The sequence below is a fragment of the Acinetobacter sp. 797_lipA genome (assembly GCF_058243025.1).
In genome coordinates this window covers 403,699-519,041 of sequence record NZ_JBZAYQ010000001.1, presented here as the reverse complement: position 1 = coordinate 519,041, position 115,343 = coordinate 403,699, and the positions used below count along the sequence as shown (strand labels likewise).

Here is a 115,343-nt window from a genome sequence, read left to right as displayed (position 1 = left end):
AGGCTCGACACATTACACCACGACACCTCCACCCAAAACAGCAAAGAAAAAAGGCAAAGTCGATACCTATGGTTGGAAAAATTCGCCACCAGCTGCTTCACCGGAAGCACCTCCACCTGCCAATATGCCAAATACCGTACCAGCTCCCCCCAATGCTGTACCAAGTGCTGCCCCAGCACCAGCGGTTGATTTAGAAAATCAACGACGTGAAGCGAATGAAGCACTTCAACAAGGCCAACAAGTCCGCCCTGCGGTTTAATCATTCCGTACGGTTCCAGATTTATTTTCAGCTTGTTTAATTTCCTGCACAAAACATAGCGCAAAATTCACTTTTAGGTGCATTTTGCGCTATGCTGTGCAACAAACTTTTTAACCATTGTTCTACATACGTATATGACTACTCACATTGACCCTGAATATCAAGCGAGCGCGATTGAACCTACCGTCCAACAAGACTGGGAAGCTCGTAAAGCCTTTAAAGTTGCCGACTCTGTAGAAGGTCCACGTCGTTATATCCTCTCGATGTTCCCTTATCCAAGTGGCAAACTGCATATGGGTCATGTGCGTAACTACACTATTGGTGATGTCATCAGCCGTTTCCACCGTCTCAAAGGGGAAACTGTCCTGCAACCTATGGGTTGGGATGCTTTTGGTTTACCTGCTGAAAACGCTGCGATTGCACACCAAGTTGCACCTGCGAAATGGACCTTTGAAAACATCGCATATATGCGTGACCAATTAAAAAAATTAGGTCTATCAGTCGATTGGGATCGTGAATTTGCAACGTGTACCCCTGAATACTACCGCTGGGAACAGTGGTTGTTCGTGCAACTTTATAAAAAAGGCCTTATTTACCGTAAACTTTCAACAGTAAACTGGGATCCTGTGGATCAGACTGTACTGGCCAATGAACAAGTTGAAAATGGTCGTGGCTGGCGTTCAGGTGCATTGGTTGAAAAACGTGATATTCCAATGTATTACTTCCGCATTACCGACTATGCGCAAGAATTATTAGACGATTTAGATACCTTAAAAGACGGTTGGCCACAACAAGTCTTGACCATGCAACGTAACTGGATTGGTCGCTCACAAGGAATGGATATCACCTTCCCTTCAGCGAATCCTGAAATTTACGCAGATGGCCTTACTGTATTCACCACACGTGCTGACACCTTAATGGGTGTGACTTATGTTGCAGTTGCAGCAGAACATCCAATGGCGCTGAAAGCTGCGGAAAATAATGCTGAACTTAAAGCATTTATTGAAGAATGCCGTATGGGTTCTGTGGCTGAAGCTGACCTTGCCACTGCTGAAAAGAAAGGCATGGCAACAGGTCTGTCTGTGAAGCATCCTGTTACTGGCGAAGACATTCCTGTTTGGATTGCCAACTACGTGTTGATGTCTTATGGCTCTGGCGCAGTGATGGCTGTACCTGCACACGACGAACGTGATTTTGAATTTGCCAATAAATACGGCTTAACCATCAAACAAGTGATTGATGCTCAAGGTGCAGACGATGCAGACTTTGATGCTGCACAATGGCAAGAATGGTACGGCTCTAAAGAGGGTAAATTGGTCAATTCTGCTGAATTTGACGGTTTAGACTTCCAAGCTGCTTATGATGCGTTCCTTGCGAAATTAGAACCAACAACTCTTGCAAGCACGAAAGTTCAGTTCCGTTTACGTGACTGGGGTGTATCGCGTCAGCGTTATTGGGGTTGCCCAATTCCAATGATCAACTGTGAAAAATGTGGTCAGGTTCCTGTACCTGAAGAGCAACTTCCAGTGGTCTTACCGACTGATGTCGTACCTGATGGCTCGGGTAATCCATTGAACAAGATGCCTGAGTTTTATCAAACCACTTGCCCAAGCTGTGGTGGTGATGCGCGTCGTGAAACAGATACGCTGGATACCTTTGTAGAGTCATCTTGGTACTATGCACGTTATGCATCTCCTGATTTTACTAATGGTTTAGTTAAACCTGAAGCTGCTCAAACATGGCTTCCAGTAAATCAATACATCGGTGGTGTTGAACACGCGATTCTGCACTTACTTTATGCACGCTTCTTCCACAAATTGATGCGTGATGAAGGTGTAGTACAAGGTAATGAACCATTTACCAACCTGTTAACTCAAGGTATGGTTTTGGCAGACACTTATTACCGTGAAGCTGAATCAGGCAAGAAAACTTGGTTTAACCCCGCGGATATCAACCTCGAACGTGATGAAAAAGGTCGTATTCTGTCTGCAAAATACCAAGGTGATGGTCAAGACGTGATTGTTGGCGGCCAAGAGAAAATGTCGAAATCGAAAAATAACGGTATCGACCCACAAGCCATTATTGATCAGTACGGTGCAGATACGGCACGTGTGTTCATGATGTTTGCAGCGCCACCAGATCAATCTCTTGAATGGTCTGATGCAGGTGTGGAAGGCGCAAACCGTTTCTTGAAACGTGTATGGCGTTTGGTTGCAAGTTTCCTTGAAAAAGGCAATACAGCCTCTGTTATTGATACCGCTCAATTGTCTACAGAAGCACAAGACTTACGTCGTAAAACGCATGAAACCATTCAAAAAGTGGGTGATGACATCGAACGCCGCCATGCCTTTAACACGGCTATTGCAGCGATGATGGAACTGTTGAATGCGAACAACAAATTTGAAGCGGAAAATGATAACGATGTTGCGGTTGCTCGCGAATCGATTACGACACTTTTAACTTTACTTGCACCATTTGCACCACATTTAAGCCAAACTTTATTGGCTGAATTTGGACTGGACTTAACTAGCGCATTGTTCCCAACTGTTGATGAGTCTGCTCTCACACGCAATACGCAAACGATTGTGGTTCAAGTAAACGGTAAACTGCGTGGCAAATTAGAAGTGTCTGTCGATACATCGAAAGATGAATTGCTTACACTGGCTAAAGCATTGCCAGAAGTTCAACAATTCTTGACGGGTCCAACCAAGAAAGAAATTGTTGTGCCAAATAAATTAGTGAATTTGGTGGTTTAAGGCCTTTGAGCCTCCCTTTTATAAAGGGAGGTTTGGTGGGATTTTATTAGAAGATCTCCCTTGCGAAGCATTGCTTCTCACCTCTTTCAAAAAGAGCGGGAAACGAAAAGGAATAAACAATTCCCAAACAAAGCCCGTTGCCAGTCAACGGGCTTTGCACATACAATCACGACATATTATTTTTCTTTTATCAAAAAGAGCAAACAGAGGACAACACATGCATTTAGGCAAACGTTTGGCAGCTATTGTTTTAACTTGTGGCCTAAGTGCTGGCTTGGTCGGGTGTGGCTTTCATTTAAAAGGCACCAATCCAAGCGCAACACCGATTGCTTATTCAAAAATGAATTTGGTGCTTCCGAAGAACACCGATGAACTGCATGAAAAATTGGCCATTTATTTGGGTGCGTCGGGTGTACAGTTGAGCAGTGGATCAGATGCCTATGTGCTTCGCGTGCTAGACTATAAACCACAGCGTTTAGAGCTGAACGGTAAACTGATTGAAGTATTACTACGCCTCAATGTCACCTTCCGTATCGAAGATGCCCAAGGCCGTGCGCTGACTGAACCACGCACCGTAGTTGCAACGCGTAGTTATCAATACAACGTTGAAACCGTCAATACCGATGACCAAGAGAAAAACTATTTGAATCAAGTCATCGTGGATGATGTCGCTCAACAAATTGTGCGTCAGATTTCTTCGAACCGCCTACCACCAGCACAGCAGTAAGGTTTATTAACAATGAAACTTGACTATTTGCAAGCCTTAAAACGTGTCGATGAAGCTCGCGGCGCGTGGATTATGCAAGGTCAAGAACCATTGCTTGAGCAAAATTTACTGGATGCATTTCGAGCAAGTTGGCAAAAGCAAGAAATTGAACGACAACGGCATGACATCAGCAATGTCAATGACTGGAAAAATGTCTTTAATGCACTCAACAGCTTGTCCTTATTTTCAAGTCAGCTTGCCATTGAAGTTCATGGCAATATTAAGCCCGATGCTAACGCTTTAAAGTTGCTAAAAAGCTATATCCAAAGCAATGAACAAAACTTGCTTTTGGTGGTGATGCCAAAACAGGACAGCGCCAGTCTAAAAACGGGCTTTTTCCAAACGGTTGAAGCCAATGGAGTGCATGTTGCCCTGACCGCGAATTATCCGCGTGACCGTCAGCAGATTTTAAGCATTGAAGCAGATAAGCTTGGGGTTAAACTGAGTCAGGATGCATGGCAGTGGTTAGAACAACACCATGAACACAACTTACTCGCAGCTAAAAATAGCTTAATGCGTGTCAGCGACACCTTTGCCGAGGTTGAGCTGATTCAGATTGATCATTTACATGCCTGCTTACAAGATCAGTCCCGCTATAGTACTTTCGATTTAAGTGATGCTCTGCTCGAAGGCAATTTGGCTCAATCGATTAAAATTTACCAATACCTGATTGCCTCCGGTGAACCCCTTAGTCTGATTTTGTGGAGCATCAGCAAAGAAATGCGTTTACTCATGCAACTGTTTGAGCAACCGCAAAATGCACTGCAACTGGGGATTTGGAAGAATAAAGTCAGCATCTATCAACACGCCTTACGTCGACTGAACCCGCAGTGCTTTTTAACGTGGCCCAGTCTCCTGCTTCGCATTGATGCTTCGATTAAAGGTTTGGGGCATGAAAATGCTGAACATGTCGTGATGCAAGCCATTGCAACGCTGTGTGGAAAGTCACTCTTTCCCGCTTAAATTACCGCAACGAGTCTTTTTAAAATAATAATCATTTCTATTTGTTCAAAAAATTCACGATTTATCCGTATTTCGCTTTTATACTATCTGCAATTCTGTTTACTCCCTGATTCCAATGCAAAAAATAAAAGCTGTCAAAATGGTTATCGCGGTACTATGTGTTGCCGTACTTGCTTATGTCGCGTGGACATATTTCAAACCAAAACAAGAACAACCACAGTATATTAGCGAATCTGTCACTCGTGGTGATCTTGAAAATACGGTATTGGCGACAGGTACTTTAGATGCAACCAAACTGGTGAGTGTCGGCGCACAGGTCTCAGGTCAAGTACAGAAAATGTATGTGCAACTGGGTGATGAAGTTAAACAAGGTCAATTGATTGCGCAAATTGATTCAACCACCCAAGAAAACAGCTTTAAAACAGCAGAAGCCAACATTAAAAATTTGCAAGCACAGCGTCTACAACAAGAAGCCAGTCTTAATGAGGCGCAACTGGCATATAAACGTCAACAACAAATGTATGCACAAGATGCTACATCAAAAGCAGAATTAGAATCGGCTGAGGCCAGCTATAAAACAGCACAAGCACAAATTAAAGCGATTGATGCACAGATTGAATCTGCAAAAGTAACCAAGTCGACTGCACAAACCAATATCGGTTATACCCGCATTGTGGCACCTACTGATGGTACCGTGGTGGCGATCGTGACTGAGGAAGGTCAAACTGTAAACGCCAATCAAAGTGCCCCGACCATTGTTAAAATTGCAAAATTACAAAACATGACCATTAAGGCGCAGGTCAGTGAAGCGGACATCATGAAAGTTGAAAAAGGCCAACAAGTTTATTTCACCACTTTAGGTGATGATAGCAAGCGTTATGCTAGCCTACGTCAAGTTGAGCCTGCACCAGATTCGATTACCGATGAAAGTACCACCAGCACATCAACCAGCACTGCAATTTACTACAATGCTCTATTTGATGTACCCAACCATGATGGCAAGCTACGTATTGATATGACTGCACAAGTCTACATCGTGCTCGATTCTGCAAAAAATGCGTTATTAGTCCCTTCTTCTGCAATTTCCACTCGTCCAGCAAATGCAAAGCGTAACAGCGGTTCAAATACCCAAGCTGCGTCATCGACACAAAGCAAATCGGACTCAGACCGTCCACAAGGTCCACGTCTTGAACGTCTAAATTTAAATGTAGCACAACAACAATTGGTCAAAGAAGGTAAAGCTACGCTGAGCGTAGTTCGTGTCTTGCAAGCGGACGGCTCAGCTCAACCCAAACAAATTTTGGTGGGGATCAATAACCGCGTCAATGCACAAGTGCTTGCAGGCTTAAAAGAAGGCGATCAAGTGGTGATTGCAGACAGTTCGGAGAACTCTGCGGCTTCTGCCAATAGCAGCAACCGCCGTCGTAACAGTCCACCGATGGGAATGTAAGCATGACCAAAAAAGCCTTGCTTGAAGTCAGCAATTTGGTGCGAGAGTTTCCAGCTGGCGAAAGTACTGTCCAAATTCTCAAAGGCATTGATCTGACCATTTACGAAGGTGAATTGGTTGCCATTGTCGGCCAGTCGGGTTCAGGTAAATCGACCCTGATGAATATTTTGGGCTGTCTCGACCGTCCAACCTCAGGAAGTTATCAGGTCAATGGCCGCGAAACAGGTAAACTCGAACCGGACCAATTGGCTGAATTACGTCGTGAGTATTTTGGTTTTATTTTCCAGCGTTACCATCTTCTTGGCGACTTAACCGCAGAAGGTAATGTTGAAGTACCTGCCGTTTATGCAGGTGCAACACCGTATGCGCGTAAACAACGTGCCACTGCTTTACTGACAGAATTAGGACTGGGTAATAAAACTCAAAACCGTCCGAGTCAACTTTCTGGGGGGCAGCAACAACGTGTTTCGATTGCACGTGCGTTGATGAATGGCGGTGATGTCATTCTCGCTGACGAACCGACAGGTGCCCTAGACTCGCATAGCGGCGTGGAAGTGATGAGGATTTTGCGTGAGTTAAATGCCGCAGGCCATACTATTATTTTGGTCACCCACGATATGCAAGTGGCGAAAAATGCCTCGCGGATTATCGAGATCAGCGATGGGCAAATCATTGCAGACCGTGTCAATCAACCTGAGCATGACACTGAACTACACAGCGACCCTGATGCAGAAACTGCGATTTCTGCCCAGCAAGAAAAAAATAAAAGTGTCTCTGCATGGCGTTCCCTACTCGACCGTTTAGGTGAAGCCTTTCGTATGGCACTTTTGTCCATGAATGCACACCGCATGCGAACCTTTTTGACCATGCTCGGCATTATTATCGGGATTGCCTCCGTCGTGACAGTGGTGGCTTTAGGAAATGGATCACAACAACAGATTTTAAGTAACATCAGTAGTTTAGGAACCAACACCATTACGGTGTTCCAAGGGCGCGGTTTTGGTGATAACTCCAAAACCGCCAACTTTAAAACCCTTGTTCCTGCCGATGCTGAAGCGCTCGCCACCCAACCGTATGTGAGTGCGGTTAGTCCAATGGTGAGTTCATCCAAAACGATTCGCTATCAACAAAGTGAAGCCAATGCCACCATTAATGGTGTCGGTGGCGATTATTTCACAGTGAAAGGCCTGACCTTCAAAAATGGACAAACCTTTGACCAGCGAAGTGTCCGCGACCGCACCCAAGACGTGGTCATTGACACCAATACACAAAAACAGTTTTTTAGTGATGGTAGCAGTCCGATTGGGCAAGTTGTACTTTTGGGCAGTGTCCCTGCACGAATTATTGGTGTCGTCGAACCGCAAACCAGTGCCATGGGTTCCGACGATACTTTGAATGTCTATATGCCCTATACCACGGTCATGAGTCGTATGCTCGGTCAAAGTAATGTGCGCAATATCGTGGTGCAAATCAACGATAAGTACTCCACTAGCGCGGCTGAAAACGCAATTGTGAACTTGCTCACCTTGCGCCATGGTCAACAAGATGTGTTCACCATGAACAGCGACAGTATTCGCCAAACCATTGAAAAGACTACCAGTACCATGACTCTGTTGGTTTCTGCAATTGCCGTGATTTCTTTAGTGGTAGGCGGTATTGGTGTAATGAATATTATGTTGGTTTCAGTGACCGAACGGACGCAAGAAATTGGGGTTCGGATGGCGGTGGGTGCGCGTCAAAGTGATATTTTGCAGCAGTTCCTGATTGAAGCCATTTTAGTCTGCCTGATTGGTGGGGTGTTAGGGGTATTGCTCTCGCTGGGTCTAGGACAAATCATTCAAAAATTTGCTGGGGGTAATTTTGGGGTTGCCTACTCAACCACGTCTATTATCGCCGCATTTGTATGCTCGACTTTAATTGGTGTGGTGTTTGGTTTCTTGCCTGCAAAAAATGCAGCCAAACTCGACCCTGTTGCAGCACTTGCCAGAGAATAAGGAAAAAATATGCCTTTTTTATTAACGCGCCTTTGTACCGCGATGCTGCTTGGCAGCACTTTGGTTGGCTGTGCAGCTGTGGTTAAAACACCTTATCAAGCACCAGCAGTACAGACACCGACTCAGTTTCAATACGACAAAGCAACATCACAACAACGTCAACAAGCCCTGTATGCCGATCAATGGTGGACGTTATTTGGTGATGCACAACTCAATCAACTGGTCGATGCTGTGCTCACAAAAAATGCCGATTTGGCCGTTGCAGGGATGACTTTAAAGCAAGCGCGTTTACAAGCAGAACTGGCTGAGAATCAGCAAAAGCCACGGGTGAACTCTACGGTATCTACAGGTCATCAATTCGACTTAAACTCAGGCAATGACAGCTCAAGTGGTCTGTCTTTGGGTGCTGGCTTAAGTTATGAAGTCGATTTATTTGGTAAATTGGCCCGTCAAACTGAAGCAAAGAGATGGGAAGCACTGGCAACTGAGCAAGATTTGCAAGCCACTGCTCAAAGTTTAATTGGCACCACGGCGAAATTATATTGGCAGTTGGCCTATTATAATGAAAGCCGTACAACGGCCGAGCAAAGCCTTGCCACCTCACAAAAACTGTACGACTTGGTTAAAGTTCAGTATCAAGCTGGGGCTGTATCAGGACTGGACTTAACCCAAGCTGAACAGTCAGTACAAAGTCAAAAAGCCAGTCTGAGTCAAATTCAGCAAAGTTTGGTCGAGACCCGTACTGCAATTGCAGTGTTACTGCATATGCCTGTACAGCAGTTGAGTATTGATGAACCTCAGCGTTTACCACGCTTAGCTTTGCCAAGTATCGCAGCGGGCTTACCTGCCGACATTTTGTCACGCCGCCCAGACTTAAAAGCGGCTGAGCTACGTTTACGTGAGAGTTTAGCGACCAAAGATGCCACCACGGCGAGCTATTATCCTTCGATCAGTTTGACTGGGAATCTTGGTTCAAGCAGTACCTCACTAACGCAATTGCTCAAGAACCCAGCCCTAACCTTAGGCGCAAGTTTAAGTCTGCCGTTCTTGCAATATAACGACATGAAACGTGACCTTGCGATTAGTCAATTGGACTATGAAAAAGCCATCGTGCAATATCGTCAGACTTTGTACCAAGCTTTTGCCGATGTAGAAAATGGATTGTCAGCACGTACTGAACTCAGTCAACAGGTACAATTGCAACAACGCAATTTGGAGCTTGCTGAAAAGGTAGAACGCCTGACTCAAGTGCGTTATCGCTATGGTGCCGTAGCTTTAAAAACCTTATTGGATCAACAAGAAACCACGCGTACTGCACGCTTAACATTGGTCAATACCAAACAGAGTCAGTACAACGCCTATGTGACGTTGATGCAAGCCTTGGGTGGAAGTCCTGTAAAAGAACTACCAAAACAATAGTCCTAGCGCTATTGTTTTGTTCTCTTATTCTTTCACCAGATCTGGATTATTCTGGATCTGGTGAATACGTTTAATCTTATCTTGATCATCAAAAACAACTTCATACGAAAGTTGCTGACCATTAAAATAAATCTCAGATAAACTAATAATATAACTAATCAAGAAACTGAGTATCAGATTGAAATTAGAAACTGTTGTATTTCACATATTTTATGTTTTGACGTAAATATTACTGGTTCATATACTGATAAAAAATAATTTTAAGATCAATTGGTTATATGGTGATGTACTATATAACAGTAATTACATACTTAAGGGATCGATAGCAGAAATTTTGTGTTTATCTAGCCTAGGTGTAACTTTATCTGAAGAAATGAAAAATGCTATTTTAGGTTGTTATCCATATTCTGAAAAAGTAGCAGGTAGAACAATCGAGTTAATTGTAGAAAATTGGGAAGATCATAAGTTTAATGGGTTTGATCTTAAACTTATAATATCAATACCCAGAGCAAGATTAACCTAGTAAGCACATTAATTAGAAGAAACACAAACCTAGGCCTATTATATGAAAGTTCTGTGCAAAAGGGGTTTTAAATGGCTGAGGAAAAAATGGTAGAAGTCTTTATTCCTGCGCTGGTGACATTGCTTGTCAGGGCAGAAGAAATTGCTAAAAGGCCACTTTCAAAAGAAGAAATATTACGAATCCGAGATAATGCCACAGTTATTATGACTCCGTTGTCAGCTATGCCTGCTCTATTGAAGAGCCGTGGCTACTATGATCTTTATGCTCCTGAGGCATGGGAGCAATGGCAACTTTATCGTGAAGGTGAACTTGATCTAAGTGTTCCAGAAAATTAAAACAGATAAAGTACCCTTATCATTTGTCAAATTTCACGTCAAAACAAAGCCGCTATCAAAGCGGCTTTATCAAATAATTTGAATCAATCTAATTAGTCATCGAGCATCAAGTCTGGGCTCATCCCCACAGTATTGAAACCTGCATCGACATACATGATTTCACCCGTAATACCATTTGCCCAAGGTGAGCAAAGGAATAATGCAGCATTACCCACATCTTCAATGGTCACATTACGTTTAAGTGGTGAAATTTTTTCGTTTACGTCTAACATTTTGCGGAACGATTTAATACCTGATGCCGCCAAAGTACGGATTGGGCCTGCTGAAATCGCATTCACACGAATCCCTTCTGCACCTAAGCTTGAAGCCAAATAACGTACACCCGCTTCTAATGATGCCTTCGCCATACCCATCACGTTGTAGTTTGGCATCACACGCTCAGAACCTTGGTAAGTCAAGGTCAACAAGCACCCTTGACGAACTAAAAGTAATGGCTTCGCAGCACGCGCCATAGCAATAAAGCTATATGCACTGATGTCATGTGCCACTTTAAAACCATCACGATCCGTTACATCGGTAAAGTCACCATCCAATGTATGCGCAGGCGCAAAACCAATCGAATGCACCACACCGTCTAAACCATCCCAATGTTTTGCCAATTCAACAAAAGTTTGTTCAATTTCAGCATCGACAGCCACATCACATGGTAGAACAATCGTTGAGCCAAATTGTGCTGCAAATTCATCTACACGTTTTTTCAGTTTTTCATTTGGATAGGTAAACGCAAGTTCCGCGCCTTCACGGTGAAGTGCTTGAGCAATACCAAATGCGATTGATAATTTACTTGCAATACCTGCTACTAAAAAACGCTTTCCAGCCAATAGTCCTTGTGCCATGTGACTCTCACTCAAAATAATTTATCTGCATAATGCCAAGTTTAAGTTGAAACCGAAATTGCATAATGCGCCTTTTTTCAATTCATCAACATTCAATAACAAATACGCCCCGATGAAGGGGCGTATTTGTTAAAACCGTGGAACTTAGTCGTCACCACGCAGCATGCTGAGTAGACGCAGGAATGAATAGTACATCCACACCAGAGTCGCTAGTAGTGCAATACCACACAGCCACTCCATCGCTTTAGGAGCGTGTTGTGCCGCAGCACTTTCAATCAAATCAAAATCTAGAATTAAATTCAGTGATGCAATCACTGCAATAAAAGCGGCAAAACCTAGACCTAATAAGTTATTTTCAAATAAAAATGGAATGCTTGAACCAAAAGCCAAACGCATAACCATCTGCACCACAAACACAATCGCGATGGCAATCGATGCTGACATCACTACCGATTTGAATTTTTCAGTGGCACGAATAATTTGAAAACGATACAAACCAAACATTACTAAAGTGGTGACAAAAGTTGCCAACAATGCTTGTAAAGGTACACCCGGATATTTCAATTGGAAAATAACCGACACCCCACCTAAAAAAGCACCTTCAAACAAGGCATATGGAATGGCAAGGGTACGTGCGGTATTTGGTTTAAAAGTTGCAATTAGGCCTAAAATTAGACCACCAATCGCACCGACTAAGGTTGCAGCATAGGCTAGCGAAATATTTAAGGTCATGAAACAGTATAAAAACAGTGCCATACCGACCACAGCCGCAATGACTGTAAGTAATACAGACTTCTGAATAGCACCTTGAACAGTCATCGGTTGACTATAGTCAGCATGTGTTTCCACGCGGTTCAAAATAGGGTTATTACTTTGCATAACTCAACTCTTTGTTATAATTTAATTAATTTACTTTATCATAAAGCTTGTTTTAAACTTGTATAGCAAAAAAGTGTTTCTTTTTTCTACACAAACACCCTCAGCTCTATTTTATTCGATTTCAATAAAAAAGAGGCTAACGCCTCTTTCTTTACCACTTATTTATTCATAATAAAAAAGTATTCACGATAATACTTCAGTTCCGCAATCGAATCACGAATGTCATCCATCGCTAAGTGTGAAGCATTCTTTTTCAAGCCACTCATAATTTCTGGACGCCAGCGTTTAGCCAACTCTTTTACCGAAGACACATCTAAATTACGATAATGGAAATATTTTTCCATTTCAGGCATTAAACGGTGTAAAAAACGGCGGTCTTGGCAGATTGAATTGCCACACATTGGTGAGCTTTTTGGATTGACCCATTTCTTTAGAAATTCTAAAGTTTGCTGCTCAGCATCTTGCGCAGTCAATTTACTGCGACGTACACGTTCAATTAAGCCGGATTGACCATGTTGGCGAGTGTTCCACTCATCCATTGCATTCAGCACACGGTCTGGCTGATGTACAGCAAGCACAGGCCCTTCAGCTAAAATATTTAAGTTATCATCCGTCACAATTGTAGCAACTTCAATAATTTGGTCATTATCAGTATCGAGACCTGTCATTTCAAGGTCAATCCAAATCAAACGCGTATCAGCGGTGCTGCTCATAAATGTGCAATCTTATTCGGCTTAAAAACGATGATAGTAGCAAATTAATTGCTTCGATGCTGTAACTGATACCCTGCTTCGTGCTATTTTTGCCATCTTGAATTCATGGTTTTTTAGGATATGAATGGCTTTAATTCGTAAACGTCGTTTAACTGAACAGCAACAACGCCGCATTCAGAAACAACAGCAAACACGTCAAGAAGATATCGACACTTCAAATGATTTAGAAGGCTTGGTGGTACAACACTATGGCCGTCAGCTTGAAGTGCAAGCCCTTACGACTCCAAATCCACATCCCATCAAACCGACGGTACAAGCAGGTGAACCTGAACCGTTTTGGAAACCGATTGAACTCGGCAGTATCTGGCGCTGTCATACACGCACCAACCTCGAACTTCTGGTCACAGGTGATCGTGTCAAATGGCAAGCCGACCCAAATACGGGGCTCGGGATCATCAATGCCATACAGCCACGTCAGTCGCTACTGACTCGTCCAGACCGTTATCATAAAGTAAAACCTGTCGCGGCCAATATCAGCCTGATTGTGATTGTGTTTGCGCCACTGCCTGAGCCTGCACCAGGTCTAATTGACCGTTATTTGGTGGCCTGTGCCGATGCCAACATTCCAGCACTTTTGGTGCTGAACAAAACCGATTTGCTCAAAGACAATGATCCGATTTTAGCGTTGATTGCGGAATATCAAGCCTTAGGCTATGAAGTGATGCAAACCCAAGCCGATGGTGACTTAACAGCACTGACTCAGCGTTTAAAAAATGAAACTGTGGCTTTTGTTGGCCAGTCTGGGGTAGGTAAAAGCACCTTGATTAATGCCATCGTGCCTGACGCTGCACAAAAAACCAATGTGATTTCTGAAAACTCAGCCTTAGGTCAGCACACCACGACCTCTACCCGTTTGATTGGTTTTGGCGAAGGCGCCTCGCTGATTGACTCACCAGGAATTCGTGAGTTTGGTTTATGGCACTTAGATGCGGACAAAGTGCAACGCGGTTTTCCTGAAATTGAAAACTTGTTGGGCTACTGTCAGTTCCGTAACTGCACCCATAAACATGAAAAACAATGCGCTTTACGCTTAGCTGCGGCAAATGGTGAAATTTTAACGCGCCGTTTAGACAGCTATTTACGTCTAATTGATGAAATTGCTGAAGCTCAGCAAAAAAATTAATTTTTATTCAACCTTAGCCCTTGAAGCGGTGATTTTGATCACCATATTTTATGAGCTATACTCTCTAGCAATTTTTGAATTGTAATTTAGGTGACTTGTGGAACGTTGGTTCGAGTTTATGGGGAATCACCCCTTCTTATTTGGAACACTTGCGGTATTGGTTGTTTTGTTTTTCGTACTTGAAGGACAACGCAATGGTCGCAAAATTTCACCACAATCTTTAGGCATTTTAGTGAAAGCTAAAAATGCCATGTTGATTGACTTACGTGATGCCAAAGATTTCCGTGAAGGTCATATCAGTGGAAGTCGCAACATTCCCTACAGCCAAATTACAAAACATGCTGAAGAGTTAAAAGCTGCAGATCGTCCACTCGTCTTCATCTGTAATTTAGGCCAAGTGGCAGGTACTGCTTTACAACAAGTTGCACATACTGACAGCTATCGTTTAGATGGCGGGATTAGCAACTGGAAGGCTCAAGGCTTACCACTGGTTAAAGCTAAATAATTTGCACAAGGAGAAACTCATGGCTCAAGTCACTATTTACTCAACGACTGTATGTCCATATTGCGTTCGCGCAAAGCAGCTCCTTGAGCGTAAAGGCGTTGAATATAAAGAAATTAATTTATCTAAAGAAGCGCCAGAAGTCCGCATTGAATTGATGCAACGCACCAATCACCGTACGGTTCCACAAATTTTTATTGATGACCAATTTATTGGTGGCTTTGATCAACTTTATGCTTTAGAGCGTGAAGGCAAACTCGACCAACTATTGGCATAATTAGCTCAGCATATTAAGGATTAGAAAATGAGTGAAGCTCAACCACAACTTGCTTTAGAACGTATTTACACAAAAGATATTTCTTTTGAAGTCCCTGGGGCGCAAGTTTTTACCAAAGAGTGGCAACCAGAGTTGAACATCAACTTGTCATCTTCTGCTGAAAAAGTTGATCCAACTCACTACGAAGTTTCACTTAAAGTGGTTGTACAAGCAAACAATGCAGGCGACACGGCATTTATTGTCGATGTTACTCAAGCGGGTATTTTCCTTGTAGATGGTGTTGAAGAAGAACGTCTTCCATATATCTTAGGTGCATATTGCCCGAACATCTTGTTCCCGTTCCTTCGTGAAGCGGTGAATGATATGGTAACTAAAGGCAGTTTCCCACAATTGTTACTTACACCAATTAACTTTGATGCTGAGTTCGAAGCAAATATGCAGCGTGCTCAAGCAGCTGCTGTTGAAGGTCAAGCTTAACTTTAAGCCCTTCAAACATAAAAAAGACCGCTTTTGCGGTCTTTTTTATTGTACTGAATTATTTAAATGCTTTATGGCCTTGCTGCTTAATAGCCTCAAACTTGGTTGAACTTTGTTTGGCTTCCGCAAGTTTCCCAGCATGTACCAAATGTTGAGCATGTTCAATTTCTTGAGTTAATGCATCAAACTTTTGTTCATATTGTTTCACTTTAACACTGTCTTTGGGTTGTTTCACCAAACTGTCAGGCTTGTTTTGTTTGGCAGTTGCCGCGGCTTTTTGCATTTCAGCTAATGCGGTATTCGCCTCTGTGGCAGTCTTGGCTTGAGCAAAAGCTTTTGAGTTCTTCGCCAAAGATTTCATCGCACCTTCTAGCACTTCCGACGCTTGTGCAAGTCCTGCCAAACATAAACTACTGCTCAACAGCACAACCTTTAATAATGTTTTCATTCTTATTCCTATGAGTTTGCAAAAAAATGCAGCCTAAGGCTGCATTGAATATCGCAAAAATGAAGACCGATGTAAATTAAAAATCATCATCACTTTCAGGGTCTCGATGTAAAGCATCATGAATCGCTTCAACCAACTGCAAAGCAATTTCTTGTTTCGACGCTTTTTCCAAATCGCGCTTTTCCATTTTATAGCTTTCTGCAAAAAAGACCGTCATCGCATTTTCATCAGAAGCAAAACCAATATCAGGACGTGACACATCATTACAGGCAATCATATCGAGCTTTTTCGCCACCAATTTACCTGCGGCATATTCCTCGACATTGCGTGTTTCTGCTGCAAAACCCACCATGAATGGGCGTTTATCTTGCTGTGCAATGGTCGCCACAATATCAGGGTTTTTGATTAAAGAAACATTGAGCTCGTCCCCTGCTTTCTTAATCTTATGCTCTGCAACTTCTGCGACACGATAATCAGCAACAGCGGCTGTCGCGATAAACACATCACAGCCTTCATCTAACATTTGCATGCTGGTATCCAGCATTTTCATGGCAGATGAAACATTGATTCGGCGTACACCGTTCGGTGTGTCTAAGCTGACAGGACCTGCAATTAAAGTCACTTTGGCTCCTGCCGCATAACAGGCGGCAGCAATGGCAAAGCCCATTTTACCGGTACTGTGGTTGGAAATATAACGTACAGGATCAATCGCTTCACGCGTTGGCCCAGCAGTAATGGTGACTTTTTTACCCGCCAACATCCCAAATTTTTCAGCCATGGCACGCTGCGCTTTATGGAAGTATTCTGTCACTTGATGTGCCAAGTCCTCAGGCTCAGGCATACGGCCTAACCCGACATCACCACAAGCTTGCGCACCCGCATCTGGCATGATCACATGCACGCCATCTTCCACCAAAGTCGCTAAATTACGCTGTGTGGCTTTTGCCGCCCACATTTGTTGGTTCATGGCTGGTGCGACCCATACAGGGGCTTTGGTGGCTAAATATAAAGTAGAAAGCAGATCATCGGCTAAACCCGCAGCAAACTTTGCGATGGTGTTGCAACTGGCAGGCGCAACCAAGAGTAAGTTTGCCCAACGTGCCAGCTCAATATGCCCCATGCCCGCTTCAGCTTCAGGATCGAGAAGTGCGGTATGGACAGGGTTGCCCGACAAAGCTTGAAAAGTTAGCGGCGTAATAAAAGCCTGTGCACCTTCGGTCATCACCACACGGACTTGAAAACCCGCATCTTTTAAACGGCGAACCAAAATGGCACTTTTATAGGCAGCAATACCACCCGTAACAGCTAAAAGGATATTTTTATTTGGAATTACACTGAGATCAAAGCTCACGAACAGGCTACCTTTCTGTTGCAGTGGCGCTCACAATAGCATTAAATAGTCTCGTACCCAATCATCGATTGGGCCCTGTTTCTCAGATTAAGAATAAAAAAGTATTAAATAATGCACTTATCCATAAAAAAATGGCCCGAACAAGAGCGGCCACGTGAACGCTTATTACAACAAGGGCCTGCCAGCCTCTCCGATGCAGAACTGCTTGCTATTTTCATCCGTTCGGGTTCAACGCAACATTCTGCGGTCGAATTGGCACGTCTTTTGTTGCAACATTTTGGCAGTCTGAATGCGGTTTTTGATGCTGAACTGCCCGAGCTCAGCCAATTTCACGGCATTGGTCCGACCAAGTATTCACAATTAATGGCCGTCAAAGAATTGGGGCGACGCTACAGTAGCCAGCAGCTCAAGCAACACAAGTTGGAACTCAATCATTCAGCTCAACTGCTCAAATTTTTACAGTATGAGTTTTCAGGCGAAAACCAAGAAGTCTTTGCGGTGCTCTGCTTGGATGCACATTTAAGAAAAATAAACTTTAAAAAATTGTTCTTTGGTGCAGTAAATTCTTGTGAAATTTCGATCAATCAATTGCTACGTTATTGTATTGCTCAACATGCTACCTTTATCGTGATTGCCCATAATCATCCACTTGGGAAAGCTCAGCCCTCCACGGCGGACATCGAACTGACCGAGCGCATTCTTCAAGCCAGTCAGCTCGTGGATATTCAACTGATTGATCATTTCATTTTATCGCCCGAAGGTGCTTTTTCTTTTGCTGAACACAGCCTGATCCAATCCGTTTAAATATGCAGACAAATGATTGACAAATACCGCGACAAATATGAAGATCAAGCAAAATTTTAAAAGAATTCTAATCACATGATTGTGCGTGATCAGCCAAGTATTTTTAAGGTGCTTTTTTCATGGCGTGGCACCATTCTTCCCAAAGTTTTACCCCCTTTGGGTGTGGTCATGTTGGTCTCTGCCATTATTGGCATTTTGTCCTATGTCGGCTATTTCCACTTCCCTGAACTGCCATTGGTCGGCTTCACCCTCATTGGGGTGGTACTTTCTATTTTCCTCGGCTTTAAAAATAGTGCCTGCTATGACCGTTGGTGGGAAGCGCGAAAGTTATGGGGCATTTTAATTGCTAACTCGCGTCACTTTGACCGTGACTGTCGTATCTTGACCCAAGGTCGTCGTGAACGTGTAATTCAACATGTGATTGTCTTTGCCAATGTCTTACGTGACCGTTTACGCCATCAAACAGCCAATCCAACAGAATTGGTGCAGACCAGTGGCTTAAGTCAAAATGCGCTGACTCAACTGTATCAACAAGCCAATGCCCCGCAGTATACGCTCAGCTTGATTCAATGGGAGTTGATGCAGGCATTAAAAGAAGGTGAAATTAGTGACATTGTCTATGCGCAGTTGAACCAGCACGTTGCTGACTTGAGTGTGGTGCAAACTGGTTGTGACCGTATTGCGACAACGCCGCTACCTTTTGCCTATTCGGTCTTACTCAATCGTACAGTGTACTTTTTCTGTCTCATTTTGCCGTTTAGCTTAGGCTCAACCTTGGGTATTTTCACCCCGCTCTTGGTGGGTGTGTTGGCCTATACCTTCTTAGGACTCGATGCTTTGAGCTCGGAAATTGAAGAACCTTTCGGAACGCAAAGTAATGACTTACCGCTGGACTCGATGGTACGTACCATCGAAATTGAACTGCTTGGGACTTTAGGTAAACCTACCCCACCACCCATTCAAGCACAAGACAATAACTTACTCTAATCAAGCGCACGCTGACCTTCTCTTAGGCTATATAGCTCTTGGAGAAGGTAGGAATGGTCAAAAATCTTTAGACAAAACTTTCCCAAATCCCCACTTGCCCGTCTTTAACTCTGGGAATATTGCCCAACTTAATCCACGGCATATTGTCACCATGAAAGTCACTCCCGACCGATACTTTTAAACCATGCTCGGCAATCATTCGGTCCACCATTTGACGGGTAGATGTCGGTTCGACATTGGGCGGCAATTCAACTGCATCTCCACCAAACTGCGCAAATATTTCAATCAGATAACGAATATTGGTAGCAGATAAATCATAACGTGTCGGATGCGCCAATACGGCAAAACCACCACTGGCATGAATCACTTGAATGGTTTCTTCTAAGCCCAGCCCATCAAATTTCACGTAGGCTTTCTTACCTTCCTTAATATATTTATCAAACGCTTGTTGCGCACGACTCACATACTTTTTTTCAACCAAGGTCTTGGCAATATGGGTTCGAGTCACACGGTCAGGCATCTGTTCAACTTTCGCCAAAACATCGAGATAAATATCTTCACCAATCAGTGGAATCAACAAATCACAGATTTGCTTAGCCCGTCGCGCACGGATTTGTTTTTGCTGTTCAAGGCATTTTTGCAGTGGTTCTAAGTCTTGCATATTCAATGCAACCACATGTACACCATAGTTTTTCTGGGTTGAGGGTCTCGACCACTGACTCGAAATTTCTACCCCCGAAATAATACGCATCACATGCGACTTTGCAGCCAACTCTGCCAACGCAAGACCATCCATAGTGTCATGGTCTGTCAAAGCCAAGGTGTGGATGCCTTTTTCCGCGGCAGCATCAACCAATTGCTTCGGTGTGAAAGTACCATCAGAAATATTGCTGTGAGTATGTAAATCTACGCCTTCCATCACTTATACTAGCTATTTATTTGAACAGATTTAGATACTCTAACATGAAAGCACTTTTAGACTTTGTGCCGCTGATAATTTTCTTTTATTTATATAAAACTGTAGACCCTAAAAATACTGATCACCCATTGCTCCAATTGATTGGTTCTGCTGGGGGTGTCGATAATAATAATATTCTTGTAGCGACCACAGGTTTGATTATTTCGATGCTAGTAGTTTACGGCGCACTGTTCTTCATGCAAAAGTTCCGTTTAGACAAACAACAGTGGATTGTATTGTTTATGACGGTTATTTTCGGCGGTGTCACCTTAATGCTGTCGGATGACTTTTACATCAAACTCAAAGCGGCCTTACTGAATATTATTTTCTCAGGCGCTTTCTTACTTTCTCCTTATTTTGGCAAAGAACGCAAACCGCTGATCAAACGCTTATTCGGCCCAATCTTCAATTTAACCGACGCAGGTTGGAAAAATTTAAACTTTGCATGGGCTGCTATGTTTGCCCTAATGTCTTTTTTACACGTATTTTTCGCATTTTTATTTATGGACGGAAAATATTGGGGAGAATTCACGGCTTTTGGTGACATGATCGTGATGTTTTCCTTTATCATTATTCAGTTTATTGTATTGCGTAAATACTTTAAATCTTCTGAAGAGTAATTTAGCCAGAATATACATCGAGAACTCATATGCCGCTATTCGTCGTCACATGTACCGATCAAGAAGGTACAGTCGAAAAACGTCTTGCTACACGTCCAGAACATCTTGCTCGTTTACAAAAGCTCAATGATGAAGGTCGTTTAATTGTTGCAGGAGCGATGCCGAAAGATCCAAGTAATCCGCAAGCAGGCTTTTACGGTAGTACGATCATTGTTGATTTTGACTCACGTGAAGCACTCGATGTCTGGTTACAGGAAGAGCCATTCTTAAAAGCAGGGGTTTATCGTCAGATTGATGTTAAACCATTTAATAAAGCATTCCCTCAAGGATAAGGTCATGCGCGTTGTTGTCACAAGCTTATTGGGCTTATCTCTTCTTTCTTCTATGGCGTGGGCCGTTGAAACCGCTCCTGTCCCGAGTGTAGCCTCTGCTGTACCAGCAACGACTGCCGCACCTGTTCTGGTGCAAGGCAGTACGACTCAACCGAAAATCATTCCTGCAGTGGCCACAGTTAGCCCAACAGGTCAACCGCAAGAAGCCAAACCACTCACCGCTGAACAACTGGCTAAGAACAAAGCATTGCAAGATGCAAAAGTCAAAGCACTGGTCAAAGACCAAGCTTCACGTCTTGCACAATTGGAAAAAGCTAATCTTGATGCTTTAGCGCAAAACCAAGAGCTACAACTCAAAAATGACAGCCTCGGTGTACAAGTGCAAGTCTTACAAAGCGAACGCAGTGCGCAAATGTTCCTCTACGGCGCAGCGACCATCGCTGTTGGTGTATTACTAGGTTTCTTAATTGCCAGTTACGTTTATACCAAACGTCGTCGTCAGTGGTAAGCTAAGCCCTATTGAAAACAATAGGGTGCTGTGGTTGTGTCGCGTGCAATTCAAACTGCCGATTTAGAGTGGCAACAGATTGATGGCATAGATGTGCCAGTCTCAAAACAATTTGGCGATGTCTATTTTTCCAAAGACAATGGTCTACTCGAAACTCGCCATGTGTTTTTAAATGGCAATGATTTACCTGAGCGTCTGTCCAATCTTCAGCCCTTTGAATATTTTAGTGTTGGTGAAACAGGCTTTGGCACAGGGCTCAACATCTTGGCGCTTTGGCAACTTTGGCAACAGGTTCGCCCAAATAACCACAGCCACCTTCATGCCATTTCAGTTGAAAAATTTCCGCTGTCTAAAACGGATCTGATACGTGCACTCAATGTCTGGCCTGACCTCAAACCGATCGCCAATCAACTGATCGCACAGTACCCGCACCCAATTGCGGGTTGTCATCGCCTGAGCTTCCCTGAGGAACGTTTTAGCCTTGACCTTTGGTTAGGCGATGCCCACGATGTTTTCCCCAGTATGGCAAAAACCAGTAGCGTTAACGCATGGTTCCTCGATGGTTTCGCGCCTGCCTGTAACCCAGACATATGGGAAGAGCAAGTGCTGAATCACATCGTTCGCTTATCTGGTATTGGAACGACATTTTCTTCGTTTAGTGTCGCAGGCGTGCTCAAACGTGGTTTAACACAGCATGGTATTTCTATTTCACGTCCGCGCGGCTATAGGCATAAACGCGAAATGCTCAAAGCCATCTGGTTAGCTGCTGAGCCTGAAAACATATCAAACGCTGTCGATACCAAATCAATTTTGAATCAAAATCAACCTGATCAAGTACTACACGCTTTTAAGCAACGCCAAATTGCTATCATTGGCGCAGGGATTGCAGGTTTAACTAGCGCATGGGCCTTTGCTGAGCGCGGACACCAAGTCACGCTCTACGACCAATCTGAGCCACTTGCAGGAGGTTCAGGCAATCCGCTCGCCTTACTCAACCCCAAACTTTGTCCGATTGAACAAAGTCATGAACATTTAATGACTTTGGCTTGGCAACATGCTTTACAGCACTATCCCAAGTTTCAGGCTTTTCGCCCCATTCAAGTACATCAACTGGCGCTGAAAAAAGCCGAAGACTTACTCGATCTCGAACAACAATATCCTGCGGGTCTTCTGACAACCGAAACCACTGCTGATTCTGCGTTAATCACTGAATATCCAAGTCTGAATCTAACTGAAGCCGGCGCTGTCTCACCACATCAACTCAAAGATCAAATCTTAGCACATCCGCTCATTCAGTTCGTACAAGCCAACATTACTCAAATCCATCCAGAGCACAATGAACTTTTTAATGCACAAGCCCAATCTCTAGGTCAGTTTGATCACGTGATTGTCTGTTGTGCACGCCACACGGCTGCTTTCTTTGAGCAGTATCCTGTACTGAAACCCATTCGCGGACAAGTCAGTTGGGTGGGGAACACTGCACAACCTTTAACCCTCAATCAAGCTTATAGCTATGGCGGCTATTGTATGCAGCTTGATGCTCAACAGCTCATCTTAGGTGCATCCTTCTATCCAAATCGGGACGACAGCGATGTTTTGCTTGAAGACCATGTGCATAACTACGAGCTTATCCACAGCGTCTTTTCAGATTATGCACAATCGCTTCCTGATGTGAGGACTTGGCAAGGCCGTGCATCCGTTCGTGCGCAAAGTTTGGACTATTTTCCAGTCCTTGGAAAAATGTCTGAACAGACTGAAATTTATAGCTTTGCGGGCTTGGGCTCTAAAGGCTTTTTGTTTGCACCTTTATGTAGTGAAATTTTAGCGGCACAGATACTAAAAGAGGCATGTCCTGTTCCTGAGCCACTGCTACAAAAGCTCAGTCCGACCCGATTCCAGAAAAAGCTCAAAGCTAAAAAGCCTTATTTTAAAGCGCAGTCTTAGTTCTGCTTAAGACTCAAGTACAGCATATGGCGCTATAAATAGAGAAATGTGAATTTCTAAGACATTAAAAAAGCGCCTTACGGCGCTTTTTTTGCTTCTGCTTAATTACTTTGTTCTAAGGCTAAACCAGCATCACGAGCGGCACGGGTACCACCCATTAAAATCACATACTCACGCGCACTGTCAAAACCTTCGAGTAACTCTGCAGCACGTGGCGCTTTACTACCGCCACCACATAAAATGTAAATCGGTTGATCCGTCGACACTTGAGTAAGGCTTTGTGCTGAAAGTTCTGTGATTGGCTGATTAATCGCCCCTTTCACGTGTGCTTCAGCATAAGCACTTGAATCGCGTACATCCCAGATGATCGCATCCTCTGGGAACTCAAATGTTGTAATTTCTTGTTTACGGATCATTGCGCACTCCTTTGATGTAAACAACACTTGGCAAATGAAGAAAACATCCCTAGCATCTCAGATATTCTTTCCATTTGTAAAGGTTTAATCCATGCCATCTTTTGATATTGTTTCAGAATTAGAAATTTTTGAAGTAAATCATGCCGTTCAGAACACCCAAAAGGAAATCGCAACCCGTTTCGACTTCCGTGGTCAGGACGTTTCAATTGAACTCAATGAAAAAAACAAAGAAATCAAAATCTCAACTGAAAGTGATTTCCAGTGTGAACAAGTTTATACCATGTTAGAGAACCATTTCTTTAAGCGTAAAGTCGATATTCAAGCGCTTGATCCACAAAAAATGACTGCTTCAGGTAAAAATGTACTTCAAGTGGTGAAATTAAAAGACGGACTTGACTCAGATACCGCAAAAAAAATTAACAAGGCCATTAAAGAAAGCGGCATTAAAGTGCAATCTTCAATTCAAGGCGACAAAATTCGTGTGACTGATAAAAAGCGCGATACATTACAGCAAGTAATGACGTTTTTAAAAGAACAACAATTTGGTCTGCCTTTACAATTCAATAACTTTAAAGACTAATACTCTTGTTTGATCATTTGAGGTAACTATGCCAAAGGCCAATCGCTTATCAAAACTTGTAAAAACCACGTCACGCTTGCCGAAAGCGTTGCGTACGCGATTATGGAGTCAAGCTTTTGGTCGCATAGTTCCCATGGTCGGCAGTGCCAATATTCGTTATTTGCAAGTCAGTCACAGCGAAGTCGTAGTCAAAATCGAAAATCACCGTGCCATGCAAAACCATATTGGTCAGCTGCATGCCTGTGCCATGGCCTTAATTGCTGAAACGGCAACAGGTTTTGTAACAGGGATGAATGTGCCTGATCATTGCATCGTTCTGATTAAAAGCATGCACGTTGACTTTAAACGTCCAAGTAAAGGTGCCATGACAGCGACAGCCACCTTAACACCAGAACAGCAGCAGTTGATGCAAACCACCGCCAGAGGTGAAACTTTAGTTTCTGTGACAGTGATGGATGAATCGGGTGAAGCACCTGTTCAATGTGAAATGTTATGGGCATGGCTCGACAAAGCATCATTAAAAAAGTAAAAATGTAAATATAACTTACTGTTTAGTAAGTATAAAATTTACAACATTACGCTAAAGCTGCGACTAAAATTTACTATATCTTTACTTCGACTCAGCTCAAAATCATGCTACATAACATGAATATTTGAGCTGACTTAATGAAAAAAAGACTAATTTTAGCGACTGCCTTATTTTCTTTAGGGCTGGTGGCCTGCCAACAGCACAATCCCGCCAATACATCGGTTTCAACAACGCCGAGTCACCATTCTACCTCTGCCCTGACCGAACAAAATAAAAAACTTGTGGTGGACTTTTATGAAGGAGTTTTTAGCAAGCATCAGGTTCAAACCTATTCTGACCGCTATATGGGTATACAATACATTCAACATAATCCCTATGTTGCAGACGGCAAAGCACCTTTTGTAAACTACTTCACCCAGTACTTTAAAGAACATCCAGATGCAAAAAACACCATCAAGCGTGTCGTAGCCGATGGTGATTTGGTGGTGCTCCATGTACATTCCACTCAAAATGCACAAGATCATGGTGAAGCCGTTGTTGATATTTTCCGCGTCGAACAAGGCAAAATTGTAGAACACTGGGATGTAATACAAACTATTCCCGCGGAGTCCGCCAACCGCAATACCATGTTTTAATCCATCGGACTGTGTGGAATAACAATAAAAAAGCCAGTGATGACACTGGCTTTTTTTGCAGACCAACTCAAGCTTTAGTTGGATTGGCTTGCAAGGAATTTTTCTTTAACATCCGCTGGAATCTGACGTTTATTGCCTTTGACATCAACCGCAACAAAAGTAAATACACCTTCAGTCACACGTACAGGCGGACGTGAACTGTCATGGCTATCCCACACTTCAATTTCCATCTGAATAGACGTATTGCCCACTTTTAACAGTTTGGTATAACAACTGATGACATCGCCAACTTTCACTGGGACTAAGAACGTCATCTGATTAATTGAAATCGTTGCACAGCGCCCCTTACTAAAACGCTCTGCGTGAATTGCACCCGCCAAATCCATTTGTGACACAATCCAACCACCAAAAACATCTCCACTCCAGTTGGTATCGGCTGGCATTGCAATTGTCTGAAGAGACAACATTCCTTCTGGTTTCACATGAATCTCTGACACGTTGACTCCAATTTTCGTTATGACTGGGCTTGCAACTGTTGATCTAACCATTGTTGCAATTGTGGCGCACGAAGCGCACCGCTTATTCTAGCAATTTCGGTGGTTTTATTCATTAAAACTAGGGTCGGAATGCTGCGTACGTTAAACGCACTGCTCAATCGCGGAGACTCTTCAGTATTAATTTTAGCAAAAATAACCTGCGGATTTTGCTTGGCCACTTCAGCAAAGTGCGGAGCCATCATTTTACATGGACCACACCACTCTGCCCATAAATCAATAAACACAGGTAAATCACTATGGCTAATGAACTGACTAAAGTTCTGCTCATTCAATTCAATCGGTGCCGCAGGTAACAGCGCTGCGTGGCATTGGCCACAGCTCGGATTAGCACTCAATTTCTCTTCAGGCACACGATTTTTGGCTAAACAAGTAGGACAGACGATAATCATTTAGTTGACTCCAATATGTTGATGTAAGAATTCTAATTGGGTCGAAATGGCTTTTTCAAACCAACTGGCATGATAAATATCAAAATGCTGCATCTCCCATTCATGATATTGAACAAAAGGGGCAATATTGGTCGCGGCTTCACGACTGGATTCAATCGGAATTAAACTATCATGCTTGGCGGCAATGAAAAGTACAGGAATATTAATTTGTCTGACATTTTGAATCGGACGATAACGAATTAAATTAAAAAATAATCGGGCAGGTATCTCCCCACTCCAATAATAATCAGGATTAATAATCGAACGATAACCCAAATAGGCATCTTGCGTCGGTAAAAAACATAACTCTCGTGGATCAACCACAGGTAAAGTGGTCGGAGACATCCCCACTTTTCCACCCATATAATCTTGGCTAGATAGTTTTAAAGCTTTAGGGAACTGTTGCAAAGGATATAACTTAGCACTTGCTGCCCCATCCACAAAAGGCACTTGTGCCATCACGGCCTGTACATTTTTGAACTCTGCTGCAATATCGAGCACATAACCACCACTGAGCGCGGTCCCCCACAACACGATCCGTCGACTATCGATCGACTTACGTTCTTTGAGGTGGTTAATCATGGTCCGCCAATCTTCAAGCTGCTTCTTAATCGAGACCAGTTCTCGTGGACGTCCGGTACTCCCGCCCCAATAACGGTAGTCAAATAACACGACTGCATAACCCGCTTGTGCAAAACGCTGCGCAAATTGGATCAGTTTGAATTGGCGAAGCCCAGCCAAACCATGGGCCATCACAATCACTGCTGGCTTTTCTTCGGTTTTCGGACGATAGAAATCCGCAGCAATGACCTCTTGGCCACTTTTGACATATAGCGGTTCAACGGTATAGGCGTGCATACCTGCTCCATTGCGTTATTTTATGGTTGTAATCGCTTATAAATATTTCAACAGCATAGGCTGAACTTTCAGCTTAATGCTATCATAAAGCATATCTCGATTAGTTTAATTTTGGAGTGACAGCATGAGCGAAAATGTAGGCTTTGCAGGTCAAATTGGCCCAGAACATTTGGTTCAAGTGGTTGAAAAAGGGTTTAAATCTGTGATCAATAACCGCCCAGATATGGAAGGTGGCCCAGAACAACCAACCAGCGCTCAAATTGAAGAAGCAGCACGTGTTGCAGGCCTCGATTATGTCTATCAACCTGTGGTTGCAGGGCAAATCACAGAAATGGATGTACGCACTTTTGCCAATCATTTCAATGAGCTACCAAAACCTGTTTTAATGTTCTGTCGTACAGGTAATCGCTCAAACAACTTATACCAACTAGCGAAGCAAATGGACCTGTTAGATGACTAAATGGTTGTTTAAAAGTGTCATCTGCACTGCTCTGATTTTAACGAGCAGTGCGTTGTGGGCGGCAACGAATAACCTGAGTCAAGCACTCAGCCCGCAGCTCAGCGTTTCAGGGGAAATGACCCAAGACAAGTTTCAACAGTTGATAAAACAAGGTTTTAAGTCGGTCATTGTCAACCGACCAGATCAAGAACAAGGCAATACCATTCGCGTTGATCAACTGCGTAATATTGCGGAACAGTCCAAAGTCAGCGTAATTTACCAACCGGTTACCAGCAGTAAAATTTCTGAAACAGACGTGGTCGAATTTGCTAAATATTATAATGAATTGCCCAAGCCTATTTTAATGGTCTGTAAGAGTGGTGCACGCTCTAGTCTGCTGTTCAATCAGGCAAAACAACGAGGATTACTCCATGAATAAACTGTTGCTGCTTGTAGTCTGCTGTACCTTAATGACAGCATGTAGCTCAATGAATGTCCGTCCTACCGTTGGGGTAAGCGTTGGCACTAGCTTATAAGTCAAATGAAAGTGAAGACGGCATCTAGTGCCGTTTTTTACAAAATATAATCATCTACAGCCCTGAATATGTTAACTATAGAGTATGTCTCGCTTAGATAAACGTTTGCTTATGTATGATCTGATTATTATTGGGGCTGGAACTGCGGGTATCACAGCCTACCAACAAGCCGTGAAGTCCACACAAAATCTATTAATCATTAATGATGGGCCATGGGACACCACTTGTGCACGTGTTGGCTGTATGCCATCAAAAATCCTGATTTCTACAGCAAATCGCATGCATGATATTCAACATGCGGATCGTGTCGGATTGCAAGTAGAGTCAAAAATAGACCGCAGTCAGGTAATGCAACACGTACAAAAACTCCGTGATCGCTTTACTCATAGTACCCTTAAAACCGTAGAGAGCTGGCCTGAGTCTCATAAAATACAGGGCCGTGCTCGCTTTGTCGATGAAAAAACGGTCGAAGTTAATGGGCAACACTACCAAGCCAAAAGCTTTATTTTAGCTGTAGGCTCCACACCTAGCTTTGACCCAGCATGGAAGAATGAACTCGGTGATCGACTCATCACCTCCGATCAAATCTTTGAACTTGATGCTTTGCCTAACTCCTTAGCCGTTATTGGAAGCGGCGTCATCGCGATTGAACTTGCGCAAGCCATGCAACGACTTGGCGTCAATACCACAGTCTTTGCACGTAGTCGTAAAGTCGGGATTCTGACTAGTCCAAAATTGCAACAGTTGGCACAAACAGAAATTAGCACCGAACTTGAGATCAAGTTCGAAGTTTTACCCACAGAGGTTAAGTATATAAATAATCAAGTTGAAATTAGTTTTACTGAAAATAGTCAACCTAAAACACTCAACGTTGATTACTTACTGGTTGCCACTGGCCGAAGCAGCCTTTTAAATACTCTTCAACTCGAAAATATCAACACCTCATTCACAGACTTAAAACATTTACCTGTTGATTCTGATAGCAAACAACTTGCAGACTACCCGATTTTTATCATTGGCGATGCATATACTGATACTCCACTACAACATGAAGCCGCACACGAAGGTAAAGTTTCGGTCAAAAATGCATTGAACTTTCCCACTATAGAATCATGTAAAACCCTAACGCCTTTAGGTATCGTGTTTAGTAGCCCAGAAATGGCAATGGTTGGACAAAACTTTAAGCAACTACAAAGTGTACCTATCGATTTTGTCATCGGCGAAGTCTCTTATTCTAAACAAGGACGTGCATTAGTTCTGGGTAAAAACCATGGGGCCATCGAGGTATATGTGGATAAAAGCAGCCGAAAGTTGCTGGGTGCTGAATTACTCACAGACTCTACTGAACATTTGGCCCATTTACTGGCATGGATGATTTCAGAGCAACTGACCATCGATGAGATTTTGGAAAAACCATTTTATCACCCAACCCTTGAAGAAGGTTTAAGAACAGCATTAAAGCATGCACGCCGACAGTTGGATACGTAGGCTGCGAAATTTATGATTCATATTCTTTTAATAAGGTTTGCTGTGTGCAATTAAACGATTTCATCAACACTGTGCAGTGAACTATAAATCATTCGCGGCATACGTTGATTTAATTACAAGACACACACCTTATTAGATTAGCGGTAAAGTTCTTATTTTAGTGCGTAACTTAACTGATCTAAAACACATTAATAACCGTAATAAACCATGTGTTGTAATACATAAGTCAGTCATTCCTGATCCATTTTGGTTCATAAATGGCTATTCTCTTCAAATAATTGTTTACTTGGCAAATAATTCCATCATATTCTTGCTTTTGTTTAGAGAATAAATTTATTAAGATTATAGAAAGCATGCCAACAAAACAAGTTAAAGCACATCAAGAAAACTTAAAAGATGCTCTATAATCTCTTGTAAATAAGACATAAAAGCCAGCAAATACTGGCTTTTTAGCATTTAGACCCTTATAGATAGCTTATTTTCGGCTCTTTTCATCTGTTTACTTCTTCTTATTTTTCCCTATTAAATTTTAAAGGCTATGTTTTAGCCGCGTCTTCTTATTCTTCCCTAGTATTTCAGCATAAAAAAATCCCCCTCTGCATTAAGCGGAGGGGGATTTAGAATTAATGAGCTGGCGATGACTTACTCTCACATGGATAACTCCACACTACCATCAGCGCTAAGAGGTTTCACTTCTGAGTTCGGGAAGGGATCAGGTGGTTCACTCTTGCTATTGTCGCCAGCACAACTGTTTATGACTATTCGTTGGGTCTAACCTCAGAGCAGTGCTCTTCGTGCCTAACTTTCATCAAATGAGTTATTAACAGGTATATTTGAGTTGGATATTTTATCTAGCTTTATAACTAAATCAAGTTGTTTGCAGTGATTTGAACCACAACACCAACTGTTTGGGTGTTGTATAGTCAAGCCTCACGAGCAATTAGTATTGGTCAGCTTCACATATCACTATGCTTCCACATCCAACCTATCAACGTCGTAGTCTTCAACGGCTCTTTAGAGGACATAAAGTCCTAGGGAAATCTTATCTTGAGGTAGGCTTCCCGCTTAGATGCTTTCAGCGGTTATCCCTTCCGAACATAGCTACCCGGCGATGCGACTGGCGTCACAACCGGTACACCAGAGGTTCGTCCACTCTGGTCCTCTCGTACTAGGAGCAGATCCTCTCAAATTTCCAACGCCCACGGTAGATAGGGACCGAACTGTCTCACGACGTTCTAAACCCAGCTCGCGTACCTCTTTAAATGGCGAACAGCCATACCCTTGGGACCTGCTTCAGCCCCAGGATGAGATGAGCCGACATCGAGGTGCCAAACACCGCCGTCGATATGAACTCTTGGGCGGTATCAGCCTGTTATCCCCAGAGTACCTTTTATCCGTTGAGCGATGGCCCTTCCATACAGAACCACCGGATCACTAAGACCTACTTTCGTACCTGCTCGACTTGTGGGTCTCGCAGTTAAGCGCGCTTTTGCCTTTATACTCTACGCGTGATTTCCGACCACGCTGAGCGCACCTTCGTACTCCTCCGTTACTCTTTAGGAGGAGACCGCCCCAGTCAAACTACCCACCAGACATGGTCCTCGTCCCGGATAACGGGACAGAGTTAGAACCTCAATATTACCAGGGTGGTATTTCAAGATTGGCTCCACCGAAACTAGCGTCTCGGTTTCAAAGCCTCCCACCTATCCTACACAAGTAAGATCAAAGTTCAATGTCAAGCTGCAGTAAAGGTTCACGGGGTCTTTCCGTCTAGCCGCGGGTACACCGCATCTTCACGGCGAATTCGATTTCACTGAGTCTCTGCTGGAGACAGCGCCCCCATCATTATGCCATTCGTGCAGGTCGGAACTTACCCGACAAGGAATTTCGCTACCTTAGGACCGTTATAGTTACGGCCGCCGTTTACTGGGGCTTCGATCAAGAGCTTCGCTTACGCTAACCCCATCAATTAACCTTCCAGCACCGGGCAGGCATCACACCCTATACGTCCACTTTCGTGTTTGCAGAGTGCTATGTTTTTAATAAACAGTTGCAGGGGCCTGGTTTCTGTGGCTGCCAATAGCTCAAGGAGTAAATCCTATCACCGTCGGCAGCGTACCTTCTCCCGAAGTTACGGTACCATTTTGCCTAGTTCCTTCAGCAGAGTTCTCTCAAGCGCTTTGGTCTACTCGACCTGACCACCTGTGTCGGTTTCGGGTACGATTCCTATGTAACTGAAGCTTAGAGACTTTTCCTGGAAGCATGGTATCAGCCACTTCACTGTACAAGTACAGCTTGCTATCAGTTCTCAGCATACAGTACCCCGGATTTGCCTAAGATACATGCCTACAACCTTCCACCTGGACAACCAACGCCAGGCTGACTTAACCTTCTCCGTCCTCTCATCGCATTACATAGAAGTATTGGAATATTAACCAATTTCCCATCGACTACGCCTCTCGGCCTCGCCTTAGGGGTCGACTCACCCAGCCCCGATTAACGTTGGACTGGAACCCTTGGTCTTTCAGCGTGCGAGTTTTTCACTCGCATTGTCGTTACTCACGTCAGCATTCGCACTTCTGATACCTCCAGCATACTTCTCAATACACCTTCATCGGCTTACAGAACGCTCCCCTACCACTTGCAATAAATTGCAAATCCGCAGCTTCGGCATATAGTTTTAGCCCCGTTACATCTTCCGCGCAGGCCGACTCGACTAGTGAGCTATTACGCTTTCTTTAAAGGGTGGCTGCTTCTAAGCCAACCTCCTAGCTGTCTATGCCTTCCCACATCGTTTCCCACTTAACTATAATTTTGGGGCCTTAGCTGGCGGTCTGGATTGTTTTCCTCTTGACTACGGACGTTAGCACCCGCAGTCTGTCTCCCGGATAGTACTCATTGGTATTCGGAGTTTGCATCGGTTTGGTAAGTCGGGATGACCCCCTAGCCGAAACAGTGCTCTACCCCCAATGGTATTCGTCCGAGGCGCTACCTAAATAGCTTTCGGGGAGAACCAGCTATCACCGAGTTTGATTAGCCTTTCACCCCTATCCACAAGTCATCCCCTGGCTTTTCAACGACAGTGGGTTCGGTCCTCCAGTTAGTGTTACCCAACCTTCAACCTGCTCATGGATAGATCACCCGGTTTCGGGTCTACACCCAGCAACTAAACGCCCTATTAAGACTCGATTTCTCTACGGCTCCCCTATGCGGTTAACCTCGCTACTGAATGTAAGTCGCTGACCCATTATACAAAAGGTACGCAGTCACCGAACAAGTCGGCTCCCACTGCTTGTATGCATGCGGTTTCAGGATCTATTTCACTCCCCTCACAGGGGTTCTTTTCGCCTTTCCCTCACGGTACTGGTTCACTATCGGTCAGTCAGGAGTATTTAGCCTTGGAGGATGGTCCCCCCATATTCAGACAAGGTTTCACGTGCCCCGCCCTACTCGACATCATCATATAAGCCCTTTCGTGTACAGGACTATCACCCACTATGGTTGCACTTCCCAGAGCATTCCACTAGAACTTATATGACTTAATGGGCTTTTCCCCGTTCGCTCGCCGCTACTGAGGGAATCTCAATTGATTTCTTTTCCTAAGGGTACTGAGATGTTTCACTTCCCCTCGTTCGCCTCGTATGACTATGTATTCATCATACGATACCTGCCTTATGACAGGTGGGTTTCCCCATTCAGAAATCTCCGGATCACAGGATATTTGCCGCCTCCCCGGAGCTTATCGCAGGCTATTACGTCTTTCATCGCCTCTGACTGCCAAGGCATCCACCACATGCACTTAATTACTTGACTATACAACCCCAAACAGTCGTTAATCCCTACAAGTAGGATTAAGACAGTCTATGATGATTTCTCATCACTTCCTTACAGTTTGTTGTTCTGTGTACTTAAACACTGTACAGCTTCAATTCAATTCACATACCAAAACGCTTGATTCAGTTAATTTCGCTAGTAACTCATTTCTTCAATCTTCATCAATCAGTAATAAATCACTGTTAATGTCGATCTTAAAAACGAGTATGAACAAATTATTTCAACTCAAATATATTCTGTTAATGATTTTTCCAGCCTTCGTCAGGTCAGGAAACTGTGATAAATCACAGAAGTTAATAAAATGTAAACCAATGTCTACCTCTTACTAATTTCTATAATCTAACTACTTAGCTTATATATTGAAGAACAATATATGGTGGAGACTAGGAGAGTCGAACTCCTGACCTCCTGCGTGCAAAGCAGGCGCTCTACCAACTAAGCTAAGTCCCCAGCTTATCAATAAGTCAATGTTTCTGTTTTTCTGTATTCAGCATTTAATAATGCTTGTTAGTCAGATTTGGTGGGTCTGACAAGACTTGAACTTGTGACCCCACGCTTATCAAGCGTGTGCTCTAACCAACTGAGCTACAGACCCTCAGATACATCGTCATGAAGAACAACTTGTTGTGGATTCTTACCAATCGTCAATCTTTCGTTAAGGAGGTGATCCAGCCGCAGGTTCCCCTACGGCTACCTTGTTACGACTTCACCCCAGTCATCGGCCACACCGTGGTAAGCGTCCTCCTTGCGGTTAGACTACCTACTTCTGGTGCAACAAATTCCCATGGTGTGACGGGCGGTGTGTACAAGGCCCGGGAACGTATTCACCGCGGCATTCTGATCCGCGATTACTAGCGATTCCGACTTCATGGAGTCGAGTTGCAGACTCCAATCCGGACTACGATCGGCTTTTTGAGATTAGCATCCTATCGCTAGGTAGCAACCCTTTGTACCGACCATTGTAGCACGTGTGTAGCCCTGGTCGTAAGGGCCATGATGACTTGACGTCGTCCCCGCCTTCCTCCAGTTTGTCACTGGCAGTATCCTTAAAGTTCCCGGCTTAACCCGCTGGCAAATAAGGAAAAGGGTTGCGCTCGTTGCGGGACTTAACCCAACATCTCACGACACGAGCTGACGACAGCCATGCAGCACCTGTATGTAAGTTCCCGAAGGCACCAATCCATCTCTGGAAAGTTCTTACTATGTCAAGACCAGGTAAGGTTCTTCGCGTTGCATCGAATTAAACCACATGCTCCACCGCTTGTGCGGGCCCCCGTCAATTCATTTGAGTTTTAGTCTTGCGACCGTACTCCCCAGGCGGTCTACTTATCGCGTTAGCTGCGCCACTAAAGCCTCAAAGGCCCCAACGGCTAGTAGACATCGTTTACGGCATGGACTACCAGGGTATCTAATCCTGTTTGCTCCCCATGCTTTCGTACCTCAGCGTCAGTATTAGGCCAGATGGCTGCCTTCGCCATCGGTATTCCTCCAGATCTCTACGCATTTCACCGCTACACCTGGAATTCTACCATCCTCTCCCATACTCTAGCTTCCCAGTATCGAATGCAATTCCTAAGTTAAGCTCAGGGATTTCACATCCGACTTAAAAAGCCGCCTACGCACGCTTTACGCCCAGTAAATCCGATTAACGCTCGCACCCTCTGTATTACCGCGGCTGCTGGCACAGAGTTAGCCGGTGCTTATTCTGCGAGTAACGTCCACTATCCTAGAGTATTAATCCAAGTAGCCTCCTCCTCGCTTAAAGTGCTTTACAACCAAAAGGCCTTCTTCACACACGCGGCATGGCTGGATCAGGCTTGCGCCCATTGTCCAATATTCCCCACTGCTGCCTCCCGTAGGAGTCTGGGCCGTGTCTCAGTCCCAGTGTGGCGGATCATCCTCTCAGACCCGCTACAGATCGTCGCCTTGGTAGGCCTTTACCCCACCAACTAGCTAATCTGACTTAGGCTCATCTATTAGCGCAAGGTCCGAAGATCCCCTGCTTTCCCCCGTAGGGCGTATGCGGTATTAGCATTCCTTTCGGAATGTTGTCCCCCACTAATAGGCAGATTCCTAAGCATTACTCACCCGTCCGCCGCTAGGTAATGTAGCAAGCTACATCACCCCGCTCGACTTGCATGTGTTAAGCCTGCCGCCAGCGTTCAATCTGAGCCATGATCAAACTCTTCAGTTAAAAATCATTAGTAGCTTATGGCTACAAATCTTGGCTCATCAATTTTCTGACAAATATTTCTCAAATAAACTTCGAGTAATTTCTACCATCAATCAATGAAATATTTTCGATCGATCAATCAGTAAAAATCCACACAAGTTGTTCTTCATAATCTCTTAATGATCTTCTTGCTGATTCGTCATCAGCAAGCTAGGTCGGCTATACTACTCTCTTTCCAGAGAAAGTCAACTGGTTTTGTTAATTATTTTCAAACTTATTCAAGGCTTTCAGATTCTACCGCTTGGGCTAAATCCTTGTTTCTCAACAAGTTTTAATCAACATCACCGCCGATGGATGTGCATTCTACAGCATTTCACACCCAACACAACCCCCTTACCTTAATTATTTATAAAAAAATCTCCAACTGTTTACTTATTCAGCAAAATTACGATTTTTTCTTATTTTTTGAGTGAAAAGGGAACAATTTCTCCAATTTCATTTCGATTTTTTTCTTGCGATTTTTTTTCTTGCCACTTTAATGCACGACAATCCACATATTCACAATAACCACTTTCGCCATGCTCTTCATAATTATCCATTTTGAGTTGATATTTAAAGCTACCCACATAACCCGCAGCCAAACCAAATTTAAAATCACCACGACTTTGCGCGTAAAGATGAATGTGATGTCCCAGCTCGTCTTGATAATGCCATTCAAACTCTCGCGGTAAATACATTTTTTGCCCATTAGGGGTTTTCACAGCAGGATAAACACGATGAACTTGAAAGCGCACCATCCGATCAAACATATGGGTTTGTTGTTTTTGCAAATCACGTATATAGATACGTGACTGTACAATTCGATTAAACGAATCTCGAATTTGTTCTAATAATAGCTGACGCTGATCCACCAGATTAATGACTTGATATGTGAAAAATGCTAAGGGTAAATAACTAAAGTCGATACTGCGCGCGTATTCAAAAGCCCCTAACTGGTCAATGTCATAGCGCTGTTCTTTATATTTAACTTCTCCCTGACATCGACACAATACAGACCAATGCTCGGCAAGACCAAAACGCAATTTGGTGAAATGTGAAATCAGTGGTGTTGTTGTTATTTCAATCTCAAAACTCAATTCTGTATCTTTTCTTTGAATTTGAAATTTTGGGAATGCTCCCATGAGCTGTTCTTTATTGGCAAATTTAAATGTTTTTTCCTGAAATGAACATTCCGCAGAAATTGAATAGCGGTTCAGTTGCCCTGCCATATGTGGACTACTGCTGGCCAATACAGTAGCGGTATCTAAGGGTGTAGTTCTGATTGCACTGTTATTCCGAAACATGGGCGTATTGGGCTGACCAATCATGCTCAAAAAATTTAAATAATGTAATGGTGCAGGAAGATTGGGAATGGTTAAAGCTTGATGAATAATTTTATATTTTTTATTGGGTGGGTGATAAGCAGGAAGTGACCGTGAAGGAGCCTGATTAAGTTGTTTAGACTGATCGAGAAAATCTTGAAACAACCACATATCATACTCCTTCTACATATCATTAACTCATGATGGGCTTTGCTGACGTCGTGCTAAAAACGTAGTAATAAAGCCAGATAATGCATAAATCAAGGAAATAACTAAAATACCCACAGGAATATTGTAAGTCATTGCAGCAAAAATAAAGACCGCGATAGGAAGGACAAAAAATGGTACTCGCTTACGATCTACCGTTTTAAATGAATAATATTTAATATTCGAAATCATGAGGAGTCCGACAGACACAATCACTGCTGCGCTAATGGCTTGAATCCCCCGCTCACGAATATCAAAAATTTCGGGGAAATCGAGTCCGACCCAAACCAATGAAATAATAATAATCGCAGCAAGTGGACTAGCTACACCAATAAAGTAACGCTTATCGACCACACCGATTTGCACATTAAAACGAGCTAGACGGAACGCAGCACAGGCGGTGTAGACAAAGCAACACGCCAAACCTATACGACCGAGCGAATCCAAACTCCAGCTATACATCAAAATAGCGGGTGCAACACCGAATGCCAATAGATCAGATAAAGAATCATACTGCTCACCAAAAGCACTCTGCGCACCAATTGCTCGTGCAACACGGCCGTCCAAGCCATCCAATAACGCTGCCAAGAAAATGGCATAAATCGCTTGCTGGAAGTTGCCATTCATACTGGCAATGATGGAATAAAAGCCTGACAACAACGCTGCCGTTGTAATCAGGTTCGGCCACAAATAAATACCTCGACGTTTTACTTTTTGACCTTCCTGTGTGTGCTCTTCTTCTTCTACCTCAAAAGTAATCCCATCAAAAGTAGGCGTACTGCGGGGTGAAGATTCGCTTTCAGGTTTATTTATATTTGTCATTCTCTGTCGATCCTAATGTAGCCTTTTCTCTTATAGTCTATCTTTATTCGCCAACTAACCAACGAACAGCAGCATGACCACCATTTTCACTCATACGCAAATGTGGGAATAACCATTGTAGCGCTTCATCTGCATCTTCAGAAAACTTCCAAGGTGGGTTAATCACCAATAGACCACAACCGTTTAAGCCCACTGGAGTGTCATCTGGCCAAACACATACTTCACAGATCAACTGACGGCGAATACCGGTTTTAATCATTTTCTTTTCAAAACGATCAATCATGGCACGGTCTTTGATTGGATACCAAATTGCAAACACACCCGTTGGCCATTTTTTATATGCAGTCGCTATGAGATCAACCAATTGAGGGAAATCTTTACGCTCCACTTCATAAGGTGGATCAATCATCACCAATCCGCGTTTTTCTTTGGGTGGAATAACACCAAATAGCCCTTCATATGCATCGCGCTCATGTAAGCCTGCGCGTTTATCACGAACGTTGTAATACAACTGTTGGAATACATCACGCTGCATTTCAAAAATGGTGGCTTTATCGATTTCGCGCATGCCTTCCAATGCAAACCACGGCGAACCTGGATAAGCGCCTTTACCTGAACCTTCACGCATTTTTTCAACAATTTTTAAATACTGCTGAACACCCTCAGGTGCATTACGCTTAATCGAGTCATCAAGTTTTACTAAACGGTGAATACCATTTAAAAACTCACCCGACTTTTGTGCTTCTGAAGTTGATAAATCATATTTACCAGCACCGCCATGCGTATCAATATAACGATACGGTTTATCTTTTTGATTGAGGCGAGTCAAAATCTGAAGCAAAAGGACATGCTTCATGACATCTGCAAAGTTACCTGCATGGAAGTGGTGACGGTAATTCATGTTTCTATCATTCCTAAAATCAATGAGTATTTTAGCATGAAAAATAGTTTCGTTCAGATTGCTTTCATACACTAGAATAACCGTGGCTTTTCTTTGTCTTTTTTAGGTTAATAATGTAATGGAAGCAGTTCTTCTCCCAAAGTATTGGAATGTTGATCAAATCCTAGATGATTTAGATCAACATGGTTTTGCCATCATTGATGACGCCTATTCTAATGACTATGTACATCAACTCATTGAAGAATGTACTTCGAACTTAAACCGCTTTCGTGAAGCCGCTATTCAAAACGGTGTCATCAGCAAGATCCGTAGTGATCACATTTTATGGCTCAATCCCGAGCTCGTTATTTCCCATCAACATGTTCAAGCCCTTTATAGTTTGGGTCAGGAACTAAATCGTGCCTTTTATCTTGGTATTCGAGACGTCGAAGCACATTTTGCTTGCTATAACGCTGGCGAGTTTTATGCCCTGCACCGTGATAACCCTCAAGGCAAAAATGGCCGCATGATTTCTACGGTTTATTATTTACACGAAGACTGGCAAGACGGTTGGGGCGGTGAACTTCATCTACAAGATAAAAATGACATTTGGCATGTACTACAACCTAAACCGAATCGTATTGCATTGTTTCAAAGTGACTTACTGCATGAGGTTTTAGAAGCCAAACATCAGCGTTTATCGATTACTGGGTGGTTACGGAGTGACAGTACAATCCTGTGATTCAAGCAAAAAGACTTTAAATTGTAAGAAGTATCCTCATATACTGAACATCAATTGATGAGGATGTAACCGATGCGTGCCAGCAGTCAACAAATTATTCAGCGTATTGGTGAAACAGATCAACTCTACCTACAAGGCAATAGCCCTGAATTAGCCCTTGAGCGTGCTGATTTGCGCTTACAGTTGGTCACACTAAGCCAACTACGTCAAGAGCAAGTCCACTTTTTACAAGAAGCGGTGGTATTACTTGAGCAAGGTCGAATTGAGTTTGAGGAAATGCCTCTGTCTTTGTACCTCAATTTGTCTTTGCACCTTGCAAAGGCTTATATGCTGTACTTTGAAATCACCAAAGAAGATCGCTTTGCACTAATTACACAGCAAATTTTAAAACCACTGACCAGCTATGGTCAGGGCGATATTTACCTATTTTTGGCCTATGCCTCGGTCAGTAGAAAAGAGTCGGCATTGGCACGACACTGGCTTGGCAAATATGCGAAAAGTACCGAGTTTGATTTCGTTTTACTGCGTGAACATGCCGCTTTTGTTGACCTTCATCAAGAAGATTGGTTTATCAAGCTGATGCAAAGTAAATTGCACTAAAATGTACAAATAAAAAAACGCCTGAAATCAGGCGTTTTTTTTATGGGTCAATTCTACTATTCAAATGACAATGGCATAAAATCAATTTAGGCAGTTTGAAGTTTATAAGCATCAAGATGTAGCTGTTGATTGAGTTCATCAACCATAATTGCCCAATCATCATCTTGAACCAAATGACTGATTAATAGCGCACGTTGTGCGGAATTCCAAAACGGTGCGTCGTGTAAAGATTGATGAGCAGGAAGTTGATGCGTACGAATATATAACTCGATGGCAGCCGCACTATTGGCGAGTCCCAGTTGCGAAAATAAAAGCTCTAAGGATGGTTTATGTTGACTGAGCATCTCGGCCTCCTTATCAATACTATTGTCAATTATTATTAAATTAACTTATATGTATTTTCTAAAAAAACCTAGTCATAAAACTAGGTTTGTTGTTTCAATTTGTGATTATAAATGACACGAACCTGAAAGCGTATGTTCTGTATGCAATTGTTCATTTAACAGGTCGACCACCATTGCCCATTCATCATCTTTTTTCCAATTACTGATAATGAAGTCATGTTGTGCTTTTGACCAAAAGGGTGCTTTATGCAATGGAACATCTGAAGTAAGTTGGTGTGTTTCAATAAACTGATCGATTGCTTCTGCACTCGCATCAAGCCCCAATTGTTCAAATAAAAGTTCTAAAGTCGGTTGTTGGTCAAACATCATTATTCTCCTCAAGCCCTGATCATGCCCTTTTAGAATAAACCTTTGCCCTTCTACGCTCAGTTGTATCTACATCACAGCATGTTATTTTTTGTTCAACACACTACCCATATAAAAAAAGCACCCCAAACGGAGTGCTTTTTCAAAACAGATCTTGAACAGATCGGTTTTTAATTATTTAAGCATGTCAGCAATTGCTGCGCGCTCTTCTTCAAGTTCTTGAAGAGTTTTGTCCATACGTTCACGGCTGAACGCATCGATTTCTAGGCCTTCAACACGTGTGTATTCGCCATTTTCGCAAGTTACAGGAACACCATACATTACGCCTTCAGGAATACCATAAGAACCGTCAGAAGGAATACCCATCGTTACCCATTCGCCATTTGTGCCAAGCGCCCAATCGCGCATATGGTCGATAGCAGCGTTCGCAGCTGAAGCAGCTGAAGACAAACCACGCGCTTCGATAATCGCAGCACCACGTTTACCAACAGTTGGAAGGAATACATTCGCGTTCCAGTCAGCATCGTTGATTTTGTCTTTTAAGCTTTCGCCGTTTACAGTTGCAAAACGGTAGTCAGCATACATCGTTGGAGAGTGGTTACCCCAAACAGTCATGTTTTTGATGTCTGCTACAGCAACACCCGCTTTTTGAGCAATTTGAGTCAACGCACGGTTGTGGTCAAGACGTAACATTGCTGTGAAGTTTTTCGCTGGAAGATCTGGAGCAGATTTCATTGCGATGTAAGCATTTGTATTTGCAGGGTTACCTACAACAAGTACTTTAACGTCACGGCTAGCAACTTCGTTTAGTGCTTGACCTTGACCGATGAAGATTTCACCGTTCACTTTCAATAAGTCAGCACGTTCCATACCAGGACCACGTGGACGTGAACCAACCAATAACGCGTAGTCAGCATCTTTAAATGCAACTTTTGGATCATCAGTACCGATCATGCCAGCCAATAATGGGAAAGCACAGTCGTCTAATTCCATCATTACGCCTTTAAGCGCAGCTTGAGCTTTCTCAAAAGGAACTTCTAACAATTGCAGAATAACTGGTTGGTCTTTACCTAACATTTCGCCACTAGCGATACGGAATAATAGGCTATAACCGATTTGACCAGCAGCGCCAGTAACGGCAACGCGAACAGGTTGCTTCATGTACTTATCTCCATTTGAGGAACGTTATATGATTAAATAGCTGTTCTATCTAATCTTAATAATCATAAACGGCAAAGATTGTACTCCAATACTTTGGCAGATGCATGTAAAAGAGAATGAATTCCAACAAAAGTATGATAGGAAATATAAATTAATTTAGGGAAAGAGATTAGTAAGAACCCTTGATCGCAAAAGAATTTGGGCAGTTTTCTTGTATATTCTCTGCACAACCTTTGTACTGACCATTGGGTTTATAACAGACCTTGACTTCGGTCAAAATATTGGTTTGACGGTGAGTACGGCAGCTAAAACGCAGCCCGCTTGCAGGTAGTCCAGGATTCAAACGTTGGAACTGTCCACGTAAGCTATGCAGTTGCGCGGTTTTATTTTCAGATGAAGTCAAATCTGCGGGAATTTTTAAACGTTCTGCATAATTAATCACGTTACGAAAATATTGACTGGCACTCATCGGCACACACCCCCCAATCTCTGCCCACAATTGGCGACGTGCATGCTCATCGGGCATCACCCTAGCCACCACTTTGGCCTGAAGTGGTGACAGCACTGCTGAGGAATTGGTCTGACACTCTCGTGTTGTAGTTTCAGGATACAAGCCAGTGATGTTGAGCGAATAGCCTTCCAAACATTTCCGTTTCTTTGAGCCTTGGTTATCGAACAAACACACGGCGGGTGTCATTTGAACTTCCATCACATAGCCAAACACGGTCGGTGTTGCATGGGCTGATGTCGCAAAAAATCCCATAGCTATGCCGCTGCTGATCAACAGCAGAAGCTTTTGCGTTAAGACTGATTGGGATGACATCAAAACCATAAAATGCCTAGGCCTTTATCATTGACTTCTAAAAGGGATATTTTGCATGCGCTGGGTGATTGACTGTGGTCCCTGTCCAAGCAGAACACCATAATGGGTCGCATTACTCATGACATGCTTGACGTAATCACGAGTTTCAGTCAGAGGAATACTTTCTGTGTATTGGTCCGCCGCAATCGGCTGATTTTCAGGCTGCCAACGGCGCGCACGATTTGGCCCTGCGTTATAACCTGCTGTGGCAAGTACAGGACTATTACTTAATTGGCTTTGAATCATGGACAAGTAGAATGTGCCATAACGAACATTGGTATTCATATCACTCAGTGCAGCAGGATTATAGGTTTCACCCATTTGTCTAGCGACCAGTTTTGCCGTATCCGGCATGATTTGCATCAAACCACCTGCCCCAACATGCGAGCGAGCATGGGTAACAAATCGGCTTTCTTGGCGCATTAACCCATACGCCCATGCAGGATCTATGCCTGCATTGCGACTATGGCTGACCACATAGCTTTGATGCGGCATGGCATAACGATAACTGTAGTTATGCTGCTTGACGGTTCGATCTGCTGCATAGATCGCGCGGTCATACCATCCCATTTCTGTGGCACGTTTAGCAGCAGCCAAAATTAAGCCATCATCTTGTTTTAAATAAGCTTGTCGAACGGCCCAATTCCATTCACGGTTAACATAATTGTCTGGCGCATTGACGTTGCGCAGTGCAAAAGCACGGCTAAAGTGAATATCTTGACTCAAACGCTGCGCATCCGCATTGCTCGGTTGGGTATTGGCTGGAATTGTTTGATAACGCTGACCAATACGATCTTTTGCCAATAAGTTATGATAATCGTCACCTACTGACATTTTTTTGAAGATCTCGCGCGCCAGTGCTTTTGACTTTGCATCACCACGTTGTTCTGAAGCGCGGGCTAGCCAATATTGCCAGCGATCTTCTTGTTTTTGCGTCACACTCATGCCATCAATGGCACGAATGACACTCTCCCATGCGCCGAAACGAATGGCTTGGCGTGCATAGATTTCAGCTTCTTCTTCACTCAGTGCTAAACCATAGCTCCGATCGAAGGCTTGCAACACTTCCACATTAAAATTGTTTTTCATAACGGTTGTGCCACCGATATACCCCACAGCGCGGTACAATGCTTTTTGCACCGACTCAGGTGTACTCTCTGCAGCACGCTTGACCGACGCCAGTGCAGTATTTAGATCACTGTCGGCTAAACGGCCAATGGCATAAATTAAATATGCTTGATCTGCCGCCGACGCTTTCGGTGCGGACCATAGATAGTTCAGTGGATCGGCTTGAATGCTATTCAGCTGCGCCAAAGACAGATTCATGCCAATGGTTTGTGCGGTTGCAATCGATTGACCTGACTGCCCTGCACGCAGCTGTGCCCATAGGCGTTGTTGTTTGTCTTGTTCCGTCATCAGTGGACTAGACAACATCATGCGGCCTAGCCCTGTACAAGATTCAGGTTGTGAATTAGTGGTGAGCCAAACATCTTTATATTCGGCAAAAACCAAAGGATCGCCTGACTTGGCATGGACTTGCGCCATAGCACAGCTTTCTGCGCGATCTGCATTGGACACATAGGCCAATACTGGCTGCGCAGAAGCAAAGTCTGCCATTTTGACTTTTTCTTCGATGTAATCTGCTGCTAACTTCTCAGCCATAGCAGATTGCGGATAGCGCTGTGCAAAATTGACAATATTCGCCGCAGGTTGCAACGCCAAATTACTGTTAAGCACCCAGTATTCAGGATAATAGCCCAGCACATCACCCTGCATACTGCTTTGATATTGCTGTAATAAACCAACATTGCCTGCATTTGCTGCACGCAAGGCATCATTAAATTGTTCATCTGCGGCATGTGTCGCTGCCGATAGACCCAAGGCAGCCACACCCAACGCAAACACTTGATAATATTTATTCTGTAATCGTTTTAACATGGGTTTGCCTTCAGTCATCTTTGGATTGCCTAGTCTCGTCTCATCATTTTCATTAGTTTAATAACTCATAACAGACTCTATTGTTCTCTTATGTAACCTTATGATTAGACAATATTAATTTTCCTGCATTTTCACTTCACAAATCAATCTTTTTAGCTTCAGATTTAAAGCTATAAGTTTATTTAGATTTCCTGCTAAAATATGCGCCTTTCGTAGATTTCACATGGTGTTTGATCGTCCTTTTTTGTCGCCATTCAAGCTCTGCTTTCGCCGCCACAGATACCGATCAGACACAAAAACCTAGATTTATCCCCCCCTTAGGAGCCTACATGACGGTTCAAACCTTCATTCCAAATGGTGCCCAAGCTGCTTCAGAAAACACTGTTACCCAGCCACAGCACACCCCAGCCATCGATGGATCAGTTAAAAAACTGTATATCGAAACGCAAGGGTGTCAGATGAATGAGTATGACAGTCACCGTATGGCAGACTTACTTGGCGACTCGCACGGTTATGTGCTGACCCAAGATCCGAAAGAAGCCGATATTCTACTGATGAATACCTGCTCGATTCGTGAAAAAGCCCAAGAAAAAGTGTTTTCTGAATTGGGTCGCTGGCGCAAGCTGAAAGACAAAAATCCAGACCTGATCATTGGTGTCGGTGGTTGTGTGGCCTCTCAAGAGGGTGACAACATTCAAAAACGTGCCAACTATGTCGACATGATTTTTGGCCCGCAAACCTTGCACCGCTTACCACAAATGCTGGATCAGCACTTTGATCAAATCGAAAAACCCAAGAAAGAAAAAATCAAATTGGTGGATATTTCTTTCCCGGACATTGAAAAATTCGACTTTTTACCTGAACCGCGTGTGGAAGGTTACAAGGCTTTTGTTTCAATTATGGAAGGTTGTTCAAAATATTGTTCATTCTGTGTAGTGCCCTACACCCGTGGTGAAGAAGTTTCTCGCCCGCTGGATGATGTTTTAGCAGAAATTGCCACCTTAGCCGAAAAAGGTGTCCGTGAGATTTCTTTGTTGGGTCAAAACGTCAATGGTTACCGCGGTGAAACGTTCGAAGGCAATATCTGTACTTTTGCAGACTTGTTACGTCTGGTTGCAGAAATTCCGGGGATTGGGCGTTTGCGCTACACCACCTCACATCCACTTGAGTTTAATGATGACTTAATTGAATGTTACCGTGATCTACCACAAATGGTATCGCATCTACATTTGCCCGTACAAAGCGGCTCAAACGATGTATTGCAAGCCATGAAGCGGAACCACACCATTGATGTGTATATCGACAAAATTGCCAAATTACGCAAAGTTCGTCCAGATATGCATTTATCAAGTGACTTCATCATTGGTTTCCCGGGTGAAACCGATGCGCACTTTGAAGAAACCTATCAATTCATCAAAGATATGGACTTCGACCATTCCTACAGTTTTGTCTATTCAAAACGTCCGGGTACACCTGCGTCTGATCTTGAGGACACCACCTCTGAAGACGTGAAAAAAGAACGCCTCAGTAAAGTTCAAAAATGGATCAAACGCTCAAGTATTGACAAGACCGATGCCATGCTCGGCACCATTCAACGCGTTTTGGTCGAGAAAGTTTCAGACAAAGATCCAAACCTACTGATTGGCACGGCGGATAACACTCGTTATGTGAGTTTTATTGGTGATGCAGCATGGGTCGGACGTTTCGCTGAAATCGAAGTGACAGAGATTAAAACTTTGAATTTTGTTTATGGTGAACTCTTGAATCTTGAGCCTGACGTGGCGTAATGTAAGGGAATAGATTCTGACTACTTAAAGGAATTCTCTTGACTGCAGCGATTCGACGTACAGTAACTTTTCCTGGGGTTTCAATAGAACGTTTAAAGAGCATGCTCGGTGCTTATAACGGTCATTTGAAACAAATCGAACAGCGTTTAGATGTCACTATTTCCCATCGAGGTGATGCATTTTATGTCGATGGTGAAATGGATGCAGTTGAGAGAGCCGAAGGTCTGCTCCATCGCCTGCATGAAGAAGCAGAAAATACGGCACAAATCAGTGCCGACACCTTACACCTCATGATTCAAGGCAGTCAGACTGACCGTGAATTGCAAGAAGACCTCGACGGGCAAGAGCACACTGGTTTAGATGAAGTGTGGCTCCAAACCCGTAAAGGTCGTATCAATCCACGTGGTGCCAACCAAAAGCGTTATGTGCAGCGTATTCTACAAAGCGATATTTCTTTTGGTATTGGACCTGCGGGTACAGGTAAAACCTATCTCGCAGTTGCAGCCGCAGTCGACATGCTAGAACGTAATGAAATTCAACGGATCTTATTGGTTCGTCCTGCCGTTGAAGCGGGTGAAAAACTCGGCTTTCTACCCGGTGATTTAAGCCAGAAAATTGATCCGTATTTACGCCCACTCTACGACGCCTTGTATGAAATGCTTGGTTTTGAAAAAGTAGCCAAACTGATTGAACGTCAAGTGATTGAAGTGGCACCACTGGCGTATATGCGTGGTCGAACTTTAAACCACTCTTTCGTGATTTTAGACGAAGCGCAAAACACCACGCCTGAACAAATGAAAATGTTTCTCACACGCTTAGGCTTTGGTTCGCGCGCAGTGATTACTGGCGATATCACACAGGTCGACTTACCGCGTGGTCAGCAATCTGGTCTGGCGCATGCTTTACGAATCATCGACAAAATCAAAGAAATTCACATTACCCGCTTCCACTCTCGTGATGTGGTACGCCACCAATTAGTGCAAAAAATTGTTGAAGCTTATGAGGGATGGGATGCAGAACAACATCGCTTAACGGCTGAAGCTCGTGCTGAACGCAAAGCGCGTCAAGAGGCCTTAGTGGCTGAAAATGATGCCGCTGCCGATGCTCAGCATTAAGTTAAAGTCTGCGGGCATTTTAAAATGCCCGCAGATATCATTATTTAAGGATCTATTTTGAAACTGAGTCTTTCTCTACAACAGGACTTTCAAGCACCTGAGTTGGTCTTGAAACGTGGCTATATCAAAAAAGTTGTAGAAACTGTTTTACGTCATATTGGTACACAAAGTAACTGTGAAGTTGGTATTGCTTGTGTCGACCATGACGAAAGTCATAAATTGAATTTGGAATATCGCGGCAAAGATAAATCAACCAATGTATTGTCTTTCCCGAGCGACTTACCCGATGAAATGGCGCAAATCCTTGACTCATTTCCCATTGGCGATTTGGTCATTTGCATTCCTGTGGTGCTGTTGGAAGCGAAAGAACAAAACAAAGCGCCACTGACGCATTTCACTCATATGTTGGTACATGGCACTTTGCACCTCATGGGCTATGACCATGAAACGTCAGAAGCAGATGCTGAAGAAATGGAAGGCATCGAAATTGAAATTTTGGCTAAACTCGGTTTTGAAAACCCTTATTTAGAACAATAATTACTAGATCTGAAACAACTTACCCGATTCATCTCGATGTGTCGGGTTTATTTATGCTAAAAATAATACAAGATGAAAAAATAGATGAAGAGATTATAAAAATGCATACACCAATTTCAAAACTACTCTGCATTATCGCCCTATCTTGCACTACACCACTTTATGCCAAGAGCAATGATAAAAATCAAACATCCTGTCAAGAAGTGAAGTTTCAAGACACTGCTCAGGCGTGGGCTGGACATTATTATTTGCAGGGTGTTATGGAGGTCGGTTCCGAGCTTTTACTAGAGACCAACGGTAAATTTAAATGGTACTTAGCTGTCGGCTCTTTAGACCAATATGCCGAAGGAACATGGTGGAAAAACGGCAACTGCATTGGTTTAAAAGCATTACCGAAATATAGCAAGCACTTAGAAATTTTTCCTACCCGCCTAGATGTGGAAGAGTCTCATTTAACTGTGACTTGGATCGGTGGGCGTCAAGACGGGGCCTATGTCCGCGCAACCCAATAAACTGAGCGAACCCAAATAGCATAACAACTTAAAACCAATATACGGCCATTTAAGTCTGAAAATGAGAACATGCTTACTCAAGTCAAGACAGCATGTGAATAAGCCGAGACTTATCCACATTTTAATAAAAAACGGCTGTTAATCAGCCGTTTCTGTATTTCTCAAGATTTTTAGAATTGATAGCGGAAAGTTAGCGTTGCATTACGTGGTGCACCATATACCATACTATTTTTACCTAAGCCTTCGTAATATTTCTCATCAAACAAATTGTTCACATTCAGTTGAAGTTTAATATTTTGATCAACTTGATAAGCTGCCATTAAGTTCGCCAACACATAGGCATCTTGAGTGATTCGTCCTGCAGTCTCATCTTTATATGCCTCGCTCTTATAGTTTAAGCCACCACCAAAGCTCCATTTATCGAGTGTATATTTAGTAAATAGATTGGCTGAAGTTCTCGCAGCAGTCGTTTGTACTTTTTTGCCATTCGCATCTTCTGCATTAAAATGAGCGACACCAAAACTCATGTCCCAGTTATTGGTAATTTTACCATCTAACTCTATTTCAAATCCTTTACTCTCTACACCATCTGCACTTCTGTAAATATCTACTGGTTTATTATCAATCTCAATCGATCCACTTTTCTCAGCCACATTATTTTGCTGGGTTAAAAATACCGACATTGATGCATTAAGCTGTTTGTCAAAAAACTCTCCCTTCAAACCTGTTTCATAACTTTTACCTTCACGTGGGTCAAGATATTGCTGATTCGCATCTTGCTTATCTTCTGGTTTAAAAATCTCGGTATAACTTGCATACCATGAGTAATCTTCTAAGAAGTCGTAAATCAATCCTGCGTATGGTGTCACTTTATTGTCAAATTTACGATTGCCTTTACCGTCAGCACTTTCATACTCCCAGTTAGATACACGTACACCTGTTACTAACTTTAAAGGCTCTAACAAAGTAAACTTACCTGCTAGATAAGCCCCTGTTTGCGTGGTTTTATTAGATGGATTTGCGACATTATTATTAATGGATCCAAGAATTTTTGATGGTGTAAAATTATTAAAATCAATCGTCCCATTATCTAAAGTTGGTGATCCATAATAACGGTCAGTCAGCTCACTTTGGTTATACATAAATCCAGCAACAACCTCTTGCTGTAGTCCACCCAAAGTGAAAGGTGCAGAAAAATAAACATCCGCATTATTTTGCGTAGTCTTTGACGTATCTGTATACGGATACAAACCTGCACTACTATTGGTTGCTTTATCTACAGATTCGGACCACAGATATAATAATGCTGTCTCTGCATCAATTTCGCGGTAATCATAATTTACGTTCAACGTAATATCATTAAATAACTTCTGCTTAAACTGGGCAAATGCTGTAGTTGTATTGGTATTCCAATAGGTCCAATCGCTAGTCACTGTTAAATCACGATCAAAATCTGTTAACGAGCCATCATTATAAAATGCAGGTAAACCACCCCATTTAATGCCTGAACGATCAAGCTCCTGATAACTTGCGCCGACGGACAGATAGGTGCTATCTGTTAAATCTGCATCAAGCACACCATAAAATAAATTATTTTCTTTTTCGTACAAATCTGCGAAAGAGTCTGTGCTTTCATGTTTAACAACAACTCGCCCACGCACAGTACCATCCGCATTTAAAGGTGCAGAAATATCTGCCATGCTATTCCATGCATTCCACGAACCATAAGAGCTGCTTAATGTCCCCGTTAACTCTTTTGCATTGGCATGTTTTCGGATCATATTAATGGCAATTGCTGGGTTTCCTGCCCCTGTCATTAGCCCATTAGCGCCTTTCACCAATTCCACACGATCATACATACTCAGGTCTGGATCACTTGCAATGTCCAATTCAGACGAACTCGGAACACCATCAAATAAATAGTAATCCACATCAAACCCACGTGCTGTCGGATATTGACGTTCATCCCAGCGATTGGTAGTGACTCCTGTCACGCTGTTCAACATATCTTGGAAAGAATTAATATTTGCATCATCTAAATACTCGCGGGTTAAAACTTTAACCGACTGCGGTGTTTCGCGAAGCGACAAATTTAATTTGGTCGAAGTACTGGCACTCTTAGCCGTATAACTTTTTGTTCCTTCTGTTACGGCTGGATTCTCTTCCTCAGCCTGAACAGTGATGGTTTCAAGCTGGGTGCTTTCATTGTCTATTGCTGCTGCAGATGCTAACGTCGGGAGAAATACCGTTACTGCTGCCATAGCCAACATCAGTGGGCTAACTTTGAAGCGATTCAATGTTGGAGAGTTGTACATAAAACTATGTCCTTATAACAGGGATCGAATATTTAAAGGCATGCACGCTCTCACCCCATCGCTTCGCTATAAAGAAAGATGCCTCAATGCTTAAAAAAATATTTAACAAAAAATACACCGCAAATGATAATTATTTTTATTATCAATTCAAGTTTTAGAAAGTAAACCTAATTTGTTGTTTTTTATTACTTAAAATAATTAAAAGCCAAAACAAATAAATAACATATTGTTTTTTAAAATTTTATTAAATTTAAATTAATTATAATAATTTCGCATAAAGAAGTGCACAGTTCAGTGCACTTCAAACTCTGCCTCTGCTGGATCAAAACGCCATGTACGCACAATGCGTAACTCAGAAATATCCTTCATTTTGGCATCAAATCCACCAAATGGTGCAGCCTTGCGCACCGAGGCTTTTGCAGCCTCATCGAGCATCTCATGACCTGAACTATCAATCAGGCGAATAGCTCGGATGCCTCCTGATGCATTTAGAATCACCATTAAACGCACTTCACCCGCCAGCTGCTGCTGTTTAGCTGCTTCTGGATAGTAACGGTTGCCATAAAATTCCACTTTCTGACGGAACTTTTCAAGATAGGCGGCCGAAATATCTTGCTTGGCTTGAATACCATCGACTGTTTTAATTTTTTGCTGACGGCTAAAGTTTTGTTGGCGTTGTAAATATTGCGCTTCAAGGCTGGCCACCATTGCTGCTTTGGCTTGAAACTGACTGTTCATTTCTTCCATGGCTTTTTTGCGCTGGTTATCCTCAGCTTGTTTTTGCCAACTCAAAGTCGTCATTAACAGTTTTTCTTCAAAATTCAGCTCACGTTTTTGTTGGATCTGTTCTAAAGTTTCACGCTGCTGTTCGCCTGTACTTTGCTCAAGCATTGGAGCGGGCATGTCACTCGACATGCGATGTGACTCACGAAAGGTCCCTGAACCTTGTTGATCGGCTTGCGCTAAAAAATCTGCATTTTCAATTTTTTGATCAGAAGGACGCAAGGTAACGGCAATTTCTTTCACTGCCGCATCATTTTCTTGAGGTATCGCAAATTGCAAAGTCAAAATCACGAGATGCAAAAATACCGCCAGTACGACAGTCGCTGTAAAAATTGGGTCTTTCCACCAATCATGAGCCAAAGGCATTACATTTATTTTTCTAAGCATCACACCAAACCGACAATTTGTCTTGTTCCCCAAAGCGCAGGCGCGCAGTATAAAATAGACACAGTCTTCATTTTATTGCGTAGAATGAGACCTTGTGCCCTTTAGATTCACTGTTTTATAAAATCATGAAAATGGTGCAATTAATTTTGCTAAACTGCAAGGTTCATGAGCAGTATTTTTCAAACATTTCGACCAGAGATCTGATCGCTCAAACACGTTGATTAGCTAGGACGCCTCTATATGCAAACGCTTATTTCCAACATTTCAAATCGTTTACGCCAAGTTTATCAAAAGGCGGAAGGATTTATTGAGGATGAGCGCGAGTTTCCAATGTCTCAAGTCTTTTTAAATGCCACTTTTCAACGTTTTGTGACCGACAACGTGAGAATGTTGAAAGACCTGCATGCCGACTTACATGATGATTGGTTACGTTTATACGCCACGCTCGATTATAACGGGCTCAAACTCACGCTTTCGGTAGATTTGAAACTGGCACAAATGGAGTTAAATAAAAAAACGCAGTTGATCGTATTTGAGCAAATCAGTGACACCAGTGTGCTGGATGCTGAATACCCAACGGTATTTCATAAAATTGGCGTGCGCTGTGCCCTATTCTTTTATCAAAAAGTCCTGAACCAAGACCCCTTAGGCATGATTTTAGAAAAACTGAATGTGATTAAAGTCAAAGATGATCTGCTGCATTTGGATCTGAATCGCTGGTTAGAAAAAAATCGTTCTATTATCGATACCTTAGGTAAAGTCCATGTCAATCATGCCGTGTTACGTGAAGCAGAATTAGTAGTAATCGGTAATGTCAACTTAACGGCATTGTTCAATAAGTTTTCGCAAACCTCGATCGATGACTTGATTGAACCTAATCTAGACGAAAGCACGGTCTCGCCAATACGACAAAAATAATTCAGGATGCTGCGACTAAAATGTGACTTAAGGTGGGTAAAAGAAACATAAAACTACAGTTTGCCCTATGTTTCGAATTTTTTCTTCATAATCAACGTGCATAATATTTCTATGCAAAAAATTTGTGCCTACAACTGAATAGGAAACTTTTTCTTATGGCTAAATCAATGTTGAAAACAGTCGCAATGGCAACAGGTGTCAGCACCTTGCTCTTTGTCGGTTTCTCAAGTCAAACCTTTGCCATGAGTCCATTCCAAGCCAGTTATCAATTTAACTATAATGGCAAAAACATGGGCTCAGCGTCACGTACGTTATCGAAATCGGGCAACAACTGGAACTATGTCTTTGCAGCCAAAGCTGGTGGTATCGCCTCTGCAACCGAAAGCAGTCGCTTTAGTTTTAATGGTAAGCAAATTCAGTCCAGCAGTTTTCGCCGTAGCAGTAAAATTTTGGTGCATAACAACACCATGAGTATTAACTTCAATCCAGCGGCAAAAACCATCAATACTAAGAAAGACAAAGAAGCGCGTTCTTTCGCTTGGAAAGCTGGCGTACTGGATGAACTGAATGCCGAATTACAACTTCGTGAAGACATCAAAAATGGCGGTTTAAAATCGACTTATTATTTGGCCGATGCTAAAGAAGTCGAAGCACGTAAATTTGTGAAGCAAGGTTCTGAGTCAATCAAAACCGATTATGGCACCTTTGACACGATTAAAGTGGTCATGAAACATGACAAACCTGGCCGCGAAACCATTTTCTGGTTAGCACCTAAATTGGACTACCTTCCAGTCAAAGTTAGCCATGTGGATAAGAAAACATCCTATGGATTGCTATTAACGGGTTATAAAGGTGCAAGCAATTAGTCATTTTGACGAATTTTACTTGCATTTTTTCAGGTGCTTCCTAAAATACGCTTTTGCTTGAAAAAGCACCTGCCCCTAGAGGATTCTCCCGTGTACGCACTAGAACAGAAAATCTTAAGCGAAGGTATCGTTCTATCTGATGAAGTTCTGAAAGTTGATGCTTTCTTAAACCACCAAATCGATCCGGTTATGATGCAATTAATCGGTAAAGAATTTGCTGCTCGTTTTAAAGATGCAGGCATCACTAAAATCATCACGATTGAAGCATCAGGTATCGCACCTGCAATCATGGCAGGTTTAGAACTGGGCGTGCCCGTTATTTTTGCGCGTAAATACCAATCTTTAACCTTAAAAGATGACCTTTACCGCTCAAAAGTCTTTTCGTTTACCAAACAAACGGAAAGCACGATTGCAATTTCAAATAAGCACATCAGCTCAGCAGACAAAGCCCTCGTGATTGATGACTTCTTGGCTAACGGTCAAGCAGCATTGGGGCTGATTGACCTAATTCACCAAGCGAAAGCAGAAGTTGTCGGTGTCGGTATTGTGATTGAAAAATCATTCCAACCTGGTCGTGACATTTTGCTTGAAAAAGGCTACCGCGTTGAATCTTTGGCACGCGTAAAGTCTTTGGCAAATGGTACTGTTGAATTTGTTCGTGACTAATCACGGCGTTTAACTTCAAAAAAGAGCACTTCAGGTGCTCTTTTTTTGTCACTCAGATGACCCGCGGGTCATCCACATGTAAATGCCACATTTGCGCTGTAGGTTATTTTTAATTTAAAGTAAAAATATATCGTTTTTTTTCAATTTAATTACACACTGAAGTTGGAGAAACGCGATTTATATAGCATGATCAAATCTAAAAGGTAATGTCCACTTTCTAAGAGCAAAACCAATAAAGACTAAACTGGATACTATTTTATAGAGATACCGTATTGAATGATAAATAAGAAACAATTAACTGAACGATCATTTACCCCAAGCCAATTATCTGGCTTTGATGGCGCGCACTCCATTCAACTCCCCCGTAGACTTCATTCACGACTTGAGTAAAGCAGACTCATTGCAAGCTGTTTTAGACACCATTGCTTACTGGATTTCTCACGTGTTTGATGCGGATCGGGCCAGTATTACCCTGCAAGATACTGAAGAATATCTCAAGCTGTATTCGATCTCAGGTAATCATGCGATTCCCATGGATTTTAAAATTCCGATTGGGCAGACTTTTGTCGGACGAGTTTTTGCCCAATCTCAACTGATCATTTGCGATGATCTCGCTCAGTCGGATGAGCTGGATTGTAAAATGCTTTCCGAGCATGGCATGGGCACCTGTATGGATGCGCCCATGATTCACAATGGCGTGTGTATTGGCACCTTAAATGTGGCAGATCAACGTAAATATCACTACACCCTACAACAAGCGATTCTTTTACAGAGTCTCGCCACTTGGTTAGCTTTAAACATTAAACTGCATTTACAAGTGCAAGAAATGGCGGTCTTAGCGTCTACTGACGAACTCACAGGAACCTTTAACCGCCGGGTATTTGTGCAAGAAAGCAATCAAACCATGCAACATTTCAGCCATGCTCGCGTGCCATTTACGATAGGCATCTTAGATATTGATCACTTTAAACAGCTGAATGGCTGTTATGGGCATACCGCAGGTGACCATGTGCTGAAAAAGATGACCAAAAAAATAAAAGGTATCCTACGTGAGGGCGATTTTTTAGCTCGTATTGGCGGTGAGGAATTTGCGATTATTTTACCTGCCTGCTTGGGTGATGAAGCCATGCGTGTCTTTAAACGCGCAGATAAAGCCTTGTACTGTGCCAAGCAAGCAGGACGAAACCGAATTCACTTTGCCAACTAAATCATATTTAAAAATTCAGCATAAAGTACTTAAGAAAATTACAAGTTTAATAAATATTATTGCTGCAAGTTCAACTAAGATTTACTCTAGATTTAGTTGTTTAGATCTTTCAAATTCAAGCGCAAAATACGGTTGTTCTGCGCAACGTGTCATCCACACCGTAAAACGGCTGCCAGCTTCAATCACTGGTCACCCGAATAGGCCAATAGACTATGGAAAATACAATTCTCTGCCCAAAATGTGGCTCTAGTGAGGTTGAAAAACGCAATCACGAGCAACAACTGACTAAAATTGGGGGCGTATTGCTCAGTTCGGCAGGTGCAACCGCTGGTACTGTCGGTGGTGCAGCATCTGGAGCCTCTATTGGCGCAGCGATCGGTGCAGCGGCTGGACCTCTTGGGGTGATTATGGGTGGTACCATTGGCACTTTTGTCGGCGCGGTCAGTATTGGTGTAACAGGCGGATTTTTAGGACATCGTTTTGGTAAAAAAGCGGGTGTGATTGTCGATAAAAATGTATTTCTTGACTATAAATGTCTCAAGTGTGGTACAAAATTTAAAGAACAGCATCTGACGCCAGCTCAATAATAAAAAGCCCATCAATGATGGGCTTTTTCATGTCTCAATGCCTAGGCTTGTAGTTTCTTCACCACTTCCCCAAGACGCTTACCTTGAGCTTCGCACAGCACTTTTTCATCTTGGCTTAAGCGCTGATCATGTCGAGGCCCACTGACATGGCTAGCGCCATACGGTGTTCCACCTGTTTTAGTATGTGACAATGCGGGAATAGCATTGTTCAACCCTAAAATCATCATGCCATGATGAAACAATGGTGGCAGCATGGTCAATAAAGTACTTTCTTGCCCACCATGCATCGAACCTGACGAGGTAAACACACAAGCCGGCTTGCCATGCAAAGCTCCATTGAGCCAAAGACTGGTGGTCTGGTCGAGGAAATATTTCATTTCAGAGGCCATGTTACCAAAGCGGGTTGGTGAGCCTAGCGCCAAACCTGCACAGTTTGCCAAGTCATCTAAACTACAATAAATATCGCCTTCTGCAGGAATACTCGGCTCTGCTTCCTTCACCACAGCCGCAATATTTGGCACCGTTCGAATTTTAACTGCAACACCACTGGCTTCAATTCCATTTGCAATCAGATGCGCCATTTCACGGGTACTGCCGTATTTGCTGTAATATAAAACTAAAACATAGGTTTGCATGAATAGAGTTCGGCGACAGAAAAAATAAAACTATACGGTATTTTTCCTATTTTTTGGTTAAGCTTAGAGTGAAAAATGTAGAAAAGATGAAGAAAACAAAAGAGATACTTTGCATATGTTAGAACAGTACTTAAGAAAACTTCCTTTCTATGAGAAAACTTGGTTTCAGTTCGTTTTATTTGTACTGCGACGCTTTGAGGCTGATCGATGTCGTGAACAAGCAGGTTCACTGACCTATACCACCTTGTTTGCCGTCGTTCCGATGCTGACGGTTTTTTTGGTGATCATTTCCTCAATCAAAGCGCTTGAACCTGCACGGCAGCAATTACAACAACTGATCTATAGTAATTTTTTACCGAAAACCACGATTGCTTTTGACAAGGCTTTAAATGCGTTTACCGATAAATCCAGTAATTTAACCATTATTGGGATCTTATTTTTATTTGTCACCACCGTCATGATGCTGACCAGCATTGAAAAAGTGTTTAACCGTATTTGGCGAGTCCGCGAAACACGTGGCGGCATTATTGGCTTTATGCGCTATTGGACCATTATTTCTTTGGGTCCTATTCTACTTGGTAGTGCCTTTGTTATTTCATCGACGATGGCTTCCCTCAATGTTTTGAGCAATAATTTTGCAGGCTATGAGCTCAATGGCGCATTTGTCCTGTGGCTGATTTCATTCTGCTTAACCGTCGTCGGCTTTTTTATTCTGAATTGGACCATTCCAAACCGAAGTGTCCCGATTAAATCCGCTTTGATTGCAGGCTTATTTAGTGCCGTCGTGTTTGAACTCCTGAAAAACTTGTTCGGCTTTATCATGTCGAACTTCACCAGCTATGAAGTCGTTTATGGTGCCTTTGCTGCGATTCCTATTTTCTTATTATGGATTTTTTTGTCGTGGAATATTGTCCTGATTGGGGTTGAAATCAGCTACGCGCTCACCGCATTTACTGCCCACAAAGAACAAAAGCGCCATCCTGTGATTATGTTGCTCGACCTGATGGAACTGTTTTATAAAAAGCAACAACACGGACTCAGTGTTTCCGATGATGAAGCTTTAGATGTTTTAGGAAGAGATGAAATTGGACGTTGGCCGAGTTATGTATTAATGCTTGAACAGCAGAACTTAGTTAAACGTACCGATGACAACCAATACGTGCTGGTGCGGAATTTATCCCAAGTCGATTTTTGGAGTTTCTATAGTCAGCTTCCCTATCCATTACCGAAGCGTCGCGACTTAAGCAACGTGCATCATGACGATCTTTGGATCAAGAAAATTGGGCCAGCGTTAGTAGAATCGGATGATTACTTAGCGGCCAAACTTGCCATTCCACTGTCTACAATTTTTGATGATAAGTCTTAAGACTTCATATAAAAAAACGTGTCCAAGACACGTTTTTTTATCATCCAACTCAAATCGGCCTGAGTTTAAGACAGGTTCAAGCCGACTCAGTATTTACTGCAAAGCCATTTTAAGTGCCTGTACATACTGCTTAATTTTGTGATGCAAACTCACACCCATCACACCCATCACACCCATCAACACAAAGCATGTACCTACCAAAAAGTTGAGTTCCAACTGTTCATTGAGTAACACTACACCAAAACACATCCCAAAGATTGGGGTCAAAAAAGAAAAGACTCCCAACTGCGATGCCAAATATTTTTTCAACAGCCAAAACCAAATCAGATAACTGGCAAATGACACGACAACGGTATGGAAAAGCAAACTTGTAAGGGATAATACAGACCAGTGAATTGTCGCTTGTCCCATGAAAAAAGCCACAGGCAATAACACCAAGAAAGCGATAAAAAGCTGATAAAACAAAGTTTGGGTCGCAGGTGCTTCTGCTAGTTTAGTCAACCGAACTGCAATAGTTGTGGCTGCCCACAATACCCCTGCCAAAAGTGCTAAAGCATCACCCCAAAGTGCCGAACTCGCAGCCGCTTGTGAAGCTGCAGGACGAAATAAAAATGCAATCACGATCCCCAAAAATGCACATGCAATGCCCAACCACTGGATAAATGATAAACGCTCAGAAGGCAACTTCCAGTGCAAACCCAATGCGACAAAAATAGGCGCGGTATAAAGCAAAACTACGGTATGCGCCGCGGAGGTAAAACGTAAAGCTTGAGCGACCAGAAAAAATTCTGCTGCAAATAAAAGCCCAACTAAAATTCCTGCGGCTAAGTAGTCTCGCCCCCATAAAGATGTGCCCTTTGCCAGCTTGATCATGGGGTAAACCATCAACGCAGAGAGACCTGAGCGAAGTGCAATTTGCATCACTGCAGAAATATCGGGGGCAGCAAGCTTTAACACCACTTGTTGCAATCCCCACAAAATACACAGCCCAAACATAATCCCTGAAGCTTTACTGTCCAGCGCTTGACGACTACTCACGACCTGCTCCACTGAAAAAGATCAAAGCTCACTATAGATTTGTCTGAAATAAAACATATAATTTAAAACAGACAAGAGATCTTCTTATTCAGGCAATTTCAGCCATGCCCCAACGACAACAAAAAAAGAGCGTGCCACTCAAACAATTACCGACCAATGATCATATTGATAAATTATTGTGGATCAGCTTTCGCGAAGACCCCGCGCAGTCGGTTTATCCTGTGCATGGACATGCATGGGGCGAATTTGTATATGCCTTTAATGGTGTGATGGAGGTGAATATCAACCAGATTGACTACCTTACCCCGCCACCTTATGGCATTTGGCTTCCCCCCAATGTGGCTCATAGCAGCTTAAATCGTACCGATGTTTCGCATGGCACCTTGTATATCCATGAAAGCTTATGCACTCATCTGCCTCAACAAGCAGGTATTATGCTCAGCTCGCCTTTGGTCTCGGCTCTATTTAAGCATTTGAGACAACACAGCCTACCAGATGATGCACCTGAACACATGCGCTTACTCTATGTCTTGCTTGATCAATTACACCATGCAGAATTGGTCAGTAGCTATTTACCGCACTCTGAACACCCGACCCTAAAAAGCATTTTAGATTTTTTACATCTGCACCCTGCGGACAACAGTTCTTTGCAACAACTGGCAGTACAGCACAATATGACTGAGCGCACACTGGCACGTTATAGTCAAAAAGAACTTGGCATGTCCTTGAATGAATGGCGACAGCGCTTAAAAGTCATGAAAGCCATGAGCATGCTGACAGAAGGAAAAAAAGTCGAAAGTATCGCGCTGGATTTGGGCTATGCCAATGCCTCGGCCTTTATTAATATGTTTAAACGCTGGATGGTATATACCCCCGATCAGTTCCGTAAACTGTACCATAGCCACCAATAACGCTAAAAAAAGATCACCGAAGTGATCTTTTTGAATGATGGGGTTTGAAAGCCTGTAAATTAAGCTTTAACAAAGGTATTCCAAGAATAGTCTTGGTTTTTGCCTTTTAGAGTCATTTTCAACTGCTCACCCGCCTGTAGTGCAGCAACCCCAGCAGGTGTACCTGTCATGACTACATCGCCCGCTTCCAAAGTGAAGACTTGGCTAATGTCGGCCAACAAGGTGCCAATGTCAAAAATTAAGTGTGCAGTGTTGCCCGCTTGGCGAAGCTCATCATTGACATGAAAACTGTAGTGCACATCATCCCAGTCCTGTACCACATCGGAAACAGCAACCCAGTCTGCCAGTACACACGAACCATCAAAGGCTTTGGCACGTTCCCAAGGCTGGCCTTTGGTTTTCAAATCATCTTGTAAGTCACGCAAGGTTAAGTCCAAACCTAAAGTTACAGCCCCTACCGCTTGAAGGGCTTGAGCTGGATCGGCTGCTTTGCTTAGGCGATGGTCAATGCGTAAAACCAGTTCACATTCATAATGGCAACTCCCCCATGCAGGATTCCAAGAGATGCCCGCATCTAAACTGAGCAAACTGCTCGGTGGTTTGATAAATAAAACGGGACAATCAGGAATCGCATTGCCTAATTCTTTGGCATGGTCTGCATAACTACGACCGACACAGACAATTTTAGATGGACGTGTACTCATGATCTTCCTCTGATTTTTTGATGGTGTTATGGAGCAAAATGCTTATTTTTTAAAAGTATTTTCAAATTTTGCTTGATCCGCACTATCGGCCAACGCACGCTTAGGCACAATCACCACAGTACGGTTTTTCAGCTCAAGCATATAGGTCAGCTTGCCACTGGCAAACTTTTGCACTTCATTATAATGGACCACTTGCTTGCGACCATTGGCATAAATTTCCGCATAATCTTGGTATAAATCGATGCCTTGCTCACTTTTACCAAACTGATATTTCACAAATTGGCGCTTAAACATCATCGGCAGGAACCAATAGCGCATGAGAATTTGTAAAACCAAGAAAAATATACCCAATGCCACATAGTAGCGACCGACGCCTGAAAAACCGAGCATAAAGCCCCACACAATAATCCCGACACTAATCAACGGCGTGATAAAACGCGTCATTTGCTTTTTACCAAAAGTTGCTAAGGCAAAACCATCTTGGGATTCTTCTAAAGTGAGGAAATAACGTGTCGATAATGCAGGCTTGTTCTCTGACATAGGGTCATATCAAATAGCTAAAAATATTGTGCTCAATACTACAACACAATCGATCATTTTTTTAGGACTTTAGCAGATCGATGTTGATTAGTGGCGATCCACTTAAGCCGAGGCCATACCGATATCAGAACTACATCATAAAACTGAGATGCAAAAAACAACTGAATAACTACGGCAAAAAATCCATCCCTGCTATTAATTTCTACTGAACAGAAAGTGCAGGCACAAAAAAACCGCAACATGTGCGGTTTTTTCAATATTGATCAAGTTGGTGCGCTCAGAGAGATTCGAACTCCCGACCCCTTAGTTCGTAGCCAAGTGCTCTATCCAGCTGAGCTATGAGCGCGACGTCTTGATGGGGTGCATTGTATATGGTTTATTTCATTTTGATAAGTCATTTTGTAGTAACAAACCATCAAATGTTTATTAATCGTACATAAATCAGATTAAGTCGCTAAAAAATATATAAATAATTACAACATTCACTCAATACATTAAAAATTAGTGCAAATTCACAAACAGCAACCACAACTAGTATGAGATTCTTTATAATCAAATAGAAGAATTACGTAAAATTAATTTAAGATACAAATGCCAAATCAAACAGATCAATCAACTTTAAACATGAGTAAAATTGGACCAGCAATAGCATCTATACTTATCCTGCTCATCGTCATTGGCTATTCTATTAAAACAATAAAAAATCAAGTTCGATATATTGAAAGCTTACACTCAAACGAATGGCACGTATTTGAAAGGCATATGACTTCAAACTATTTTTTTACCGTGTCAAAATTTCGAGATAATAGTCAAAGCCTATATATAAGCCAGAATGGTGACGTATTTTATTCTCAACTTTGCACTAACAAACTAAAAAATATCTGTAAATTAGCTTATTCATCTGAAATAAAAGTTGAAAGTGTACTATTTTATGCTCAAATACATAAACGGACAGGGCGATATACTTCACTACATTTAAAAGACATCATTTTCATAGATCAAAACAATCGCCAACAAACATTTAATTATTTAACTACTTCTCCAGATGATCAAAACTCTATTTCTAATAAAAAAAATAGTTTATGGATTTCACTCATACTCATATTTATAAGTTATTTATTCTTCGGATCTTTGGCATCTTTTCAGATTTCCGATAGCATTCCTCAAAATATTAAAATGCAAAAAAAGATCAATAAAACTATTATTCTCGCAATCTGTATGTGTTACTGCTATTTAATTGCAATCACATTAATTACATTCTTGAGAAATTAATATTTTTCAAATATAAAATGATCAGACACAAAAAAACCGCAACATGTGCGGTTGATTGTTCAAGTTGGTGCGCTCAGAGAGATTCGAACTCCCGACCCCTTAGTTCGTAGCCAAGTGCTCTATCCAGCTGAGCTATGAGCGCATTACTTGTGTGCCAATTCAGGCGATACGTTACATACAGTTTACTTATTGGTGCGCTCAGAGAGATTCGAACTCCCGACCCCTTAGTTCGTAGCCAAGTGCTCTATCCAGCTGAGCTATGAGCGCGACATAAGTAAAGTTGGCGGTGAGAGAGGGATTCGAACCCTCGGTACAGTTACCCGTACGCATCCTTAGCAGGGATGTGGTTTCAGCCACTCACCCATCTCACCGTAACGTGCGGCCATAATACAAACTTCATGCTAGCACTGCAAGCACAGACACTCAATTTTTTGCATATTTTCGTTCAATTAAATACTTTTTAAACAATTTAGAGCGGATTCATTCGAATTTTTTCTTTTCTCTACATCTGCATGTTGAATAAAACAGCAGATATTCTAAATTGCCGACATAAAACACAATATTGCAATCATTTGCGTGCAGTCTGTCTTCGCATGACTTATGCTAATCCTATCTACTGACATACAGCCAAAGACATTATGAAAAATTGGGTCGATCCTGAAGCAAAAGCTGAAGCTGAACGTTATGACAACCCTATTCCGAGCCGCACGCTCATTTTAGAAACCATCGAAGAAAAAAAGACGGCGTTATCGCATGCGGACTTGGTCGAAATTTTTGAAATTGCAGATCAAAAAAGCATTGAAGCGCTCAGCCATCGCTTAATTGCGATGGTTCGTGATGGTCAACTGATGAAAGATGGCTTTAAGTTTCAAATTGCCGAAGAGCAACCTGAACATGAAGCAACGGTTTACATCAATAGTAAAGGCTTTGGCACGGCGAATATTGCAGGTCATGAAGACTTACTTTTACCTGAACGCGAACTGCGCCAAGTGTTTAATGGTGACCGTGTTAAAGTGCGTCAAACCTCAGTGGACCGCAAAGGTAAAGCTTGGGGCTTTATTACCGAAGTAGTGCAACACCGTGTGAAGCAAATCATTGGTAAAGTATCGATACATGACGGTGAATACTTTATTCAGCCAGCAAATCCGAATGCGCACCAACCGATTACTTTAGAAAAAGAATTAATCGAACACGCACAAGTCAAAGTGGGCGATTCGGTTCGTGTTGCAATTGATGACTACCCAACCAAAGATGAGTTGGCGACAGGTCATATTGTGCAATCGATGGCAGACAAGGCCGATACTGAAATTATTATTCCGCAAACCATTTTAGAGTTTGGTTTGCCGTATGAATTCCCAGAAGAAGTCATTAAAGAAGCAGAGAGCTTTAAAGAGCCTTCAGCGCAAGACCGTGAAGGTCGTATTGACCTACGTGATTTAGCCTTAGTCACTATTGATGGTGAAGATGCACGCGACTTCGATGACGCAGTCTATGCAGAAAAACGTCCAGGCGGCGGTTACCGTGTGGTGGTGGCCATTGCAGATGTGAGTCACTATGTCCGTTCAGGCAAACCACTAGATGATGAAGCTCAAGAACGGGGTACATCGGTGTATTTCCCTCACTTTGTTTTACCGATGTTGCCTGAAGCTCTTTCGAATGGCTTATGTTCACTCAATCCGCATGTAGACCGTCTATGTATGGTCTGTGATTTAAACCTGTCACGTGCCGGTCGCGTCACCAAGTTTGAGTTCTACCCGTCTGTGATGCACTCAAAGGCACGTTTAACCTATACCAATGTTGCCCAGTACTTTGAAGGCGACAGCAGTGCCATTCCTGAAGACCATGATGTTCGCAAATCCTTGAACACCCTGTTCCAACTCTATCAAGTCCTCAAAGGTTTACGTGCTGAACGTCATGCCATGGAATTTGAAACCGTTGAAACTTACATGACCTTTGATGAGCTGGGCGGCATTAAGGAAATTTTACCGCGTACGCGTAATGATGCGCACAAACTGATTGAAGAATGTATGTTGTTGGCAAACGTGGCAGCGGCTGAATATGCGCTACAACATGATGTGCCAATGTTATACCGTATTCATGAACCACCTGAGTTTTCACGTATTCAAAAAGTACGCGACTTTGTCAAACTGCTAGGTCTATCGTTCCCAGAACAGCCGACTCAGAAAGACTACCAAGCCGTGATTGATGCAACCAAAGACCGTATTGATGCTCCAAGTATTCATGCCGTGCTGTTACGTTCGATGATGCAAGCCTACTACGGCGCGAATAACGCAGGTCACTTTGGTTTGGCATATGAAGCGTATACGCACTTCACTTCTCCAATTCGTCGTTACCCAGACTTGTTGTTACACCGTGCCATTAAAGCCAAGTTAAAACATAAACCTGCACCTCTTTCCGGGGCCGCTTTGGATGATGCTGGTCAACATTTCTCTGCGACTGAACGTCGTGCAGATGAAGCGTCTCGCTCTGTCACCACATGGTTGAAATGTCATTATATGCAGCAGCATTTGGGTGAAGAGTTTGTCGGTACCATTTCTGCCGTAGCGGAATTTGGTCTGTTTGTGACACTCAAAGACTTATATGTTGACGGCATGATCCATGTCAGCCAACTGGGCGATGACTACTTTGTCTATGATCAACCAAGTCAGAGCTTGATTGGACAGGCACGCGGTCAGAGCTTTAGCTTGGGCGATGAAGTAAAAATCAAAGTTGCAGCAGTGAATTTAGAAGACCGCAAAATTGATTTTGAATTATTGCAGCAACTCTCACATGGTGGTCGGCCCATACGTAGTCGAGCGCCCCGTGTTGGCAAAGCCAAAACAGCACGAAGCGAAAGTAAAGAAGAAGTCTTTAGCGAGTCGACAAACGCCTCTCCCAGTAACAGTGGAGACCAGCCCATACGACGCAAAAAAGATAAATCCCAACCTAGCTCCTACAGCAAAAAGCCTAGTAAAAAATCTTCATCAAAGTCTGAAACAAAGGTTAAAGATAAAGTGAAGAAAAAGTCGAAACCTAAAAAGAAAAAATCAAATGCAAAAGCAAAAACTGAGTAAATGATGTAAAAGGTGCTAGGGCTTAATGTCCTAGCACCTTTTTTCATAGGGCCAACATGAACTTTTTGCGTTTATTTTTAAGCAAACCTATCAGTCAATATCATCCCTTGCTTTATTTCATGGCCACGCGTAGCCGACGTATGATGCGCTATTGGCAATGGAAAACAGATGGGAAAGACTATGCGCATTCATTTTCTAACGCCCCTTTGGCTTTTCGCGTCAAAAAGCATCAGTCCGTTCTGATTCGTAAATTAGGCGACAGCGATCAACACTGGCAACACAATAAAGTCATCAATCTCAAAATTGCCAGTCCGTGTATTTCCGGGATTTTAATCCACCCACAACAGACTTTTTCTTTTTGTCAGTTGGTAGGACAACCAACAACTCAAAAAGGCTATGTTGAGGGAATGGAACTCAGCTTTGGTCAAGCACGCGGTGGTATTGGTGGCGGGATTTGCCAAATTGCCAATCTTATTCACTGGCTTGTCTTACATAGCCCGTTACAAGTGGTACAACGTTCACAGCATTCCTTTGACCCTTTCCCAGATCATGGTCGTATACTTCCATTTGGTAGTGGCGCTGCAATTTTTTATAACTATATCGATTATCAATTTTACAATCCCACCCCACATAGCTTTCAAATTCGGCTGTGGTTTAGTGAGAAATGTTTAGAAGGTGAACTGCGCTGCTCCGCCGATTTAGGCTATGTCTACCATGTGTTTGAGCAACAGCATGCCTTCCTAAAAATCGGGACGGATTACTACCGACAAAACGAAATTTGGCGACACCGCAAAGAAAAATATAAAAGCGGTGAAATCTTAGCAACTGAATGCATGACCCGTAACTTTGCCAAAGTGCTTTATCAGCCCTCACACATTGACCAGCACTACCCATCATGGGCTGAATTTCAAGCAGCGCAAAACATCAAAACCAATTAAAACTTGATTTCCCGCGGCATCACCCTTACATCTAGTGATAACTGAACATTTAATTTGGCTTAAACGCATGACATTAGAAAAAGCAACCTTGCCTGTTCCACAGTTTGATCAAATCACCTTAGTACAACTCCAACAACAGATCGAACAGGCAATTCAACAGGGTCAACATTTCTTAAAAGACCTGAGCGAAGTCCCTGAATCAATTCAGGCACAGCTTGCAGTCTTAGAACAAGTCAATCATTTAGAAAATAATATGAGTGAAGCATGGGGCGTGCTGTCCCACCTCAATGCCGTGATGAACAATGCTGAAACTCGTGAGGTGTACCAGTCACTATTACCAAGCTTAAGTGAATACTATACCGAGTTAGGTCAACACACAGCGCTGTATCAAACCTATCAACACATTCATGATGCTGCACAATTTGATCACCTCCCTGAAGCCCAACAAAGTGCGATTAAACTTGCACTGCGCGACTTCAAACTGTCAGGGGTGGCTTTAGAAGGTGAAGCCAAAAAACGTTATGCAGAAATTTCGGCACGTTTATCACAACTGTCTTCAGAGTTTTCCAACCATGTTTTGGATGCAACCCAAGCCTATTTCAAACCTTTAGCGGAACACGAACTGGCAGGCTTACCACAAAGCAGTATTGAGCTGTTAAAACAATATGGTCAGCAGCGCGAACTTGATCAACCCGTTGCCACTTTAGACTTTCCATCGTACTTGGCGATTATGACCTACGCGGAAAACCGTCCTTTACGCGAAGAACTGTATCGTGCCTATACCACACGTGCATCTGATCAGTCTGAACACGCTGAGTTTGATAACACCGCGGCGATGGAAGAGATCTTAAGCCTGCGTCAGGAAATGGCGGTACTGTTGGGTTTCAACAACTACGCCGAGCTTTCATTGGCCAGCAAAATGGCGCCAAATGTAGCAACGGTGGATCAGTTCTTACGTGATTTAGCTGAACATTCACGCGCCCCTGCACTCAAAGAAGTGGCGGAGCTGAAAGCCATTGCCACTGAAGATGGCATTGAGGATTTAAAACCGTGGGATAGCACATATTATTCGGAAAAATTGAAAGTCCAACAGTTCAATTTATCTCAAGAAGCACTCAAGCCCTACTTCCCTGCACCCAAGATTTTGCAGGGCTTATTTAGCATTGTGAATCGCCTTTATGGGATTCAAATTGTGGAGCGTGAAGCCCCCGTTTGGCACCCAGATGCACGCTATTTTGAACTCGAAGATCAAGGCGTAGTAGTCGGTGGATTCTACTTTGACCTCTATGCACGTCAGGGAAAACGTGGTGGCGCATGGATGAGTGGTTTCCGCTCTCGCACCCAAACAACGCACGGCCTACAAAAACCGATTTGCTATATGGTGTGTAACTTTACGCCACCAGTGGGAGATCAAGCAGCGCTACTGACACATGATGAAGTGATCACATTGTTCCATGAATTTGGACATGGTTTACATCATATGTTGACAGAAGTCGACAATATTGCGGTTGCAGGCACACACGGCGTGGCATGGGATGCTGTAGAGTTACCAAGCCAATTCATGGAGTTTTGGGCATGGGATACCGAAAGCTTAGACCTGCTCAGTGCACATATTGATACCCAAGAAACCTTACCAGAAAATCTACTGAAATCCTTGCTGGACGCGCGTTTCTTCCAATCCGGCATGCAAAGTTTACGTCAAATTGAGTTTGCGCTGTTCGACCTTAGCATTCATAAAGCAGCTCCAGCTTTGAAAGCGGACCAAGTGCAAGCCACCTTAAATGACATCCGTGCACAATACGCTGTTCTAGAGACTACTCCTTATAACCGATTCCAACATAGCTTCAGCCATATTTTCGCAGGCGGCTATGCAGCAGGTTATTATTCTTATAAATGGGCGGAAGTTTTGGCCAGTGATGCCTTCGATCGTTTCGAAAATGAAGGGATTTTTAATACCGCCACTGGAAAAGAATTTCGCCAGTTTATTCTAGCAGTTGGCGGAAAAGATACAGCGCTTGATGCATTTATCAATTTCCGTGGGCGCGAGCCAAAAATAGATGCTTTACTTCGTCATCAAGGTTGGACGAACCGCTAAAAAAGTGAGTAAACTAGGCGCCTAAATTGTTCAGAAGGTAAGTCTAATGACTATTAAACGTCGTTTCATTGCAGGTGCAAAATGTCCTAAATGTCAGGCGATGGATCGAGTTGTTATGCTTACCTCGAATGACGATGAATGGATTGAATGTATCGACTGTGGTTATTCTGAGAATCGTCCGACTCATGTAAATGAGCCTCAGATCCCAGCTATCCCCGACGAGGTTGGGGTCATTCAATTTAAACCACGTCAATCCAAAGAATAAAGGTTGAGTCGAATGTCGTCCGTACAACACAACAACCCTAAATTACTCTGGGGTATTACAGCAGGTTTGGTCGCAATCATTGCGATTTTTGCACTTTATCAATGGTTGTTTACTGCACAAGAGCCTACAACACCGTTGCACCAAGCGGAGTTGATTCAACCGACCGTCAAAGCGCTTCCAGAAGCTGAAAAAGCAGCTTCGACCGCCATGGCTGACAACACCATCAAATTGGTCGAAGAAGAAATTTTAAAAGCCCCTGTCCCTGAAAATGCCTCACTTGCTAAAGAAGAAGTGGCGAAACTGGACGATATTCAAAGCCAGTTGAAGGAACAGGAAAAGAGCTTGCAAGCACAGCACAAAGATGCCGATGAACTGGTAAAGCTCAAAGAAGAACAAATTAAACTGTTAGAAGCCCAATTGGCTGCTCGGTAAAATACGGTTGTTATTTTTAAAGACGTTAGCTTATCGACTGATACGCTAACGTCTTTTTTTGCCCTGCTGCTTCACCCACCTTTTCAATCAGCACTAAGCTATTACATAACTCATCATCTCTTTTGAACCACCTCCACTAATAAAGTCTCTAGTCGCTATACATCACAGCCCCTAGCTCATACCAAAGATATCTTTTAGAAAGACTTTATTTGTCGATTAATTCTTTTCATTGAGCTTAAGTGCTGGCTGATTTTTAAGATGGGACGCTTAACAATACCCTTGTACTTTGTTTTGATTTGAGTGGGTAGTCGCTGCAAAGAAACCATTTTCCTTAAAATCATCATGAATAAAATCCCAAGCATAAAAAAGCATCCGAAGATGCTTTTTTATGGCCTAACTCAAGTTCACAACTTAGTGATACCAGCCAAATAACTTAAAGAAGTATGGAACATAAGCAATGATCAGCATCGCTGGGAACAACACGATCAATGGTAAAATCCAACGTTCATAACGATAATAGAAAGACAAATGACGCACTTCCTCATCAGCCTCATTCACCTCGGCATCACCAATGGATTGTCTTGCTAAAAGATGATTGAGTGCCACAGGTGGTGTCACATAGCCCAACTCAAAGCCAATCAAGGTGATCATCCAGAAGTGTACAGGATGAATACCATATTGATAGGCCACAGGCGCAACCGTCGCAGAAATCAAGATCACGGCGCCAAACGGATCCATAATCATCCCAACAAAGACCATCAATCCCACAATCAGAGTAATAACAATAAACGTACTGCTAATATCGGTTGGGAAGAAACTCATCACCTCCGTACGTTCAAGCAATCCGCCCACGCTGACTGAAAGTGCCATTAAAATGACCAAAGCGCCAATATGCCCAACAGTTTCACTGGTCGAGATATGCATCGACTTCCAAAAACCGACTTGGCGTAACACGTCCATGGAGCTGGATTGAACCACTCCATGATTCACCACTTGTCCATCATCTGACGCATTGCCATGTAGCCCTTCACGGTATTCCGCATGGGCAACTTGCGCACCCGCTAAAGCAGGCTCAGCATTTGAATTATAATTTGCGCTAAGCATCTCATCCCAATGACCCACCGCAGGCAAAGGCGCAGGCTGATGACGCAATTTATCAAACAACACAATCATCAATAAAATCACAGGCATCATCACAGGTGCAGTAAATTCATTTAGGTCAGTGTCTAATAAGAATTTATAGAACATCCACGTGAGGACAAAAATCACGATATAAGGCACAACTGCTAAGAAAGCACGCCCTGATTTCGGTGCGGCCAAACTCGGTGCCGCGATGCGGAATTTACTCTCTGCAAAGAAGAGTGAAACCACTAAAAACAGTGTTGAGGTCAGTAAGAACGTGTAAACACCATATTGATAAAGTAAGTCCGTCGTGACTTCTTTGTTTAAGGATGCCACCACCACAATCAATAAGCATGGACGCAAAACTACACCCAGCGAACCCGACATTGCCGTTGCAGCCAAAGCAAACTGACGACGTCCACCTGCATTCCAGACTTCTTTATAAATAATCGCCCCTGCTGCAATCACAAAGATCCCCGATGCACCGGTATATGCCGTCGGTAAAGCCGCAGCGATTAAAATCAACCAGGTGAGTGTTTCGGGAGCCAAATTCCATGGACGCAAAATATTTAAGAACAGATCCACGACACGGGTTTGTTTCAGCAGCATCCCCGCCCAAATGAAGAGTGCTAAATTCAGAAAAATACTGGAGAACTCAACCAACTGTCCCAAGTAAATCCCTTGCCCCATTGGGTAGTCCATGAAGAAGATAAATGCCACACCCGTAATCACAGCCATGTAGGCATACAGCGGCACACTCAGAAAAGCAAAGCCTAGACGTCCGCCAGCTTTAGCCTCTTTTGGTGGGCTAAACAGCTGCCACACACTTATCAATGTGAGTACCGAAAACAGAATCATCCACAACCAATAAATCAGCTGGGTTTCGCCATTCATCGGCACACCCGAATCTTTGACTGAATTAAATTGGCTAATGCTCGAGTAGGCTAATAGACCATTACCGAATGTCATCAGGAAACTATAAACCCGATAATCTAGCTTAGTCGCAGGGCCACGCAAACCAATATGATGGATTTTTAAGGTGGCACTAATCGCAGCTAAGACCACCATAAAAATCAACAGAATGGCACGATTTTCTGTTCCGAATTTAAAAATACCGAAAAAAGTGGTTTCAAAATTACGATAGGCACGAATACTTGGATGTGCCTCCATATGTTGCATGGCTTTATCATAAAACTGATACTTTTCTTCACACTGCTGCACACCCGCCAAAATGGATGCACGCACATCAGCTTCCGAAGCCGTACCAAAGAAGTCAGCGAACTCATCTGCAGCGTTGGCTTGCATTTGGGTTTTGACCATAGCATCCACATTGGGCTGACGATTACACTCTGGCTTGGCTGGCTCTGCCCTTAAAAAAGAATACTGCATACCTGTGGCTGGATCGCCATATAAGCGCTCACCCATACGCAGCAACTGGCCATGGATCATTTCACCTGTACCAATTAATAGCGTAAGTAACAGTAAAATCAGAATGAAAAAAGTAGAAATCCACTCGGTCCATATATACTTCAGCAGATCGAGTCCTGATCTGCGCTGTCCATGATTCTGCATGTTGTTTCCTATTTTTATTACCGTTCTATTCGGCGCAATACACCGTAGAACCTGTCGTTTTAGTCGGCTCGAGCTTGTCCTTTCTCTATGCCTTTAGATTTTTGTTTTGTTTATCTTTGCATCAAATTTATATTTTTGAATATGACAATCTGGATTTTCTTTTTAGAATTTAGGTCAATAGATTACTCATCAAATAGATTCACCCCGATTAAATACAAAGCTGCAATCACAATTCCCCAGATCACGCCCAACAAATGTGCCTCGACCAAAACAGGGCTACCGATCAGTTCAGCCGTAGCACTCTCGCCAAAGGTATTTTCCCAAATTAGTTTGCCTAAAATGAGAAACAACACCAAACTCGCAAACATCCGTTCTTTACGGTATAGCAAATGGACAATCGCTATGGCAGTGAACATTCCATGCAGCACACCAGACAGCCCTGCATAGGCTTCAATATCCCCCAGAAAATAATAAAAACTGAGACTAATCAGCGGCGGTAAAACCAGCAATAAAGCCACAAAATGCCAGACACGGGCCCGCGGAAAAATAAAAGGCAAACACATAAAAGCCAGCATATTGAGTGTAAAATGGATCCAACCCACATGCACCCAGTGCGCTGTCCACAAGCGCCAAATTTCAGGAAAAATATCCACTCGCCAATAAATAAATTGATCTTTAAAAATCTGTAGGCATGCCGAGATCGACACGACAAACGCAATCAAAATAATTTTTCGATTCAGAAATTGATCATGCATCACATGTCCTTATCGTGTTGCTCATTCATTTATTGTTATTTTTTCTGCGCTTCCGCTCAGTTTAAAATTGGTTAACTTTCACTAAACAATTCATCAAGCTCAGAACGGTCTTCTTTTTCATCCCAGAAATGCGCCATACCACCATCCCCAGTTCGTGTCCCCGTGTGTTCAGTCCAATAACGATCTGAAATCCCCTGAACCATACTCGAGGCCATACTATCAATCAGTTTAAATTGTGGATTGCTCTGTTTTTCATCGCTATAAGAGGCCGCATAACTTTTCAATGCATCACGAATCTTGGCATCGTCCCCACTGGCTTGAGCCGCTATAGCATACATTGCATGAGATAAACGAACCCCTTTTTGCTCTCCAATTTGCATCGATTGTTTCAAGGTCTGATATGGATCAGGTTTACCTTCACCCGCACCTGGCAATAAGGTCCAAATCACCGCACGTGTTGCATTCGGCGCACCCCAAAACTTTTCATTGTCTAGACACACCATCCCACGTTCAACAATCGCCGCAATGTCTTTAGGAACATTGACTGCACCACCTGAGTTAATATCATTGGTCATGGCTTGTAACCCACTCAACATCCCCAGCATATATACAGTTTGATCCAAATCGCTGTTCATTTTTGGGCAGCCTTCACCCAATGGTTTCTTATATTTCTTTTCCCAGCGGTTTTGAAAAAGTTGATAGCCCGTATATTGGCGTTGTGCTGCAGTCGCCGCCCAACGCTTTTGTTCAATTCGAGCATCCTGTGCTTCAGAGACATTGCTTGCTTTCGAGGCACGCAAATAACGTAACTCAGCCTCAAGTGCCTGATTTTCCGCACAAATACCCGATGCTGAATAAAGTAGAACTGCCACACGCGTTGGATCTGCCCCCATGTCTTTGGTCGACATAATCGCAGGGGTCAAAGCATTGCCTGAGTTACACACCATCTCAGCGTCTTCCATGGCTAAAATAGGCGGTACTATATGTTTTTCACTAAACCCGAGCGCAACATTGGCGCCTGTTTTAACCACTTGTGAACAACCCGAAAATAATAAACTTGTAAGCACTACAACAGCCACACCTTGGCCTATTTTTTGGACTTGCGACATTTTCCTGTCCTCTATTTGTATAATTGTATGTGTCCATGCTGACAAACATAGCAGAAGCATTTTCCGAAGAAAAGAGTATTTACTCTAAATCAGACCACTACTCTGCCATGAAATAAAAAGCGGAAAATTGACTAAAATGACGCCTCAACTTTTTTTTAGGCAAAAAAAAGTAGCATAGCGACGGTTCGGCACATGCTACTTATCAACTGGGAAGCCTAGCTAGGCTTTGTTTGGTGCAAATCGTTCCTTCAGCACAGTTCCTAATCGTCCTATAACAATCGCTAACACAATTGCTACCACTAGAAACATCCAAGTTGGGATCATCATACGATTTTCCTTGTTTGCTGTTGGTGATTTGAATGTACATTTTAAGATCAAAAAACTGTAGGAAAGTTGTCTGACAATCCAAAAAAGCACATCAGTTTCTTCAGATATGTCAGACAAAGTAAGACTTTATATATTTATACTTATTATTTTTCAATTACTTAATTAAATTGCGTGAGTTAAAATTGTCCAACAATTATTGCATTTTAGTGAGTATTTTCAGGGCTTTCCATTGCGTGATGGGTAACTGATCACACCAAACCAACATCGGTTTTGCTCTAAAGTGTTGAAAATAAATCACAATATAAGCACGATGATCCACAATATGGCTGATTTGCACTCGTTGCACATTGGTTTCTTTCTGAAGTGACAAAGACCAATCACGACCATCTAAATGCTGAAGCTGAAAATGTTGCGGCCCACGTAGAAAAAACAAATACAGCACAAAGCCAGCAACCAAAGCGATCAGCCACAGTCCTAAAGGAAGTAGCTGATACAAGACCAGCATCAGAACGGCATAAATCGACAACTGAAACACATAAGCCAGACGGCTGGGTTTAAGTTGAAAATGACGATGTTCCATTGCACTTATCCGTGTACATAATGCTTTAATTTTTGAATCAAGGTTTTCATTTCAGGGTGCGGCGGCTCGGAGACTTCCATAAACCAATCGAGCAAATCTGGATCTTCTTGTTCAACCAAGGCAGCAAACATGGCCTTTTCCGCAGGATCTGCCTGAAGATAATAATTTTTCACATAAGGGTCAAAATACACATCAATTTCTTTTAAACCACGACGTGCACGGTAGATTACTTTACGTTCTTCCAAGCTCATTTCTTCAGTCATTATATTCCCCAAATTAATTGAAACGGCTTAGTTTAACCGATCACACTGCCCTCGCCACTAGTTAAATGTCGCAATTTTAACAACTGGCAAAACTCATCAAAAAATCAAATAGATTTGAGCATTCAGTCCATTGTCGCATGTGCTGCTTTTCACTACTCTCTTAGCAAAATAACAACATCAGGATGAGCTTCCATGCAATCAGGCGCAATTCGCCCGTTAAACAATATGTTGCCGCGCAACTTATTTAATGCTGAACATGAGGCATTTCGAGAAACTGTGCGAAAGTTTTATGCCAAAGAAGTTGTTCCAAATATTGAAAAATATGAACAACAGCAGCATGTCGATCGTGAGCTATGGAATAAAGCAGGTGCAATGGGGCTACTGTGTGCCACCATGCCTGAAGCTTATGGTGGCTCAGGTGTAGACCGCTTGTACAGTATGATTTTGATTGAGGAGCAAGCCTATGCCATGGATTCCTCAACTGGGTTTTCACTACACTCGGACATTGTCGCAAACTATATCAATAACTTTGGTAGTGAAGCACAAAAACACTATTGGTTAACGCGGATGGCTTCGGGTGAAACCGTCACAGCCATTGCTATGACTGAACCCGGCACAGGCTCAGACTTACAAGCAGTACGAACAACGGCTGTTTTAGACGGGGATGACTATATTATCAATGGCTCCAAAATCTTCATTACCAATGGCTATCTCTGCGATATGGCGATTGTGGTCTGTAAGACGGGCGACAGCGAAAAAGGTTCAGCCAACCTCTCATTAATCATCGTTGAAGCTGATCGTATGGGATTCAGTAAAGGTAGACCCCTCAATAAAATTGGAATGAAAGGACAAGACACCTGCGAATTATTTTTTGATCATGTACGCGTGCCTAAAGAAAACTTGCTCGGTATGGAAGGCATGGGCTTTATGATGCTGATGAAAGAACTGGCTTGGGAACGCATGTTGGTGGCCATTATCTGCCAAGCGGGTGCTGAAGCAGCACTGGCGCATACTGTTCAGTACACCAAAGAGCGTAAAGCTTTTGGAAAAACAGTTTCAAGCTTTCAAAATACCCGTTTTAAACTAGCAGAGTTACGTACAGAAATCGATTTTTGCCGCGCTTACCTCGACCGTTGTATGCAATTGCAACTGGAAGAGAGTCTCGGCATTGATGCCGCAGCGGCTGCCAAATATAAAATTTCCGAGATGTTTTCTAAAGTTGTCGATGAATGCCTACAACTGCATGGCGGTTATGGCTATATGCTGGAATACCCGATTGCACGAGCTTATCTAGATAATCGTGCCAATCGCATTTATGCAGGAACCAATGAAATTATGAAAGAGCTCATTTCACGTTCTCTTTAACTCAAATAGCCCATCTTTGGATGGGCTTTTACTTTTAACAATGTGCTTGATGAAACTCCGCAATCAAAGCAACCACCAACTCTGGTTGCTCTTTATGTGGCATATGATGTAAACCTTCTAATATGTGCAGTTCAGCCTGCCCTGACACCCCTTCAAAAATCTGCTGGCGTTGTGCCGTACTGCCGTATTCATCCAGTTCACCATGAATAACCAAAGTTGGACAATACACACCATCAATCAAACTGGCCAAATTCCAATCTTGGAAAATGGGTGATAGCCATGTTTCAGTCCATGCATCAAGCACCCACTGCGCCTTTTCAGGGTGATATTTCTCTAAACGTTCCATTTGTCCCGCTTGTTGAAAGCCAATTTTTGCTTCACTTATCCCCTTCAGTGTCAGCGCTTCAACCGCATACTGTGCTGAGATTGAAATTAATCCTTGGCAACGCTCTGGATACGCCGCAGCAATCGCAACAGACATCCCCCCACCCACGCTATGCCCGAGGATGACAAAATTCTGGATCGAAAAATAATCCAATACAGCTTTAAAGGTCTGTTCTGCTTCAGTGATAACGAAACTATATGCCAGTGGCTGCTTACTCGCATCGGATAAACCAAAACCTAAGCGATCATAGGCATAGACCACTCGCGCGGTCGCTTGTGCCAGTCGGGCAGGAAAATCCCGCCACAAAGCCACACAACCTAATGAATCGTGCATTAAAATAATCGGGGCTAAAGCATGATCTGCTACATCAGTGTGCCATTTTTTGGCATGAATCATATTTGATGCAGATGGGACTTGGTAACTTTGTTCTAAGATATTCAAAATATTCCCTATTCTTTATCTTTTAAGTTTTTAAAATCATCTACCAGTCCTACAGTTTAAGAAAGTAAAAACAGAACACCCAAAAGTCATTTCCATAAAAAAGGAGCGTTACGCTCCTTTTAAAATCAACCACTCAACCTAAGACACCAGTTTAGGTTTCTGGTCCAATGCTGCATCACGTTTAGCAAATTTCAGTACTCCATCCTCAAAAGAAGCACTTTTCAATGTCTTACGATCCGCAAGATAATTATTGCTCACTTTCCATGGCGCATGTTTACCCTGTTTTGGCATCACATTGGCAGCACGTGCAATATAACCCGAACTCAAACTACCCATGACCGTATCTTCCATCAGCTCTGTCGCATCCCCTTGCGGGATCACTTCAGCCCACTGCTTTTGATCCATATAGTTGAGTAAGCGGCAAATATATTCAGATGCAATATCCACTTTCAAGGTCCATGACGCATTAATATAGCCAATAATCATCGCCATATTCGGTACATCACTGACCATCACGCCCTGATACAACATATGTTTAGAGGTATCTAACGGTTTACCGTCAATGGTCGCTTGTATACCACCCAAGATTTGAATTTCTAGACCTGTAGCTGAGACGACAATATCGGCCTCTAAATGCTGACCAGACTTTAATTGGAGACCCGATTCGGTAAAGCGTTCAATCTGATCTGTTTCAACACTGGCTTGGCCTGAACGAAGAATTTTAAATAAATCACCGTCTGGCACCACACATAAACGTTGATCCCAAGGATTATATTTTGGGGTAAAATGTTTCATATCCACTTTACCTTTGAGCTGCATCTTAATCGACTGTAGCAGCAGTCGGCGGAGTAATTTCGGTTGCTTCTGCGCGAGTGCATAAATCCCGCGTTGCATTCCAATATTACGTGCACGAGTCAATTTATAAGCTACATCTTCAGGTAATACTTTACGCATTTTGTCATACACAAAATCGATCGATGGCACCGAAGCAATATAAGTTGGAGAGCGTTGTAGCATAGTGACATGCGCCGCACCACCTTTGGCCATCGCAGGCACCAGTGTAATCGCTGTCGCACCACTACCAATGATCACCACTTTTTTACCTGTATAATCTAATTTTTCAGGCCAAAACTGTGGATTTACAAACTCGCCTTTAAATACTTCTTTATTTGGAAAATCAGGTTGGTAGCCTTGGTCGTAGTTATAATAGCCTGTACAGCCAAACACAAAATTTGCAATCCAGTTTTCTTTTTTGCCTTTTGCATTCTCAATCACTACCTGCCACTTTTTCTGAGCAGAATCATAATTGGCGCTGAGTACGCGATGCTTAAAATGAATTTTTTCTTTGAGTTTCTGTTCATCAATGACTTCCGCCAAATAGCCCTTAATCGAAGAACCATCTGCCAAAACGCTGGCTTGTTGCCACGGTTTAAAATTAAAACCAAAGGTCGACATATCTGAATCAGAACGAATACCTGGGTATTTAAACAAATCCCATGTTCCACCAAAGCTGTCACGACGTTCAATAATTTCAAACGAACGTTGTGGACAATGCTTGGTTAAATGTGCCGCAAGGCCAATGCCTGAAATACCAGCACCTACAATGAGCAGATCGACGTGCTTATCCATGTTGTTTTTATCCTGTCTTATATTCTGTTCTTATTAAACCATAAAATTGACAATACACAATGTCAAGTTTAAGCAGATCTTTCGTAAAATATGTCACTACAGGCCAAAATACAAAGATTGTAGAACAAAAACCCATAAAAAAAGACCAGTGAAACACTGGTCTTTTTCTAAGAACAACTGAATAGTTCTACGAAATTATTTAACTTCGCGATCTACTAGTTCAACGTAAGCCATCGGCGCAGCATCACCTGCACGGAAGCCCGCTTTAAGAACACGTAGATAACCGCCGTTACGTTCTTTGTAACGAGGGCCAAGAACGGTAAATAATTTACCAACAGTTGCTGCTGAACGAGTACGAGCAAACGCTAAGCGACGGTTTGCAACAGTATCGTTTTTAGCTAAAGTGATTAAAGGCTCAGCTACACGACGTAACTCTTTTGCTTTAGGCACAGTTGTTTTGATCAACTCGTGCTCAAACAAAGAGTTAGCCATGTTTTGAAACATCGCTTTACGATGGCTGCTTGTACGGCCTAATTTCACACCACTATTACGATGACGCATGGTGATAGTCCTACTTAATTAACGGCTACGATAGGCGAAACGATCGTCCATACGGAGACTAGCTGGTGGCCAGTTCTCTAAACGCATGCCGAGTTGTAAGCCTTTTGAAGCCAGAACATCTTTGATCTCAGTAAGCGATTTTTTACCAAGGTTAGGAGTTTTGAGTAACTCAACCTCAGTGCGCTGTACAAGATCACCAATGTAGTAAATGTTTTCTGCTTTCAAACAGTTAGCAGAACGAACAGTAAGCTCTAGATCATCTACTGGACGAAGCAAAATCGGATCAACTTCTTCACGAGGTTCTTGAGCAACAGGAGCTTGATCTTTCTGAAGGTCAACAAAAATTGCAATTTGTTGTTGCAAGATTGTTGCCGCTTTGCGGATCGCTTCTTCAGGATCAACTGTACCGTTGGTCTCAAGATCAATGACCAATTTATCAAGGTCTGTACGTTGTTCTACACGAGCGTTTTCCACTGTGTAAGACACACGTTTGATTGGGCTATAAGAAGCATCTAACTGTAAGCGACCTACAGGGCGAGTTTCGCCTTCTGGGAAACGCGAGTCAGAAGTTTCATAACCACGACCTTGAGAAACTTTCAAGCGCATTTTTAATGAGCCTGAAGCACTTAAAGTACCGATCAAATGTTCAGGGTTAACCACTTCAACATTATGAGGTAAACGAAGGTCAGCGGCAGTTATGTCGCCAGGACCTTGTTTCTCTAATGTCAAATAAGCTTCATTTTGATCGAACAGCTTAATAGACAATCCTTTTAGGTTCAGCAAGAGCTCGACGATGTCCTGCTGCAAGCCTTCCAAAGTACTGTACTCGTGCTCGACACCTTCAATCTCAACTTCAACCACAGCAGCGCCAGGTAAAGAAGAAAGAAGGATGCGACGTAAAGCATTGCCCAGAGTATGACCAAAGCCACGCTCTAAGGGTTCTAGAATAACTTTTGCCGAGGTCCCGCTAACCGCTTCGACCTTGATCGCTTGCGGAGTTAGAAACTCATTTGCAGTACGCGTCATATTGCTACCTCAAGGATTATTTAGAATACAATTCTACAATCAAGCTTTCGTTGATTTCAGCAGGTAAATCTGAACGATCTGGTGCAGCTTTAAACGTACCTTCCAACTTAGAATGGTCAATTTCCATCCAAGAAGGAATGCCACGTTGTGCAGCTAATTCAACTGCGTTTTTGATACGCAATTGTTGTTTAGCACCTTCATGCACAGCAATTACATCACCAGCTTTAACTTGGATAGACGCGATGTTAACACGACGGCCATTCAAAGTGATCGAGCGGTGAGATACAAGCTGACGAGCTTCTGCACGTGTAGAACCAAAACCCATGCGATAAACGACGTTATCAAGACGGCTTTCAAGCAGTTTCAACAAGTTTTCACCAGTTGCGCCTTTCACACGAGCAGCTTCTTTATAGTAATTACTAAATTGACGCTCTAAAACACCGTACATACGACGTACTTTTTGTTTTTCACGTAATTGTAGTGAGTACTCAGATTGTTTGCCACCACGCGCTCCGCCATGTTGGCCAGGAGCTTTAGCAGCTTTTTTAGTTTTGACGTCAAATGGTTTAACGCCAGATTTTAATTGCAGGTCTGTCCCTTCGCGGCGAGAGAGTTTGCATTTTGGACCAATATAACGAGCCATGAATGTTTCTCCTTACACGCGACGTTTTTTAGGTGGACGGCAACCGTTGTGCGGGATTGGCGTCACATCGGTAATGCTGTTAATTTTATAACCCACTGCACCTAAAGCACGAACCGCAGATTCACGACCAGGACCAGGACCTTTTACAAGGACGTCCAAGTTTTTCAAACCGTAGTCTAAAGCAGCTTTACCAGCAACTTCAGCAGCTACCTGAGCAGCAAACGGAGTTGATTTACGTGATCCACGGAAGCCTTGTCCACCAGAGGTAGCCCAAGCCAGTGCATTACCTTGACGATCGGTAATAGTCACAATGGTGTTATTAAAAGAAGCGTGAATGTGTGCAACACCTTCAGAGACGGTACGAGTGACCTTCTTGCGTGTGCGAGTATCTTTAGCCATCTTTTAGCTTCCAGAAATCTTATTTCTTAATAGGTTTGCGCGGACCTTTACGGGTACGTGCGTTAGTTTTGGTGCGTTGTCCACGGACAGGCAAGCTGCGACGATGACGAAGACCGCGGTAGCAGCCTAAATCCATTAAACGTTTAATGTTCATGGAAATTTCGCGACGTAAATCACCTTCGGTCGGAACCTTAGCAACTTCTGCACGAATCGCATCAAGCTGAGCGTCATCTAATTCACGGATCTTTGTAGTCGGCGCGATACCAACAGCAGCCAAGATATTCTTAGCAGTGTGGCGACCTACACCAAAGATGTACGTTAGAGAGATAACAGCATGCTTGTTATCCGGAATGTTTACACCGGCAATACGAGCCATTCAATTTTCTCCAAAAAGGCAGTTAAGACAATCAACCGCCCCACAAAAATCTTGAGGGGCGGATAATAACCTAATTAGCCTACTGAAATCAACAGGTCTTGATCAGATTAACCTTGACGCTGCTTATGACGAGGTTCTGCGCTACAAATTACGCGAATAACCCCATTACGACGGATAACTTTACAGCTACCACAAATTTTCTTTACAGAAGCTTGTACTTTCATGATGAAACCTCAAGTGCGCTTATCCCTTAGGATGAGCAGTCGTTTTTCTCATTAACGTTTGATTATCGTACTGATGCGAGGTGAGATGTGCTTGTAGCTGAGCCATAAAGTCCATCACTACCACCACAACAATAAGCAAAGAGGTACCACCTAAAGAGAATGGAATACCAAATGAGCTTTGTAAAATCATCGGCATTAAGCAAATGATGGTGATATAAATCGCGCCAATAAATGTCAAACGGTTAAGAATATGATCTAAGTAACGAGCAGTTTGCTCACCTGGACGAATACCAGGTACATAAGCCCCGCTGCGTTTCAAGTTTTCCGATACTTCTTTCGGGCTAAATACAAGCGCTGTATAAAAGTAACAGAAAAAGATAATTAACGCACCAAAGAGCACCAAATACAACGGCTGACCAGGCGAAAGCACCAATGCCAAATCTTGCAAACTACGTTTGATAATACCCGCATTCGGATCTGCACTACCCACCCATTGACCTAAGCTCGCAGGGAACAAAAGCAATGAACTTGCGAAAATCGCTGGGATCACACCCGCCATATTAATTTTTAATGGCAAATGCGACTGTTGTGCAGTAAATACACGACGTCCTTGTTGTTTTTGAGCATAGTTTACTGGAATACGACGTTGAGCCTTCTCAATAAACACAATTGCAGCTAATACAGCCAGAGACAACACGCCAAAAATTACCAAGCCAATTAAACTGGTTTGACCATTATCTACTGATGATATTGATTGCAGAATTAAATTCGGCAAACCTGCAACAATACCGGCGAAGATGATCATGGAAATACCATTGCCCACCCCACGTTCGGTAATTTGCTCACCTAACCACATCAAGAACATTGTACCTGCAACCAAAGAGGTTACAGCTGGTACGTAGAAAGCCAGACCTGCAGTTAAGGTAATCCCTTGACTGATCAGACCAGCACACATCCCAATTGCCTGCACGAGTGCAAGGAACAATGTACCCTGTCGCGTATATTGATTAATCTTACGCTTGCCTTGTTCGCCTTCTTTCTTTAAAGCTTCCAGCGAAGGAATAACTGTAGACATTAACTGCACGATAATCGATGCAGAAATGTACGGCATAATCCCAAGAGCAAGAATGGACATACGCTCTAATGCACCACCTGAAAACATGTTAAACAAACCAAGGATCGTGCCTTGGTTTGCATTAAAAAGATTTTCAAGTGCGGCATTATTAATGCCTGGTACTGGAATATGTGCTCCTAGTCGAAAAACCAATAATGCACCGATGAGAAACATCATGCGGCGAATAATTTCACGGTATTTCACATGAAATGGCTGGCCTTTCATCATATTGACATGACCTGAAGAACTAGGAGACATAGACACTAGCGATTACTCCTCGACTTTACCGCCAGCAGCTTCAACAGCAGCTTTAGCGCCTTTAGTCACAGCAACACCTTGAACAGTGAATGCACGAGTAATTTCACCAGAAAGTACGATACGAGCACGTAACATATCTTTACGTACAACGTTTGCAGCTTTTAAAGTTTCTAGGCTAACGATGTCGCCTTCCACTTTAGTAAGCTCAGATAAACGTACTTCAGCAGTTTTCAAAGCGATTTGGCTAGTGAAACCGAATTTAGGTAAACGACGATATAACGCAGTTTGACCACCTTCAAAGCCTGGACGAGTACCACCGCTCTTACGTGAATTCTGACCTTTGACACCACGGCCACCAGTCTTACCAACGCCAGAACCGATACCACGGCCTAGACGACGATTTTCACGTTTTGCACCTTCAGCAGGTGCAAGCTCATTTAAACGCAGAGTCATGGCTTATTCCTCTACACTAACCATATAGTAGACTTGGTTGATCATACCACGGTTAGAAGGCGTATCTTGCACTTCTACAGTATGACCAATACGACGCAGACCTAAACCTTGTAGGCTAAGCTTGTGATTTTTCAAGCGATGCGCAGAAGATTTAGTCTGGGTAACTTTAATCGTTTTCATGATTGATTACCCTTGAATTTGTTCTACTGTAAGACCACGTTTCGCAGCAACCTTCTCAGGAGAAGTCATATCACGCAGACCGTTAAAAGTCGCGTTTACTACGTTTGCAGCGTTAGTAGAACCATAACATTTTGTTAATACGTTACGTACGCCTACAGCTTCTAGAACTGCACGCATAGCACCACCAGCGATTACACCAGTACCTTCAGAAGCAGGCTGCATGTAAACACGGCTTGCACCGTGACGCGCGTTAATAGGGTGCTGTACAGTACCGTTAACAAGGTCAACAGTAATCATGTTGCGACGAGCAGCTTCAAGTGCTTTAGAAATAGCAGCTGGAACCTCACGTGCTTTACCACGACCAAAACCTACACGACCATTACCATCACCAACCACAGTCAATGCTGTGAAAGAGAAGATACGACCACCCTTAACAACTTTGGCTACACGATCAACGGCAACCAGCTTTTCAACAAGACCTTCGTTTTGTTCAACTTTAGCCATGATTAGAACTCCAAGCCGTTTTCACGAGCAGCATCAGCCAAGGCTTTGATACGACCATGATATTTGAAACCAGAACGGTCAAATGCAACTTTAGTAACACCAGCTGCTTTAGCGCGTTCTGCGATTAAAGCACCTACTTTAGTAGCTGCTTCAACGTTACCAGTTGTACCAGCACGTAAAGTAGCATCTAAAGTTGAAGCTTGCGCTAAAACTTTGCCACCATCTGCTGAAATAACTTGAGCGTAGATGTGACGCGGAGTGCGGTTTACACACAAACGAGTCGCACCCAACGCACGGATGTGCAAGCGTGTGCTTTTCGCACGACGCAAACGGGATTGTTTCTTTTCGTTCATAAGAACCTCGCGCCTTATTTCTTCTTAGCTTCTTTACGAAGTACAACTTCGTCAGAATAACGAACACCTTTACCTTTATAAGGCTCTGGTGGACGGTAACCACGGATATCTGCAGCAACCTGACCTAAACGTGCTTTATCAGCAGATTTAAGAACGATTTCAGTTGCGGTAGGAGTTTCAGCAGTTACACCTTCAGGAAGCGTATAGTCGATCGGGTGAGAGAAACCAAGGTTAAGGTTAACAATGTTACCTTTAACCGCAGCTTTATAACCAACACCGATAAGTTGTAACTTACGTTCGAAGCCTTCGCTCACACCTTTTACAAGGTTGTTAAGCACAGCGCGAGCAGTACCAGCTTGCATCCAAGCGTCTTTCGACTCAGCTTTTGGAGCAATCGCTAAAATACCGTCTTCCTGTTTAAGCTCGACCAGCGCATGCAGGGTGAAAGACAAAGTACCTTTGCTACCTTTCACTTCGACCTGCCGGCCGTTCTGAGTAACTGTTACACCGTTAGGTACAGTTACTGGGGCTTTAGCCACACGAGACATGAGGAATCACCTATTAAGAAACAAAAGCAATAACTTCACCACCGATACCTGCAGCACGTGCAGCGCGATCAGTCATGATGCCTTTGCTTGTAGAAACAATTGCAATACCTAAACCTTGCTTAACGCTCGGAAGTGCATCTTTACCACGATACTGACGTAGACCTGGACGGCTTACGCGTTTCACAGTTTCGATAACTGGCTTGCCTTCGAAATACTTTAAAGTCAAAGTAAGAGTTGCTTTGCCTTCAGCATCAGCAACTTCTACGTTTGAAATGTAACCTTCTTGTTGAAGAACGTTTGCAATAGCAACCTTCAACTTAGAGTTTGGCATAGAAACGGTTTGTTTCTTTGCCATTTGCGCGTTACGAACACGAGTTAACATGTCGGCAACGGTATCTTGCATACTCATCTATAGTGCTCCTTACCAGCTTGCCTTAACAACGCCCGGTACATCACCTTGCATTACTGTATCGCGTAATTTGTTACGGCTTAAACCGAACTTACGGAAGTAACCATGAGGACGACCAGTTAAACCACAACGGTTACGTAAACGTACTGGAGACGCATTACGTGGTAATGCTTGGAATTTCATCATCGCTTCGAAACGCTCTTCGTCGCTAGCATTTACGTTTGCAATAACAGCTTTTAATTCAGCACGTTTTGCAGCGTATTTAGCAACAGTAGCTTCGCGTTTCAATTCGCGATTAATCATACTTTTCTTAGCCATATCGACCTCTTATTTGAACGGGAAGCCGAATGCACGCATAAGCGCACGGCCTTCGTCATCGGTGCGAGCAGTCGTAGTGATGGTAATATCCATACCACGAATACGATCAATCTTATCAAAATCGATTTCAGGGAACATGATTTGTTCCTTAAGACCCATTGAGTAGTTGCCGCGACCGTCAAATGATTTCGCAGAGAAACCACGGAAGTCACGGATACGAGGGATCGCAATCGAGATTAGACGGTCTAAGAATTCGTACATACGTTCGCCGCGTAAAGTAACTTTACAACCAATCGGCCAACCATCACGGATTTTGAAACCAGCGATTGATTTGCGAGCTAACGTAAGAACTGGTTTTTGACCAGCGATAGCTTGCATATCAGCAAGAGCACCATCAAGGAGTTTTTTGTCAGCAGCAGCTGCGCCAACACCCATGTTGATCGTGATTTTAGTAATGCGAGGAATATCCATCACATTTTTAACGGCTAAAGTCTCTTGTAATTGAGCCTTAAGTTCGTCGTTGTAACGCGTTTTAAGTCTGGCCATTGCCTTTTCAACCTATTACTTCGCTACCGCCACTGATTCACCATTTGACTTGTAAACGCGAGTTTTCACGCCTTCAGTCACTTGGTAACCAACACGGTCAGCCTTTTGGGTTGTAGCATTAAAAATTGCCACGTTAGAGATATGAAGCGAAGCTTCTTGTGTAACTACAGCGCCTTCAGCACCTGTTGCACGGTTCGGCTTTTGATGCTTCTTAACCAAGTTAAGGCCTTCAACCATAACACGGTCATTTGAAACAGACAGAACAGTACCCTGTTTGCCTTTTTCTTTACCTGCGATCACAATAACTTGATCGCCTTTTTTAATCTTAGCCATGATTGCCTCTTATAGAACTTCAGGAGCCAGTGAAATAATTTTCATGAACTGTTCAGTACGAAGTTCACGAGTCACTGGTCCGAAAATACGAGTTGCAATCGGCGCTTTGTTGTTGTTCAAAATAACAGCAGCATTATCGTCGAAACGAATTACTGAACCGTCTGGACGACGGATACCGAATTTTGTACGAACTACAACAGCATTCATCACGTCACCTTTTTTAACACGTGCGCGTGGAATAGCTTCTTTTACAGTAACTTTAATAATGTCGCCAACAGAAGCATAACGACGGTGTGAACCACCAAGTACTTTAATACATTGTACGCGGCGAGCACCACTATTGTCTGCTACGTCTAGCATACTTTCGGTTTGAATCATTGCCCTACTCCAAAACCGAGCATCACCGGTCACAATTTCGAAAGGCTCAAAGAGTACTCGAAATTAACCGATGATGCAACAGATACGTCTAATTACTCAGCAGCAGCTTCAACAACTTCAACTAGAGTCCAAGACTTAGTTTTAGAAATTGGGCGGCTTTCTTTGATAGTCACAACGTCGCCAGTTTTAGCTGTGTTGTTCTCATCGTGAGCATGTAATTTAGTTGAACGGCGGATTGATTTGCCATACAACGGGTGTTGAACGCGGCGTTCGATAAGTACAACAATAGACTTGTCCATTTTGTCGCTTACTACTTTGCCGGTTAACGTGCGAACTGTTTGTTCACTCATTGTCCGTTCCCCTGTTTTTCGGTAAGGAGTGTCTTAATACGAGCAATTGTCTTACGAGTAAGTGCAACTTCGTGCGATTTACCCAATTGACCAGTTGCTTTTGCCATACGAAGACGGAATTGGTTAAGCTGTTGCTCATCAAGCAAAGCTGTCAACTCTTCTACCGACTTTTCACGTAGATCTTTAGTTTTCATTACATTACCGTCCGAGTCACGATAGTGGTTTTAAACGGAAGTTTAGCAGCTGCAAGCGTAAACGCTTCGCGAGCCAATTCTTCGTTAACACCATCAATTTCGTACAAGACTTTACCTGGTTTGATTTGACAAACCCAGTATTCCACAGAACCTTTACCTTTACCCATACGCACTTCAAGAGGCTTAGAAGTAATTGGCTTGTCTGGGAAAACACGGATAAAGATCTTACCACCACGTTTAATACGACGGCTGATTGTACGACGCGCTGCTTCAATTTGACGAGCAGTCATTTGACCACGCTCAACAGATTTAAGTGCGATTGTACCAAAAGATACCGAGCTACCGCGGTGAGCTAGACCAGTGTTACGGCCTTTCTGCACTTTACGGAATTTAGTACGTTTAGGTTGTAACATGGATTATTCTCCTTTTTCAGCAGAACGATCATTGCGACGACCACGACGCTCTTGACCTTCACCACGACCACGACCGCGTTTAGCTGGACGTTCTTCAGCTGGAGCTGGGTTCATGACTTGTTTCATGCCACCCAAGATCTCACCACGGAAGATCCAAACTTTAACACCAATCGTACCGTAAGTCGTTTCAGCACGCATAGTTGAATAATCGATGTCTGCACGAAGTGTATGCAAAGGTACGCGACCTTCACGATACCACTCAGTACGAGCAATCTCAGCACCACCTAAACGGCCTGATACTTCAACTTTGATACCTTTAGCACCAGCACGCATTGTGTTTTGAACCGCACGCTTCATAGCACGACGGAACATTACACGTTTTTCTAATTGAGAAGCGATAGCTTCAGCAACTAAACGAGCGTCCAAGTCTGGGCGATCGATTTCATTGATACTTACTTGCGCTGGAATACCCATAATTTGAGTAAGTTCACGCTGTAGTTTCTCAATGTCTTCGCCTTTTTTACCGATAACGATACCAGGGCGTGCAGTGCTAATAGTTACTTTAGCAGCGCCCGTAGGACGTTCGATAAGAATATTGCTGATCATTGCATTCTTAAGTTTTTTAGTTAAAAACTCACGAACTTGAAGATCTTTAAGCAAGTATTCAGCGTATTGTTTCGGACTCGCATACCAGTTGGCGTTATGACGTTTTACAACACCAAGGCGGATACCGATTGGATGAACCTTCTGACCCATATCAAACCCCTACCTTAACGGTAATGTGACAAGTACGCTTAGTAATACGATCTGCACGGCCTTTGGCACGTGGCATAATACGTTTAAGGCTAGTGCCTTCATCAACGTAAATCGTAGTAACCTTAAGGTCGTCTACATCTAAACTGTTATTGTGTTCAGCGTTTGCAATTGCAGATTCCAATGCTTTTTTAACCAAAACTGCAGCTTTTTTGTTGCTGAAGTTGAGAATATTAAGCGCGTGAGCAACAGATTTGCCACGGATTAGGTCTGCAACCAAACGAGTTTTTTGTGCCGAGATAGCGGCACCGCGTAATTTAGCAGTAACTTCCATCATAGCACCTTAACGTTTAGATTTCTTGTCAACACCGTGACCACGATAGGTACGAGTTGGCGCGAATTCACCAAGTTTGTGACCAACCATATGTTCAGATACGATCACTGGAACATGGTTACGGCCATTATGTACAGAAATTGTTAAACCAACAAAATCTGGGAGGATCATCGAACGACGCGACCAAGTTTTGATCGGCTTACGGTTATTAGCCGCGATAGCCGCTTCAACCTTAGCGAACAAGTGCGCATCGACGAATGGGCCTTTTTTCAGAGAACGAGGCATTGTCAGATTCCTTTACTTGTTACTTAACGCGACGGTCGCGAATAATCATCTTAGTCGTACGCTTATTGGTACGTGTCTTGTACCCTTTAGCTTTTTGACCCCATGGGCTTACAGGTTGAATACCTTTGCTACGACCTTCACCACCACCGTGCGGGTGATCTACTGGGTTCATCGCCATACCACGAACGGTAGGACGAACGCCACGCCAGCGTGCTGCACCTGCTTTACCAAGTGAACGAAGGTTGCTTTCTTGGTTAGAAACTTCACCAAGAACTGCACGGCACTCAACGTGAATTTTACGCATTTCACCAGAACGTAAACGAACGATAGCGTAAGAACCGTCACGACCCAACAACTGAACTGAAGTACCAGCAGAACGAGCTAATTGCGCGCCTTTACCGATTTTAAGTTCGATGTTGTGAAGAGTAGAACCGATAGGCATGTTGCGAAGCGGTAAACAGTTACCTGGACGAATTGGAGCATCGTTACCAGATTGAACTTTATCGCCAGCGCGAAGGCCTTTAGGCGCGATGATGTAGCGACGCTCACCATCAGCATACAATACTAGTGCAATGTGTGCTGTACGGTTAGGATCGTATTCAATACGCTCTACAGTTGCAGGAATACCATCTTTGTTACGTTTAAAGTCAACTAGACGATAATGCTGCTTGTGACCGCCACCAACGTGACGAGTCGTGATGTGACCGTTGTTATTACGACCACCAGTACGTTTTTTAGCTTCAACCAACGGAGCATAAGGCGCACCTTTGTGAAGATGGTCGTGAACGACTTTCTCTACAAAGCGACGTCCAGGAGACGTTGGCTTACATTTTTGAATTGGCATAATTCTCGTCCTTATTCCGCTGCGCTTTCAGCGGTATCGCCCAAGTCAGCCATTTCAACATCTTGGCCAGCTTTCAGGGTGACGTATGCTTTTTTAACATCAGAACGACGTCCTAATGTTTTACCAAAGCGTTTAGTCTTACCTTTAGTGATCGTTGTGTTAACTTTAACAACTTGAACACCAAACAATTGCTCAACAGCTTTTTTGATTTCAAGTTTGTTTGCATCAAGTGCAACTTTGAAAACTTGAACACCAGCAGTTTCGCCTAAAACTTGTGCTTTTTCTGAGAATACAGGTCCTTGTAGGACTTGATAGATACGTTCGTTGTTCATCCGAGTTCTACCTCAATTTTCTTAGCAGCAGCTACAGACATAACAACTTTATCGAACGCAATCAAGCTAACAGGATCGATAGCAGCAGCATCAACCACATCAACGTGTGGAATGTTGCGCGCTGCAAGGTATAGATTCTCATCTACAGATTCTGTAACGATCAATGCACGAGTAGCATTCAAGTCGTTAAGTTTTGCAAGCAACTCTTTAGTTTTTGGAGCAGCAACAGCAAACTCTTCAACCAATACAAGACGATCTTGGCGAACAAGTTCAGCTAAGATACATTGCATTGCACCGCGATACATTTTGCGGTTAACTTTTTGAGACCAATCTTGTGGGCGAGCAGCAAAAGTTTTACCACCACCTACCCAGATTGGGCTACGAATAGAACCAGCACGAGCGCGACCAGTACCTTTTTGACGGAATGGCTTTTTGCCACCACCAGAAACGTCTGCACGTGATTTCTGAGCTTTTGAACCTTGACGGCCACCAGCTAAATAAGCTGTAACAACCTGGTGTACAAGAGCTTCATTGAATTCACGACCGAACGCAACTTCTGATAATTCAACAGCAGAGCCGGAAACAGTATTTAAATTCACGTTATTTCCCCTCAGGCCTTGATCGTAGGACGAACAGTTACGTCACCACCAGTAGCGCCAGGAATTGCACCTTTCACTACTAAAACTGAACGTTCTGCGTCGATAGATACAATTTCTAGACCCTGTACAGTTACGCGCTCAGCACCTAAATGGCCAGCCATTTTTTTGCCTTTGAACACGCGACCAGGAGTCTGGTTTTGACCTGTAGAACCCAGAACACGGTGAGAAAGTGAGTTACCGTGAGTAGCATCTTGCGTACGGAAGTTCCAACGCTTAACACCACCTTGGAAACCTTTACCTTTCGACTGACCAGTTACGTCAACTACTTGACCAACTGTGAACATGTCTACACCGATAGTTCCACCAACTTCACGACCTTCAAGATCAGCTTCTGTTGCACGGAATTCTTGAACTAGACGACCAGCAGCAACACCCGCTTTCGCGAAGTGACCTTTCTGAGCGTTAGTTACGCGAGATTCGCGACGTTCACCAGTAGTGATTTGAATCGCTTGATAACCATCAGTTTCAAGCGTTTTGATTTGAGTGATGCGGTTAGGATCAACCTCAATCACTGTAACAGGCACAGAAACACCAGCATCTGTAAAGATACGTGTCATACCGCACTTGCGACCGACTAAACCAATAGCCATGTGCATAAACCTCTAAAAAAGCGGCCTAATTAACTTAGAGCGTTAATTAACCCGAAAGCCTTAACCCAATGCGATCTGAACATCAACACCAGCTGCAAGATCTAACTTCATCAATGCATCTACAGTTTTGTCTGTAGGTTGAACGATGTCGATCAAACGTTTATAAGTGCGGATCTCGTATTGGTCACGCGCATCTTTGTTAACGTGTGGTGATGTTAAAACGTTAAAACGTTCAATGCGTGTAGGCATTGGAATTGGACCACAAACTTGTGCGCCAGTACGTTTTGCTGTTTCTACGATTTCTTGAGCTGATTGATCAATTAAACGGTGATCAAAAGACTTCAAACGGATACGAATTCTCTGGTTAGACATACCAGTAAACTCCAAGCCAAATATATAAAGAATCACTCCTGACGCATCTCACCCCACTAAAAAGGTAAGTGTCAAGAGCAGTGAAATATCACTAAGGTCATGATCGATGCCACGACTGTCACGATGTTAACTACTTTATTCGCAGTTAACCCCCTTTCATTAAAGGGTCGCTCATTATAGCCATTGTTTAATGCATAAGCAAATCCATTTTTGGTTTTTTACAATATATTCAATTTGTTTGGATTATCAGTAGCTTAAAAAAGCATCAATAGACTGTTTGCCGCAACACATAATCAATTGCACTATTAAGAATTTGATTTCCCTCAATAAAATTTAATTTTGGCGATTTTTTCAATTCAGTTTCAGTTGCCACGTATTGCCCCGAAAACTTATTCAGCTCTTCATCATTTTCTAAAAAGAGTGCCAAGGTTTCTGGCACGATCTCTGGGTGAAATTGGAAACCCAATACATTCTTTCCAATTTGGTACATTTGATTGCGACAGACTGTATTTTCAGCCAAATGTACAGCACCTTTTGGAATTTCAAAGGTCTCGCTATGCCATTGCATCACATTAAACTGTTCAGGCAACTCAAAGCATTCTGTTGGGACGTGCTGGATTTTACGTACTGTCGCCCAACCCAACTCCTGTTGTTCATTGCGACTGACCGCAGCTCCAAGTGCATTGGCAATCAGTTGCCCACCCAAGCATAAACCAATCGCAGGTTTTCCTGCTGCCAAGTAACGCCTTAACCAACGCTTCTCAATCTTTAACCATGGAAAATTCGCTTCATCATTCACACTCATGGTGCCCCCCATAATGATGAGTAAGTCAACATCCTCAATACTCGGTAAAGCTTCTATCTCTAAGGCTTGATCTATAGGTAAAGCAAAAAACTCTGTTGCACTGATCACTGCACCTTGTTGTTTTAAATATGTATAGCAACTGCCGAACCCTTCACCAGCAATATGCTGAAAATAATGTACTTTTAAATGCGACGTCATGCGCTTATGCCTTCTTTTTACTATCCTTATCGATGATTTAGCAAAATTGAAGCCAACTTTTTATTTTGTTTACCTTTATTCACATTTGTTCAATTTTCTCGCCTATTTAGAAACTTTCTCTTAAGCTAAAAACAATTTATCGCTTTATGATGAGTCGATTCGTGAAAAAAAACCCGCAAACCGCATTGGTTCATGCACCAAGACAAGCGCCTCAGTACATCTCAACGGTCCAACCTCCCCTGTATCGTGCATCGACGATTATTTTTAAAGATACAGATGCACTGTTTAATCGCCATTGGACCGATGACTATGACTATAGTTATGGCACGCATGGCACCCCCAGCACATTTACACTGGGCGATAACATTGCACAAATTGAGGGTGGAACCTACTGCTTATTGGCACCAAGTGGTTTATCTGCCATCAATCTAGTGAACTCATGTTTTTTAAGTCATGGTGATGAAGTTTGGGTAGCGGATAATATTTACGGGCCAAACATGGAGCATCTTCGTAATCTAGAAAAACGCTATGGCATTGAAGTTCGTGTTTATAACCCTATTGATGTGTCTTCTTTCCAACCGACGGGAAAATCAAAACTGATTTGGCTAGAAGCCGCAGGGTCAGTCACACTGGAGTTTCCAGATTTGGTCGGACTGGTGAAAAAAGCACAAACGCATCATGTGCTCACTGCTTTAGACAACACATGGGGCGCAGGTCTTGCCTTTAATGCTTTTGATTTTAGTGATGCGCACTTAAGTGTAGATGTGACGGTACATGCTTTGACCAAATACCCAAGTGGCGGCGGAGACATTTTAATGGGCTCAGTCGTGACACGCGAGCGAGCTTTACATCATCAACTCTTTCGCACGCATGCCATTCAAGGCATTAGCGTCTCTGGGGATGATGTTGCTCAAGTCAAACGCAGTCTAGCATCAATGCGCATTCGTTATGCCGCACAGTCTGAAAGTGCGCTGCAACTCCTAGCATGGCTAAAACAACAACCGGAATTTGTGCAGGTCTTACACCCTGCTGACTCGAGTGCTGCAGGTCATTCATATTGGAAAGACATTTGTGTCGATCAACACAGTGCAGGTTTGGTCAGTGTCATTTTCAAGCCCGAATTTGATCTGCAAGATATTCGTCAGTTTTGTGATGCCCTGTCGCTCTTCAAACTCGGCTTTAGTTGGGGCGGTCCTGTGAGTTTGGTGATGCTGTATGACCTCAAAGACATGCGTGCACTTGAGCATACACATTTACAACAAGGTTTATTGGTTCGCTTTTGTATAGGACTAGAACATCCTGCCGATTTAATTCAAGATATAGAAAACGCACTAAAACAACTGAATAACCATCACAACAAAATTGAATAGGAAGAAGTATGAGCACCCCGATCATCATTGCTAAGAAAACCACGAATACCCAACAAGATGTTGTTCTACACTCAAAGTTTGCCAACCGTCATGGCTTAATTGCAGGGGCAACAGGGACAGGTAAAACCGTAACCCTAAAGGTGTTGGCTGAAAGTTTTTCCAGACTCGGGGTGCCCGTATTTTTAGCCGATGCCAAAGGTGATGTTTCCAGCTTAGCGCAGGCAGGTACATCCAATCCAAAATTTGATGAACGCATTAAAAGTTTAGGCATCGACAGCATTCCTTTTGCTGCATCCCCCGTGGTGTTTTGGGATTTATTTGCTGAACAAGGTCATCCTATTCGCACCACGATTACCGAAATTGGCCCGCTGTTACTGGCACGTATGCTCAATTTGAATGACACCCAAGAAGGAGTACTTTCTGCGGTATTCCGTATTGCAGATGATCAAGGCATGTTACTGATCGACTTTAAAGACTTAAAAGCCATGATTGGTTATGTCAGTGAACATGCCGCAGAGTTTAAAGCCGAATATGGCAACCTATCTCCTGCCAGCCTTGGCGCGATTCAACGGAATTTATTGGCACTGGCCGATCAAGGCGGTGATCAATTCTTCGGGGAGCCCAGCTTAAATATTCTAGACTTTATTCAGACCGACAGTAATGGTCATGGCTATATCAATATCTTAGCCGCAGACAAGCTCATGAATACTCCAAAGCTCTATGCCACTTTTCTGCTCTGGATGCTCTCTGAACTCTTTGAACAGCTGCCTGAGGTTGGCGATATGGACAAGCCCAAGCTAGTGTTCTTCTTTGATGAAGCGCATTTGCTGTTTGATAATGCCAGTGCAGCGCTGCAAGAAAAAATTGAACAAGTGGTGCGCCTGATCCGCTCCAAGGGGGTTGGTATTTACTTTGTCACGCAAAACCCACTGGATTTGCCTGAAAGCGTGTTAGGGCAGCTTGGCAATCGCGTACAACATGCCTTACGTGCCTTTACCCCGAAAGATCAAAAAGCAGTAAAAACGGCTGCGGATACCTTTCGTGCCAACCCTGAATTTAAGGTTGAGCAAGCCATCACTGAACTAGCTGTGGGTGAAGCTTTGATTAGTTGCCTAGATGAACAAGGCACGCCGCAAGTCGTGGAGCGCGCATGGGTGATGCCACCCTACTCGTCTTTCAGTCCTATTAGCCCAGAGCAACGTCAAACCTTAATTTCACAAAGTATCGTGGCAGGCATTTATGAAAAACGCCTAGACCGTGAAAGTGCTTTTGAACTTCTACAAAATAAAGTGGTTGAACGCCAACAACAAGCGGTACAGATAGAGCAAGAGAAACAACAAGCCAAAGAACAGGAGCTGCTCGCAAAACAGCAGGCCAAAGAAGCTGAAACACTGGCTAAGCAACAAGCACGTGAGCAAGAGCGTATCGCAAAAGAACAGCAGAAAGAAGCTGAACGTGAAGCGAAACAGCGTGAGAAGCTAATTCAAGACACGGTCGGAACCTTTGCTAAAAGTGCCGCACGTAGCCTTGGGGGCAGTACAGGACAAAAAATCGTCCGTGGTTTACTCGGCTCTTTGTTTGGGCGTAAGTGATCTACTTTTTAAATGTAAAAATCAAAATTTATGGGATATTATTATATTCCATAAAAAAATTAAGCTTTTCTTTAAAAGATGTATTTACATTGCATCTTTAAAGGTATATTTTAAATACATCTTATAAATGATAGCCAAGAGAGATCAAACATGACTCCGCAGCAAATTGAACTTGTAAAAGCAACTGTTCCTGTCCTTCGTGAAAATGGTGTCGCACTCACGGGTTATTTTTATAACCGCATGTTAGGCAACAATCCTAATTTAAAAGAAACCTTTAATATGGGGCATCAACGCAGTGGTGCTCAAGCCCAAGCTTTGGCGGGTGCTGTGTTGGCCTATGCAGAAAACATTGAAGATCCTTCTGTATTGCTTCCTGTGGTTGAGCTGATTGCCCACAAACATGTCAGCTTGAATATTCAAGCACCTGACTACAACATTGTTGGGGAAAACCTCCTCCATTCGATTAGTGAAGTTTTAAGTATTTCAATGGAAGATCCATTGATTGATGCTTGGGCTACAGCGTATGGTCAATTGGCTGATTTATTCATTAGCACTGAAAAAGCGATTTATGAGCAACATCAACAAACCAAAGGGAGCTGGTTAGGCTGGCGCAACTTTAAAATCGCGAAAAAAGTGGTTGAAAGCGATGAAATCACTTCTTTCTATCTTGCCCCTGTGGACGGTGGTGATTTACCAAAATATGAAGCAGGTCAGTACATTTCAGTACGTGTATTTGTTGAGGAACTTGGTCTAAAACAACCTCGCCAATATACCCTTTCAACTAGCCCTCAAGCTGACTATTTACGTATCTCGGTCAAACGCGAAGATGAAAAAGGTGATTTGGCAGGAGGCTGGGTGTCAAATACCCTGCATGGTTTAGCCGAAGGTGCTGAAATTGAAGTATCTGCACCAACAGGTAACTTCTACCTGATTGACCCAAACAAACGCAATGTATTCATTAGTGGTGGTGTAGGCCTCACGCCAATGGTGGCGATGCTAAATCAGTTGGTGACTTTAGATATGCCAGAACCTGTGACTTTTGTACACGCCTGCCGCAGCAAACAAGTGCATGCCATGAAACAGCACATTCATGACTTAAAGGCCAAATACCCACGCTTAAGTACCTTTACTGCGTACGAGTTCCCACATCAAAGCGATGTTTTGGGTCAAGATTATGATGCGAAGGGTCGCCTTGATTTGAGTACCATTGATAGCGCGATTCTACCAGTACAAGCAGACTACTACTTATGCGGCCCAATGCCATTTATGGCTGAACAACAAAAAGCCCTAATTGCCCGTGGTGTTCCTGCCGAAAATATTCACAGTGAAGCTTTTGGCACAGGTGGTGTTCATCACTAACCCATGTCATCGGCATAAAATAGAGAGGGTTAGTCAGGTTATGCTAGACTAGCCCTTTGTTTTTTTGCTTATCAACGATCAGTACCCTCATGCAGCTCAATAAATTTACCGATTATGCTTTGCGAATTCTGATGCATGTTTCTCAGCCGAAAGCGCTGCCGCATACCATTGCAGAACTGGCGCAAGCACTAAAAGTGTCTGAAAACCACTTGATGAAAATCGTACACTTTATGGCGAAACAGCAGTGGATTATTACTGCACGTGGTCGTGGCGGTGGGATTCGACTCAATCCAGAAACCCTACATTTAAGACTGGGCGAGATTGTACGGGTCTTACAAGCAGATCAGAACATTGTGGAATGTAACACCCCACCTTGCGTACTCCGTTCGAATTGCGGACTGAAAGGGATCTTAGATCAAGCGCTAGATCAGTTCTATCACAGTTTAGACCAGTATACCTTAGCTGATGTGCTGGGTACTGAGGCTCAGAATAAGTTCACGACCCACTCGCCGATTAACCTGATCAATCTCGTCGATTAAGGTCTTTTATAGACAAGATTACGGACTTTACGCTGCAAAGGTCGATTGCCTGCTCGACTTCCATTATAATGGCTGATTGTAGATCATAAATTGAAGTTGAGTTATGCACCACAGCCGAGGAAAATCCAAAAACAGTAAAATTGCTGCTGCCCCAAAGCAAAAAATTAGCTATGAAAAAAAGGTAGATTCTGCAGTTACTGAATATGCTGTGCGCGCTCTCAACTGGCTGCGTAAAGCAGAGTTTTTAATGAGTGCCCCGAAGCTCAACCTGTGTGTAGAAGATACAGGCTATGAAATTGCTTTTGCGGGTCGTTCAAATGCAGGTAAGTCTAGTGCTATCAATGCCTTAACCAACCAAAAGCAATTGGCTCGTGCCTCGAAAAGACCGGGTCGTACGCAGATGATTAACTTTTTCAGTCTGGGTAATCCTGACCAACGTCTCGTCGACTTACCCGGTTATGGTTATGCGGCCGTGCCTGAAGCGATGAAAATCGTGTGGCAAAAAGAGTTAGAAAATTACCTGATTCAGCGTAAAAGCTTACAAGGCTTAGTCTTGTTGATGGATATTCGTCATCCGCTACAGCACTTTGATGTGATGATGTTGGAATGGGCTTATTCACGTAAATTGTTTGTGCATGTGCTACTAACCAAGTCTGACAAACTCAACCGTGGCCCTGCCTCTAAAGCATTACAAGAAGTGAAAGCCCAATTGAAAAAGATGAAACTTGATTTCTCAATTCAATTGTTCTCTTCCCTCAACAAACAAGGTCTAGAAGAACTGGCGAGTGTGATGGGCGGACGACTGAATTTTACTTTAGACCAAGCCCAACACTTTGACTTAAACAGTATTCCAGATGCGACGGCAGATGAGCTGGATACAGAAGACTTCGATGAAGATCCTGAAGCCGTTATGGATCTTGATGCTGAAGACGATGTGGAAACCAAACCACAGCCTGAGGCTTAAGTTTTAAACACCAACCTAAAAAAGCATCATCTATTGCTGTATCTGTGTCCCCTATTGCTAATCGCAATCGGGGACTTTTTTTATACTGACTTTATTCAGCTCGTGAAAAAATTCAACACATATAAAAATAGGTCAGCATATGAAATTATGGTCTCGATTGAAAAAAAACAAAATTCGTTCCTCTATTGCCTACACAATTAAGCCCCGCAAAGTTAAATTTGAGTGGCAAGACAGTCCGATTGATTGGATTCCCAACCAACCTTTTGCCAGCTATTTCATCAATGAAATTAATATGATCCTGCCCGCAGGTGAGTTCTGGTTCTGCCGCCTCTATAACAAAGTCTTACCATAAATTAGCGATGAAAAACTGAAGCAAGATGTACAAGCCTTTATCCGCCAAGAAGCCATGCATGCGCAGGCACACAACTCAGCCAATAAAGAGTATCTCAGCCAAAGAAAGATTGATGTCTCCCGTAATCTAGAGTTGATGGATTTCTTATTTGGAAAATTACTGGCCGATAAACCACTAGATCTCACTGTACCTAAAGCACTTGAGCACCAGTGGGATCTGTTTCGACTCGGTATTATTGCCACGGTGGAACACATGACCTGTGTCCTTGGAAAATATGCACTGGACAACACCGAATGGGAGAAAATGGGCGCGACCCTGCGATGTTAGACTTGATCAAATGGCACGGCGCAGAAGAAATTGAACACCGTACCGTCGCATTTGATTTGTACCGACATTTAGGTGGAGGCTATATTGTGCGCTATTATTTGAGTCTGGTGGTGATTGCTGCCGTGCTGGGTTTATGGGTCGATGGTGCAGCCCATATTATGAAACAAGATGACCGTTTTAAGTCGATTCAACCCAGTCTGTTTAAACCTTGGATTTGGCGTGAGTGGCTGTCTATTTCTAAACGGAATCATCAAGTTTTACCAAGTCCACTCTGGTTAATCTCACAGCAATTTGGCTATTTGGTACCATGGTATGACCCTGTACACGAAGCCAAAACAGAAGATGCTATTGACTACTTAGACCAATCCCCAGCGGCTAAACGTGCCATGCTCAAAGTCGCTTAAATCCTAAAATAAAAAAAAGCAGCTCAATCAGCTGCTTTTTTTTATTTTAGAGTAAGACTTAAGAAAAGTTCGATAAGTTGGGCAAAGGTGCATCCAAATCCTTGGTATGTCGATCCACCACCACACTAATCATCATGTCACCTTGTACATTCACCACAGTTCGCACGGTATCCAGCAAGCGATCTATCGGCAATAAAATCGCAATTGCTTCAGCAGGAAGCCCGACAGACTGCAGTACCATAATCATGGTGACCATGCCTGCACTCGGAATCCCCGGAGCACCTAAAGAGGCAATCATTGCCGTCAGACACACCACCAGCTGCTGACTAAAGGTCAAATCTAGTCCCATCAAGTTGGCAATAAACAAAGCCGCCGCTGCCTCATACAGCGCAGTACCATCCATATTGAGCTGCGTCCCCAACGGAATCACAAAGCCTGCCGTTTGCGGACGTACACCAAGATTTTCTTGCGCACACTTGAGGGATAAAGGCATGGTCGCTGAGCTTGAACTGGTGGCAAAAGCCGTAATTAACGCCACACGTGTACCTTTAAAAAAGGTCATCGGATTCATCTTGCCAAAAATCCACAGTAATAGCGGCAAAACCACCAGACCATGAAAAATGGTAGTGCCCGTTACCACAGCCGCAAACTCAGCCAAACGACTCAATACAGAAATGTCTTCAGTGGCAATCAACTTAGCAAGTAAGGCAAAAATTCCTAGCGGGGCTAGCTTCATCACCCAACCAATCATCAACATCATGATGTCAAAGAACTGTTGACTCAGCTTACGTACGGTACGGAATTTTTCGCCGCCCTTGACGAGTGCCACACCTATGAACAACGCAAAAACCACTACCGCTAAAACATTGCCTTCGGCAAAGGCTTTGAAGGGATTAATCAGCGTATTTTGAATAAAGTTGGTGAAGAACGAAGATGGGGTGAGCGTATCTGGAGTTTGATGAGAGGCCATGGCGTCTTGGAACATGGCGATATCGACACCTTTGCCGACTTCAAATAAATGCGCGCAGCTTAAACCCAATATCAAGGCCAAAGTCGTGGTGGTAACACAGCATGCCAGCGTAATTTTCCAAACACGGGAGAGCTGGCCGCCCGCTTGTAAGTTAGATACTCCCACCACAATTGAGCTAAAAATAAGGGGAATCAAGAGCATTTTTAATAGACCGATAAAAATACTGCTGACCACCCCGATTCCATACAAACTCATGTCTAAAAAAGCGGTTTCAGGGAAAAGATTTAAAATAAATCCGAAGATGACCCCGAAGATCGCTGCAATTAGAATTTGCGTGTTTAAGCTCATAGCTTCATGCTTTTCAAAGATTTCTTTGGGAAACTATGCCATGCGAACGGGCTAGAATCGAGCATTTTTTTGTCACAAGTACTGCACATTTCCCCATATGCCTCTGCCCAAAAGGTGAGACCATTACAATTGAAGCTCAACTCCTAGCTCTGCTCTGACCACCTTTCAGTCATAAAATCAGCCATAAAAAAAGCTGAGTCATATCACTCAGCTTTTTCTGTACTTAGGCTTTATTGGGCTTCGATTTCACGGAGCCGAATCAAACCTTCTTGAGTGGTACTACACACCAACTCACCGTTTTGCCACATTCGTCCAAAATTTAAACCACGTGAACTGGCACTCACTGTAGCGTCCATGTCATACAGCATCCAGTCATCTACACGAAAGGGTTTATGGAAATACATGGCATGATCGATACTCGCACACTGCAAACTTGGCGAAAGATAACTTAAACCATGCGGGCGCAGTGCCGTGGTCATTAAAGTGAAATCTGAATAGAATGCTGCAATCGCCTGATGCAACGAAATTTCATCCACTTCTGCTGCTATACGGTCATGCGTGCGAATGTAGTGCGCATACACAGGTGCTTCAGGCTGCGGTTGGTACGGGTTCTGTGGATTGATCGGACGAATTTCCACATGACGATCGCGCATGAAACTTGCACGCACATTTTCAGGCACAAATTCCACCATCATTTTTTTCAGTTCAGCCTCAGACTTTAAAGACTCTGGTGCTGGATACTCAGGCTCACCGATTTGGTAATTCAGGCCTTCTTCATTTTCAGCAAAAGACACCATACACATAAAGATGGTTTTACCATGCTGAATAGCGCGCACTTGGCGACTGACAAAACTACGACCATCACGAATTCGATCAACTTCATAGATAATCGGTGCGTTCACATCGCCACCAAATAAAAAATATGCATGTAAAGAATGAGCTGGACGATCCGTCGTATATGACGCCGCACGTAGGGCCTGACCTAAGACTTGTCCACCAAAAACACGCTTCCCAACCAAATTACGGCTTTGTCCACGAAAGATATTTTCCTCAATTTTTTCGAGGCTCAGTAATTCAACCAACTCTTGGGTTAAGGCATTCATAAGCAACCTACTTAATGGTGAGAGACCAGATTTATCTGTAAAGTGATGAGGTATGATATCGATATTAAAATCTATTTTGCCATAAATTCAGACTAAAACCCTATAGATTGCTTGACTGAGTTGTCATAAGTTTTTTTCGTTATTTCCGACTAAAAATACGATTTTTAACGATAAAATTCACCATATAAAACAAATTTGTCAGGAAATGACATACGGTTTATGTTTACAATTACGCAAAATAAATACCCCTTCAGACAAACTGCGGGATTGGTCATTTAAGCAGGAGTGTATATGTCCAAAAGTGGCTTTGGTCAAATGTATAGAAAGCTTTCAAGTAAGCTTCTTGACCTCATAGTAACCCCACATGTATTGGGTGAGGTTCCAACAGAACCGACAGCAACAGATGCTGACCCAGCAGCTTCAGGCCATCCCAAAAAAATTGTCTGTTATGTGCTTCAAAATCACTCACGCAGTAATGCGCTGTTGGTGGATGGTGAAACACGTCGTTTAAAGCTTGCTCCTGCACTCGATCCTTTGGTCGTGGGGACACATCAAGAAAAAGCATCGATCGTGTTTTTACAGCATAACGATGAAAATAATTTACTTAACCCTTCACCACACACCTTTCCACCGCGCCTGTTACGTCTAGTTGAAGCGTTAGAGCAACAACCCGATTTAGACGTTGAGCTGGTACCTGTGACGGTACTGTGGGGACGTTCACCGGACAAAGAAGACTCTTGGTTTAAATTGTTATTTACCGACACTTGGGCAACTCCAAGTACGGTGAAGCAGCTGATGAATATTGGTTTGCATGGTCGTCAGTCATTTTTAGAGTTTCATGAAAGTCAGTCTTTACGTGCTTTGGTCGACTTTGCAAAAACCACCTATCCGAATTTATCGCCTGCGACTTATATTCTAAATACCTTAAATAATCAGCTCGATGCACACCGTGAAGCGGTACTCGGCCCTGACCTTTCTGACCGTCGCAACGTGATGCATTCATTGATTAAAGCCAGTGATGTACAAGATGCCATTCGCCGCGAAAGTATCCGCGGCAAAATTAGCATGTTGGACGCAGAACGTCGTGCCATTGGTTATGTCAATGAAATCGTGTCTGACTACTCGCATTCGACCATCCGTTTTGCAGAAATGGCGCTGGCACGTTTATGGACGCAGCTCTATGACGGGGTTGAAGTGCATAACTTCAATACGGTTCGTGAGTTGGCTAAAGACTACGAAATTGTGTATACCCCATGTCACCGTAGTCATATCGACTATTTACTGTTGTCTTATGTGGTGTATAACCGTGGTTTGATGGTGCCTTATATTGCTGCAGGCGATAACCTGAATATGCCATTTGTTGGGCAAATTTTACGTGGTGGCGGTGCATTCTTTATTCGCCGTACTTTCCGCGGTAACGCGCTCTACACTTCGGTCTTTAAAGAATACCTATACAGCATTTTGTCGCGTAACACGCCTTTAGAATACTTCATCGAAGGTGGTCGTTCACGTACAGGTCGTCTGCTACCACCGAAGACAGGTATGTTAGCCATGACGGTACACAGTCACTTGCGTGGTCGTGCCAAACCGATAGTCTTTGTTCCGACCTATATTGGCTATGAACGCTTGATGGAAGGTGCAACCTACGTCGGCGAGATGAACGGTAAACCGAAAGAAGCCGAGTCTGTCTTTGGGATTCTACAAACTTTACGCAAAATTGAACGTATTTTCGGGAAAGTCCATCTCAACTTTGGTGAGCCCGTTTTCCTCGATGACATGTTGAAAAAGCATGGCGCTGAGAATGTGCAAATTGCTAAAAATGATGATCCAATTCCGCAAGAAGTCTCTGATGCAGTCAACAGTTCTGCACATGCAATTTTAGAAAATATTAACCGTGCAGCTGTGGTGAATCCTGTTTCACTCTTGTCTTTGGTGCTGCTGGCTACTGAGAAGCATACTCTGGATGAAGAAATTTGTATCAAACAGCTTGATACCTATCGCAAACTACTAACAACTCTTCCTTATGATGAGCGCCTCTTGGTCACGCCATTATCAGGTAAAGAAATCATTGCTTATGGTTTAAAGCTGAAACTGATCAAACGCGTCAATCACGTTCTTGGTGACATTATTGCGATTGCGGACAATCAAGCAGTACTGCTGACCTACTTCCGTAATAACATTTTGCATGCCTTTGTATTGCCATCTCTTGTTGCCGCTTTGGTTGAACATAATGGAACCATTGGCCGTGGTGATTTAATCAATGTAATTCGCACGCTGTATCCATTCTTAAAAGCAGAACTGTTTTTAAAATGGGAAGATGCTGAACTCAAAGATCAAATCTGTGCTTATGTAGATGGTTTGATTCAAGCCAAACTGATTTCTGAAGATGCCGAAGGCCACTTGATTTCTCCTGCTCCAAACAGCGAAGATCATAACCAGTTGGTGGTATTGGCTGCGCCAGTCATGCAAAGTCTTGAGCGTTACTACATGACGCTTGCGCTGATTACACAGCGAGGTTCTGGGAATATTTCAGCGCGTCAAGTTGAAGAACTCAGTCATTTGGTCGGTCAGCGCCTTTCGGTACTGTATGAATTCAATTCGCCTGAATTCTTTGACAAAGCCCTGTTCCAAAGCTTTATTAAAGTGCTCACGCAACAGGGTTATATCAGCACCAACTCAGACAACGCGATTGTGTTTGATGAGAACTTCCAAAACGTTGCTCAATATGCCAACTTGGTACTAGATGATGTCACGCTACAAATGTTGCAACACATCACCACTTTCAGCGATGAAGAACTGAAAGACACGCTAGACAAAGTCGCTGCTGAACAAGCGAAGAAGCGTTTGAAACGTAAGAAGAAGTAATTTCTTTTTAAAAGCATAGGTATCTACAAAATGTAGGTGCCTATGCTTTAAGTCTATGAATAAAAATTAAAATCTATTTAAAATAAGAGATTTATGTTAAATAAGCTAATTTTTAGTAAAGATTGGTGAGAGGAAAGAAATCATTTTTATCTTTCGATATCGTTGCATATTGGAAGCAAATAGACTGTTGTGGTTGTAATGTATTAAGTCTAGGTAAGTGCTTGATGACTTGTTTACTACCACTAAAACTGAATAAATTGCCTTGTGAGTTCTTGAAGGTATAGATCGGTTCAATACTATCCGATCGTCCAAAGCGCTCTTTGACGATTTCTGTTTTTTCAATAAATTCACCACACTCACGAATTTGATTACCAGATTTTAACGCCTGTTTGTATTTCCAATTATGGTAAGTGGTAACCCCGAAATAAAGTGTAAAACCTAATATAGTAAGTATAGAAAACTCGACTATTTTTTTGAACTTAATGACATATCAATCACAATATATTAATTTTATTATCCCTATTATAAACATATACTTATTGTACTTAAATGGATTTTATTGATTACTAATATAACGATAGTAAAAGTATGTACAACGAGTAGAAGAAAAAATAGATCCAAATTTTAAAACTACGATCTGGATCTAGGCTTCTTGCTGTTCGTATAACAGCCATTATGTTAAGTTAGGCGAAGACTCACTTAAAACAAGAGCTTTAATTTTTACAGCTTTTTCGAAATGATCTAATTTATGTTGCATGATCCACCAATTGGCTGCCTCCATTAAAAGCTCAGGATTATCATTTTTACTCTTGAAAAAAGCATAGAAAGATAAACCTACGCTATCTCCTTTTTTCTCAAGTTTCTCATTACATCCATGAATAAATATTTCTCTTAACTCTTTTCTCATATTTTTAACTTTCTCTAAAATTAACATAATACACCTTATACGAAATTCTTAAAATTTTCCTATAAGCATCAATATCTTAATAAAAGCCGTTCTAGGGTTAAGCGCACTGAAACGGATTTGTCATGATTCTTCACGTTCCACAGCCATTTTCCAAACGATGCTTCACATTTTTTATGAGTAAAAATAAAAAATTATTTTGACTCACGCTCTGCTAACAACGCCAAATAATCATCAAAGCAATGTGGATGCTGTAATTCAAAATTCATCTGTTGCATACGCGTAGCATGAATTTGTTTGCCTGATGACACAGCACTTTCCAGAACCAAAACTGGCAGTCCTAACTGCTGTTGAAACCATTGAATAATTTCATGTAAGGGCAATGGTTGGCTATTGCTGCAAATGTAAGACTTTTCAGTATGTTCCACGTGAAGCAAGTGTGCTAGAAAAGCAACCAAATCATCAATATGAATTCGGTTCGACCAATGCAGTTTGGGATAAGTTTTTATGGTTTCTGCAAGTTTAATCATACGTGCAACTGAAGTCCCATAAATTCCTGTTGGACGTACAATCACACATTCAGATGGATAAGCCTGTTGCCACAAAGTTTCCATGTTCAATAGCACCTGCCCTTGCACATCGCTCGGTTGGGGACTAGTGTCATCATCAACCCGCTCCCCTACACTTTCACCATAGACACGTGTAGAAGAAACTACGATCACTTTCTTTAAAGGATGACTTTTTAAGGCATGTAGCATGGGTGCAATCGAGTCTACAAAAGTTCGCTGATACGCCTCCACCGTACTGCTCTCAGGCGAGAGTAAGACATATACCGCATCAATCGGTGCGACTTGAGACAAATCCAGCTGATGAATATTTTGAGTCAAATGCTCAGCCCAATCATCTGATTTCGGACTTCGACTAATTGTGGTAATTTGGTGGCCTTGCTGAAATAACTGTTTAGCAACACGCTGAGATGTTTTACCATAACCTATAAATAAAATATGCATTTAGCACCAAATCACAGACAAAGTTGAGGGGACATGGCTGCAGTCCATCAGTTGCAGGGGGTCGGAGCTGCCTCTGCTGCACTACTTGAAAAGTTGAATCTCTTCACTACAGATGATCTGCTGTTTCATCTGCCACGAGACTATGAAGATCGTAGCACGATCATCCCCATGAACCAATTGACTGTTGGGCGTAGCTACCTACTCGAAGGAACGATTCAAGGCGTGGACTTCCCACCGGGTAAGCGTAAATCGATGGCGATTGGACTGCAAGATGACTTTGGCAAAGTGACTTTACGCTTTTACCATATTTATAAAGGCTTAACGGACCGTGCAAAAGTTGGTAACCGTTTACGCATTTTTGGTGAAGTCCGTGTGGGTGCGCGTGGCTTGGAAATGTATCATCCCGAAATTCAACTTATTACAGAACATACGCCGCTTCCACAAACCCAACTGACTGCGATTTACCCCAGCACAGAAGGTCTGACTCAGCCTAAATTTCGTGAATACATCAAACAGGCTTTAGCCAAGCACAGTGATGATTTACCTGAACTGCTACCTGCAAAATTTACCAATGGCTATGCACTTAAACAGGCGTTGGATTACATCCATCATCCTCCTGTAGATGCCAATATGCTGCAACTGAGCCAAGGCTCACACCCTGCCCAGCAACGTTTGATTTTTGAAGAGTTGGTTGCGCATCAGGTCAGTCTATTAAGCCGTCGCGCCTATATCCAACAAATTGAAGCGCCACGTATTTCTGCCAGTCGTCAGTTTGCCAAACAACTGCTCAGCAGCCTACCTTTTGAAATGACCAATGCACAAAAGCGTGTCTCCAAAGAAATAGTACAAGACTTAAAACTCAATAAACCAATGTTACGTTTGGTTCAAGGCGATGTCGGCGCAGGCAAAACCTTGGTCGCTGGAGTCGCAGCCTGCCATGCTTTAGAAGAAGGTTGGCAAGTGGCGTTAATGGCACCGACTGAAATATTGGCGGAACAACACTATCTCAATTTTAAAAAATGGTTTGAGCCTTTGGGACTCAGTGTATCTTGGCTTTCAGGTAAACAAAAAGGCAAAGCCCGTGCTGCAGCCGAACAAGCCATTGTCGATGGCACAGCGCATCTGGTGGTGGGTACACACGCCCTGTTTCAAGACAATATCCACTTTGCCAAACTCGGGTTAGTGATTATCGATGAGCAGCACCGCTTCGGGGTCGATCAGCGCTTAGCCCTCCGCAATAAAGGCGCACAGAATATGACCCCACATCAATTGGTCATGACTGCAACCCCTATTCCACGGACTTTAGCCATGTCCGCCTATGGAGACTTGGACACGTCCGTGATCGATGAACTTCCACCCGGACGAACCCCGATTCAAACCGTGACCATTCCACTCGACCGCCGAGAAGAAGTCCTACAACGTATTGCCAGCAACTGTCTAGAAGGTAAACAAGCTTACTGGGTCTGCACCTTGGTTGAAGAGTCTGAAACCTTAGATGCTCAAGCTGCTGAAGCGACCTATTTAGAAATTAAAGAACGCTTCCCAGAGCTCAACATTGGCCTTGTACATGGCAAAATGAAAGCCGACGAAAAACAAGCAGTGATGCAACAGTTTAAAGCCAATGAATTACAGCTCTTGATTGCGACCACAGTGATTGAAGTGGGGGTCGATGTACCAAATGCCTCGATCATGGTGATTGAAAATGCGGAGCGTTTAGGACTCTCTCAATTACACCAATTACGTGGCCGTGTTGGTCGAGGCGCCAAGGCCAGCTTTTGCGCCCTGCTATATAAAAGCCCGCTGTCTCAAAATGGACAAGAACGCCTACGCATCATGCGTGAAACCAATGATGGCTTTTTAATTGCCGAAAAAGATTTGGAAATCCGCGGTCCCGGTGAATTGCTCGGTACCAAACAAACAGGCGATATGGGCTTTCGTGTAGCCAAACTGGAACGCGATGATCATTTGCTCAATCAAGCACATTTTGTCGCAGCGCAGATTTTAAAGGACTATCCTAAAAACGCTGAAGCCTTACTGAAACGCTGGCTGCCTGAAGCACCACGCTATGCCTATGTTTAGTCATTTACTGCACACCGCCAAACAGTTGCTACACAAAGCACAGCCTTGTCAGTTGTGTGGCATTGTACGCGCAGATCTGCATTCGGTCTGTCTGGACTGCTGGCAACAACTCCCACTGCATCCACAGACCGTTGAAAAACAAGAACTGAGTATTCATGTCGCAGGACAGTATCAATATCCTTTAGATCACCTTATTCAGCAGTTCAAATATGAACAACAACTGCATTGGCAGCCTCTACTGTCAGGCATTATTCAGCAAATTCGCTTACCTAAAATACAAGCAATTGTTCCGATGCCGATTTCGACTCAGCGTTTAGCAGAACGTGGCTATAACCAATCAATGATCCTCGCCAAAGACTTAGCCAAGCAGTTCAATGTTCCCATTTGGCAGCCTGTGATACGACTGCATCAACATTCGCAAAAAGGACTCAGTCGACTGGAACGCTTAGATCAAATTCATCAACAGTTTAAAATCGATCCACAGCAACGTCAGTACGCAAAACTCTATCGGCGTGTTTTGATTTTGGATGATGTCGTGACCACAGGCAGCTCGATTCAGGCACTGACTTTACAGCTTGAACAATTGGGTTGTCATAAAGTCAGCGCCGCGTGTATTGCCTATGCACTAAAATAATTAGACTACGTCAATCATCAAATGTTCACGTACCCATGGCATGACCACCTCAGTGGTCAGCGGTGCAAGTGTAGTCTGCTGGTCATTCAAACTGACCCATTTCATTTCTGCAATTTCAGCCGCAATTTGTGGCGCTTGCTGAAGCTGAACATGGTAAACATAGCTCACCAATTTAAAATCAGGTTCATTGGCGGTGGCTGTTTCAAAACGACCAACAAACTGTTCAATCGTCGCATCACTTCCAATTTCCTCCCGAATCTCACGCAGCATGGTTTGCTCAGGTGCTTCATTGGGCTCAAGCTTACCACCCACTTGCATAAAACACGCGGTGTTCTGCTTACGCACCAATAAAAGCTGCTGCTGTTCATTCACAATAATAGCCGCAGCGACCGTAATCACCTTCATGCTTTGACATCCAACAACTCAGGATCAACCATGCCCCACTTCGGTTCAGGCGCTTGGAACTGATCCATCTGCTTTAAAATGGCTTTCACCGAATCCGATACAATCAGGCTGTCGGTAAAACGCGCATGGGTAAAGCCTTTGTTGGTGGTCATCTTCAGAAATTTAAGTAAATCATCATAAAAGCCATTTACATTTAAAAAGGCATTCGGCTTAAGGTGAATGCCGAGCTGAGCCCACGTCCATTGTTCAAAGATTTCTTCTAAAGTCCCTGCACCGCCTGGCATTGCAATAAATCCATCCGACAAGGCTGACATTTTCAGTTTCCGTTCTTGCATGTCTTTGACGACATGTAACTCGGTCAAGCCTTGATGCGCCAACTCACGATCCACTAGCACGTGTGGAATCACGCCAATCACTTGACCGCCTGCCTCTAAAGCACTGTCAGCCACAATACCCATTAAGCCCGAACGGCCACCACCATAGACCAAGGTTTTGCCTTGTTCTGCAATGGTGTGTCCAACCTGACGTGCTGTTTCGGAAAAGATTGGATCTGAACCTAATGCGGAACCACAAAAGATCGCAATTGAATTTGTCATTTTTTACTCTGATATTTAATTGTCATGCAACTTCACTAAAATGAATGGATATTTTTTAGCAATTTAACCATTCGATCAGTGTTTTTATTGCAATCCTTGTCTAAAATACACCCATCCACTTCAACCATTACTGCGCAAAGGAGAAAGACGGCATGCTTGAAGCCTTTTACGCCACAGAGCGCGGTAGCTTAGAAGACATCACCATTAATGGCGATTTCGATCTTCAGCCCGATTTGGTCTGGCTTGACCTCATTGCTCCCTCCCAAGAAGAACAACAGTGGATTTTAGATGCATATGAACAAAATTTACCTACGCTAAAATCACTCGAAGACATTTCATCTTCAGCTCGATTCTACCGTGATGACGACGGTATTTTGCATATCAGTACGTATTTTTTAACGAAAAATAAAAACTATCAAGTCGATGGTGAGCCTGAAGAAAGCAGCGGTGCCCTTGCCACGGTACAAACTGTCGCTTTCATTTTACATAAAGAACGTCTCTTTACCCTTCGCGGGGAAAAACTGGTAGCGTTCCGTGCCTTTCGTGCGCGTGCGCGCCGCAATGACTATGAAATCGACTATAAAGATCCAACGTGGATCTTACTCGGTTTACTCGAGGCTAAGCTGGACGAGCTTGCGGATATCTTAGAAGATATCCACAAGGACTTGGAAAAGTATTCCACAGAAGTGCTGAATAACCGTCACCGCGAGATGATTCTCGACTTAGATGACATGATTACCCGTCTGGCCCACTTGGAAGATATGCTTGGAAAAGCACAGCTGTGTTTGATTGACTTACGTCGTGTACTGACCTTTCTATCACGCCCGCGTGCTTTAGGCAGTCATATTTATGATGCAGACATTCGAGAGCTCAGTGAAGACGTTCGCTCACTAGTTGAGCACGATGCCTTCTTGTTCCAAAAAGTACGATTCTTACTGGATACCACCTCAGGCTTCATTAACACCGAGCAGAATGACACGATTCGTCGCTTCTCTATCTTACCCAGTATGCTCGCTCCACCAATGCTGATTGCCAGTATTTACGGCATGAACACCGATGTGTTGCCTTTTGCCAAAGGCGGCACCAGTTTTATTGTGGTGAGCCTGATCTTAATGGCGTTCCTGATTGGTCCGCTCATTTACTTCCGCTGGAAAAAATGGATTTGAGTACACGTTAAAACATTGTTTTTCCTCATAGATTTAAGAAACACAACATATAAAAAAAAGCACCCTAAGGTGCTTTTTTTATTTAAGGGATTAACTTGAGGTCATCCTGTAAATGACAGGCTTGAATCACCTTCATCATTTTTTCAGGTACAGCTTTAAAATGTAAACTATGTGCATCGGGTGTTTGACGCAACCAACGCACCAAAACTGCTAGTGCCAATGTACTACCATGTTCAAGCTGGGCCAAATTCACCACCACAGGATAAGACTGTGACTGAATCACCTTCAGACCTTGTTGATAGTAGCTTTCAGCATTGTCATATGTAATCTGACCTGAAAGCTGCATTTCCTGATTGCTAAAGTTAATCACCTTTCACCTACTTATTTTTTCTTTTCAACCGCTGCTTCTGCATCAGGTTGGAAGTTTGCAATCGCTTTATCTAGGTCGCCACCATTACGTTTAACCGTTGCCGCGAACTGATTACGGAACTGTAAACCAAGGTCGATACCCGACACATTGATATTACGGATTTTCCATTGGTTGCCTTTATCCGCCAACTGGAAAGACACTGGGATTTTTTCGCCTTTGTTATTAAAGTCGATCGTCACCACAGGGTTTTTGCTATTGGTTTCTTTATACGGACGGATGGTATATGTCTGATTGCTGAATTTCGCGAATGCAGAACCGTAATTTTCAATCAGTGTTTCACGGAAATTATTTTCAAACTTCGCGCGTTGTGCAGCTGTACTGTATTGATTGGTTGCATAAGTCCCCATCACAATACGTGAAAACGCTTGTGAATCCACATACGGGTCTAAGTTTTGACGAACAATCGTTTTCACAGCAGCTGGGTTGTTTTGTAGCTTGGCATGATCCGCTTTTAAACGCGCAATCAAGCCATCTGCCACTTTTTTAACAAAAGCAGGTGGTGCTTCACTTGGTGCTGCAAAAGCAGTACCTGCAAACATTGTAGTTAAAATGCTAGCTGTCAGTGTTTGTTTCAATAAAGTATTCACTACAATTGGTCCTCTTCAAATCATTCAACAAATGACACATTGGCATCTGCTGTTTCAGCGGTTTCAGGTTGCTCAGTTGTTGCTGAAGCATCTTTCGATTTACCTGCACCACCCGTAATAAATTTAGTAATTAAGTCTTCTAGGTCCATTGTGCCTTGGGTATTGCCAATGCTTTCACCACGTTTCACGTAGTTCAAACCGCCCCCTGGAACAATTTTCAAGTACTTCTCACCTAGCAGACCATTGGTTGCCACCATAATATAAGCATCTTCATCAATGCTGGTGATGGACTTCATGTTCGCAATAAGTTGCTTTTCCATTTCTTTTTGTTGCGCAGCATCCGCAGAGGTATAGTCGCTACTGTAACGAAGCTCTTCAAGTGCATTCTTTTCAACTTCTTTGAGTTGTGTTGCATTAAAGGTCGTTAATTTACCATCCAACGAAAAAGAAACAGTCGCTAAACGTGTCACAGGGTCTAAGCTAATTTGATCAACTTGACCAATTTTCACCCCACTCATCGTCACTTTCGCACGTGGTTTTAAACCATTTACATTATCGAAGGTTGCACTCATTTCATAGCGATCACTGAGATTTGATCCCACCAAGCCACTCACTCGCATCGCAATAAAAAACAAAGCGATACCGAATAAAATGACAAATATGCCGACTGCCAGCTCACTTGCACGTGATTTCATTAAACACCTCCAAACATGACCGCAGTCAACACAAAATCAAAACCTAAAACACAGAGCGATGAATACACCACAGTGCGTGTGGTTGATGTCGCAATACCTTCAGATGTTGGTTCACAGGCATAGCCTTGATACACCGCAATCCATGTACAAATTAAAGCAAAAACAAAACTTTTAATGATGGTGCCATTCAGGACATCTTTATAGAACTCTACGCTACTTTGAATGCCACTCCAGTAAGAACCTTCATCTGCACCCAAGAAGTCTACACCCACCATTTTACCGCCCATAATCCCC

121 protein-coding genes, 6 tRNA genes, 3 rRNA genes and 4 pseudogenes (2 of these 134 only partly in view) are annotated in these 115,343 nt (G+C 43.0%); 54 read left to right on the top strand and 80 right to left on the bottom strand.

All coding sequences use genetic code 11. The annotated features are described in order from the left end of the window. The 8 genes from AC4CU2_RS02535 to AC4CU2_RS02500 all read left to right on the top strand — a co-directional run. Positions 1–259, top strand: partial view of a DUF4124 domain-containing protein gene (locus AC4CU2_RS02535; RefSeq protein ID WP_407079386.1) — the 3' portion only. 86 nt of this gene lie to the left of the window's left edge; only the last 259 of its 345 coding nucleotides appear in the window; its start codon lies off the left edge, out of view; its stop codon occupies positions 257–259. A 134-nt stretch (positions 260–393) separates the two neighbouring features. Then, positions 394–3,015, top strand: coding sequence for a leucine--tRNA ligase (gene leuS / locus AC4CU2_RS02530; RefSeq protein ID WP_490768227.1), 2,622 nt, complete (start codon positions 394–396; stop codon positions 3,013–3,015). A gap of 217 nt (positions 3,016–3,232) precedes the next feature. Next, positions 3,233–3,742 carry an LPS-assembly lipoprotein LptE gene (locus tag AC4CU2_RS02525; protein ID WP_004983482.1) on the top strand — a complete coding sequence of 170 codons (510 nt, stop codon included), beginning with the start codon at positions 3,233–3,235 and terminating at the stop codon, positions 3,740–3,742. A gap of 12 nt (positions 3,743–3,754) precedes the next feature. Beyond that, positions 3,755–4,744 (top strand): DNA polymerase III subunit delta, encoded by a 990-nt coding sequence (gene holA / locus AC4CU2_RS02520; RefSeq protein WP_490768226.1) that lies wholly within the window; start codon positions 3,755–3,757, stop codon positions 4,742–4,744. Positions 4,745–4,859: 115 nt separating this feature from the next. Continuing rightward, positions 4,860–6,194, top strand: a complete 1,335-nt coding sequence (locus tag AC4CU2_RS02515; protein ID WP_490768225.1) for a MacA family efflux pump subunit — start codon at positions 4,860–4,862, stop codon at positions 6,192–6,194. Positions 6,195–6,196: 2 nt separating this feature from the next. After that, a complete protein-coding gene (locus AC4CU2_RS02510) occupies positions 6,197–8,188 on the top strand; it encodes a MacB family efflux pump subunit (RefSeq protein ID WP_058870313.1) in 1,992 nt (663 codons plus the stop codon). A gap of 9 nt (positions 8,189–8,197) precedes the next feature. Then, positions 8,198–9,607, top strand: a complete 1,410-nt coding sequence (locus AC4CU2_RS02505; RefSeq protein WP_490768224.1) for an efflux transporter outer membrane subunit — start codon at positions 8,198–8,200, stop codon at positions 9,605–9,607. Between the two features lie 594 nt (positions 9,608–10,201). Continuing rightward, entirely contained in the window at positions 10,202–10,465 is a 264-nt protein-coding gene (locus AC4CU2_RS02500) for a hypothetical protein (protein WP_078390218.1), read from the top strand. A 92-nt stretch (positions 10,466–10,557) separates the two neighbouring features. Here AC4CU2_RS02500 and AC4CU2_RS02495 read toward each other — a convergent pair whose 3' ends face one another. The 3 genes from AC4CU2_RS02495 to orn all read right to left on the bottom strand — a co-directional run bounded on the left by AC4CU2_RS02495 (position 10,558) and on the right by orn (position 12,953). Continuing rightward, a complete protein-coding gene (locus tag AC4CU2_RS02495) occupies positions 10,558–11,361 on the bottom strand; it encodes an enoyl-ACP reductase FabI (RefSeq protein WP_004697637.1) in 804 nt (267 codons plus the stop codon). Positions 11,362–11,505: 144 nt separating this feature from the next. Further along, positions 11,506–12,240 carry a Bax inhibitor-1/YccA family protein gene (locus tag AC4CU2_RS02490; RefSeq protein WP_078390219.1) on the bottom strand — a complete coding sequence of 245 codons (735 nt, stop codon included), beginning with the start codon at positions 12,238–12,240 and terminating at the stop codon, positions 11,506–11,508. Positions 12,241–12,398: 158 nt separating this feature from the next. Further along, positions 12,399–12,953 carry an oligoribonuclease gene (orn, locus tag AC4CU2_RS02485; protein WP_490768223.1) on the bottom strand — a complete coding sequence of 185 codons (555 nt, stop codon included), beginning with the start codon at positions 12,951–12,953 and terminating at the stop codon, positions 12,399–12,401. A gap of 124 nt (positions 12,954–13,077) precedes the next feature. Between orn and rsgA the strand changes: the two genes are divergently transcribed. The 4 genes from rsgA to secB all read left to right on the top strand — a co-directional run bounded on the left by rsgA (position 13,078) and on the right by secB (position 15,392). Next, the gene (gene rsgA / locus AC4CU2_RS02480) at positions 13,078–14,136 is read left to right on the top strand and encodes a ribosome small subunit-dependent GTPase A (RefSeq protein WP_126035272.1); all 1,059 of its coding nucleotides are present in this window, start codon (positions 13,078–13,080) and stop codon (positions 14,134–14,136) included. 97 nt (positions 14,137–14,233) lie between these two features. After that, positions 14,234–14,641 (top strand): rhodanese-like domain-containing protein, encoded by a 408-nt coding sequence (locus AC4CU2_RS02475; protein WP_004697633.1) that lies wholly within the window; start codon positions 14,234–14,236, stop codon positions 14,639–14,641. Between the two features lie 19 nt (positions 14,642–14,660). Further along, the gene (gene grxC, locus AC4CU2_RS02470) at positions 14,661–14,915 is read left to right on the top strand and encodes a glutaredoxin 3 (RefSeq protein WP_004697632.1); all 255 of its coding nucleotides are present in this window, start codon (positions 14,661–14,663) and stop codon (positions 14,913–14,915) included. 27 nt (positions 14,916–14,942) lie between these two features. Next, a complete protein-coding gene (secB, locus tag AC4CU2_RS02465) occupies positions 14,943–15,392 on the top strand; it encodes a protein-export chaperone SecB (protein WP_004697631.1) in 450 nt (149 codons plus the stop codon). A gap of 58 nt (positions 15,393–15,450) precedes the next feature. On the opposite strand, the gene AC4CU2_RS02460 is transcribed toward secB, so the two are convergent. Both AC4CU2_RS02460 and coaBC read right to left on the bottom strand, forming a co-directional pair. After that, entirely contained in the window at positions 15,451–15,840 is a 390-nt protein-coding gene (locus AC4CU2_RS02460) for a cytochrome b562 (protein WP_490768222.1), read from the bottom strand. 76 nt (positions 15,841–15,916) lie between these two features. Then, positions 15,917–17,191 (bottom strand): bifunctional phosphopantothenoylcysteine decarboxylase/phosphopantothenate--cysteine ligase CoaBC, encoded by a 1,275-nt coding sequence (gene coaBC, locus AC4CU2_RS02455; RefSeq protein ID WP_151836492.1) that lies wholly within the window; start codon positions 17,189–17,191, stop codon positions 15,917–15,919. Positions 17,192–17,302: 111 nt separating this feature from the next. Here coaBC and radC point away from each other — a divergent pair, with 111 nt between their 5' ends. Together radC and AC4CU2_RS02445 are read left to right on the top strand one after the other, a co-directional pair. After that, the gene (gene radC, locus AC4CU2_RS02450; RefSeq protein WP_004697628.1) at positions 17,303–17,995 is read left to right on the top strand and encodes a RadC family protein; all 693 of its coding nucleotides are present in this window, start codon (positions 17,303–17,305) and stop codon (positions 17,993–17,995) included. A gap of 75 nt (positions 17,996–18,070) precedes the next feature. Beyond that, positions 18,071–18,982 (top strand): bestrophin family protein, encoded by a 912-nt coding sequence (locus AC4CU2_RS02445; RefSeq protein ID WP_004697627.1) that lies wholly within the window; start codon positions 18,071–18,073, stop codon positions 18,980–18,982. Positions 18,983–19,049: 67 nt separating this feature from the next. Here the strand turns inward: AC4CU2_RS02445 and AC4CU2_RS02440 are convergent, their stop codons facing one another. Further along, a complete protein-coding gene (locus tag AC4CU2_RS02440) occupies positions 19,050–19,901 on the bottom strand; it encodes a PHP domain-containing protein (protein ID WP_490768221.1) in 852 nt (283 codons plus the stop codon). A 44-nt stretch (positions 19,902–19,945) separates the two neighbouring features. Here AC4CU2_RS02440 and AC4CU2_RS02435 point away from each other — a divergent pair, with 44 nt between their 5' ends. Genes AC4CU2_RS02435 through mnmC form a run of 4 tightly spaced genes read left to right on the top strand, consistent with a single transcriptional unit; the run spans position 19,946 to position 23,344 of the window. Beyond that, entirely contained in the window at positions 19,946–20,560 is a 615-nt protein-coding gene (locus AC4CU2_RS02435) for an inner membrane-spanning protein YciB (protein ID WP_004983445.1), read from the top strand. Positions 20,561–20,589: 29 nt separating this feature from the next. Beyond that, positions 20,590–20,892 carry a YciI family protein gene (locus tag AC4CU2_RS02430; protein ID WP_004697623.1) on the top strand — a complete coding sequence of 101 codons (303 nt, stop codon included), beginning with the start codon at positions 20,590–20,592 and terminating at the stop codon, positions 20,890–20,892. A gap of 4 nt (positions 20,893–20,896) precedes the next feature. Next, a complete protein-coding gene (locus AC4CU2_RS02425) occupies positions 20,897–21,400 on the top strand; it encodes an SH3 domain-containing protein (RefSeq protein WP_131230615.1) in 504 nt (167 codons plus the stop codon). A gap of 30 nt (positions 21,401–21,430) precedes the next feature. Continuing rightward, a complete protein-coding gene (gene mnmC, locus AC4CU2_RS02420) occupies positions 21,431–23,344 on the top strand; it encodes a bifunctional tRNA (5-methylaminomethyl-2-thiouridine)(34)-methyltransferase MnmC2/FAD-dependent 5-carboxymethylaminomethyl-2-thiouridine(34) oxidoreductase MnmC1 (RefSeq protein WP_490768220.1) in 1,914 nt (637 codons plus the stop codon). A gap of 101 nt (positions 23,345–23,445) precedes the next feature. Here mnmC and AC4CU2_RS02415 read toward each other — a convergent pair whose 3' ends face one another. Further along, positions 23,446–23,760, bottom strand: a complete 315-nt coding sequence (locus AC4CU2_RS02415; RefSeq protein ID WP_004983438.1) for a rhodanese-like domain-containing protein — start codon at positions 23,758–23,760, stop codon at positions 23,446–23,448. Between the two features lie 91 nt (positions 23,761–23,851). On the opposite strand from AC4CU2_RS02415, the gene AC4CU2_RS02410 reads away from it, so the two are divergent. From AC4CU2_RS02410 to AC4CU2_RS02400, 3 genes are all read left to right on the top strand, one after another. After that, positions 23,852–24,340, top strand: a complete 489-nt coding sequence (locus tag AC4CU2_RS02410; RefSeq protein ID WP_004697619.1) for a YajQ family cyclic di-GMP-binding protein — start codon at positions 23,852–23,854, stop codon at positions 24,338–24,340. Between the two features lie 28 nt (positions 24,341–24,368). Continuing rightward, positions 24,369–24,869 (top strand): DUF4442 domain-containing protein, encoded by a 501-nt coding sequence (locus AC4CU2_RS02405; protein WP_078425653.1) that lies wholly within the window; start codon positions 24,369–24,371, stop codon positions 24,867–24,869. 137 nt (positions 24,870–25,006) lie between these two features. Next, positions 25,007–25,504, top strand: a complete 498-nt coding sequence (locus AC4CU2_RS02400) for a nuclear transport factor 2 family protein (RefSeq protein WP_490768219.1) — start codon at positions 25,007–25,009, stop codon at positions 25,502–25,504. A 74-nt stretch (positions 25,505–25,578) separates the two neighbouring features. Here AC4CU2_RS02400 and AC4CU2_RS02395 read toward each other — a convergent pair whose 3' ends face one another. From AC4CU2_RS02395 to AC4CU2_RS02385, 3 genes are read right to left on the bottom strand one after another with little or no spacing between them, the layout of a single operon-like run. Beyond that, positions 25,579–26,001, bottom strand: a complete 423-nt coding sequence (locus AC4CU2_RS02395; RefSeq protein ID WP_004697616.1) for an acyl-CoA thioesterase — start codon at positions 25,999–26,001, stop codon at positions 25,579–25,581. 17 nt (positions 26,002–26,018) lie between these two features. Next, the gene (gene trxC / locus AC4CU2_RS02390) at positions 26,019–26,450 is read right to left on the bottom strand and encodes a thioredoxin TrxC (protein ID WP_004697614.1); all 432 of its coding nucleotides are present in this window, start codon (positions 26,448–26,450) and stop codon (positions 26,019–26,021) included. Continuing rightward, positions 26,451–27,347: an alpha/beta hydrolase gene (locus tag AC4CU2_RS02385; RefSeq protein WP_058870325.1), complete on the bottom strand. Its 897-nt coding sequence runs from the start codon at positions 27,345–27,347 to the stop codon at positions 26,451–26,453. A gap of 124 nt (positions 27,348–27,471) precedes the next feature. Between AC4CU2_RS02385 and AC4CU2_RS02380 the strand changes: the two genes are divergently transcribed. From AC4CU2_RS02380 to AC4CU2_RS02370, 3 genes are all read left to right on the top strand, one after another. Continuing rightward, complete coding sequence (locus AC4CU2_RS02380; RefSeq protein WP_005401736.1) at positions 27,472–27,807, top strand: protein tyrosine phosphatase family protein; 336 nt, start codon at positions 27,472–27,474, stop codon at positions 27,805–27,807. Beyond that, positions 27,800–28,225 (top strand): protein tyrosine phosphatase family protein, encoded by a 426-nt coding sequence (locus tag AC4CU2_RS02375; RefSeq protein ID WP_490768218.1) that lies wholly within the window; start codon positions 27,800–27,802, stop codon positions 28,223–28,225. Before AC4CU2_RS02380 ends, AC4CU2_RS02375 begins: the two co-directional genes overlap by 8 nt. A 208-nt stretch (positions 28,226–28,433) precedes the next feature. Further along, complete coding sequence (locus AC4CU2_RS02370) at positions 28,434–29,810, top strand: dihydrolipoyl dehydrogenase (protein WP_490769200.1); 1,377 nt, start codon at positions 28,434–28,436, stop codon at positions 29,808–29,810. A gap of 629 nt (positions 29,811–30,439) precedes the next feature. Here AC4CU2_RS02370 and rrf read toward each other — a convergent pair. From rrf to AC4CU2_RS02330, 8 genes are all read right to left on the bottom strand, one after another. Continuing rightward, positions 30,440–30,554, bottom strand: a 5S ribosomal RNA gene (rrf, locus tag AC4CU2_RS02365). Between the two features lie 175 nt (positions 30,555–30,729). Then, positions 30,730–33,623, bottom strand: a 23S ribosomal RNA gene (locus AC4CU2_RS02360). Between the two features lie 395 nt (positions 33,624–34,018). Further along, positions 34,019–34,094: transfer RNA gene (locus tag AC4CU2_RS02355), tRNA-Ala, on the bottom strand. Positions 34,095–34,162: 68 nt separating this feature from the next. Beyond that, a tRNA-Ile gene (locus AC4CU2_RS02350) sits at positions 34,163–34,239 on the bottom strand. 61 nt (positions 34,240–34,300) lie between these two features. Next, positions 34,301–35,838: ribosomal RNA gene (locus AC4CU2_RS02345) — 16S ribosomal RNA — on the bottom strand. Together the 16S, 23S and 5S rRNA genes with 2 tRNA genes alongside form the textbook arrangement of a ribosomal RNA operon. 437 nt (positions 35,839–36,275) lie before the next feature. Continuing rightward, complete coding sequence (locus AC4CU2_RS02340) at positions 36,276–37,349, bottom strand: DUF6670 family protein (protein ID WP_490768217.1); 1,074 nt, start codon at positions 37,347–37,349, stop codon at positions 36,276–36,278. A gap of 27 nt (positions 37,350–37,376) precedes the next feature. Beyond that, positions 37,377–38,207, bottom strand: coding sequence for a CDP-diacylglycerol--serine O-phosphatidyltransferase (gene pssA / locus AC4CU2_RS02335; protein ID WP_058870331.1), 831 nt, complete (start codon positions 38,205–38,207; stop codon positions 37,377–37,379). Positions 38,208–38,250: 43 nt separating this feature from the next. After that, entirely contained in the window at positions 38,251–39,108 is an 858-nt protein-coding gene (locus AC4CU2_RS02330; RefSeq protein WP_004691214.1) for a 23S rRNA (adenine(2030)-N(6))-methyltransferase RlmJ, read from the bottom strand. A gap of 118 nt (positions 39,109–39,226) precedes the next feature. Between AC4CU2_RS02330 and AC4CU2_RS02325 the strand changes: the two genes are divergently transcribed. Both AC4CU2_RS02325 and AC4CU2_RS02320 read left to right on the top strand, forming a co-directional pair. Beyond that, a complete protein-coding gene (locus AC4CU2_RS02325; RefSeq protein ID WP_004691216.1) occupies positions 39,227–39,829 on the top strand; it encodes a 2OG-Fe(II) oxygenase in 603 nt (200 codons plus the stop codon). Between the two features lie 72 nt (positions 39,830–39,901). After that, positions 39,902–40,429, top strand: coding sequence for a hypothetical protein (locus AC4CU2_RS02320; protein ID WP_004691217.1), 528 nt, complete (start codon positions 39,902–39,904; stop codon positions 40,427–40,429). A gap of 86 nt (positions 40,430–40,515) precedes the next feature. On the opposite strand, the gene AC4CU2_RS02315 is transcribed toward AC4CU2_RS02320, so the two are convergent. The 5 genes from AC4CU2_RS02315 to AC4CU2_RS02295 all read right to left on the bottom strand — a co-directional run bounded on the left by AC4CU2_RS02315 (position 40,516) and on the right by AC4CU2_RS02295 (position 45,118). Then, positions 40,516–40,773: a DUF2789 family protein gene (locus AC4CU2_RS02315; RefSeq protein ID WP_004691219.1), complete on the bottom strand. Its 258-nt coding sequence runs from the start codon at positions 40,771–40,773 to the stop codon at positions 40,516–40,518. 105 nt (positions 40,774–40,878) lie between these two features. Beyond that, positions 40,879–41,139 carry a DUF2789 family protein gene (locus AC4CU2_RS02310; RefSeq protein WP_004691222.1) on the bottom strand — a complete coding sequence of 87 codons (261 nt, stop codon included), beginning with the start codon at positions 41,137–41,139 and terminating at the stop codon, positions 40,879–40,881. Positions 41,140–41,313: 174 nt separating this feature from the next. Then, entirely contained in the window at positions 41,314–42,300 is a 987-nt protein-coding gene (locus tag AC4CU2_RS02305) for a malate dehydrogenase (RefSeq protein WP_004691225.1), read from the bottom strand. A gap of 169 nt (positions 42,301–42,469) precedes the next feature. Continuing rightward, entirely contained in the window at positions 42,470–43,132 is a 663-nt protein-coding gene (locus tag AC4CU2_RS02300) for a ribonuclease T2 family protein (RefSeq protein WP_004691227.1), read from the bottom strand. 18 nt (positions 43,133–43,150) lie between these two features. Then, positions 43,151–45,118, bottom strand: coding sequence for a lytic transglycosylase domain-containing protein (locus AC4CU2_RS02295; RefSeq protein WP_490768216.1), 1,968 nt, complete (start codon positions 45,116–45,118; stop codon positions 43,151–43,153). 311 nt (positions 45,119–45,429) lie between these two features. Between AC4CU2_RS02295 and miaB the strand changes: the two genes are divergently transcribed. From miaB to AC4CU2_RS02275, 4 genes are all read left to right on the top strand, one after another. Continuing rightward, the gene (gene miaB / locus AC4CU2_RS02290) at positions 45,430–46,887 is read left to right on the top strand and encodes a tRNA (N6-isopentenyl adenosine(37)-C2)-methylthiotransferase MiaB (protein ID WP_078426188.1); all 1,458 of its coding nucleotides are present in this window, start codon (positions 45,430–45,432) and stop codon (positions 46,885–46,887) included. Positions 46,888–46,925: 38 nt separating this feature from the next. Continuing rightward, the gene (locus AC4CU2_RS02285) at positions 46,926–48,002 is read left to right on the top strand and encodes a PhoH family protein (RefSeq protein WP_004977846.1); all 1,077 of its coding nucleotides are present in this window, start codon (positions 46,926–46,928) and stop codon (positions 48,000–48,002) included. 57 nt (positions 48,003–48,059) lie between these two features. Next, positions 48,060–48,539, top strand: a complete 480-nt coding sequence (ybeY, locus tag AC4CU2_RS02280; RefSeq protein ID WP_078426187.1) for an rRNA maturation RNase YbeY — start codon at positions 48,060–48,062, stop codon at positions 48,537–48,539. Between the two features lie 101 nt (positions 48,540–48,640). After that, positions 48,641–49,051, top strand: a complete 411-nt coding sequence (locus tag AC4CU2_RS02275) for a hypothetical protein (protein WP_490768215.1) — start codon at positions 48,641–48,643, stop codon at positions 49,049–49,051. A 170-nt stretch (positions 49,052–49,221) separates the two neighbouring features. On the opposite strand, the gene AC4CU2_RS02270 is transcribed toward AC4CU2_RS02275, so the two are convergent. Both AC4CU2_RS02270 and AC4CU2_RS02265 read right to left on the bottom strand, forming a co-directional pair. Then, positions 49,222–51,366, bottom strand: a complete 2,145-nt coding sequence (locus AC4CU2_RS02270; protein WP_490768214.1) for a TonB-dependent siderophore receptor — start codon at positions 51,364–51,366, stop codon at positions 49,222–49,224. Positions 51,367–51,657: 291 nt separating this feature from the next. After that, positions 51,658–52,515, bottom strand: a complete 858-nt coding sequence (locus tag AC4CU2_RS02265; RefSeq protein WP_490769199.1) for an energy transducer TonB — start codon at positions 52,513–52,515, stop codon at positions 51,658–51,660. Between the two features lie 261 nt (positions 52,516–52,776). Here AC4CU2_RS02265 and AC4CU2_RS02260 point away from each other — a divergent pair, with 261 nt between their 5' ends. From AC4CU2_RS02260 to AC4CU2_RS02240, 5 genes are all read left to right on the top strand, one after another. Then, positions 52,777–53,454 (top strand): hypothetical protein, encoded by a 678-nt coding sequence (locus AC4CU2_RS02260; RefSeq protein ID WP_490768213.1) that lies wholly within the window; start codon positions 52,777–52,779, stop codon positions 53,452–53,454. Between the two features lie 155 nt (positions 53,455–53,609). Continuing rightward, positions 53,610–54,320 (top strand): DUF3108 domain-containing protein, encoded by a 711-nt coding sequence (locus AC4CU2_RS02255; protein ID WP_490768212.1) that lies wholly within the window; start codon positions 53,610–53,612, stop codon positions 54,318–54,320. Positions 54,321–54,410: 90 nt separating this feature from the next. Next, positions 54,411–54,986 (top strand): xanthine phosphoribosyltransferase, encoded by a 576-nt coding sequence (locus AC4CU2_RS02250; protein ID WP_004691243.1) that lies wholly within the window; start codon positions 54,411–54,413, stop codon positions 54,984–54,986. Between the two features lie 337 nt (positions 54,987–55,323). Further along, on the top strand, positions 55,324–56,193 hold the full coding sequence (locus tag AC4CU2_RS02245; RefSeq protein ID WP_270429434.1) for a sensor domain-containing diguanylate cyclase: 870 nt from the start codon (positions 55,324–55,326) through the stop codon (positions 56,191–56,193). A 212-nt stretch (positions 56,194–56,405) separates the two neighbouring features. Then, complete coding sequence (locus AC4CU2_RS02240; RefSeq protein ID WP_029575121.1) at positions 56,406–56,780, top strand: hypothetical protein; 375 nt, start codon at positions 56,406–56,408, stop codon at positions 56,778–56,780. 41 nt (positions 56,781–56,821) lie between these two features. Here AC4CU2_RS02240 and wrbA read toward each other — a convergent pair whose 3' ends face one another. Continuing rightward, positions 56,822–57,415, bottom strand: a complete 594-nt coding sequence (wrbA, locus tag AC4CU2_RS02235) for an NAD(P)H:quinone oxidoreductase (protein WP_183175862.1) — start codon at positions 57,413–57,415, stop codon at positions 56,822–56,824. Positions 57,416–57,530: 115 nt separating this feature from the next. Between wrbA and AC4CU2_RS02230 the strand changes: the two genes are divergently transcribed. Then, the gene (locus AC4CU2_RS02230; RefSeq protein ID WP_176538317.1) at positions 57,531–58,781 is read left to right on the top strand and encodes a YihY family inner membrane protein; all 1,251 of its coding nucleotides are present in this window, start codon (positions 57,531–57,533) and stop codon (positions 58,779–58,781) included. Between the two features lie 93 nt (positions 58,782–58,874). Here AC4CU2_RS02230 and AC4CU2_RS02225 read toward each other — a convergent pair whose 3' ends face one another. Further along, positions 58,875–59,819: a DMT family transporter gene (locus AC4CU2_RS02225; protein WP_490768211.1), complete on the bottom strand. Its 945-nt coding sequence runs from the start codon at positions 59,817–59,819 to the stop codon at positions 58,875–58,877. Positions 59,820–59,923: 104 nt separating this feature from the next. On the opposite strand from AC4CU2_RS02225, the gene AC4CU2_RS02220 reads away from it, so the two are divergent. Further along, positions 59,924–60,730 (top strand): AraC family transcriptional regulator, encoded by an 807-nt coding sequence (locus tag AC4CU2_RS02220; protein WP_490768210.1) that lies wholly within the window; start codon positions 59,924–59,926, stop codon positions 60,728–60,730. 59 nt (positions 60,731–60,789) lie between these two features. Here AC4CU2_RS02220 and AC4CU2_RS02215 read toward each other — a convergent pair whose 3' ends face one another. From AC4CU2_RS02215 to AC4CU2_RS02205, 3 genes are all read right to left on the bottom strand, one after another. Further along, the gene (locus AC4CU2_RS02215; protein WP_490768209.1) at positions 60,790–61,434 is read right to left on the bottom strand and encodes a fumarylacetoacetate hydrolase family protein; all 645 of its coding nucleotides are present in this window, start codon (positions 61,432–61,434) and stop codon (positions 60,790–60,792) included. 42 nt (positions 61,435–61,476) lie between these two features. Further along, positions 61,477–61,974 carry a YcxB family protein gene (locus tag AC4CU2_RS02210; protein ID WP_004691260.1) on the bottom strand — a complete coding sequence of 166 codons (498 nt, stop codon included), beginning with the start codon at positions 61,972–61,974 and terminating at the stop codon, positions 61,477–61,479. Positions 61,975–62,243: 269 nt separating this feature from the next. After that, positions 62,244–62,320, bottom strand: a tRNA-Arg gene (locus tag AC4CU2_RS02205). A 245-nt stretch (positions 62,321–62,565) separates the two neighbouring features. Here AC4CU2_RS02205 and AC4CU2_RS02200 point away from each other — a divergent pair. Beyond that, positions 62,566–63,246, top strand: a complete 681-nt coding sequence (locus tag AC4CU2_RS02200; RefSeq protein WP_490768208.1) for a hypothetical protein — start codon at positions 62,566–62,568, stop codon at positions 63,244–63,246. A gap of 65 nt (positions 63,247–63,311) precedes the next feature. Here the strand turns inward: AC4CU2_RS02200 and AC4CU2_RS02195 are convergent. From AC4CU2_RS02195 to AC4CU2_RS02185, 3 genes are all read right to left on the bottom strand, one after another. After that, positions 63,312–63,388: transfer RNA gene (locus AC4CU2_RS02195), tRNA-Arg, on the bottom strand. A 48-nt stretch (positions 63,389–63,436) separates the two neighbouring features. Beyond that, a tRNA-Arg gene (locus tag AC4CU2_RS02190) sits at positions 63,437–63,513 on the bottom strand. 14 nt (positions 63,514–63,527) lie between these two features. After that, a tRNA-Ser gene (locus tag AC4CU2_RS02185) sits at positions 63,528–63,617 on the bottom strand. 264 nt (positions 63,618–63,881) lie between these two features. Between AC4CU2_RS02185 and rnr the strand changes: the two genes are divergently transcribed. From rnr to AC4CU2_RS02160, 5 genes are read left to right on the top strand one after another with little or no spacing between them, the layout of a single operon-like run. After that, positions 63,882–66,320, top strand: coding sequence for a ribonuclease R (gene rnr, locus AC4CU2_RS02180; protein WP_195729068.1), 2,439 nt, complete (start codon positions 63,882–63,884; stop codon positions 66,318–66,320). A gap of 56 nt (positions 66,321–66,376) precedes the next feature. Further along, positions 66,377–67,258 (top strand): VanW family protein, encoded by an 882-nt coding sequence (locus AC4CU2_RS02175; RefSeq protein ID WP_490768207.1) that lies wholly within the window; start codon positions 66,377–66,379, stop codon positions 67,256–67,258. Between the two features lie 52 nt (positions 67,259–67,310). Next, positions 67,311–69,353, top strand: a complete 2,043-nt coding sequence (locus AC4CU2_RS02170; RefSeq protein WP_490769198.1) for a M3 family metallopeptidase — start codon at positions 67,311–67,313, stop codon at positions 69,351–69,353. 52 nt (positions 69,354–69,405) lie between these two features. Next, positions 69,406–69,618, top strand: coding sequence for a YheV family putative zinc ribbon protein (locus AC4CU2_RS02165; protein ID WP_201707169.1), 213 nt, complete (start codon positions 69,406–69,408; stop codon positions 69,616–69,618). A gap of 12 nt (positions 69,619–69,630) precedes the next feature. After that, on the top strand, positions 69,631–70,050 hold the full coding sequence (locus AC4CU2_RS02160; protein WP_490768206.1) for a hypothetical protein: 420 nt from the start codon (positions 69,631–69,633) through the stop codon (positions 70,048–70,050). A gap of 411 nt (positions 70,051–70,461) precedes the next feature. Here the strand turns inward: AC4CU2_RS02160 and AC4CU2_RS02155 are convergent. The 6 genes and pseudogenes from AC4CU2_RS02155 to AC4CU2_RS02130 all read right to left on the bottom strand — a co-directional run. Beyond that, positions 70,462–71,001 (bottom strand): annotated as a pseudogene (locus tag AC4CU2_RS02155) (TRAP transporter large permease subunit); the annotation flags it as partial. A gap of 146 nt (positions 71,002–71,147) precedes the next feature. Further along, positions 71,148–72,744, bottom strand: a pseudogene (locus AC4CU2_RS02150) (TRAP transporter large permease subunit); the annotation flags it as partial. Positions 72,745–72,926: 182 nt separating this feature from the next. Further along, positions 72,927–73,499 carry a rhombosortase gene (gene rrtA, locus AC4CU2_RS02145; protein WP_126035205.1) on the bottom strand — a complete coding sequence of 191 codons (573 nt, stop codon included), beginning with the start codon at positions 73,497–73,499 and terminating at the stop codon, positions 72,927–72,929. A gap of 71 nt (positions 73,500–73,570) precedes the next feature. Then, on the bottom strand, positions 73,571–74,608 hold the full coding sequence (locus AC4CU2_RS02140; protein ID WP_490768205.1) for a hypothetical protein: 1,038 nt from the start codon (positions 74,606–74,608) through the stop codon (positions 73,571–73,573). Positions 74,609–75,128: 520 nt separating this feature from the next. Further along, a complete protein-coding gene (locus AC4CU2_RS02135) occupies positions 75,129–75,515 on the bottom strand; it encodes a protein YgfX (RefSeq protein ID WP_126035203.1) in 387 nt (128 codons plus the stop codon). 5 nt (positions 75,516–75,520) lie between these two features. Beyond that, complete coding sequence (locus tag AC4CU2_RS02130) at positions 75,521–75,778, bottom strand: FAD assembly factor SdhE (protein ID WP_005401275.1); 258 nt, start codon at positions 75,776–75,778, stop codon at positions 75,521–75,523. A 192-nt stretch (positions 75,779–75,970) separates the two neighbouring features. On the opposite strand from AC4CU2_RS02130, the gene AC4CU2_RS02125 reads away from it, so the two are divergent. Next, positions 75,971–77,143, top strand: coding sequence for an acyl-CoA dehydrogenase family protein (locus AC4CU2_RS02125; protein WP_490768204.1), 1,173 nt, complete (start codon positions 75,971–75,973; stop codon positions 77,141–77,143). A 34-nt stretch (positions 77,144–77,177) separates the two neighbouring features. On the opposite strand, the gene AC4CU2_RS02120 is transcribed toward AC4CU2_RS02125, so the two are convergent. The 31 genes and pseudogenes from AC4CU2_RS02120 to AC4CU2_RS01970 form a co-directional block, all read right to left on the bottom strand. Beyond that, on the bottom strand, positions 77,178–77,969 hold the full coding sequence (locus AC4CU2_RS02120; protein ID WP_490768203.1) for an alpha/beta fold hydrolase: 792 nt from the start codon (positions 77,967–77,969) through the stop codon (positions 77,178–77,180). 138 nt (positions 77,970–78,107) lie between these two features. Further along, entirely contained in the window at positions 78,108–79,598 is a 1,491-nt protein-coding gene (locus AC4CU2_RS02115) for a flavin-containing monooxygenase (RefSeq protein ID WP_490768202.1), read from the bottom strand. A gap of 195 nt (positions 79,599–79,793) precedes the next feature. Then, on the bottom strand, positions 79,794–80,159 hold the full coding sequence (gene rplQ, locus AC4CU2_RS02110; protein ID WP_004691290.1) for a 50S ribosomal protein L17: 366 nt from the start codon (positions 80,157–80,159) through the stop codon (positions 79,794–79,796). A gap of 18 nt (positions 80,160–80,177) precedes the next feature. Then, on the bottom strand, positions 80,178–81,185 hold the full coding sequence (locus AC4CU2_RS02105; protein ID WP_205667570.1) for a DNA-directed RNA polymerase subunit alpha: 1,008 nt from the start codon (positions 81,183–81,185) through the stop codon (positions 80,178–80,180). A gap of 16 nt (positions 81,186–81,201) precedes the next feature. Further along, positions 81,202–81,828, bottom strand: a complete 627-nt coding sequence (gene rpsD / locus AC4CU2_RS02100) for a 30S ribosomal protein S4 (RefSeq protein ID WP_004691294.1) — start codon at positions 81,826–81,828, stop codon at positions 81,202–81,204. A 12-nt stretch (positions 81,829–81,840) separates the two neighbouring features. Continuing rightward, positions 81,841–82,227, bottom strand: coding sequence for a 30S ribosomal protein S11 (gene rpsK / locus AC4CU2_RS02095; RefSeq protein ID WP_001040166.1), 387 nt, complete (start codon positions 82,225–82,227; stop codon positions 81,841–81,843). Between the two features lie 19 nt (positions 82,228–82,246). Further along, positions 82,247–82,603: a 30S ribosomal protein S13 gene (gene rpsM / locus AC4CU2_RS02090; RefSeq protein ID WP_004691296.1), complete on the bottom strand. Its 357-nt coding sequence runs from the start codon at positions 82,601–82,603 to the stop codon at positions 82,247–82,249. 107 nt (positions 82,604–82,710) lie between these two features. Next, entirely contained in the window at positions 82,711–82,827 is a 117-nt protein-coding gene (gene rpmJ / locus AC4CU2_RS02085) for a 50S ribosomal protein L36 (protein ID WP_000867907.1), read from the bottom strand. A gap of 19 nt (positions 82,828–82,846) precedes the next feature. Beyond that, a complete protein-coding gene (gene secY / locus AC4CU2_RS02080) occupies positions 82,847–84,166 on the bottom strand; it encodes a preprotein translocase subunit SecY (RefSeq protein ID WP_171054269.1) in 1,320 nt (439 codons plus the stop codon). 45 nt (positions 84,167–84,211) lie between these two features. Then, positions 84,212–84,652 (bottom strand): 50S ribosomal protein L15, encoded by a 441-nt coding sequence (gene rplO, locus AC4CU2_RS02075; protein WP_004691300.1) that lies wholly within the window; start codon positions 84,650–84,652, stop codon positions 84,212–84,214. Between the two features lie 3 nt (positions 84,653–84,655). Beyond that, positions 84,656–84,832, bottom strand: coding sequence for a 50S ribosomal protein L30 (rpmD, locus tag AC4CU2_RS02070; protein ID WP_004691302.1), 177 nt, complete (start codon positions 84,830–84,832; stop codon positions 84,656–84,658). Between the two features lie 6 nt (positions 84,833–84,838). Continuing rightward, the gene (gene rpsE, locus AC4CU2_RS02065) at positions 84,839–85,336 is read right to left on the bottom strand and encodes a 30S ribosomal protein S5 (protein ID WP_004691304.1); all 498 of its coding nucleotides are present in this window, start codon (positions 85,334–85,336) and stop codon (positions 84,839–84,841) included. Positions 85,337–85,338: 2 nt separating this feature from the next. Beyond that, entirely contained in the window at positions 85,339–85,689 is a 351-nt protein-coding gene (gene rplR, locus AC4CU2_RS02060; RefSeq protein WP_004650473.1) for a 50S ribosomal protein L18, read from the bottom strand. A 14-nt stretch (positions 85,690–85,703) separates the two neighbouring features. Beyond that, positions 85,704–86,237, bottom strand: a complete 534-nt coding sequence (gene rplF, locus AC4CU2_RS02055) for a 50S ribosomal protein L6 (RefSeq protein ID WP_004691306.1) — start codon at positions 86,235–86,237, stop codon at positions 85,704–85,706. A 13-nt stretch (positions 86,238–86,250) separates the two neighbouring features. After that, complete coding sequence (gene rpsH, locus AC4CU2_RS02050; protein ID WP_004691308.1) at positions 86,251–86,646, bottom strand: 30S ribosomal protein S8; 396 nt, start codon at positions 86,644–86,646, stop codon at positions 86,251–86,253. Between the two features lie 12 nt (positions 86,647–86,658). Further along, positions 86,659–86,964 carry a 30S ribosomal protein S14 gene (gene rpsN / locus AC4CU2_RS02045; RefSeq protein ID WP_004691309.1) on the bottom strand — a complete coding sequence of 102 codons (306 nt, stop codon included), beginning with the start codon at positions 86,962–86,964 and terminating at the stop codon, positions 86,659–86,661. 9 nt (positions 86,965–86,973) lie between these two features. Beyond that, positions 86,974–87,510 carry a 50S ribosomal protein L5 gene (gene rplE, locus AC4CU2_RS02040; protein WP_004691311.1) on the bottom strand — a complete coding sequence of 179 codons (537 nt, stop codon included), beginning with the start codon at positions 87,508–87,510 and terminating at the stop codon, positions 86,974–86,976. Between the two features lie 15 nt (positions 87,511–87,525). After that, on the bottom strand, positions 87,526–87,843 hold the full coding sequence (rplX, locus tag AC4CU2_RS02035) for a 50S ribosomal protein L24 (RefSeq protein ID WP_004691313.1): 318 nt from the start codon (positions 87,841–87,843) through the stop codon (positions 87,526–87,528). Positions 87,844–87,852: 9 nt separating this feature from the next. Beyond that, positions 87,853–88,221 carry a 50S ribosomal protein L14 gene (gene rplN, locus AC4CU2_RS02030; RefSeq protein ID WP_004657680.1) on the bottom strand — a complete coding sequence of 123 codons (369 nt, stop codon included), beginning with the start codon at positions 88,219–88,221 and terminating at the stop codon, positions 87,853–87,855. 92 nt (positions 88,222–88,313) lie between these two features. After that, positions 88,314–88,571, bottom strand: a complete 258-nt coding sequence (gene rpsQ, locus AC4CU2_RS02025; protein ID WP_004691314.1) for a 30S ribosomal protein S17 — start codon at positions 88,569–88,571, stop codon at positions 88,314–88,316. Next, positions 88,568–88,765 carry a 50S ribosomal protein L29 gene (gene rpmC, locus AC4CU2_RS02020; protein ID WP_004650482.1) on the bottom strand — a complete coding sequence of 66 codons (198 nt, stop codon included), beginning with the start codon at positions 88,763–88,765 and terminating at the stop codon, positions 88,568–88,570. The genes rpsQ and rpmC overlap by 4 nt, the downstream gene beginning before the upstream one ends. Then, complete coding sequence (gene rplP, locus AC4CU2_RS02015) at positions 88,765–89,178, bottom strand: 50S ribosomal protein L16 (RefSeq protein WP_004691317.1); 414 nt, start codon at positions 89,176–89,178, stop codon at positions 88,765–88,767. The genes rpmC and rplP overlap by 1 nt, the downstream gene beginning before the upstream one ends. Continuing rightward, a pseudogene (gene rpsC / locus AC4CU2_RS02010) lies at positions 89,118–89,934 on the bottom strand (30S ribosomal protein S3). Before rpsC ends, rplP begins: the two are co-directional and overlap by 61 nt. Position 89,935: 1 nt before the next feature. After that, positions 89,936–90,265, bottom strand: coding sequence for a 50S ribosomal protein L22 (rplV, locus tag AC4CU2_RS02005; protein ID WP_004691320.1), 330 nt, complete (start codon positions 90,263–90,265; stop codon positions 89,936–89,938). 9 nt (positions 90,266–90,274) lie between these two features. Beyond that, positions 90,275–90,550, bottom strand: a complete 276-nt coding sequence (gene rpsS, locus AC4CU2_RS02000; RefSeq protein ID WP_004281508.1) for a 30S ribosomal protein S19 — start codon at positions 90,548–90,550, stop codon at positions 90,275–90,277. A 19-nt stretch (positions 90,551–90,569) separates the two neighbouring features. After that, entirely contained in the window at positions 90,570–91,394 is an 825-nt protein-coding gene (gene rplB, locus AC4CU2_RS01995; protein ID WP_004691322.1) for a 50S ribosomal protein L2, read from the bottom strand. 11 nt (positions 91,395–91,405) lie between these two features. Further along, positions 91,406–91,726: a 50S ribosomal protein L23 gene (gene rplW / locus AC4CU2_RS01990; RefSeq protein ID WP_004691323.1), complete on the bottom strand. Its 321-nt coding sequence runs from the start codon at positions 91,724–91,726 to the stop codon at positions 91,406–91,408. Beyond that, positions 91,723–92,325 carry a 50S ribosomal protein L4 gene (rplD, locus tag AC4CU2_RS01985; protein ID WP_004691326.1) on the bottom strand — a complete coding sequence of 201 codons (603 nt, stop codon included), beginning with the start codon at positions 92,323–92,325 and terminating at the stop codon, positions 91,723–91,725. Before rplD ends, rplW begins: the two co-directional genes overlap by 4 nt. A gap of 11 nt (positions 92,326–92,336) precedes the next feature. Next, positions 92,337–92,975 (bottom strand): 50S ribosomal protein L3, encoded by a 639-nt coding sequence (gene rplC / locus AC4CU2_RS01980; RefSeq protein WP_004691328.1) that lies wholly within the window; start codon positions 92,973–92,975, stop codon positions 92,337–92,339. A gap of 60 nt (positions 92,976–93,035) precedes the next feature. Then, positions 93,036–93,347 carry a 30S ribosomal protein S10 gene (gene rpsJ / locus AC4CU2_RS01975; RefSeq protein WP_000070912.1) on the bottom strand — a complete coding sequence of 104 codons (312 nt, stop codon included), beginning with the start codon at positions 93,345–93,347 and terminating at the stop codon, positions 93,036–93,038. A 265-nt stretch (positions 93,348–93,612) separates the two neighbouring features. Beyond that, on the bottom strand, positions 93,613–94,350 hold the full coding sequence (locus tag AC4CU2_RS01970; protein ID WP_279690570.1) for a type 1 glutamine amidotransferase: 738 nt from the start codon (positions 94,348–94,350) through the stop codon (positions 93,613–93,615). Positions 94,351–94,511: 161 nt separating this feature from the next. Between AC4CU2_RS01970 and AC4CU2_RS01965 the strand changes: the two genes are divergently transcribed. The 6 genes and pseudogenes from AC4CU2_RS01965 (at position 94,512) to AC4CU2_RS01940 (ending at position 101,257) form a co-directional block, all read left to right on the top strand. Further along, positions 94,512–95,720, top strand: coding sequence for a PLP-dependent transferase (locus tag AC4CU2_RS01965; protein WP_490768201.1), 1,209 nt, complete (start codon positions 94,512–94,514; stop codon positions 95,718–95,720). A gap of 8 nt (positions 95,721–95,728) precedes the next feature. Continuing rightward, entirely contained in the window at positions 95,729–97,312 is a 1,584-nt protein-coding gene (locus AC4CU2_RS01960) for a helicase HerA-like domain-containing protein (protein ID WP_490768200.1), read from the top strand. Between the two features lie 150 nt (positions 97,313–97,462). Continuing rightward, positions 97,463–98,671, top strand: a complete 1,209-nt coding sequence (hmpA, locus tag AC4CU2_RS01955) for an NO-inducible flavohemoprotein (RefSeq protein WP_178895970.1) — start codon at positions 97,463–97,465, stop codon at positions 98,669–98,671. Positions 98,672–98,760: 89 nt separating this feature from the next. Then, positions 98,761–99,210 (top strand): RrF2 family transcriptional regulator, encoded by a 450-nt coding sequence (locus AC4CU2_RS01950; RefSeq protein WP_490768199.1) that lies wholly within the window; start codon positions 98,761–98,763, stop codon positions 99,208–99,210. A 103-nt stretch (positions 99,211–99,313) separates the two neighbouring features. Next, on the top strand, positions 99,314–100,174 hold the full coding sequence (gene yihA / locus AC4CU2_RS01945) for a ribosome biogenesis GTP-binding protein YihA/YsxC (RefSeq protein WP_005401286.1): 861 nt from the start codon (positions 99,314–99,316) through the stop codon (positions 100,172–100,174). A 139-nt stretch (positions 100,175–100,313) separates the two neighbouring features. After that, positions 100,314–101,257 (top strand): annotated as a pseudogene (locus tag AC4CU2_RS01940) (metal-dependent hydrolase). Between the two features lie 58 nt (positions 101,258–101,315). On the opposite strand, the gene AC4CU2_RS01935 reads toward AC4CU2_RS01940, so the two are convergent. Together AC4CU2_RS01935 and AC4CU2_RS01930 are read right to left on the bottom strand one after the other, a co-directional pair. Further along, positions 101,316–102,575 carry a dicarboxylate/amino acid:cation symporter gene (locus AC4CU2_RS01935; protein WP_490768198.1) on the bottom strand — a complete coding sequence of 420 codons (1,260 nt, stop codon included), beginning with the start codon at positions 102,573–102,575 and terminating at the stop codon, positions 101,316–101,318. Between the two features lie 230 nt (positions 102,576–102,805). After that, positions 102,806–103,678 carry an acyl-CoA thioesterase gene (locus tag AC4CU2_RS01930; protein ID WP_201952635.1) on the bottom strand — a complete coding sequence of 291 codons (873 nt, stop codon included), beginning with the start codon at positions 103,676–103,678 and terminating at the stop codon, positions 102,806–102,808. A gap of 291 nt (positions 103,679–103,969) precedes the next feature. Here AC4CU2_RS01930 and plsB point away from each other — a divergent pair, with 291 nt between their 5' ends. Next, a complete protein-coding gene (plsB, locus tag AC4CU2_RS01925; protein ID WP_094148497.1) occupies positions 103,970–106,543 on the top strand; it encodes a glycerol-3-phosphate 1-O-acyltransferase PlsB in 2,574 nt (857 codons plus the stop codon). 673 nt (positions 106,544–107,216) lie between these two features. Here plsB and AC4CU2_RS01920 read toward each other — a convergent pair. Both AC4CU2_RS01920 and AC4CU2_RS01915 read right to left on the bottom strand, forming a co-directional pair. Next, entirely contained in the window at positions 107,217–107,450 is a 234-nt protein-coding gene (locus AC4CU2_RS01920) for a DUF6500 family protein (RefSeq protein ID WP_490769197.1), read from the bottom strand. Positions 107,451–107,641: 191 nt separating this feature from the next. Then, entirely contained in the window at positions 107,642–108,457 is an 816-nt protein-coding gene (locus AC4CU2_RS01915; protein ID WP_490768197.1) for an NAD-dependent epimerase/dehydratase family protein, read from the bottom strand. A 33-nt stretch (positions 108,458–108,490) separates the two neighbouring features. On the opposite strand from AC4CU2_RS01915, the gene recG reads away from it, so the two are divergent. After that, a complete protein-coding gene (recG, locus tag AC4CU2_RS01910) occupies positions 108,491–110,536 on the top strand; it encodes an ATP-dependent DNA helicase RecG (RefSeq protein ID WP_490768196.1) in 2,046 nt (681 codons plus the stop codon). Beyond that, entirely contained in the window at positions 110,523–111,170 is a 648-nt protein-coding gene (locus AC4CU2_RS01905) for a ComF family protein (RefSeq protein ID WP_490768195.1), read from the top strand. Before recG ends, AC4CU2_RS01905 begins: the two co-directional genes overlap by 14 nt. Here the strand turns inward: AC4CU2_RS01905 and AC4CU2_RS01900 are convergent, their stop codons facing one another. Further along, positions 111,171–111,575 (bottom strand): NUDIX hydrolase, encoded by a 405-nt coding sequence (locus tag AC4CU2_RS01900; RefSeq protein WP_490768194.1) that lies wholly within the window; start codon positions 111,573–111,575, stop codon positions 111,171–111,173. After that, positions 111,572–112,171, bottom strand: coding sequence for an LOG family protein (locus AC4CU2_RS01895; RefSeq protein WP_279744770.1), 600 nt, complete (start codon positions 112,169–112,171; stop codon positions 111,572–111,574). Before AC4CU2_RS01895 ends, AC4CU2_RS01900 begins: the two co-directional genes overlap by 4 nt. 152 nt (positions 112,172–112,323) lie before the next feature. Between AC4CU2_RS01895 and AC4CU2_RS01890 the strand changes: the two genes are divergently transcribed. Next, positions 112,324–113,337: a CorA family divalent cation transporter gene (locus AC4CU2_RS01890; protein ID WP_004691361.1), complete on the top strand. Its 1,014-nt coding sequence runs from the start codon at positions 112,324–112,326 to the stop codon at positions 113,335–113,337. 82 nt (positions 113,338–113,419) lie between these two features. On the opposite strand, the gene AC4CU2_RS01885 is transcribed toward AC4CU2_RS01890, so the two are convergent. The 4 genes in view from AC4CU2_RS01885 to mlaE are tightly spaced (at most 20 nt apart) and all read right to left on the bottom strand, a layout consistent with a single transcriptional unit that may run on beyond the window. Then, entirely contained in the window at positions 113,420–113,707 is a 288-nt protein-coding gene (locus AC4CU2_RS01885; protein WP_004691363.1) for an STAS domain-containing protein, read from the bottom strand. 11 nt (positions 113,708–113,718) lie between these two features. Further along, the gene (locus AC4CU2_RS01880) at positions 113,719–114,354 is read right to left on the bottom strand and encodes an MlaC/ttg2D family ABC transporter substrate-binding protein (RefSeq protein ID WP_087527364.1); all 636 of its coding nucleotides are present in this window, start codon (positions 114,352–114,354) and stop codon (positions 113,719–113,721) included. A 20-nt stretch (positions 114,355–114,374) separates the two neighbouring features. Beyond that, on the bottom strand, positions 114,375–115,049 hold the full coding sequence (mlaD, locus tag AC4CU2_RS01875) for an outer membrane lipid asymmetry maintenance protein MlaD (protein ID WP_490768193.1): 675 nt from the start codon (positions 115,047–115,049) through the stop codon (positions 114,375–114,377). Beyond that, positions 115,049–115,343, bottom strand: the end of a protein-coding gene (gene mlaE / locus AC4CU2_RS01870) for a lipid asymmetry maintenance ABC transporter permease subunit MlaE (RefSeq protein WP_004691368.1). 485 nt of this gene lie beyond the right edge of the window; 295 of the gene's 780 nt are visible here — the last part of the coding sequence; its start codon lies off the right edge, out of view; it ends in the stop codon at positions 115,049–115,051. The genes mlaD and mlaE overlap by 1 nt, the downstream gene beginning before the upstream one ends.

Coding starts and splice junctions, on each gene's coding strand:
- leuS (WP_490768227.1), top strand. CDS start 394: ATGACTACTCACATTGACCCTGAATATCAAGCGAGCGCGATTGAACCT.
- AC4CU2_RS02525 (WP_004983482.1), top strand. CDS start 3,233: ATGCATTTAGGCAAACGTTTGGCAGCTATTGTTTTAACTTGTGGCCTA.
- holA (WP_490768226.1), top strand. CDS start 3,755: ATGAAACTTGACTATTTGCAAGCCTTAAAACGTGTCGATGAAGCTCGC.
- AC4CU2_RS02515 (WP_490768225.1), top strand. CDS start 4,860: ATGCAAAAAATAAAAGCTGTCAAAATGGTTATCGCGGTACTATGTGTT.
- AC4CU2_RS02510 (WP_058870313.1), top strand. CDS start 6,197: ATGACCAAAAAAGCCTTGCTTGAAGTCAGCAATTTGGTGCGAGAGTTT.
- AC4CU2_RS02505 (WP_490768224.1), top strand. CDS start 8,198: ATGCCTTTTTTATTAACGCGCCTTTGTACCGCGATGCTGCTTGGCAGC.
- AC4CU2_RS02500 (WP_078390218.1), top strand. CDS start 10,202: ATGGCTGAGGAAAAAATGGTAGAAGTCTTTATTCCTGCGCTGGTGACA.
- AC4CU2_RS02495 (WP_004697637.1), bottom strand. CDS start 11,361: ATGGCACAAGGACTATTGGCTGGAAAGCGTTTTTTAGTAGCAGGTATT.
- AC4CU2_RS02490 (WP_078390219.1), bottom strand. CDS start 12,240: ATGCAAAGTAATAACCCTATTTTGAACCGCGTGGAAACACATGCTGAC.
- orn (WP_490768223.1), bottom strand. CDS start 12,953: ATGAGCAGCACCGCTGATACGCGTTTGATTTGGATTGACCTTGAAATG.
- rsgA (WP_126035272.1), top strand. CDS start 13,078: ATGGCTTTAATTCGTAAACGTCGTTTAACTGAACAGCAACAACGCCGC.
- grxC (WP_004697632.1), top strand. CDS start 14,661: ATGGCTCAAGTCACTATTTACTCAACGACTGTATGTCCATATTGCGTT.
- secB (WP_004697631.1), top strand. CDS start 14,943: ATGAGTGAAGCTCAACCACAACTTGCTTTAGAACGTATTTACACAAAA.
- AC4CU2_RS02460 (WP_490768222.1), bottom strand. CDS start 15,840: ATGAAAACATTATTAAAGGTTGTGCTGTTGAGCAGTAGTTTATGTTTG.
- radC (WP_004697628.1), top strand. CDS start 17,303: ATGCACTTATCCATAAAAAAATGGCCCGAACAAGAGCGGCCACGTGAA.
- AC4CU2_RS02445 (WP_004697627.1), top strand. CDS start 18,071: ATGATTGTGCGTGATCAGCCAAGTATTTTTAAGGTGCTTTTTTCATGG.
- AC4CU2_RS02440 (WP_490768221.1), bottom strand. CDS start 19,901: ATGGAAGGCGTAGATTTACATACTCACAGCAATATTTCTGATGGTACT.
- AC4CU2_RS02435 (WP_004983445.1), top strand. CDS start 19,946: ATGAAAGCACTTTTAGACTTTGTGCCGCTGATAATTTTCTTTTATTTA.
- AC4CU2_RS02430 (WP_004697623.1), top strand. CDS start 20,590: ATGCCGCTATTCGTCGTCACATGTACCGATCAAGAAGGTACAGTCGAA.
- AC4CU2_RS02425 (WP_131230615.1), top strand. CDS start 20,897: ATGCGCGTTGTTGTCACAAGCTTATTGGGCTTATCTCTTCTTTCTTCT.
- AC4CU2_RS02415 (WP_004983438.1), bottom strand. CDS start 23,760: ATGATCCGTAAACAAGAAATTACAACATTTGAGTTCCCAGAGGATGCG.
- AC4CU2_RS02410 (WP_004697619.1), top strand. CDS start 23,852: ATGCCATCTTTTGATATTGTTTCAGAATTAGAAATTTTTGAAGTAAAT.
- AC4CU2_RS02405 (WP_078425653.1), top strand. CDS start 24,369: ATGCCAAAGGCCAATCGCTTATCAAAACTTGTAAAAACCACGTCACGC.
- AC4CU2_RS02400 (WP_490768219.1), top strand. CDS start 25,007: ATGAAAAAAAGACTAATTTTAGCGACTGCCTTATTTTCTTTAGGGCTG.
- trxC (WP_004697614.1), bottom strand. CDS start 26,450: ATGATTATCGTCTGTCCTACTTGTTTAGCCAAAAATCGTGTGCCTGAA.
- AC4CU2_RS02385 (WP_058870325.1), bottom strand. CDS start 27,347: ATGCACGCCTATACCGTTGAACCGCTATATGTCAAAAGTGGCCAAGAG.
- AC4CU2_RS02380 (WP_005401736.1), top strand. CDS start 27,472: ATGAGCGAAAATGTAGGCTTTGCAGGTCAAATTGGCCCAGAACATTTG.
- AC4CU2_RS02375 (WP_490768218.1), top strand. CDS start 27,800: ATGACTAAATGGTTGTTTAAAAGTGTCATCTGCACTGCTCTGATTTTA.
- AC4CU2_RS02370 (WP_490769200.1), top strand. CDS start 28,434: ATGTATGATCTGATTATTATTGGGGCTGGAACTGCGGGTATCACAGCC.
- AC4CU2_RS02340 (WP_490768217.1), bottom strand. CDS start 37,349: ATGTGGTTGTTTCAAGATTTTCTCGATCAGTCTAAACAACTTAATCAG.
- pssA (WP_058870331.1), bottom strand. CDS start 38,207: ATGACAAATATAAATAAACCTGAAAGCGAATCTTCACCCCGCAGTACG.
- AC4CU2_RS02330 (WP_004691214.1), bottom strand. CDS start 39,108: ATGAATTACCGTCACCACTTCCATGCAGGTAACTTTGCAGATGTCATG.
- AC4CU2_RS02325 (WP_004691216.1), top strand. CDS start 39,227: ATGGAAGCAGTTCTTCTCCCAAAGTATTGGAATGTTGATCAAATCCTA.
- AC4CU2_RS02320 (WP_004691217.1), top strand. CDS start 39,902: ATGCGTGCCAGCAGTCAACAAATTATTCAGCGTATTGGTGAAACAGAT.
- AC4CU2_RS02315 (WP_004691219.1), bottom strand. CDS start 40,773: ATGCTCAGTCAACATAAACCATCCTTAGAGCTTTTATTTTCGCAACTG.
- AC4CU2_RS02310 (WP_004691222.1), bottom strand. CDS start 41,139: ATGTTTGACCAACAACCGACTTTAGAACTTTTATTTGAACAATTGGGG.
- AC4CU2_RS02305 (WP_004691225.1), bottom strand. CDS start 42,300: ATGAAGCAACCTGTTCGCGTTGCCGTTACTGGCGCTGCTGGTCAAATC.
- AC4CU2_RS02300 (WP_004691227.1), bottom strand. CDS start 43,132: ATGGTTTTGATGTCATCCCAATCAGTCTTAACGCAAAAGCTTCTGCTG.
- AC4CU2_RS02295 (WP_490768216.1), bottom strand. CDS start 45,118: ATGACTGAAGGCAAACCCATGTTAAAACGATTACAGAATAAATATTAT.
- miaB (WP_078426188.1), top strand. CDS start 45,430: ATGACGGTTCAAACCTTCATTCCAAATGGTGCCCAAGCTGCTTCAGAA.
- AC4CU2_RS02275 (WP_490768215.1), top strand. CDS start 48,641: ATGCATACACCAATTTCAAAACTACTCTGCATTATCGCCCTATCTTGC.
- AC4CU2_RS02270 (WP_490768214.1), bottom strand. CDS start 51,366: ATGTACAACTCTCCAACATTGAATCGCTTCAAAGTTAGCCCACTGATG.
- AC4CU2_RS02265 (WP_490769199.1), bottom strand. CDS start 52,515: ATGCCTTTGGCTCATGATTGGTGGAAAGACCCAATTTTTACAGCGACT.
- AC4CU2_RS02260 (WP_490768213.1), top strand. CDS start 52,777: ATGCAAACGCTTATTTCCAACATTTCAAATCGTTTACGCCAAGTTTAT.
- AC4CU2_RS02255 (WP_490768212.1), top strand. CDS start 53,610: ATGGCTAAATCAATGTTGAAAACAGTCGCAATGGCAACAGGTGTCAGC.
- AC4CU2_RS02245 (WP_270429434.1), top strand. CDS start 55,324: ATGGCGCGCACTCCATTCAACTCCCCCGTAGACTTCATTCACGACTTG.
- AC4CU2_RS02240 (WP_029575121.1), top strand. CDS start 56,406: ATGGAAAATACAATTCTCTGCCCAAAATGTGGCTCTAGTGAGGTTGAA.
- wrbA (WP_183175862.1), bottom strand. CDS start 57,415: ATGCAAACCTATGTTTTAGTTTTATATTACAGCAAATACGGCAGTACC.
- AC4CU2_RS02230 (WP_176538317.1), top strand. CDS start 57,531: ATGTTAGAACAGTACTTAAGAAAACTTCCTTTCTATGAGAAAACTTGG.
- AC4CU2_RS02220 (WP_490768210.1), top strand. CDS start 59,924: ATGCCCCAACGACAACAAAAAAAGAGCGTGCCACTCAAACAATTACCG.
- AC4CU2_RS02215 (WP_490768209.1), bottom strand. CDS start 61,434: ATGAGTACACGTCCATCTAAAATTGTCTGTGTCGGTCGTAGTTATGCA.
- AC4CU2_RS02210 (WP_004691260.1), bottom strand. CDS start 61,974: ATGTCAGAGAACAAGCCTGCATTATCGACACGTTATTTCCTCACTTTA.
- AC4CU2_RS02200 (WP_490768208.1), top strand. CDS start 62,566: ATGCCAAATCAAACAGATCAATCAACTTTAAACATGAGTAAAATTGGA.
- AC4CU2_RS02175 (WP_490768207.1), top strand. CDS start 66,377: ATGAACTTTTTGCGTTTATTTTTAAGCAAACCTATCAGTCAATATCAT.
- AC4CU2_RS02160 (WP_490768206.1), top strand. CDS start 69,631: ATGTCGTCCGTACAACACAACAACCCTAAATTACTCTGGGGTATTACA.
- rrtA (WP_126035205.1), bottom strand. CDS start 73,499: ATGCATGATCAATTTCTGAATCGAAAAATTATTTTGATTGCGTTTGTC.
- AC4CU2_RS02140 (WP_490768205.1), bottom strand. CDS start 74,608: ATGTCGCAAGTCCAAAAAATAGGCCAAGGTGTGGCTGTTGTAGTGCTT.
- AC4CU2_RS02135 (WP_126035203.1), bottom strand. CDS start 75,515: ATGGAACATCGTCATTTTCAACTTAAACCCAGCCGTCTGGCTTATGTG.
- AC4CU2_RS02130 (WP_005401275.1), bottom strand. CDS start 75,778: ATGACTGAAGAAATGAGCTTGGAAGAACGTAAAGTAATCTACCGTGCA.
- AC4CU2_RS02125 (WP_490768204.1), top strand. CDS start 75,971: ATGCAATCAGGCGCAATTCGCCCGTTAAACAATATGTTGCCGCGCAAC.
- AC4CU2_RS02115 (WP_490768202.1), bottom strand. CDS start 79,598: ATGGATAAGCACGTCGATCTGCTCATTGTAGGTGCTGGTATTTCAGGC.
- rplQ (WP_004691290.1), bottom strand. CDS start 80,159: ATGCGTCATCGTAATAGTGGTGTGAAATTAGGCCGTACAAGCAGCCAT.
- AC4CU2_RS02105 (WP_205667570.1), bottom strand. CDS start 81,185: ATGACGCGTACTGCAAATGAGTTTCTAACTCCGCAAGCGATCAAGGTC.
- rpsD (WP_004691294.1), bottom strand. CDS start 81,828: ATGGCTCGTTATATTGGTCCAAAATGCAAACTCTCTCGCCGCGAAGGG.
- rpsK (WP_001040166.1), bottom strand. CDS start 82,227: ATGGCTAAAGATACTCGCACACGCAAGAAGGTCACTCGTACCGTCTCT.
- rpsM (WP_004691296.1), bottom strand. CDS start 82,603: ATGGCTCGTATTGCCGGTGTAAACATTCCGGATAACAAGCATGCTGTT.
- rpmJ (WP_000867907.1), bottom strand. CDS start 82,827: ATGAAAGTACAAGCTTCTGTAAAGAAAATTTGTGGTAGCTGTAAAGTT.
- secY (WP_171054269.1), bottom strand. CDS start 84,166: ATGAAAGGCCAGCCATTTCATGTGAAATACCGTGAAATTATTCGCCGC.
- rplO (WP_004691300.1), bottom strand. CDS start 84,652: ATGACTCTGCGTTTAAATGAGCTTGCACCTGCTGAAGGTGCAAAACGT.
- rpmD (WP_004691302.1), bottom strand. CDS start 84,832: ATGAAAACGATTAAAGTTACCCAGACTAAATCTTCTGCGCATCGCTTG.
- rpsE (WP_004691304.1), bottom strand. CDS start 85,336: ATGGCTAAAGTTGAACAAAACGAAGGTCTTGTTGAAAAGCTGGTTGCC.
- rplR (WP_004650473.1), bottom strand. CDS start 85,689: ATGAACGAAAAGAAACAATCCCGTTTGCGTCGTGCGAAAAGCACACGC.
- rplF (WP_004691306.1), bottom strand. CDS start 86,237: ATGTCTCGTGTGGCTAAAGCCCCAGTAACTGTACCTAACGGTGTAACA.
- rpsH (WP_004691308.1), bottom strand. CDS start 86,646: ATGAGTATGCAAGATACCGTTGCCGACATGTTAACTCGTGTTCGTAAC.
- rpsN (WP_004691309.1), bottom strand. CDS start 86,964: ATGGCTAAGAAAAGTATGATTAATCGCGAATTGAAACGCGAAGCTACT.
- rplE (WP_004691311.1), bottom strand. CDS start 87,510: ATGGCCAGACTTAAAACGCGTTACAACGACGAACTTAAGGCTCAATTA.
- rplX (WP_004691313.1), bottom strand. CDS start 87,843: ATGGCTAAGATTAAAAAAGGCGATCAAGTTATTGTGATCGCAGGTAAA.
- rplN (WP_004657680.1), bottom strand. CDS start 88,221: ATGATTCAAACCGAAAGTATGCTAGACGTAGCAGACAATAGTGGTGCT.
- rpsQ (WP_004691314.1), bottom strand. CDS start 88,571: ATGAGTGAACAAACAGTTCGCACGTTAACCGGCAAAGTAGTAAGCGAC.
- rpmC (WP_004650482.1), bottom strand. CDS start 88,765: ATGAAAACTAAAGATCTACGTGAAAAGTCGGTAGAAGAGTTGACAGCT.
- rplP (WP_004691317.1), bottom strand. CDS start 89,178: ATGTTACAACCTAAACGTACTAAATTCCGTAAAGTGCAGAAAGGCCGT.
- rplV (WP_004691320.1), bottom strand. CDS start 90,265: ATGGAAGTTACTGCTAAATTACGCGGTGCCGCTATCTCGGCACAAAAA.
- rpsS (WP_004281508.1), bottom strand. CDS start 90,550: ATGCCTCGTTCTCTGAAAAAAGGCCCATTCGTCGATGCGCACTTGTTC.
- rplB (WP_004691322.1), bottom strand. CDS start 91,394: ATGCCAATTCAAAAATGTAAGCCAACGTCTCCTGGACGTCGCTTTGTA.
- rplW (WP_004691323.1), bottom strand. CDS start 91,726: ATGAACAACGAACGTATCTATCAAGTCCTACAAGGACCTGTATTCTCA.
- rplC (WP_004691328.1), bottom strand. CDS start 92,975: ATGGCTATTGGTTTAGTCGGTCGCAAGTGCGGTATGACACGTATCTTT.
- rpsJ (WP_000070912.1), bottom strand. CDS start 93,347: ATGTCTAACCAGAGAATTCGTATCCGTTTGAAGTCTTTTGATCACCGT.
- AC4CU2_RS01970 (WP_279690570.1), bottom strand. CDS start 94,350: ATGACGTCGCATTTAAAAGTACATTATTTTCAGCATATTGCTGGTGAA.
- AC4CU2_RS01960 (WP_490768200.1), top strand. CDS start 95,729: ATGAGCACCCCGATCATCATTGCTAAGAAAACCACGAATACCCAACAA.
- hmpA (WP_178895970.1), top strand. CDS start 97,463: ATGACTCCGCAGCAAATTGAACTTGTAAAAGCAACTGTTCCTGTCCTT.
- AC4CU2_RS01950 (WP_490768199.1), top strand. CDS start 98,761: ATGCAGCTCAATAAATTTACCGATTATGCTTTGCGAATTCTGATGCAT.
- yihA (WP_005401286.1), top strand. CDS start 99,314: ATGCACCACAGCCGAGGAAAATCCAAAAACAGTAAAATTGCTGCTGCC.
- AC4CU2_RS01935 (WP_490768198.1), bottom strand. CDS start 102,575: ATGAGCTTAAACACGCAAATTCTAATTGCAGCGATCTTCGGGGTCATC.
- AC4CU2_RS01930 (WP_201952635.1), bottom strand. CDS start 103,678: ATGAATGCCTTAACCCAAGAGTTGGTTGAATTACTGAGCCTCGAAAAA.
- plsB (WP_094148497.1), top strand. CDS start 103,970: ATGTCCAAAAGTGGCTTTGGTCAAATGTATAGAAAGCTTTCAAGTAAG.
- AC4CU2_RS01920 (WP_490769197.1), bottom strand. CDS start 107,450: ATGAGAAAAGAGTTAAGAGAAATATTTATTCATGGATGTAATGAGAAA.
- AC4CU2_RS01915 (WP_490768197.1), bottom strand. CDS start 108,457: ATGCATATTTTATTTATAGGTTATGGTAAAACATCTCAGCGTGTTGCT.
- recG (WP_490768196.1), top strand. CDS start 108,491: ATGGCTGCAGTCCATCAGTTGCAGGGGGTCGGAGCTGCCTCTGCTGCA.
- AC4CU2_RS01905 (WP_490768195.1), top strand. CDS start 110,523: ATGCCTATGTTTAGTCATTTACTGCACACCGCCAAACAGTTGCTACAC.
- AC4CU2_RS01900 (WP_490768194.1), bottom strand. CDS start 111,575: ATGAAGGTGATTACGGTCGCTGCGGCTATTATTGTGAATGAACAGCAG.
- AC4CU2_RS01895 (WP_279744770.1), bottom strand. CDS start 112,171: ATGACAAATTCAATTGCGATCTTTTGTGGTTCCGCATTAGGTTCAGAT.
- AC4CU2_RS01890 (WP_004691361.1), top strand. CDS start 112,324: ATGCTTGAAGCCTTTTACGCCACAGAGCGCGGTAGCTTAGAAGACATC.
- mlaD (WP_490768193.1), bottom strand. CDS start 115,049: ATGAAATCACGTGCAAGTGAGCTGGCAGTCGGCATATTTGTCATTTTA.